Genomic DNA, 115,343 nt, shown 5'->3' with positions numbered 1-115,343 from the left:
GCGGGATCCCGCTGTGTCCAGACCCGGCCCCTGGAGTCGAGACCGGCCTAGCGCACCAGTGGCGCGAGCGCGCGTCCCGCGAGATCGACAGCACCGGGTTCGTGACCGGTGGTCACCATATTGACGATGAGGCCTTGGACACCACTGTCGAGCACCCGGGTCTGCAGCTGCTCGGCGACTTCGGCTGGGGTGCCGACGAATTGGCGGTCGGCGATGGTCTGCTCGCGTTCGTCCGCGGAGAGGGCGGACAGGTCGACGCCGATGCCGCGCAGCAGATCCTGCTGTTGTTTGCGCGCGCGGTCGCCGTCTTCATCGATCATCAGGAAGCAGAGGAAGCTGGTTTCCAAAGTCGCCGGGTCGCGGCCGATTTCGGCGCAACGCTGGTGCAGTGCCTCGATCTTGCGCGGGAGTTCGGAGGCGTTGGCGATGATATTGATGTGATCGGCGAAGCGGGCCGCCAGCGCGAAGGTCTTCTTCTCGCCGCCGCCACCGAGCAGGATCGGCAGATCGTTGCGCAGCCGGGGCTCGTTCATGGCGTTATCGGTGTGGTACCACTTGCCGTCGAAGGTCGAATGTTCGCCGCGCAGCATCGGGGTGATGATCTGCAGCGCCTCGTCGAGGCGCTGGAATCGTTCGGTAAAGGTGCCGAATTCGAAGCCGTAGGACTGATGCTCGAGTTCGAACCAGCCCGCGCCGATACCGAGTACGGCCCGGCCACCGCTCACCAGATCGAGGGTGGTGACGGTCTTGGCGAGCAGCGCGGGATTGCGGTAGGTGTTGCCGGTTACCAACGCCGACAACTGAATTCGTTCGGTGGACGCGGCGATGCCAGACAGTGCGGTGTACGCCTCCAGCATCGGATCGCTCGGCGCTCCGAGACCGGGCAACTGGTAGAAGTGGTCCATCACGAAGACGGTGTCGAAGCCAGCGGATTCGGCCTCCCTGGCCTGCGCCACCACGGTCGGAAAGAGTTCGCTGACGGGCTGGCCATAGCTGAAGTTGGGCATCTGATAACCGAGGCGAATGGTCACCGAACCGACCATACGCGCCCGCCGCCGCGACTTTCGGTTCTTGCTCGTATCAACCCGCTGACCTGGGCAGCAATGCGTCCGGACCGGCCGTCACACAAGCTGTAGCTTGCCCCAAACGCCCAGCGAGTACGCGGCAGAGGTCACCGGTGGCCGGTGACCGGATTGTGGCTCTTGACGACCCGGCCCCGCAGGACGACGTACTGGGGATCGGTGAGAGCGCCCGGGCTGATACGTGGATCTTCCCGGTAGACAACGAAATCCGCCGGTGCGCCAGCTTCGATGCCCGGTCGGCCCAGCCAGCTGCGGGCATTCCAGGAGGCGGCCCCGAGCGCATCGTGTTTCGACAGCCCGGCCCCGGACAGCGCCGCGATCTCGTCGGCGATGCGGCCGTGCCGGATGGAGCCGCCGGCATCGGTGCCCGCGAAAATCGGCACACCCGCATCGTGCGCATTGGCGACGGTGCGGCGGACCCGCGCGTGCAGATCGCGCATATGCGCGGCGTAGATGGGGAATTTGCCTGCGCCGGCAGCGATTTCGGGGAAGGTGTCGATATTGATGAGGGTCGGCACCAGTGCGGTGCTGTGCTCGACCATCATCTCGATGGTGTCGTCGGTGAGGCCGGTGCCGTGCTCGAGGCAGTCGATGCCGGCATTGATCAGCCCCGGCAATGCGTCCTCGCCGAAGACGTGCGCCGTCACCCGCGCGCCATTGGCATGCGCGGCGTCGATCGCCTCCTTCAGGATCGCATCGCTCCACAGCGGCCGCAGATCGCCCACCGACCGGTCGATCCAGTCCCCGACGATCTTCACCCAGCCATCGCCGAAACGAGCCTGCTCGGCGACGATATCCGGCAGATCGCGCTCATCGTCGAGTTCGATACCGAGCTCGCGGATATAGCGCCGCGGTCGCGCGATATGGCGGCCAGCGCGGATGATCCTCGGCAGTTCCTCGTGCTCGTCGACGAAGTGCGTGTCGATCGGTGAACCCGCGTCACGCAGCAGTAGCGCGCCCGCGTCCCGTTCGGTTTCGGCCTGCGCGATCGCCCCGGCCCGGTCCTCGTCTCCCCCGCCGTACCGGATTCCGACATGACAGTGCGCATCGACCAGCCCCGGCACGATCCACCCCGCGTCGCACAGGGTTTCGGCCCCCGCGACCGGCTCGAACGACACCACGCCGTCGTGCACCCACAGGTCACGCACCTCGGCATCAGGCAGAACCACACCTCGCAGATGCACAAGCAACCTCCTCGACGTCGTCGGCCGCGTCCAACCTAGTGCCGACACCCTTGACGGTCACCTCGTCCGCCCGCCCAACGTCTCAGTCGGCGCGGGCAACCGTCCAGCCCTTACTTCGCGCCGGGCACTTGGTCAGCGGCCACCCGGCCGAATCCATCGTCAAAGGCCGCGCGCAAGTCCGGCGCCGGGCAGCACGCGGCGCAACCCGTCCTGCGCCGCAACAGCATCGGCCGCGGACCGAGCCCTACTTCTTGGGGAAGTTCAGCTTCGAGATATCGAAACCCTCGAGCCCGGGCGGCAACTGGTCCAACCCGGCGGGCATACCGGACAGATCGGGCATACCGGCGGGCATGCCCGGCATCCCCGGGAAGCCACCGCGCACCTTCGGCGGTGTCGGCCCGCGGCCACCCTTTTTGCCCTTCTTGCCCTTCTTCGCATTCGCTCGCCGCGAGCCGGGCAGGCCCATCTGGCGGCCCATCATGGTCATCATCTTCTTGGCCTCGAAGAACCGGTCCACCAGCTGGTTGACCTCGGAGACCTGGACGCCGGAGCCATTGGCGATGCGCAGGCGCCGGGAGGCGTTGATGATCTTCGGGTTCGCCCGTTCGGCCGGGGTCATGCCGCGGATGATCGCCTGCACCCGGTCGAGTTGCTTATCGTCGACCTGGGCCAGCACATCCTTCATCTGGCCCGCACCGGGCAGCATGCCGAGCAGATTGCCGATGGGCCCCATCTTGCGAATGGCGAGCATCTGATCGAGGAAGTCCTCGAGCGTCATCTCGCCGCTGCCGATCTTGCGGGCGGCTTCCTCGGCCTGCTGCTGGTCGTAGACCTGTTCGGCCTGCTCGATCAGGCTGAGCACGTCACCCATGCCGAGGATGCGCGAGGCCATCCGGTCCGGGTGGAAGACGTCGAAGTCCTCGAGCTTCTCACCGGTGGAGGCGAACATGATCGGCGCACCGGTCACATTGCGGACCGACAGCGCCGCGCCACCGCGGGCGTCACCGTCGAGCTTGGTGAGCACCACACCGGTGAAGCCGACGCCGTCGCGGAAGGCCTCCGCGGTATTGACGGCGTCCTGACCGATCATCGCGTCGAGCACGAACAGCGTCTCGTCGGGCTCGACCGCGTCGCGGATCCCCGCGGCCTGCGCCATCAGCTCGGCGTCGATACCGAGGCGGCCGGCGGTGTCGACGATGACCACGTCGTATTGCTTGCTGCGGGCCTCGGCGACACCGGCCTCGGCCACCGCGACCGGATCGGCCGCCGAGATGCCGAGCGGATTCTCGCCGCCGCCGATGGAGGTGCCGGGATGCGGCGCGAAGACGGGCGCACCCGCGCGCTCACCGACCACTTGGAGCTGGGTCACCGCGCCGGGGCGCTGCAGGTCGCAGGCCACCAGGAGGGGCTGATGGCCCTGGCCCTTCAGCCATTTCGCGAGCTTGCCCGCCAGGGTCGTCTTACCGGAACCCTGCAGACCGGCGAGCATGATGACCGTCGGCGGGTTCTTGGCGAGGGTCAGCCTGCGGGTTTCGCCGCCGAGGATGCCGACGAGTTCCTCGTTGACGATCTTGACGACCTGTTGGGCCGGATTGAGGGCAGCCGAGACCTCGGCCCCCTTGGCCCGCTCCTTGATCCTCGCGATGAAACCGCGGACCACGGGCAGCGCGACATCGGCCTCGAGCAGGGCGAGCCGGATCTCGCGACAGGTGGCGTCGATGTCGGCCGGTGACAGACGCCCCTTACCGCGAAGATCCTTGAGGGCACCGGTAAGCCGGTCGGACAGGGATTCGAACACCGATCGCGCTCCTGATCTCGTGGGACATCACTTGGTATCCCAGGGTAATGGGACAGCCCACCAGTTCGCGCAAGCGGTGCACCTTCCAGGGACTATTCGAGTATGCGGCGGCGCGGTTTGGCCGTTTTGCGGTAGTCGTGGTTCTCCAGCGCAACCATGAATACCGCCTCGCGGGCGGTCAGGCCCAGTTCCAGGGCCAGGTCGTCGAGCATGGCCCAGTCGGTGCCGGTCGGCACATCGTGCGTGGCGACGGTGGTGGCGATCGTCATAGCGGTGACAGCCTGTTGTCCGGACAGGGTCCGGCCGGGCAGCCAGGAGACGACCCAGCGGTCACCGCCGACGCAGCGCGCCATATGCGTGGTCTCATCACTCGTCATCATCGACGCCGAAACGACTTCAATTGCCACCGACCTGCTCCCCTCATGCTCGCGATAGCCAGACGCTCTGATACTAGGGGGCAAGGAGGCTAGCGCCTACACTTTCAGCAAATAATGTGCAAACGCTAATTGGCCGGCGTCAGGAACCAGTGCTCGCGCCCGGCGGACCTACGCCCTCGGGCGGCTTCGGCGCCGGCCGGGGGACCACCGCCAAGATCGCCTTCTCGACGGTCTCGCGGCGCTCGGGGGTGTCTTCGACGAGGTCGAGACCGAAGGCGTCGACCACCGCCGAACCCATGGTCACCACCTTCGCCCACCGCACGTCGGCACCGCATTCGGCAAACGCCGCCGCCAACCTGCTGAGCAGCCCGATCCGGTCCTCGGCGCGCAATTCGAGGACCAACTGGCCGGTCGGGTTGGCCGACCAGATCACCCGCGGCCGCGCTTGCGCATACGGGCTCGGCCGGGCGCCGGTGGCCTCGCGCTCGCGCTTGGCCAGCAGCGCGGGCAGATCCAGATCGCCAGCCGTGGCCCGGATCAGCTCCTGCCGCAACAGCCCGACCTCCGGCGGGTCACCGAATTTGGGCGAGACCACGAAGGTGTTGATGGCCGAATGGCCTTCGCCGCCGACGGTGGCCGAGAGCACCCGCAGTGCGTGCAGGGCCAGCACCCCGGCAGCATCCGAGAGCAGACCCGGGGTATCCGGCGCGATCACCGTGACGGTGTAGATGTACTTGCCCTCGCCCGAGCGCAGATCGACGTGCACGCCACCCGCCGCCGCCTTGGCCAGCAACTCTGGCGCAATCGGCTCCGGCTCGGGCAACTGATCCCCCGCCATCACCAAGCGGCAGCGCCGCACCAGTTCACCGATCAGCGAAGCCTTCCAATCACCCCAGACGCCGGGGCCGGTGGCCAGCGAATCGGCCTCGGCCAGGGTGTGCAGCAGTTCCAGCAGCTGCACGTCACCGCCGAGGGTGTCCGCGACGAACTGCACGGTGTCGGGATCGGCGAGGTCACGTCGCGTCGCGGTGTCCGGCAACAACAGATGGTGCCGCACGATCGCGCTGAGGGTTTGCACATCCGATGGCCACAACCCGAGTCGCCGCCCGATGTGGGTGGCCAGTTCGGCCCCGACAACGCTGTGATCGCCTGCCCGGCCCTTGCCGATATCGTGCAGCAGCGCGCCCAACATCAGCAGGTCCGGACGGGCGACGCGAGTGCTGAGCGCGCTCGCATAGGCGACCGTCTCCATCAGGTGCCGGTCCACGGTCCAGGTGTGCAGCGCATCGCGCGGCGGCAGGTCCCGCACCGCGCCCCATTCCGGAAGCAGCCTGCCCCACAGGCCTGTTCGGTCCAGTGCCTCGACCGCGTCGATGGCGCCGCGGCCCGCGCCGAGCAGGATCAACAGATCGTTGAGCGCGTCCTTGGGCCAGGGCTCGCGCAGTTCCGGCGCGTCCTCGGAGAGCCGATTCAGTGTCGTCGCCGACATCGGCAGCCCCGTCTGTGCCGACGCCGCGGCCACCCGCAGGATCAGTCCGGGATCGCGCTGCGGCCGCGCGTCCCGCGCCAGCACGACCTCACCGGCGTGTTCGACCACCCCCTCATCGAGTGGTCGACGCACCGGCATGCGGCGCAATCGCGCGAGGCCACGACGCGGCAGTGCGTTGGCGGCGGTGCGCAGACCGACATCGACGGAGTAGCTCACCGTCCGTGCGGAATCACTGAGGGTGCGGGCGAGATCGAAGCGGTCACCGATGCGCAGCGCAGCGCCGATTTCGTCGGCATCCTGGGCACGCAGCTGATCGCGCGCCCGGCCTGCCACCCGATGCAGTTCTGTGCGAACATCCAGCAATCGCCGATGCGCATGTTTCAGACCGCCGCCCGGCACGTCCGGGCCGAGACCGGGCATGGCATCGGTCAGCTGGGCGATAGCGAGTGCGTCGAGCAGTTGGATATCGCGCAGTCCGCCGCGCCCGTTCTTCAGATCGGGCTCGGCGCGATGGGCGATCGCGCCACTGCGCTGCCATCTGGTCTCGGCCTGTGCGATCAATTCGTCGAAGCGCGAACGAATCCCGGTCCGCCATTCCCGGCGCACCCCACCGATGAGCAGATTGCTCAGCTCGATATCACCGACGATATGCCGGGTCTCGAGCATGCCGAGGGCCGCGATGAGATCACCGGAGGCGACGCGCAGCGCCTGTGGAACGGTGCGCACGCTGTGATCGAGTTTGATGTGGGCGTCCCACAACGGATACCAGAGCTGATCGGCCACCTCGGCCACCCGCGCCGGGTCGACATCGTCGTGCAACAGCACCAGATCCAGATCGGAATACGGCAGCATCTCCTTGCGGCCGAGACCACCGACGGCGACCACGGCCAGACCGCTGTCGCGGGTAATGCCGAGTTCGGTGCCCTTGGTGGTCAGCCACAGTTCGAACAGATCGACCAGCGCCGAACGCAGGGATTCGGCATCCAGACGCGGATTTCTGGGCAGTCCGCCCTCGAGCAATTGATTACGTGCCCGGACCAGATCGGCCGCGCCGTTGGAGACATTCGTGCCGCCGTCCTCGGTTACCTGTCCGCCGTCTTGCTCGTGACTACCCACAAACCCACCGCCCATCAAGATGCGTACGGCCCCGCCCCGACCGGGCAATCCGGTGGGAGCGGGGCCGCCGCTCGATTCGATATTTGCCTACAGAGCGTCGGTACCGCGTTCCCCGGTACGGACCCTGATGATCGACTCCACCGGGGTGACCCAGACCTTGCCGTCACCGATCTTGCCCGTGCGGGAGGCCTCGACGATCACCTCGACGACCTTGTCGACCGAGGCATCGTCGACGACGACCTCGACCCGAACCTTCGGAACGAAATCCACGGAGTATTCCGCACCGCGGTAGACCTCGGTGTGGCCCTTCTGGCGGCCGTAGCCCTGTACCTCGCTGACGGTCATGCCCAGCACACCCGCCTGCTCGAGCCCGGATTTGACGTCCTCGAGAGTGAACGGTTTGACGATAGCGGTGATCAGTTTCATGTCGTCATGCCTCCTTGACGGCGGAACGTGCCGTGCCACCCACAGCAGCGAAATCGTATGCCGTTTCAGCGTGCTCGGACTCGTCCATGCCCACCGACTCGGCTTCCTCGCTGGCGCGCAGCCCAATGGTGAACTTCACGATATAGGCAATGATCAGGGTCGCGATGAAGGAGAACGCAAGTACCGCACCGGCACCGACGGCCTGACGCCACAGCTGGTCGAAACCGCCGCCGTAGAACAGGCCGGTCTTGCCCGCACCCGCCTCCGGAGCGGCGACCAGGCCGACCATCAGGGTGCCGATGATGCCGCCGACGAGGTGCACGCCGACCACGTCGAGCGAGTCGTCGAAGCCGAACTTGAACTTCAGGCCGACCGCCAGCGCACACACCGCACCGGCCACGAAGCCGATCGCGAGCGCGCCGACCACGTTCACCGAGGAACAGGACGGGGTGATCGCGACCAGACCGGCCACCACACCCGAGGCCGCACCCAGCGAGGTGGGCTTGCCGTCGCGGAACTTCTCCACCAGCAACCAGGCCAGCATCGCCGCGCAGGTCGCGAGGGTGGTGGTGATGAAGGTCGAACCGGCCAGACCACCCGAGGTGACCGCGGAACCGGCGTTGAATCCGAACCAGCCGAACCACAGCAGACCGGCGCCGAGCATCACGAACGGCAGGTTGTGCGGACGGAACGGGGTGCTCGGCCAACCCTTGCGCTTACCGAGCACGAGCACCAGGGCCAAGCCTGCCGCACCGGCGTTGATGTGGACCGCGGTACCACCGGCGAAGTCGACCGCGAGCAGCTTGTTCGCGATCCAGCCGCCCTCGTGCACGACGTTGCCGTCGGCATCCTTGACATCGAAGTCGAAGACCCAGTGCGCGACGGGGAAGTAGACGACCGTCGCCCAGATACCCGCGAACAGCAGCCAGGAACCGAACTTCAGGCGGTCGGCGACCGCACCCGAGATGAGGGCAACCGTAATGATCGCGAACATCAGCTGGAACGCGACGAATACGGTCGCGGGAATGGTGCCCGCGAGCGGGATATTCACGGCGGCGGTGGTGACGGCGCCGCTGGCATCCTTCACCTCGGCAACCGAATTGCCGCCGATCAGACCCTTGAGGCCGAAGAACTGCGCCGGATCACCGACCACACCGAATTTGTTGTCGCCGAACGCGGCCGAGTATCCGTACAGCGACCACAGCACGCCGACGAGTCCCATGGCGCTGATGCTCATCATGATCATGTTGAGCACATTCTTCGAGCGGACCATGCCGCCGTAGAAGAACGCCAGGCCGGGCGTCATCAACAATACGAGTGCCGAACTCGCCAGCATCCAGGCGGTGTCACCGGTGTCCGGTGCACCGGTAAGGGGAAAAGCCACCTTAATGTCCTCCTCATCTCGGGCCCAGCCGACTCCGGCAAATGGACCTGCAGAGAAGGGTCCTCATTCGGTGTTTCATCCACAGAGCTGTGGTGTTTCGCCTGCGTGAACGGATGGAGCAGTTGTGTTGCTACCACGTTTCGAAATGTTCGCCCCGAGTTTCCCCGAGGGTGTGAGGTGGGTGTCGGCGGAGGTCGGGGTGCATTTACCGAGGAGTAGGCACGGCAAACTTCCGGCGTGCGGTACTCGACCCCCGCTCCCTGATCGGTAGCCGGGGTCGAGCGAGCGCGAACGGGACCGTGCCGCGCGACGGTGTGGCTATTCGGTTCAGCCGAGGAGTGCGTCGACGAAGGCGGCGGGTTCGAACGGGGCCAGATCGTCGGCGCCCTCGCCGAGGCCGACCAGTTTCACCGGCACACCGAGTTCGTGCTGAACCTGGAAGACGATTCCGCCCTTGGCCGTTCCATCGAGTTTGGTGAGCACCACGCCGGTGATATCGACCACTTCGGCGAAGACCCTGGCCTGCATGAGACCGTTCTGGCCGACGGTGGCATCGAGGACGAGCAGGACCTCGTCGACCTTGGCCTTCTTCTCCACCACCCGCTTGACCTTGCCGAGTTCGTCCATCAGACCGGTCTTGGTGTGCAGGCGGCCCGCGGTGTCGATCATGACGACATCGACGCCGCGGTCGATGCCAGCGCCGACCGCGTCGAAGGCGACGGCCGCGGGGTCCGCGCCCTCCTTGCCGCGGACGGTATCCGCGCCGACCCGCTCACCCCAGGTCTGCAGCTGATCGGCCGCCGCGGCGCGGAAGGTATCGGCCGCACCGAGCAGCACGCGGCGGCCATCGGCGACCAGGACGCGGGCCAGCTTGCCGGTGGTGGTGGTCTTCCCGGTGCCATTGACGCCGACGACCAGCAGGATCGACGGGTGATCGTCGTGCGGGAGCGCACGGACCGAGCGGTCGAGCTCGGGGCGCAAGGCCTCGACCAGCACATCGCGCAGGACGGCGCGGGCCTGTTCGGTATTGCGGACGCTGCGGGCCGCCATTTCCTCGCGTAGGCGCTCGACCACCGCCGCGGTGCTCGCGGTGCCGAGATCGGCGAGGACCAGGGTGTCCTCGACCTCTTCCCAGGAGTCCTCATCCAGGTCACCGCCGCCGAGCAGGCCGAGCAGGCTCTTGCCCACAGCGTTCTGCGAACGGGACAGGCGCCCGCGCAGGCGGACCAGGCGGCCCGCGGTCGGCTCGATTTCCTCGAGGGCGGGGGCGATCGCGGCGTCGTCGGCGGTGGGCTCGGGGACGGCTTCGACCGAGGTTTCTTCTGGTCCGGGCGCGGGCGTCGTCGGCGCGGTGGTGTCCGTGGGTGCGACCGTGTCGGCATCCGCCGCAGCGGCCTCGGGTTGGGCGGTTACCGCGTCCGACTCGACCGAGGTATCGGAATCAGCCGTGGCCGTTGCGGATTCGACCGCACCATCGGTCTCGGCCGGAGCGGACTCCGCGGTGTCGACATCGCTGTCGGGCAGCGACACATTGGTTATGCCGCGCTTCGGCGCGTCGCGCGGAATCGCCGCGTCATCGCCGATATGCGGCTGCCCCTCGGTGTCGGTTCGCTCGACCGGTGCGGGTTCCGGGCGTGTCGCGGTGGCCGTGCCGCCCTGACTGAAGTTGAAGCCACCCGAGGCCGTGTACCCGCCCGACCGGTCGGTCAGTTCTTTCTCCGCGGTGGGCGACGTCAGCGTGACGCGACGACGTTTGTACAGGACGAATCCGGCGATAAACGCCACCACCAGCACGGCGGCGACAGCGGCAATCAGGATCCAGGCTTCGGAACTCACGCCGACCATCCTTGCAGAACCAGATTCTTCGCATTACCACGCCGTCCCGGCCCCGACACACAACCCCCGAGATTTCTTGTCCTGCGGAACTTCTCGCGAAGGGACAATAGGATCGGCGAGGTGACCGATCGAAACGTGCTTGGGGGGCCGCTGGAAGAGTGCGGCGCCGATCCTCTCACCGGGTTCTACCGGGACGGCTGCTGCAGCACCGGGCCGGAGGATCTCGGTAGCCACACCGTGTGCACCGTCGTCACGGCTGAGTTTCTCGAACACCAGGCGTCCATCGGCAACGATTTGAGTACGCCGCGCCCGGAGAACAACTTCCCGGGCCTGCAACCGGGAGACCGGTGGTGTGTGGTGGCGGTGCGCTGGCTGCACGCGCACGAGGACGGCGTCGCCGCACCCGTGGTGCTGGCGGCCACCCACGAAAACGCCCTGGAAGTGATCTCGATGGATATTTTGCGCAAATACGCCGTCGACGTACCGGACGACGTGAGCGACCTGCTCTAGCGCTATCCCCAGGACCCGCTGTCAACCTCTCGCGACTGCCCCGGCCAGGGCGGCGCGGGCGGTTCGTTGGCGGTGTGCCTTTTGACGGCAGGCGGCGCCGCAGTAACGGGCCGGGCGGCCGGTTCCGGTGGGTTGTAGCGCGGTACCGCAGATCGGGCAGTGCGCACCGGTCGTTTCGTTACGCGAGACGGTTTCGTTACGAAGGTTGGCCTCGGCGTCGAGTTTCGTTACGGTCCGGATTCCCGGGTTCGCGCGCATTGCGTCGAGCATGATGGCGGCGGCCTGGATCATCGGGCCGTCGGGGCGCTGACGCCGCTGGATCGCAACGCATCCGGTGAAGATGTCCAGTACGTCGGCCATTTCGATATCGGGGCGGACCGCGCCCTGGCGCTGCGCGGCCGTCAACAGGGCGCCGAGCGCGTGATGGAATCGGTCGCCCGCGCTGCGTAGCAGCGCTTTCGGCCAGCCGTCGTCGGACTGGACGATATCGCAGAGCGCCTGGCTGCGCGGAGCCGAGACGACCACCTCGGTGCAGAGCGCGAAGAACGCGGCGCCCGGATCCGGCGCGTCGAGATGCGCGGCCGCGACGGCGGCGAGCCGGTCGATGCGGTGTTGCATGACCGCTTCCAACAGATCGGTTTTCGTGGGGAAATGCCGGTAGACCGTGCCCGCGCCCACCCCGGCACGGCGCGCGACCTCCGCCAGCGAGACCGAAGTGCCGCGTTCGGCGAAGGCGCGTTGTGCGGCGGCCAGCACCAGCGCCCGGTTGCGGCGGGCATCGGCTCGCGCGGCGGCGCCGAGCTGTGTGGGCGGAGACTGCGGAGCAGACATTTCGTTACGGCCTTCCGTGCCGGGACCTGGCCAAGCGGGTGATCGCACCCATATCGTCCGAATACGGGTTATCCGACCCGATTGTACGAGCAGAGTCCGATCGAATGAGAAGGCGAGCATGTCCCCTCAGCAGAACCCGATACTGATCACCGGCGCGACCGGCAAGCAGGGCGGCGCCACCGCGCGCCGACTGCTGGCCGACGGCGTCGCGGTGCGTGCGCTGGTCCGCGATCCGGATGCGCCCGCGGCGCAGGCACTCGCCGACGCGGGCGCCGAATTGGTGAGCGGCGACTTCGACGCACCGGCAACACTGGACGCCGCCGTCGCCGGTGCGCGCGCCGTATTCCTTGTTCCACCAGCCGCTTTCGGACCGAACGGTTGGGGCGCGGAGTTGGAGGCCACGCGGGGCATCGCGGTGCTCGACGCGGCGGCACGCGGCGGTGTCGAGCAGATCGTCTTCACCGGTGTCGCCTCGATGACCGATGACCGCTCCTGGGGCATGGCCGGAAAGGGTCGCATCGAGGATGCGATCGCGGCCAGCGGTCTGCGCTACACCCTGTTGCGCCCGGTGCGTTTCATGGAGAACTACGTCCTGCGTGGCAGTCCGGTGGACGGCATTATCGACGGCGTGCACAAGCACCTGTTCCAGGCGGACCGGCCGCTGCAGATGATCGCCATCGCCGATATCGCGGCCTTCGCCGCACTGGCCTTCCACGATCCGGACCGCTTCCACGGCCGGACCCTCGAATTGGCCGGTGACGCGATCACTCCCGTCGCGGCGGTGGCGGCGATCAACCGCGCCACCGGCCTCGCGGTGCGCTACGTCGAGGCGAGCGAGGCTGAGGCGGATGAACTCGGCGAACAGATCGGCAATACGTGGCGGCTCATCCGGCAGAACGGTGGCTGGCACGCCGACATCCCGGCGCTGCGCGAGATCTACCCCGCCCTCACCACACTCGAATCCTGGCTCACCACAACCGGAGCCGCGCTGATCAAGTCACAATTCGACAACGACCGCCGCGTCGCCGCGCACTGACCGAACAGCCGCACTCCTTCTCGGCCCTGTGCGGCGCCCCGGCAGGCCGAAAGCGGGTGCGGCTGTATGTCACCGCCTCCGGCGTACGCTCGATGCGGTGAACCTGCTCGAAAGGTGGACCAACCGCAAGCGCCGCGATCCGGTCGGTGCCGAGGTCGACGAGATATTCGGGCGCGCGCGCAAGCACATTCACGAGCGCAGGGAATGGGTGGCGGTGGCCAAGGTGGACGACCGCGAATCCGGCGATGATCCGCTGGTCGACCTCGACTCCGGCGTCGTCACACTGGGTCCCCGGGGCGGTCGATCGGCTCAGTAGTGCGGAGGGTGCGAATCGGGATCGCCGTCGGTGCGACCGAGCGCGCGGCGGATCCGGGTGCGCGCGCCGAATGTGCCTGTGCTGCTTGCGGCTACGTTGCGGCACGCGGCGCGCGTGCGGCGGGTGTCGGGGTGGTCGGGACCGAGGACCCGCAGTTGTACTTCGAGCAGCTGCTCGTATTCGACTGCGGCGGTGGCGGTGTCACCCGCGCCGTGGCGCGCGTGGGCCAGGTGGTAGCGGGTGGCGAGGGTGCGCGGGTGGTCGACTCCGAATATCCGTTGTTCATCGGCGAGTAGCCGCTCGAGCTCACCGACGGCGGAACGGGAATCGCCGGATTCACAACGCCAGCGGGCCAATTCATTGCGGTTCAGCAGTGTGTCCGGATGATCGTCGCCGAGCACCCGGATGCGATCGGTGAGCAGTGCGGCCAACTCCGCCACGGCGATGGCCGGATCGCCGTGCGCGCCACGCCAACACGCGAGATCGTGGCGGGTGCGAAAGGTGTTCGGATGCTCCGGGCCGTGCACCCGAACGCGATTGGCGAGTACGTACTCGAATTCCGGGAGGGCAGTGGCGATATCGCCGCTCTCGGCGCGGTAGTGCGCGAGATTGGCTCTGGTGCGCAGCGTGTCGGGATGGTCGGGGCCGAGTACTCGCTCGCGCGCGAGGAGCAGTTGCTCGAATTCGACAACGGCGGCCGCCGGGTCGCCGCTCTCGCCGCGCCAATATGCGAGATTGTGCAGTGAGGTCAGTGTGTCGTGGTGGTCGGCCCCCAGTATCCGCCGCCGGTCGTTCAGCAGTTCCTCGTACTCGGCTATGGCGGTGGCGTAATGGCCCGCTTCACCGCGCCATCTGGCCAGATTGTGCCGGGTGCGCAGAGTGTCGGGATGGTCGGGGCCGAGCACGCGCAGCCGGACCGGCAGCAGCTCCTCGAGTGCGGCGAGCGCGGCCGCGAGATCGCCGCTTTCCCCGCGCCAGAGTGCGAGGCGATGCCAGGTGTGCAGGGTTTCGGGGTGATCGGGCCCGAGGATCGCGCGTTCGTCGTCGAGCAGCCGCTCGTATTCGGTGACAGCGGTGCCGATCTGACCGCTCTGACCGCGGAAGAACGCGAGACTGTGCCGGGTGCTGAAGGTCTCGGGGTGGTGTGGACCGAGGACGGCGAGTTCATCGCGGAGCAGATGCTCGTACTCCGCGACCGCGGTGGCGGGGTCACCACTTTCCCCACGCCAGTACGCCACGGCATGGCGGGTGCGCAGGGTATCGGGATGGTCGATCGGCAGCACCCGCTGCCGATCGGCGAGCAGTTGTCGGTACTGCTCGACCGCGGTGACCGGATTGCCGCTCTCCCCGCGCCAGAGGGCCAGTTCGTGCCTGGTGCGCAGGGTATGGGGATGGTCGGGGCCCAGGATGCGGATCCGAACCGGAAGTATCTGCTCGAATTCGGCGACGGCCGTGAGGTAGTGACCGATTTCGCCGTACAGGTGGGCCAGGTTGTGGCGCGAGAGCAGGGTAATCGGATGGTCGAGGCCGAGGATGCGCCGCTCATCGTCTATCAGCGCCACGAACTCCTCGATGGCGCTGCGGTGATCGCCGCTTTCGCCACGCCAATAGGCGATGTTGTTGCGGGTGCGCAACGTGCGTGGATGCTCGGGTCCGAGAATGCGCGTCCGGTCGGTGAGCAATTGCTGGAATTCCGCGATGGCGGTGGCGTGGTCGCCGCTGACGCCGCGCCAGCGGGCGACGTCATTGCGGGTGATCAGGGTGTGCGGGTGATCGGATCCGAGCACGCGCTCCTGCTCGGCCAATAACTGCTGGAACTCGGTGATCGCTCGCACATGATCGCCGCTCTCGGCGTGCAGCTGGGTGACCCGATGACGGGTCTTGAAGAAGGCCGGATCGGCGGTGCCCGAGATGCGCTGCTGATCGACGAGCAGTTGGTGCAGCTCGATAATGGCGGTATCGATATCGCCGCTTTCGCTGCGCCAGTATGCGAGTTCGTAACGGGCGGTGAGCGTGTCGGGATGATCCGGTCCGAGTACGGCGCGCCGATCGGTGAACAGCCGCTGGAATTCGGCAATGGCCTCGGCCGTCTCGCCCTGCTCGCCACGGAAATGCGCGAGGTCGCCTCGAGTGCGCAGGGTCGCCGGGTCATCCGCGCCGAGCAGGCGGGTGCGGTCGGCGATCAACTGCTCGAATTCGGCTATGGCCGTGGGGAAGGCACCGCTTTCCCCGTGCCAGCGGGCCAGATTGGTGCGAATGGTCAGGGTGCCGAGGGCATCGGCGCCGAGCACCCGGGTGCTCTCGACGAGTAGGTTCTGATGGTCGATGGTGGCTGTCGCCAGATCGCCGCTCTCCCCGCGCCAGAACGCGAGATTGTTGCGGGCGGTGAGGGTATCGGGATGCTCCGGACCGACCGACGCCTCGAACGCCGGAATCCAAGCCGCCCACAGATCGCGATTATCCGCGGCGCGCGGGGTGTTCAACCGTTCCAGGAAAGCCAAGGCCGCGGCCGAATCGCCGTAGCCGAGATAGTGCCGCACGGCCGATCGACGGCCGTAATCGGTGATCTGGGGCGCGGGTTGGGTCGAGCGCGCATCCTGCTCGAGCGCCTTCGCCAGCGCCCGATGCGCGTCCCGGCGCGCCACCGTGCGCCCCGCGGCGATGAGCGAGCGTCGAAACGCATTGTGCGCCAATCCGAGCATCTCATCCGAGGTGCCCGGGTGACCGCGACTGACCAGCACCCCGAGCCGAACGACGAGATCGCGAATTCGGTTGGTGCTCAATCCGATATCCAGGAAATCCAGGGCACGTTCCAGCAGTTCGAGCGGCAGGACCGGACCTGCGCCGGCCGCGACCAAGATGCCGAGCAACGCGGAAACCGCCTGTGCCGTCGCGGGATCCGCATAGTCGACCACATCGCGTACCCGCCGCCGGACCAGGGCGTCCAGGCCGATCCCCCGGTCCAGATCCGAGGACGTGATATCGGAGTGGATCTCGATCAGCAGCCGGGCCAGCAGCCACCCACCGGTCGGAGTCTGCTGCAGCAGACCATCGATCCATTCGCGCCAATTGGTGTGCTCGGTGTGGCCGCGGGCCGCCGCGACGGTATCGGCGATATCCGCCGTCGTCGGAGCTGGCACATCGATGCGCCGCATATGGGTCAGCAGCGGCGAGTTCTCGATACCGGTTCCCGCACGGATGCCGACGATGAGATGCACATGTGCGAGCTCCGGACGGCGGGTCAACTCGGCGACCGCATAGGAGAGCAGCATGCGACTGCCGCGCCTCGGATGATCGAGTCCGTCGACCAGGATGTGCACCGGCTTCGACGGGTCGAGCCGGGCCAGCGGCCGCAGGATCTTGATATCGAACTGGTCGAGTCGGCTGCTGTCCTGTTCGGCGAGGTCGAATTCGACCATGCGCGTTGCCGTTTTGAAGCCGTCGAGCCGCCTGCCCAGCTGCTGAGCCAACTCGGCGGTGAACGATTCCAGTGAGCTGGTCACATCGAGAATCACTGCGGCCGTGATGTATTCGGCCTTGATCGGCAGCGTATCCACCCAGCCCGGCCGGATCAGGGTCGCGAGCAAGGTGGACTTGCCGCAGCCCGCGGGGCCGACCACACCGCGCAACCGTTCCTCGCCCGCGTCGACCACCTGGGTCAGCCGCTCGCGCAATGGCTCCGAGACGACCAGACCGTTGATCAGCTGGTCCACGAAACCCGCGGCCGCGCTGCCGCTCACCGCATCCTCACGTCGGGCGGCATTGGGCACCAGCCAGAGACCGGGATCGCTACTGGCCGTGCGGATTCCGGAGGTGAAGGAGAACGACTGCGGCTCCAGCGCCGGACACTGGCGCAGCGGCCGCACCAGATCCGATGGCAGGAGGCTTTCGCCGCCGTGCGGCACCCCCTTGCCGAACGTGGTGATGATCGTTCGAGTGAAGCACCCGAAATAGGCGGGGCCATTGCCGGTGGCGACCAACAGTTCGACACGCCCGTTCGGGCCGGACGCCTCCGGCCAGCGCCGGGCCGCACCCCGCACGCCCTCCCCCGTCTCGCAGGCGTCGACCAGCACGATCAACCCGTCCAGCGCGGCGGCGCTGTTCAGGTGTTCCTGGATTTCCTGGGTCAGATGAAAAGCATTGCGCAGCTTGGGCAGCTGTGGGGAATCGTGGGCGAGCAGATAGAAGTTCTCCGAGGCGGTGGTCATGCCGTGGCCGATAAAGCTGATTAGCAGCGTCGCTTGCTGATTCGCGGCGATCTCGAAGGCATCGTCTACGGCGCTGGCCAATTCGTCGATCGTCGGATCCAAGAGCGGCCCGCCGTTGCGGGTGGCCGGTTGCCAGCCCCCGAGTTCCCGCAGTTCGGTGTAGAGACCGGTGGCGAGCTCGCCGGTGAAACCCAATCTGGGCAGCGCCGCGCACTCCGAGCCGACTACCAGCGCCACCCTCCCGCTCATATTCCGCAACCTACTCCGCCCGTGCCCGCCCCCGGGCAACAACGGGAAATCGAAAAGGCCACGATCACAACGGCTTTGTGATCAATTCGGCCCGATCAATCGGACCGCCACCCCCGTAACGCCGTGCGTCCGCCCAGCGGATGTGTCCCGATTGCGGTGACCGTCTCAGCTCGCCGCGGCACCCACCGGAGCCAGGTTCTCCCCGCGCAGGCGTTGGCTGATCACCTGGGTGATGCCATCGCCGCGCATGCTGACGCCGTAGAGGGCGTCGGCGATCTCCATGGTCGGCTTCTGGTGGGTGATGACGATCAGCTGACTCTTCTCGCGCAGCTGCTCGAACAGGCCGATGAGGCGGCGCAGGTTGGTATCGTCGAGCGCGGCTTCGACCTCGTCCATCACATAGAACGGCGAGGGGCGGGCGCGGAAGATGGCCACCAGCAGCGCGACCGCGGTCAGCGACTTCTCCCCACCCGATAGCAGCGACAGCCGCTTGACCTTCTTGCCGGGCGGGCGCGCCTCCACCTCGATACCGGTGGTCAGCATGTCCGACGGATCGGTGAGCACCAGTCTGCCCTCGCCGCCGGGGAACAGCTTGGCGAAGACGCCGACGAATTCGCGTTCGACATCCTCATATGCCTCGGTGAAAACCTGCAGGATGCGCGCATCCACCTCGGCGACCACATCCAGCAGATCCTTGCGCGCACTCTTGACATCCTCGAGCTGGGTGGCGAGGAAGTTGTAGCGCTCCTCGAGTGCCGCGAACTCTTCCAGCGCAAGGGGATTCACCTTGCCGAGGGTGGTCAGATCCTTCTCGGCGCGTTTGGCGCGGCGTTCCTGGGTCTTGCGGTCATAGGGCATCGGGGTCGGCGCGCTGACCTGCTCACCGCGCTCCTTGGCCTGCTCGTATTCCTGCCACTCCAGATCCGATGGCGGCAGCGGCACATCCGGACCGTACTCGGCGATCAGATCCGACAGCGCGATCCCGAACTGTTCGGCAATGGTCGCCTCGATCTGCTCGATACGCAGTGCCGCTTGGGCCTTGGCGACCTCGTCGCGGTGCACTGCGTCGGTGAGCTGGGCCAGCTGCGTGGTCAGCGCCCGGACCCGCTCCTTGATCTGCTCGACCTGGGCGGCGCATTCGGTGCGGCGGCGCACCAGTTCGTCGCGTCGCGTACCGGCCTGGGCCACAACCGATTCCAGCTCGGCGGCGACCTTCGCACCGGATTCGGCAACGGCGGCGGCGACGGCGGCGGCCTGTTTGCGCGCGGCCTGGGCGCGTTCGGCACGGGCCCTGGTCTCGCGTTCGGCGCGGGCCGCCCGGCGCAGCGAATCCGCTTTGCCGCGAACCGATTCCGCGCGTTCCTCGGAGGTGCGCACTGCCAAGCGGGCCTCGACCTCCATGGATCGGGCCTCGGCCAGTGCGGCGGCGGCCTCCTCCCGGTCGCGGCCCGCCGCTTCGGTACCCGCCAAGCCCATACCGTCGTCGACATCGGATTCGAGTTCGGTGCGACGCAGCCGTTCTTCGAGATCGGCCAGCGCCGCCAGCGCCTCTTCCCGACCCGACTCGGTTTCCGCGCGCTGGCCGGTGATCCGGTCGACATCGGCCTGAGCGGTGCGCGCCACCTCGCCGACCCTGCCGAGCCGGTCGTAGATCACCACCAGGGCCTGATCGGATTCGTGCAGTGCGAGCAACGCCTGGTCTACCGCATCCTTGCGGTCGGCCTGTTCGTCCAGTGCGCCGGAGAGGGCGGCCTCCAGCTCCTCGGCGCGGCGTTGGGCGGCGATCAGATCGGCCTTGGCGGCGTCGATATCGGCCTGGATCTCCAGCTGACTCGGTGCACGATCGGATCCGCCGAGCACCCAACCGGTTCCGGTGAGATCGCCGTCGCGGGTGACCACACGTAGATCCGGCCGGGCGCGGACCACCTCCGCGGCGGCCGCGAGATCGTCGACCACGGCGACACCGGCGGTCAGTGCGGCAATGGCACCGCGCACGTTATCCGGGCCGTCCACCACATCGGCGAGCCAGCGGGCCGCACCGGGCAACGCACCGTCGGACCTCGGCAATCCACCTCGAGCATCGAACACCAGCGCGGCGCGACCGCCGTCGGCCTCCTTCAGCGCGCGCACCGCGGCATGGGCGGAGTCTGCGGTGTCGGCGGCAACGGCGTCGGCGAGTGGGCCGAGGGTCGCGGCGACCGCGGCCTCGAAACCACCGTGCACCCGGATCAGGCCGGAAAGCGGACCGAGCAGTCCCTGCGCGCGATTCTCGACCAGCCAGGCCGCGCCGTCCCTGCGGGCCAGCCCCATGCCCAACGCTTCGATGCGGGCGCTCAGCGAGGCGACCCGTTTGCTGGCGTCGCGGTCCTGCTCCCGCAGTTCGGTGACGCGCTGATCGGCCAGTGCGAGGGCCTGCACCGCATGTTCGTGCTGGGCGTCCAGACCGGCCTCACCGGCCTCGAGTTCGCCGAGTTCGCCTTGGACGGTATCGAATTCGGCCTGGGCCGCCTCGCCGCGCTGGCGGGCCTCACCGATCGCGACGGTCAGCCGGGTGATCTCCGCATCGACCGACTGCGACCTGGTGCGCAGGGTCTCGACCTGACCCGACAACCGGGCCAGCCCCTCGCGCCGGTCGGCGATGGCGCGCACCGCGGCCAGATGCGCCTGTTCGGCGGCCTTGGCGGCCTGCTCGCGTTCGGCGAGTGCGTCGCGCGCCGCCTCCAGGGTTTCGGCCGCGATCTCCACGGCCTCGCGCAGTTCGGCCTCCTCGGCCTCGACGCGTTCGGCCTCGGCCTCGAGCTGTTCGGGATCGCGGCCGCTGCCGACGGGCAGGTCGGTGTGCAGGTTGCGGGCCCGATCACCGGCAATGCGGATGGTGGCATTGACGCGCTCGGCCAGTGCGGACAGCTGGAACCAGATCTGCGCGGCGGCCTCGGCACTCGGGGTGAGCCGGGACAGCTGGAACTCCTGCTGCGCCAGTGCGGCATTCGCGGCGTCGAGTTCGGTCTGCACGGTGATCTGCTGCTCGCGGGCGTATGCCTCTTTGCTCTGCTGGCTCTCGAGCTCGTTGCGCCGGGTGACCAGATCGTCGGCGGCCAGGCGCAGGCGCGCGTCACGCAGGTCGGCCTGCACGGTCTGGGCGCGGCGGGCCACCTCGGCCTGTCTACCGAGCGGTTTGAGCTGGCGGCGCAGTTCGGTGGTGAGGTCGGTGAGGCGGGCCAGGTTGGCCTGCATCGCCTCCAGTTTGCGGACCGCCTTCTCCTTGCGCTTGCGGTGCTTGAGCACGCCGGCGGCTTCCTCGACAAAGGCGCGGCGGTCCTCGGGGCGCGATTCCAGGATGGCGGACAGTTGGCCCTGTCCGACGATGACGTGCATTTCCCGGCCGATGCCGGAGTCGCTGAGCAGTTCCTGCACATCCATCAGGCGGCAGGAGCTGCCGTTGATCTCGTATTCACCCGCGCCGTCGCGGAACATGCGCCGGGTGATGGAGACCTCGGCGTAGTCGATCGGCAGCGCACCGTCGGAATTGTCGATGGTCAGCGTGACCTCGGCGCGCCCGAGCGGTGCCCGGCCGGAGGTTCCGGCGAAGATGACGTCCTGCATCTTGCCGCCGCGCAGCGCCTTCGCACCCTGTTCGCCCATCACCCAGGTGAGCGCGTCGACGACATTGGATTTGCCCGAACCATTCGGGCCGACCACACAGGTGATGCCCGGTTCGAAGCGCAAGGTCGTCGCGGACGCGAAGGATTTGAATCCCTTCAACGTCAGACTCTTCAGGTGCAAATTCGACGACCCTTCCTGCGCGGTGGTCGGACATACGCCGTCCCATGGAGCGACCAGCCATGCTATCGGTGCCCCACCCTGGACACTCGTAGGGTATCGACTCGCCCCGCGATATCCAGTATTTCAGTGTGCTCTCGGTTTGCTCTAGCGGGGCCAGCGGTGGTGTGGCGGGCGATCCTGCGTCCTTCTCCCCACTCGCGCCGACCTACGATGGCTTGCGCAATCTCATGACGGCCGCCTTGGCTACTGTGGGCCCGAGCTCCCTGGTACCAGTGATCCGCCGACCCGCGTGGTCGATATCGCGGCGTGATGTCGAATACGTGACCGCACACGGTGTCACATTCGAAATTCCCTGCGGCAGTGAACAACTCGGTGATCCGTGAGCTGGTTCGAGACGCGACCGGGTGCCGCGATATCACCGCTGCCGACAGCCGGTTCCGCAACCTCGAGGGCGATCGTTCCCGGTTGGATCAATCGGATCTCGCTTGCGCTATCGCCGAACTCCCGGGACGCATACGATCCAGTCTGATTCGCCAGGGAAACGTTCGTCCGGGAGTGCCGCACATGCCATCGGCCAAGACCAGCACCGTGCTCGGTCTGGTCCGTCATGCGACGACGCTGCGATTGACCCGCATCGCCACGCTGGTCGCGGGCAGCCTGGTCTTTCTCTACGCATGTGAGGTCAGCCGGAAAAGCGATCTGTCCGATGTGTGGCCCCAGGTCGTCATCGCGGCCGGGCTCGCCATGACCGGCCTGATAACCGCCTGGTTCGAGGTGCGAGCCGCCGATCACGCGGCAATCCGCGCCCGCACCGACATCCGTGGCTTCCTCATCGAATCCGACGACATATCGGTGCGCGCCCGCATCACCCGCTCCGGCGACCTGGTCTTCCATGGCCACGACTCCAGCGGCCCCCACCCCGCCTACGAATGGGACTGGGCCTTCCGCGCCAGCACCTTCCCCGCCATCCGCGCCGCCCTCGGCGGCAAGGGTGACCTGCTGGAACTCCTGGAACGCACGGTTCCACACTGGGATCGTCAGGATCGCTACGATCCCGGCGCCTGGCTGCACAACCAGGGCATCCCCGCCGCCTTTCGCGAACGCGGCGACTCCTCCAGCCGCACCACCCGCGTCCTGCCGGTCATCAAGCCCGAAGCCGAACTCACCCATCATGATCCGGACGCCCCACCGTCTCGCGCATCCACCGGACAACAAGAGCTGACGAGCAGCCGTCGCACCACATCACCGCACCGACGAACCCGCTCCGCAGACCAGAATCGGCCCGAACATTCGGACCGCCGCCGCGACCCATCACCCGAACAAAACGCACCAGCGCACGCACGCCGCAGAGCCCCTGCCGACCAACTCCGACCCACCCCCTCGTCCGATCCCCGCGCCGAACAACCGGCCGCAATCCGTCCCACCCCAGGCCGACGCCGCGACGACTCACCACGCCTGCGCAATACCGAAACCTCAGGTGGCGACTGGTCCGAGACACCAGACCCCCACCACCGCAACACCGCACTGCGCTCCCGAAACGAAACCTCCGGCGCACACCGTCACGCCCTATCCGGCGCCAACCGCCCCGAATCCCCTTGGCCGCAGACGTCCGAATCGCAGAGCCAGCGATGGACCGAACCACCCGAACGCCGTCGCCGCGGATAAGTCCCACTGCCCACCGGCCCGACCGCGCGATATCCCTCATCGGCCCGGCTGGGAACGTGGCTTGCCCGGTGGCCAACAGACCTGGGCCGCGCAGCCGTCGATCGGGTTCTGACATGCGGCGCCTGAAACACGCTTGACATTCCACAATGGAGGGTGCATTCTGGTGTCACCTTCCAATGTGGAACATTGATCTAGTCGTTAGGACCTGACATGGAAATCTCGCCTGGTACTCGGGCCTCCGATGCGGAGCGCGAGAAGGTTGTGCGGCTGCTCGGGCGGCATATGGCCGATGGTCGGATCGACCTCGCCGAATACGATCAGCGCGTTGCCCGCGTCTATGAGACCGGGGTGCGCGACGATCTGCAGCTGGTGCTCTCGGATCTGCCGAAGCTGCCGAAAGAGTCCGCGGTACAGAAGCATTCGCCCGCTCGCTTCCCGATCTGGCAGCAGATCGAAGGCACTTCGTGGCTCGGCGTCAGCGTGCTGGTTCTCGCCATCTGGGGAGCGATCTCGATCAGCGTCGGTGAGTTCACCTACCCGTGGCCGATCTGGGTCATCGGCCCGTGGGGCGCGGTGCTCGCCTTCCGGATGCTGGCCGGTTTCGAATCCGGCCGATTCGGGCGCCACACCAGCTGAGGATTTTTGCCGCGGTGCGGCGTCGATCGAGGATCGGCGCGCACCATCGGCACAGCGCGGATGATGGTGTCGCACACCAGGTTTGCGCATCGATCTGCTGTGGTATTACGGAATCGTGAGGGCTTCAAGATATTTGGCCTCGCTCGTGAGCGTGCTGGTGGCCAGTTTCGCGATTTCTGTTCTGACCGTTGGCCCTGCCGTCGCGGCGCCGCATGTGGTCGATGAGGCTGCGCTGGATGGATCGGTATCGCGGGTGGATGTCTATTCGCCCGCGATGGATCGGGTGGTGAGCAACAGGGTGATTCGGGCCTCGGGCGGTCCGGCGCCGACGTTGTATCTGCTCACCGGTATCGGCGGTGGCACCGACGGCATCTCGTGGTGGGACGATACCGATGTCCGGCAGTTCTTCGCGGATAAGCATGTCAATGTGGTGATGCCGATCGGCGGGGCCTACAGCATGTACACCGACTGGCTCACCGACGATCCGGCGGTCGGCCGCAACCGGTGGCAGACCTACCTCTCCCGGGAACTCCCCGCGGTCCTCGACCCCCGGCTCGGCAGCACCGGGCGCAATGCGATCGCCGGCGTGTCGATGAGTGCGGGATCCGCCGTCGACCTCGCCATCCAGTCGCCCGATGTGTACAGCGCGGTGGCGGCTTACAGCGGCTGCCCGTGGACCTCGGACGCACTCGGGGTGGCGATGATCAGTGCCCAGGTGATCCGCGGTGGCGCCAATCCGGTCAATATGTGGGGTGAGCTGGGTCAGGGAATCTGGCGGGTGCACGACGCGTTCACCAATGCCGCCGCGCTGACGGGCAAGACGATCTACCTGTCGGCCGCCACCGGCGCACCAGGTCGGATCGATGAGGGCGGGCTCGGCTTCCCACCGATCGAGGCGATTGCCAGCTCGTGCACCGATGCATTCGCCGACCGGCTCCGCGAGCTCGGACTACCGGTCGTCCACGTCAACCGCCCCGAAGGGTCGCACACCTGGGGCCAGTTCGAGACCGACCTGCACGATTCCTGGCCGCATCTGGCCCGCGCACTCGGCGTTTGATCGAGATCCCAGCCCGGCGACGCTACGGTGGGGTGCCATGGACACCGTCGCCTTCCCGGAGTGCGTCGACGTCCCGTCCCCGCGAACCTCGCGAATGATCCGGACGGTTCGGCCGGTTGTCGTCGCGGCCGGATGTCTGATCCTGCTCCAGTTGGCACTTCGCTACTGGGTGGCCGATAGCGGGTACTTCTACTGGGACGATCTCATTCTGGTCGGCCGGGCGGGGACCTATCCGCTGTGGTCGACGGATCTGCTGCTGTACAACCACGACGGACATTTCATGCCGCTGGCCTTCGCCACGGCGTGGGTGGTGACCGCGATTGCGCCGCTGACGTGGGCGGGGCCGGTGCTATCGCTGCTGGTCCTGCAACTCGCAGCGTCGGCGGCGGTGCTGCGGATGCTGATCGTGCTGGTCGGCGCGCGCTGGACGATCCTGGTCCCGCTGGTGTTCTACCTGTTCTGCCCGCTGACGCTGCCGGCGTACGCGTGGTGGGCCGCCGCCCTCAATGCGCTCCCGCTGCAATTCGCGCTCGCCTGGGTGATCGGCGATGCGGTGCGCCTGATCGACAGCGGTCGGCGGCGGTACGCGCTGTCGGGGGTCGTGGTGCTCGCGGTGGCGCTGCTGTTCTTCGAGAAGGCGGCGATCGTCCCGTTCGCCGCCTTCGCCGTTGCCGCGCTCACCCGCCACGTCGACGGTCTCGGATCCGCGATCGGCGTGGTTGCGCGGCGCGGTGCGGCGCTCTGGGCCGGATCGGGTGTGGTGATCCTGTGTTGGCTGGCCGGATACCTCACGGTCGTGAATGTTTCGGCGCTGCACAGCAGTCCGGCCGAACTGCGCGAGTTACTACCCCGCGCGACATCATTGGGCATCGTGCCGACGGCGTTCGGCGGGCCGTGGAGCTGGGAGCGCTGGCTACCGTCGACGCCGTGGGCGGATCCGCCGGGCTGGGCGGTGGTGTCGGCGTGGGTCTGTTTGTTGGCACTGGTGATGCTGTCGATGCGTGCCCGACTCCGTATCGGGCCGGTGTGGATGACGGCGGCGGTGTACGTGCTGGTCGCCCAACTGCCGGTGGCGCTGGCCCGCAGTGGGCCGAATACCGCGGGCGAGCTATTGCAATCCCTGCGCTACTTCGCCGATATGGCGGTAGTCCTGACTGCGGCGGGTGCGCTGATGTTGCGAGCCCGCCCGCGTGACGACGAACTCGTGTTGCGAGCCCGCCCGCGTGACAACGTACCCATGTTGCGAGCCCGCCCGCGTGACGACGTACCCGTGTTGCGAGCCCGCCCGCGTGACGACGTACCCGTTTTGCCTGACCACGCGTCCGTGTCGGTTCCCGGCCCTGATGCCGACACGCACTACTCGCGTTTCGGGCCACGCGGCCGCACTCGTATGTTGTTGTCCAGCTTCCGTGGCCGAACCTTCGCGTTACGGCTCAGTCCACGCGCCACCGCCGCACTGACGGTGCTGTTTCTCGTGAGCAGCCTCTGGTCCACCGCCACCTTTGTGCGCTCATGGCGCACAAACCCGACCAAAACCTATGTCACCAACGTGAAGTCGGCGCTGGCCCACTCCGACGGCGCACCCCTGCTCGAACAGGAAGTGCCGTGGACCGTCCTGAACCCAACGGCATACCCCCAGAATCTGACCAGCCGTGTCCTCGCACCGCTCGCGTCCCCCACCACCTTCGCCGATTCGACATCACACCTGCGCATGATCACCGACAGCGGCACGATCGTCGAAGCAGCCGTCTGGTGGAACCGCAGCATCCTGCCCGGCCCGGACCCCAACTGCGGCTACCGAGTTCGAGGGCCCCAACCGACCGACATCCCGCTCGACGGCCCGATGCTCGAACACGAGTGGACCGTCCAACTCAACTACCTGGCCAACCGAGACGACCGCATAACCGTCTCCTTCGAACACGGCGCCCCCGTCCCCGCCCCCGTCCGAACCGGCCTGAACACCGCCTACATCCGCGTAACCGGCAGCGGCTCCACCCTGCGCATCAGCCCCCGCACCCCGGGCCTCGACCTCTGCGTCGGCGTAGGCCCCGTAGGCGTCGCCTCCTACGACAACTGACCACGTCAGATGTTGAAACCGCCGCCGCAGACCAGGGTCTGCGCGCTCACGTAATCCGATTCGGGTAGACACAGGAGGTAGACCGCCCCCGCCGCTTCGACCGGAGTACCCGCGCGACCGAGCGGGATCATATGTTCCATTGCCGCCATCAGGTTCGGATTCACGCCGACCTTGATCTGTTTGCTGTACCTCGATGGTCGCGCCACCGGCGGGGGCTTCGGTGAGCCGGGTTTTGATCATGCCGAAGGCGACACTATTGACGGTGACGTTGTAGCGGCCCCATTCCTTGGCGATGGCTTTGGTGAGACCGATGATTCCGGCCTTGGCCGAGGAGTAGTTGGCCTGTCCGGCATTGCCGCCAGTGCCAGCCATCGAGGAGAATTCACGACCTTGCGGCACGGCACCGGATCACCGTGAACCGATCTACCGCTGCGGCAGTGGCATTCCGGGCGAACCCAACTACAGAATGGCGAAGGCGACGACCAGACCGAGCGCGAAATGCGCCGCCGCTACCACGAGCACTTCGGTGGTGTAGGCATCGGCGGCCAACGCCGCGCCGATATCGATGCCGAGTGCCCGCTCGATGACCCGGACCGAGATCACCTGCGCGATAATGCCGACCAACCCGTAGATGCTGGCGGCAATGAGCCCCTCGGAGAGCTTGCCCGCGGAGGCATATGTCGCGAGCACCACGATGAGGGCCATGCTGACCATGCCCGCGGCGGTGACGATAATGGCATTGGGCTTACCCGCGGCGACCAGCGCGCGCAGCTTGCCGGGTGTGGTCAGATCGATGGCGTAGAAGCCGACGAGCATAAGGGCCAAGCCGACAATGGCGTAGAGGATGATGGCTCCAACGCCGGTGCCGAGCGAGTTCCAGTAACCCGATTCGAGGGCAACTGCGGTCATCGTGATCCTTCCGAGGTGAGGTCGCGTGCTGGCTTATTGCGTAATGCGGTGCGGGACAAAGGCGGAGCCGTCGTCGGTGATCAATCCCGCGGTCTCGCGGATGCCGAGTCCGGCCGCATTGTCACCGACGATCCAGGCGCCCAGAACGGGCCGCATATCGTCGAATTCCGGTAGCGGGTCCAGCAATTGGTAGACGAAACCCTCTTCGCCATAGACCCCGCCCGTCGCGGTCTCCAGGCCCGCGCCGACAATGGTCATATTCGCGCCCTCGCGCCCGAGCTTCGGCTTGCGGATGTATTCGGTGAGCTCATTGGGCTGATCGAGGTAGGCGGGCAGCAGATTCGGATGTCCGGGGTAGAGCTCCCACAGCACCGCCAGGATCGCCTTATTACTGAGCAATGTCTTCCACAGCGGCTCGACCCACATGGTCTGCGGCAGACTCGCGACCACCCGCTTGCCGAAATCGTCGTCGAGCACCCACTCCCACGGATAGAGCTTGAAGATCGCATCGATCGAGCCTTCGGCCAGATCGACGAAACGCTCCAGCTCACTATCGAATCCGACCTCCTCGATCGGCAGCGCGATGGTGTCGAATCCGGCCTCGGCGGCGGTCTCCTGCATATACGCGGTGGTGACATTGTCCTCGCCGGTGGCGTCCGCACCGGACCAGGTGAAGTGCAGTTGCGACGAGGGCAGGATGTCGCGCAGCTCGGTCCAGCGCTCGACCAGCTTCTCGTGCAATGAATTCCACTGATCGCCGTCGGGATAGAGCGCGGTCAGCCAGTGCCACTGCACAATTGCTGCCTCGAGCAGTGATGTCGGCGTATCGGCGTTGTATTCCAATAGTTTGGCCGGGCGGCGCGCGTCGTATCTCAGATCGAAACGCCCGTAGACGTGCGGATCACTGCGCCGCCACGATTCGGCGATCGGTCCCCAACTCCATTCGGGCAGACCGAAATCCTTGTACCGCTCGGTCAGCACGACATGCTCGACGGCGTTCAGGCACATCGAATGCAGCAATTCGACGTCGGCCTCCAGTGCGAGGATCTCCGACATCTCGAATTCGTAGTGCACCGATTCGTCCCAGTACGGCCGGGGCAGACCGCTCGCATCCCGGCCCGGCGCGCCGTAGACCAGCCCCTGCCCTTCGATGATCTGCTGCCACCCTGGTCGCGGGGTACCGTGTACGCGCCGCATTACGAACCACCGCCGCCGCTCTTGCTACTGGTGCCGAGGCCGCCGCGGGTAACGGTGCTGCCGCTCTTGGTCGTGATCTGAGCGCCCTTGGGCTGCACCGTGGTTCCGCCCGTCGGTGGTTTGCCGACGGTGTTATAGCCGCCGTAGTAGTAGCGGTATTGGCTGCCGTTGTAGATGAAGATCCCGTTGCTGAGCATGTGCGCACCGCCCGCCCCGGACCCGACGGCATTCGAGGCCGTCTCGCACTGGTCGTCGGGTTCGACGATCTCCTGACCGTTCTGATCGATCACGGTGCAGTACGCGGTCACCTCGTCGGGCTTGGTCAGCGCCTTATAGGCGAGGTAGCCGCCGCCGACCAACCCCGCGACACCGACAATGGCGACACCGCCGATGAGCACGCGCTTGCGGGTGCGCTTCTTGTGCTCGGCGGCGGCCGCGGCGGCCTGCTGCGCCTCCTCGGCCCGCTTGCGGGCCTTGTCCCGTGCCCGCGCCTCGGCCACCGTCGGCGGACGAGGCTGGGTTACGCCGGGCTCTTGGCGCTGGATGCTGCCCGCGCGCGGCGGTGTTGCGAACCGTCGGGGCTCGGTGCCCGGCGGAACCGGTGGGGGCGTTGCGGATTCGTCGCCTGCGGAGCCAGGAGCTGCGGCGGACTCGCCCGGACCCGGCGCTGATCCCGGTCCGGATGGCGATGCACCAGCGGCCGGTGCCGAAGGAACTACTCCCGGCGCGGATTCCGGCGCGGCCGACCGCGATCCGGCGGCATCAGCGCCCGACGCCGAATCGGGCGCACCGGAGGGCTCCGTATCGTCTCCCGTACCCGGACCCCCTGTACTCAACGATCACGTCCCTGGGTCGTCGCACCTACCACTAACGCTCCTCGAATCCGGACAAATCGCCCCGCGCGGGTTCCCAGCTTTCCACAACCAGGTCAACCCGACCAGGTGTATCACCCGAACGCAAGAGATCCAGCAACATTTCGCATGCGGGTCGTGGCCCCTCGGCCACCACGTGCACCCGGCCGTCGCGCGAATTGGTGGCGTGTCCGACCACACCGAGCGCCAGCGCCCGCGAACGAGTCCACCAGCGGAAGCCGACGCCCTGCACGTAGCCGTGCACCCACGCGCTCAGCCGGACCTGTTCCGGGTGCGGCTGCGCCATCACGCCTCGATATCGAAGGTCAATGTCACCTTGGCACCCGCCTTCAGCGTCCGGCCGACGGTGCAGACCTTGTCGATGGCGCGCTGGACAGTGACCAGCAACCGCTCGCGCGCCTGCTCGTCCAGCTCGCTGAGGTCGAGTTCGAACACCTCGTCGAGCTGCGGGTACACCTCGTTCTCGCGGTCGGCGTCGCCGGAAACGCGGATGATCGCGTCGAAGCTGTCACCCAGCTTGCGCGAGAGCGGGAAGTCCGCGCTCAGTCCGGAGCAGCCCGCCAGGGCGATCTTCAGCAGCTCACCCGGGGTGAACGCGCCCGCAACGCCCTGCGATGCGATCAATACCTCGGCACCGCGCGAGCTGCGGCCGGTGTAGGCCCTGGTCCCGGTGCGCTCGACCCACAGCTCGGTCGGCTCGGCCGCGGCGGGCGCGGTGGTCGGGGTCGCGGATGCGGTGGTCTGGTCAGCCATGGTTTCGATCCTGCCATCTCGGTACGGAACAGCTCACCCCCGGGAACGCCACGCACCCCGGAGACCATTCCACGGACGGCCCGCCCCGCACGGTGACGTCGGAGACAGCAGCCGTCGACCGGATATCCCGCACAAGGCACTGGACGGCGCGCGCAACTCGGTGTGCAAGCACGCTTCGGCCGGGCAATTATTTACTCCCCCACCAACCGGTGCGCACCCGTGCGTCCGTGCGCACCGCGCGAACCTTCGCCGCAACCGAACCAGTGCCCGGTTCACTCCTGGAAGCGGTACCCCATGCCCGCCTCGGTCAGCAGATGCTTCGGATTCGACGGATCGACCTCGAGCTTGCGCCGCAACTGCGCGAGATATACCCGCAGATAGTGGGTTTCGGTGGCATACGACGGCCCCCATACCTCACGCAGCAGCTCACGCCGCCCGACCAGCTTGCCCCGATTGCGGACCAGCATCTCGAGCATCCCCCACTCGGTCGGGGTCAGATGCACCGGCTGACCGTTCCTGGTGACTTTCTTCGCGGCGAGGTCGACGGTGAACGAGGAGGTCACCACCACCGGATCGGCGGCGTCGGTATCGGTGGCCCCGCGCCGGACCGCGGCCCGCAGCCGCGCCAGCAGTTCATCCATACCGAACGGTTTGGTGACGTAATCGTCCGCGCCCGCGTCCAACGCCTCCACCTTGTCGGTCGAATCGGTCCGCGCCGAGAGCACGATCACCGGCGCCGCGGACCAGCCGCGCAGTCCGGCCAAAACCTCGATGCCGTCCATATCCGGCAGGCCGAGGTCCAAGATGATCACATCAGGATGCTTATCGGCGGCCGCGCGCAGTGCGGCGGCGCCGGTTCCCGCAGTGATCACCTCATAGCCGCGCACCGACAGGTTGATGCGCAGGGCGCGCACGATCTGCGGTTCGTCATCGACCACCAGCACCTTGGTCGACGGTGCATCCTGCTTCTTGTCGGTCATCACGACTTCCTGTGTGGTCCGGGGGGACGGTGCTTCCACATCGGTTGTGATCATCATCGGCCGCTCACTTCGGTTTCGTCGGCAGGCAGGTCCACGATCATGGTCAATCCTCCGCCCGGTGTCGGTTCGGCGTGCACAGTCCCGCCCATCGCCTCGACGAATCCGCGCACCACCGACAGGCCGAGCCCGACACCGGTGGTGTTGTCGCGATCGCCGAGCCGCTGGAACGGCTCGAACAATTGCTCCTCGGCCCCCGGCGGCACACCGGGTCCGACATCGATCACGGCGATCGACACACGGTCGCCGTCGCGTTCCGCGGTCACCCGCACGGGTGTGTCGCGCGTCGAATGCCGCAGCGCGTTATCGATCAGATTGGCGAGCACGCGCTCGAGCAGACCGCTGTCTGCCCGCACCGAGACCTCGCCGACCTCGACCTTCACCCGGTCCATGGCCGCGCGCCGCAGCCCGCGCGCGCCCATCCCGACGCTCACCAGGGCCTGGTGCACCACCTCGTCCATATACACCCGGCGGAACTGCGGCTGTACGACACCGACCGCCAGCCGCGACGAATCGAGCAGGTTGCCGACGAGCGCGGTCAACTGGTCTACCGATTCCTCGATAGTTTCCAGCAATTCGACGGTGTCCTCGGGTGAAAACTCGATGTCGTCGCTGCGCAGGCTGGACACCGCGGCCTTGGCCCCGGCCAGCGGGGTGCGCAGGTCGTGGCTCACCGCGGACAACAGCGCCCGGCGCAACCGGTCGGCCTCGAGCAATGCCGCGGCGGCGCTGGCCTCCTCGGCGAGCCGGGACTGCCGGACCAGTCCGGCCGCCTGGTTGGCGACCGCGTTGAGCACCGGCCGGTCGGTCGCGGCCAGCGGACGTCCCGCCAGCAGCAGCCAACTCGTCGCATCGCCCGCCTGGATGGCGGTCTCGGCCTCGGACGCACGCTGCGGCGGACTGGTACCGACCGCGGCGATCACCTCATCGCCGCACTGCATGCTGACCGCGCGCAGGCCATAGGTCTCGCGGACCTGTTCCAGCAGATTGGGTAGATCCGCTCCGTGCAGCACGGCACCGGCGAACAGCGTCAGCAACTCGGCCTGGTGGGAGGCCCGGCGCGCCTGGCGGGTCTGTTTGGCTGCCACATCCACCAGCGCCGCGACCGCCACCGCGACGATCAGCAACACCACCACCGTGACGAAACTGTCCGGTTCGGCAATGGTGAGGCTGTAGCGCGGTTCGACGAAGAACCAGTTCAACAGCATGCCCGACAGCAACGCCGACAGTGCGGCGGGGACAACACCGCCCAGCAGCGCAACCGCGACAACGCCGATGAAGAACAGCGCGCTGAGACCGCCGAGCTGGAGATAACCGTCGACCACGGAACAGATGACCGAAACCAGCACCGGCACGAGAACCGCCGCCAGCCAGGCGCGGATCGGCTGCCGCGGCATCAGCGAGTAGCGGCGCATGCCACGGTGGGCTTCTTCGTGCGTGACCATGTGCACGTCGATCTTGCCGGAGGCCTGCACCACGGCGGAGCCGATGCCCTCGTCGAGCGTGCGTGCCCAGCGCGAGCGCCGGGACGTGCCGAGCACCAACTGCGTCGCGTTCACCTCGCGGGCGAACTCCAGCAGCGTATTCGGCACATCATCGCCGGTAACCGTATGCAGCGAAGCGTCCAGGCTGGCGGCCAGTTCCCGCAATCGGGCCAGCCGCTCCGCCGACACGCCCGCCAGTCCATCGCCGCGCACCACATGCAGCAGCATCAGCTCCGCACTGGATTTGGTCGCGATCCGGCTGGCCCGGCGCACCACGGTCTCCGACTCCGGACCGCCGGTCACCGCGACGACGACGCGTTCGCGTGCTTCCCACAGATCCGTGATCTTGTGATCGGCACGGTATTTCGCCAGCGCAGCGTCGACCTGGTCGGCCAGCCACAGCAGCGCCAACTCGCGCAGCGCGGTGAGGTTGCCGGGTCGGAAGTAGTTGCGCAGTGCCGCGTCGACCCTGTCCGCGGCGTACACATTGCCGTGGGACAGCCTGCGCCGCAACGCCTCCGGTGTGATGTCGACCAGTTCGACCTGGTCGGCGCTGCGCACCACGGCGTCGGGCACCGTCTCCTTCTGCTGAATGCCGGTGATCTGCTCGACGACGTCGTTGAGGCTCTCCAGATGCTGCACATTGACCGTCGAGATCACATCGATCCCCGCGGCCAGCAAATCCTCGACGTCCTGCCAGCGCTTCTCGTGTTTGCTGCCGGGCGCATTGGTATGGGCGAGCTCGTCGACCAGCACCACCGTGGGCTGGCGCCGCAGCACCGCCTCCACATCGAGTTCGGGCAGCGTGGTGCCGCGGTAGGCCACCATGCGCGGCGGAATCCGCTCGATACCTTCCACGAGCTCGGCGGTCTTGGCCCGACCGTGTGTCTCCACTACCCCAGCTACCACGTCGCGGCCACGTTCGAGTCGGCGATGGGCCTCGCCCAACATCGCGTAGGTCTTGCCGACTCCCGGGGCCGCACCGAGGTAGATGCGCAGTTGGCCGCGTTTCACTCTTTTATCATCGCGCGCCACGGCGTGTCGCCGGCGATCCGTACTGGATCTGTCGCGACGGATTGCCACGCCCGCGCGTCGCGCGCCTGCACCACCGTCGATAGCGCGCGGATGGCCAGCGCGCACAACACAAATCCGATGATCACCGCGACCGCGACAGCCGACATGACAACCCTTTCACCAACCGACATCGAACCCGGTCGCGCTGGATGACTCCGCATGGCCGGACCTTGACTTTCTACCCTCGTATAGGCCGCCCATCTCGATCTTTACGGTGTGTTGACGGCTTGTCGGCCGACCTTGACGGCATCCTTTCAACCGTGGCCGGACGGTTCGCGTAAATGAACCGTCAATGCTCTCCAATGGTCCGCTAAGGACCCGTAAACACACTCGGCATCAGCTCGAATGACCGCTTGACTCACCCTGTCGCGCTCCGCGCATGGAGCGCCAATGGAGGTTGTGTAAATGTTTGTCGTGGTGTTCACGGTGCTCACCGTGGCGATCTTCGCGCTGCTGGGTCTGGTCCAGCGGGGGGTGGAGAAGCTGTGATCGCGAACCTGATCGGTTTGATTCTGGCCGTCCTCGTCGCGATCTACATGGTGGCGGCTCTGCTTTTTCCCGAGAGGTTCTAGGTGAACACGACCACAGCGGGGATCGCCTTCCTGGCGGCCCTGATCATCGCGCTCGCCCTGGTTCATGTGCCGCTCGGCGACTACATGTTCCGGGTCTACAGCGCAAAGAAGCACTCGCGCGCCGAGCGGGTCATCTACAAGGCCATCGGCGTGCAGCCCGAGGTCGAACAGACCTGGGGTGTATACGCCCGCAGTGTGCTGGCGTTCTCCGCGGTCAGCGTGCTGTTCCTGTTCTTCTTCCAGCTGATCCAGGGCAAGCTCCCGCTGCATCTGCACGATCCCGGCACCGAGATGACGCCGGCGCTGGCCTGGAATACCGCGATCAGCTTCGTGACGAATACGAACTGGCAGAACTACTCCGGTGAGTCGACCCAGGGCCATCTGGTCCAGATGGCCGGACTCGCGGTGCAGAACTTCGTTTCCGCGGCCGTCGGTATGGCGGTGGCGGTGGCGCTGGTGCGTGGCTTCGCCCGCAGGCACACCGGCGACCTCGGCAACTTCTGGGTGGACTTGGTGCGGGGTACCATCCGCATCCTGCTGCCGATCGCCTTCATTTTCGCGATCGTGCTCATCGCTGGTGGCGCGATCCAGAACTTTCACCTGCACGACCAGATCGCGCAGACACTCAACGGCACCGAGCAAACGATTACCGGCGGCCCGGTGGCCAGCCAGGAGGTCATCAAGGAACTCGGCACCAACGGCGGCGGCTTCTACAACGCGAACTCCGCCCACCCGTTCGAGAACCCGACGACCTGGACCAACTGGGTAGAGATATTCCTGCTACTGGTGATCAGCTTCTCGCTACCGCGCACCTTCGGCCGAATGGTCGGCAGCAAGAAGCAGGGCTACGCGATCGTGGCGGTGATGGGCACCATCGCGCTGATCAGCGTGACCCTGCAGAACTTCTTCCAGCTGCAGCACCACGGCACCGTCCCGACAGCGATCGGCGCATCCCTGGAGGGCGTCGAAACCCGTTTCGGCGTGGCGGATTCCGCGACCTTCGCCACCGCGACGACCTTGACCTCGACCGGTGCCGTGGACTCCTTCCACGACTCCTACACCAGCCTCGGCGGCATGATGACGATGTTCAACATGCAGCTGGGTGAGGTCGCCCCCGGTGGTACCGGTTCGGGTCTGTACGGCATGCTCATCCTCGCGGTGATCACCGTTTTCGTCGCCGGTCTCATGGTCGGCCGCACCCCGGAATACCTCGGCAAGAAGATCACCCCGCGCGAAATCAAGCTCGCCGCTTCGTATTTCCTGATCAGCCCGCTCATCGTGCTGGTCGGTACCGCGGCCTCGATGGCCATGCCCGGACAGCGCGCCGGAATGCTCAATTCCGGACCGCACGGTCTCTCGGAAGTGCTCTACGCCTTCACCTCCGCGGCCAATAACAACGGCTCGGCCTTCGCGGGCCTGACCGGAAATACCGAGTGGTACAACACCGCACTCGGCCTGGCCATGGTCTTCGGCCGTTTCCTGCCGATCATTTTCGTACTGGCCCTGGCCGGTTCGCTCGCCCAGCAGGGTCAGACCCCTGAATCGATCGGCACGCTGCCGACGCACCGGCCCCAGTTCGTCGGCATGGTCGTCGGCGTCACCGTGATCCTGGTCGCGCTGACCTTCCTGCCCGCACTCGCACTCGGGCCGCTCGCCGAAGGAATCCACTGAAATGTCCACTACGACAACCGAACCGAACACCGCATCGGTCCCCAAGAGCAAACGTGGCGTCCAGCGGGGCGTGCTCGACCCGAAAATGCTGCTGACATCCATTCCCGACGCGGTGAAAAAGCTCGATCCGCGCGTCATGTGGCGCAATCCGGTGATGCTCATCGTCGAGATCGGCGCGGTCTGGTCGACCGTGCTCGCGCTGACCAAGCCGACGTTCTTCGCCTGGGCGATCGTCGTATGGCTCTGGCTCACCGTCATATTCGCCAATCTGGCCGAGGCGGTCGCCGAGGGACGGGGTAAGGCGCAGGCCGATACCCTGCGTAAAGCCAAGACCGACACCATGGCTCGGCGGCTGGTCAACTGGTCGCCCGGCGCGCGGATCGTCGAGGAGAGCGTCGGGGCTCCGGCGCTGCAACGCGGCGACTATGTCATCGTCGAGGCGGGCCAGGTCATTCCGGGTGACGGCGATGTCGTGGACGGCATTGCCTCGGTGGACGAATCGGCCATCACCGGCGAATCCGCACCGGTCATCCGGGAATCCGGCGGCGACCGCTCGGCGGTCACCGGCGGCACCACGGTGCTGTCCGACCGGATCATCGTCAAGATCACCCAGGAGCCGGGCGCGAGCTTCATCGACAAGATGATCGCCCTGGTCGAGGGTGCATCGCGGCAGAAGACACCCAACGAGATCGCGCTGAACATCCTGCTCGCCGCGCTGACCATCATCTTCGTCTTCGCGGTCGCCACACTGCAGCCATTGGCGATCTTCTCGAAGTCGAACAACCCAGGGGTGCCCGATACTTCGGCACTGGATGTGCACGGCGTCACCGGAGTCGTCATGGTTTCGCTGCTGGTGTGTCTGATCCCGACCACCATCGGCGCGCTACTGTCGGCCATCGGCATCGCCGGTATGGACCGACTGGTGCAGCGCAACGTGCTGGCCATGTCCGGCCGCGCGGTAGAGGCCGCCGGTGACGTGAACACCCTGCTGCTGGACAAGACCGGCACCATCACCCTCGGCAACCGCCAAGCCTCGGAATTCGTGCCGATGCCCGGCGTCCCCGATGACGAATTAGCCGATGCCGCACAGCTTTCCAGCCTGGCCGACGAGACCCCGGAGGGGCGTTCGATCGTCGTGTACGCGAAGCAGGCGTTCAACAAGCGCGAGCGCACACCGGGCGAGTTGACCGGTGCGACCTGGGTGGAATTCACCGCCCAGACCCGTATGTCGGGCGTGAACCTGCAGGACGGACACCAGCTGCGCAAGGGAGCGGCGAGCGCCGTGACGGAATGGGTTCGCGCACAAGGCGGGAACGTACCCAACCATATCGGCGTGATCGTCGACGGCATCTCGGCCTCCGGCGGCACCCCGCTGGTCGTCGGTGAGGTCAACGACGGCAAAGCCCGGCTGCTCGGCGTCATCCACCTGAAAGACGTTGTGAAGCAGGGCATGCGCGAACGCTTCGACGAGATGCGCAGAATGGGCATCCGCACCGTCATGATCACCGGCGACAACCCGTTGACCGCCAAGGCGATCGCCGACGAGGCCGGTGTCGACGACTTCCTCGCCGAAGCCACTCCGGAGGACAAGCTGGCGCTGATCAAGAAGGAGCAGGACGGTGGACGGCTGGTCGCCATGACCGGTGACGGCACCAATGACGCTCCGGCACTGGCCCAGGCCGATGTCGGCGTCGCGATGAACACCGGCACCTCGGCGGCCAAAGAGGCCGGAAATATGGTCGATCTGGATTCGGATCCGACCAAACTCATCGAGATCGTGGAGATCGGCAAGCAGCTGCTCATCACCCGCGGTGCGCTGACCACCTTCTCGATCGCCAATGACATCGCCAAGTACTTCGCGATCATTCCCGCATTGTTCGTGGCGCTGTTCCCCGGCCTCGACCTGCTCAATGTCATGCGTCTTTCGAGCCCGCAGTCGGCGATCCTATCGGCGGTCATCTTCAACGCCCTGGTCATCATCGCGTTGATCCCCTTGGCGCTGCGCGGGGTGAACTACACGCCGACCAACGCGTCGAAACTGTTGACCCGCAATCTGACGATCTACGGCCTCGGCGGCATCGTCGCGCCGTTCATCGGCATCAAGCTGATCGACCTCGTTGTCCAACTCCTCCCCGGGATGTCCTGATATGCGTATGTCAACTTGGATCCGGCAGCACCTGGCCGCATTGCGTGCGCTGCTGGTGCTCACCGCGATCACCGGAATCGTCTACCCGCTGGCGGTTTTCGCGGTCGCTCAGATTCCGGGCCTGCACCATAAGGCCGACGGATCGCTGATCGAGGTCGACGGCAAGATCGTCGGCTCCAGCCTGATCGGGCAGTCGTTCACCGATAAGGACGGCAACGCACTGGCGCAATACTTCCAGAGCCGCCCGTCCGCGGCCGGTGACGGCTACGACCCGCTGTCCACCGCTGCTTCCAACCTCGGCCCGGAGAGTGTCGTGGACACCCTGGACACAGATCCGGCGAAGGTGAAGTTGAGCCTGCTGTCCACCGTATGCGCGCGCAGCAAGGCGATCGGCGACCGTGAGGGGGTCGACGGTAGCCGTCCGTTCTGCACCGAAGACGGTGTGGGCGCGGTGCTCTCGGTGATCGGCGCGCGCGATACCGACGGCGAGGTATCGCATCCGGTGCAGGTCGTCAGCGTCAACGAGGCGTGCCCGGCGACGCCGTTCCTCGACACCTACAAAGGTGTCAAGGTCGACTGCGCCAAACCAGGCGAGGACTACTCCGTCGGCCGGATCATCCCGATCTACGGCAACGCATCGACCGACACCCCGGTGCCCACCGATGCGGTCACCGCGAGCGGCAGCGGTCTGGACCCGCATATCTCCCCGGAGTACGCGGCCATCCAGGTGGCGCGAGTCGCCAAGGCGCGCAATATCTCCGAGGATCAGGTGCGCGAAATCCTCGACGCCCATACCGACGGCCGCACCCTCGGCTTCCTCGGTGAACCGCGCGTCAACGTGGTCGAGCTGAACCTCGACCTGGACCGTCGCTACCCGTTGCGCGGGTAGGTCCGACCCCGGCACGAGCGACCATTCCCGAACGGAATCCATTGGATCACCGCGGGAATGGGCGCTTCCCGTATTCCGGTCAGTTCTCCTCGACGCAACCGAAACAAAACGCCGCGGCGGCGAGATACTGACGGCATTGCGGGCCGTGCCCCGCGTGGGTACTGCAGATGAACCGCGCCCGGTCGAGATCGAGATCCATGATGGGCTCCGCGCTGCAATCACGGTGCTGTGTGATCCACAGATCCCTGATATCCAGTGATGTCTGCATCGTGCACCTCCAGGCTGCGAGTATCAGTGGACAAGCATGCCAATTACATTGCAGGCATACCCGATCCCGCGCGATTGATCCTCACCGGGTGATCAACTGCCAGTCATCGGGCACGCGCGCGGCAGTGATCTGATCACCCTCCGCGACCAGATCGACGGTCACCGAATCCAACTTCAGATCGCTCAGCGCAATCCTGCCCCACGTCGATGGCAGCTGCGGATGTACGGTGAGCGTCCGCGCGGGTACGTCGGGATCCAGACCGAAGAAGGCGCGGACCAGGAGCAGCGGTGCCGCACTCGCCCAGGCCTGTGGCGAGCATGAGGTCGGATACGGGACCGGAACCGCGAACTGGTCGCGCGGAAATCCGCAGAAAAGCTCGGGTAGCCGACCGCCGAAAGACGCCGCCGCATCGAGTAATCCGCACGCGAGCCGGGTCGCGAGCTCGACCGCGCCCGGTATGTGCCGGTAGCGCAGTAGACCCGCAACGGCGATCGCGGTGTCATGCGGCCAGACCGAACCGCAGTGATAGCTCATCGGGTTGTAGGCACCCATCGATGACGCGAGCGTGCGCAGCCCGAATCCGGTGTCCATCTCCGGCCCCGCGAGCCGCTCGATGAGTTCGGCGGCATGCTCGTCAGTGGCGATGCCGGTCCAGAGACACTGCGCCGCATTGCTGGTCAGGGCATCGACGTGCTGTTTGCGACCGTCCAGTGCGACCGCATACCACCCCCGGCCCGGCAGCCAGAACTGTTCGGCGAATTTGCCGCGCAGTTCGGCGGCGCGCTCGCGCAACCGAGTCGCGGCACTCAGATCGTCGAACGCGGCGGCCAACTCAGCGCGGGCCTGCAGCGCGGCATACGCATACCCCTGCACCTCACACAGCGCGATCGGCGCCTCCGCGAGATGTCCCGCGGCATCGTTGATTCCGTCGAAGCTATCCTTCCAGCCCTGATTGAACAGGCCGCGGTCGGTGGCGCGACGGTATTCGATGAAGCCGTCGCCGTCGCGGTCACCGAATTCGGTGATCCACTGCACCGCGGCGTCGGCGGCGGGCAGCAGTGCCTTGATCACCTCCGGATCCGTGCCCCACCGATGACATTCCGCCAGCAGCATCACGAAAAGTGGGGTGGCGTCGGCGGTTCCGTAGTACGTACTGCCCCCGAGCACATGCCCGCTGGCCGGGCCGCGACGCATCTCGTGCATGATCCGCCCCGGCTCCTCCTCGGTGAGCGGATCGACGCACTGCCCTTGCAATTCGGCCAGCTGCTGCAGCGTGCCCAGCGCGAGATCGGCTTCCAACGGCAGCGCCATCCACGCGGTGAGCAGACTGTCCCGGCCGAACAGGGTCATGAACCACGGCGCACCCGCCGCGACGAACGGACGACTCTCGCCGGTTTCGTCATGAATCTGCAAGGCGCCCAGGTCACTTTCCGAACGCCGCAACACTCGAGTGAGCACCGGATCCGCCGCGGTGATCTTCGTCGCGGTATGCCGCCAGGCCGCCAGCTTCCGACTCGGCGCACTGAGCCCATGGTGCTCTCCCGGCGCCAGTGGCGCCTGCACCCGCTGATTGCCGACCGTCGGCTGGGCCACGATCTCGGTCTGCCAGGTTTCGCCGGGCAGCACAACAACCCGCCAGACCAGCGTGCCGGGCAGGAATACCGGCTCGACGGTCGCCGAGACCGACAGCCCGCGGGTCCGATCGGCGCGGTCGTGCAGCAGCAATTCCCCTTCGGCCACCGTGACCTCGGCCCGACCGTGCGCGGCGCGGCCTTCCTTGACCGCGAACAGGTCGACGAAATCGGCGTCGACATGCAGTTCCAAGGCGACCGCGGTGGCCTCCCTGCCCATATTCTGCAGACTCAGTACCTCGTGCATGCCGTCGGCGACGAGACGTTCGCGCACCACGAGCAGTGTGCTGTCGGCCATTCCCGCATGCGGTGGTCGGCGCAGGACGAATCTGGCGGCGAACGCCTCCGGGCTGATCACAGACAGCGATTCGGCGGGTATGCCGTCCACCAGCAACTCCCAACGGGAGATGACGCGGGTGTCCCGGAAGAACAGCCCGTGCGGTCGCCCCGGTTCGACATCGCCGAGCCGATTCGACAGACAGAAGGTGCCGCCCTCGACCAAGGTCACCGACCCCCCGCAGCCGCCGAATCCCGATGGCTCACCGGCATTCAGCGGCGCGGGATTCGGCGTACTGCCGACTTCTGCGGTCATACTCGTTCGCTCGCGGGAATCCGGACCGGCATCGTCTCGCCGAGCAATCGTGCCGCACGAGCCTGTCGCCGCGAACGCAAGAGCTGGTGATAGACCTGCTCATAGCCGCGGCCCAGCGGACCCGCGCCGAAGTTCGCCTCGACATGCGCGCGGCACACGGCCGGATCCACATCGCGCACTTCCTCTATCGCGGCGGGCAATTCGGCGGGATCATCGCAGATCCGGCCCGTGACACCGTCGATGACCACTTCCTCGACCGCGCCACCGCGCAACGCGACCACCGGCGTGCCGCAGACCATCGCCTCGATCATCACCATGCCGAACGGTTCCTCCCACCTGATGGGGAACAACAGGCAGCGCGCGTTCGCGAGCAGTTTGCGCTTGGCCGTCGCGTCGGCCATGCCGAACAAATGATCTCGTTCGGTCAGCAGCGGGCGCACCTCTTTCTCGAAATACGCCTGCTCGGGCGGTTCACTGCACTTGCCAGCGAGCACCAGCGGAATGCCGGCTTCGTGCGCGGCTTGCAACGCCAGATGCGGGCCCTTGGTCTCGGTGAAGCGCCCGAGGAACAGTGCGTAGTCGCCCTTCTCCACTTGGAACGGCCACTGATCGACATGCAGGGCGTTGTGTACGCGACCGACCCAGTTCAGATCCGGAGCCAGTTCGCGCTGTCGGTCGCTGATGGCCACCAGCGACACTTCCCTGCCCAATTCGCGGTAGTACCGGCGGGAATCGCCCTCGTCGACCGGACCGTGCACGGTCACCACCGTCGGCAGGCCGAGATCCATATACGCCGGGGCGTTCAGTGGTCCGGCAAAGGTGTGGTCGTGTACCAGATCCACCCCGGAGGTGCTCGCTATCTGCTCGATCGCCCTTCGCACCTTCAATGCGTGGACGACTTCGGGAAACGGCTCGCCGAGCCGTTCGGGCAATGCGCGATCCCAGACCGGGATGAACTTAGCCTTGGTGCCGGGCTCACCGGCTCCGAACAAAGTCACGTCGTGGCCGCGGGCAACCAGTGCATCGACCAAATCGGCGACAACCGCCTCGACGCCCCCGTAGGCCTTCGGCGGTACGTCGAAGTAGGGCGGAACAACCATGGCTATGCGGAATCGTTCACCGACGTGCTCAGTGGACAGCAGATCCGAAGAGGCAATGGGCGCCGCAAGCGGCGCGGATAAGCCTGCGCTCATGACCATCCTTCCAGGGACAACCTTGTGCACATCCACCCAGCGACTCGGTGCGCTGGGCGCCGAACAAGCTGGCCGCCGCGGCGGAGGTGGAGACAAAGCCTGCACCGCCGTCCTTCAGGGCTCGGTTGGCCTGGTCACGCCGATCGGCGTGAACAGGGGGGCCGCACCAAGACGTACCTCATCGCGACCCCTTCAAACCACGCAGTTGGTACGAAATCTTACATAGTGAGATTTCAGACCGCGCTGACCGCCCTCGAAATCAAGGGGCCTTGCACGGTCTCGACATATATCGAAATGGTAATGCGGCCGGAGGGCATCAGGTCAGTGTGCGACCGTATCCGCGATGCCGCGCCGGACCTCGCCGGGGCTGTGCTCGGCACGCGGCACGGCCCGAGCGGCCGAGGAACGAAGCTGCCAGGGCACACCCGTCACCATCACACCCGGCTCGAAGAGCAGGCGGGCCTTCAACCGCAGTGAGCTCTGGTTGTGCAGCAGGGTCTCCCACCAGCGCCGACCACGTACTCGGGGTGTAGATGCTGATCACGTCGCCCGGCTGGGATTTGCGCATCCGCTTGATGTAATCGATTACCGGACGGGTGATTTCGCGATAGGGCGATTCGATCACCTCGAGCGGTATGGCGACGTCGTGGCGTTCCCAATCCTGGTGCAGCTGACGAGTATCGGCGTCATCGACGTTGACGGTGATCGCCGTGATGGTGTCCGGCCCGGTGGCGCGCGCGAACTGGACTTCGCGCCGAGTTGGCGTGCGCGCATGGGTTCGATGGGCAGAAAGCGCACGGGCACTTCGAGATTCGCGTCCGCCAGTCAGACGGCTGCCGGCTGCATGCGCAGCGGCACGCCGATCCGGTTCCACAGGTTGATCATCGCCGTGACCGCGACCAGACCGGCCCGCGCGCCCTCATCGAAGTTCTTCTCGACCTCGGCCCAGATCTCATCACCGACCCCGTGCTCGCCCAGCTTCGTGACCGCCTCGGCATAGGCGAGCGCGGCCCGTTCGGCCTCGGTGAATTTCACCGACTCGCGCCAGGCATTGAGGTAATAGATCCGCTGTTCGGTCTCCCCCACCATCCGCGCGTCGGTGGTGTGCATATCGATACAGAACAGACAGCCGTTGATCTGAGAGACGCGAATTTTGACCAGTTCCCGCACGACCGGGTCCAGCGGTCCGCGGCGGATGGCTTGTTCGGCGGCGAACCAGGCCTGATAGATCTCCGGTGCCACCTCGGCGAGTTGCATGCGTGACATAGGTCGTCCTCTCTCGATATCGCTTACCAGAGCTAGACGAGATGGTCGCCGAATATGTGACAACGTCACGAGGTCGGCAGACAGCGACCGCGATCCGGCAGCTCACCGCACGGCTCATTGCCGTGCTCGCGTAGCACATCCTTACCTGTGAGATCGGTCAGGAAGTGCAGGAAGCTCGCGCCGAGCGAATCGCCGGGGAGTTCGCCATAGCTGTAGGCGTATTCGACGCCCCAGAACGGGTAGGTGCGATTGACCGCGGCGTCGCGGTCGGCGGTTACGCCGCCGATGGCCAGGGTCTTGGCACCGGATTTCACCGCCTCGGAGAACTCGCTGTAGCCGATGGCGCCCGGAATGTCGCTGACCGCCTTCTGCATATCCTTGGTGACCTGCACATCGCAATATTTGGCCGTCGGGGGCACCGAATCCTTGATCGCGACGCAGCTCACATGCGGGCGATCGGGCTGTGGGCCACCGAGTATCCTGCGCTCCAACGTATTTCGGGTGCCCGATCCCGGTATCCGATTGACCAGCACGACGGGCAGGTCAGGACCGCCGAGTTCGCGCCAGTTGGCGATCCGGCCCTCGTACAGATCCTGGATCTGCGCCACGGTCAGACCGGTGATGCCGACGTCCTTGTGCACGATCACGGTGAACAGCGACAGCGCGAGCGCACGGTCCAGCAGCGGTTGATAGCCATCACCCTTCGGCCCGTCGCTGATCGCCAGCAGATCGGGATCGTCCTTACCCTCCTCGGCGAGCCGGTCCAGGCCGCGTTCGGTGCCCTCGAATCCGAAGGCGAATTCCGCTCCGGTGCAGCGCTTCCCATACTGAGCCGCCGCATCCCGAATGACGGGTTCGAAGGCCGAGGAGCCGACCAGCGTGAGTTTGCCAGCGGCGCAATCCAATGGCGTCGGATCGGGCTCCACCGCGGATACGACCAACTGGACAACGATCACCGCGACCAGAAAGGCGACGAGTGCCACCATCACTCGCGAAATACCGGTGCGACTCTGGGTTTCGATGATCCGCCCACCCTTGATGCCACCGCGCAGCACCGGCGCCGGATACTCCCCCGCACCCTCCGAGCGCTGCAGAATCGCCAGGATCTTGTAGTGATCGGCACGATTCAGCGGCACTCTCGGCAGATCAATGGCACCGATATGCCCGACCGTATCCTCGCGGACCGCGATGCCCGAATCGCGGTCCAGCGAATCGGCCAGCCCCGGATGGCTGAGCTCGGTCACCGCCATACCGATGACCCGGCGCTGCGGAAAGTTCAGATGCAAGCCGACCCGGCCCGCCTCGGGCGCCTGGTAGTCGTGCGTGTCGACCGGTGTCGCACCACTGTTTTCGATGCGGACCAGCACCACCGACAGATCCTTCAGCGGCGGACTCACCCCATCGTGTTCCGGACGCAACTGGGGCAGTACCCCCGGGAAGACCGATTCGATCTCACCGGTGACCGGCGTATCCATCTGCACGCGATAGCCGAGTTCCTTGCGCCCGACGAAGACGAACTCCCAGAGGAAGGCGATGATCGGCACCACGATACCGATGAGCGCAAGCACGATTTCGATCGGAAATCCGCCCACCAGTGCAGCCACCCCCAAGAGATCTATGTGCCAACCATTTTCGGGCGTCATCCGGAGTTATCTCGAAAACCGAACGATTGTTCGGCAACAGTTAACCGGGCGGCCAACCCGGCCGCACGCTCGGGTGTGGGCTACTTCGATGCGCCAGCGCTGACGGCCACGGCCGCGATCAAACCACGTCCACGGTCGCCGCCCCCGTCCATGCCAGCAACTTCTCCACCGGCCAAGTGTTGATAACCCGTTCCGCCGCAACACCATTCGCGACGGCCCGCTCGCAACCGTATCCCTGCCAATCCAATTGGCCGGGAGCGTGCGCATCGGTGTCGATCGAGAAATAGCACCCCATCTCATCGGCCAGCCGCAGCAACCGCGACGGTGGGTCGAGACGTTCCGGACGGCTGTTGATCTCCACGGCGGTGCCATAACTCCGACACGCCTCGAAGACCACCTCGGCATCGAAGGTCGACTCCGGCCGCGTACCCCGCTCGCCGGTGATCAATCGACCGGTGCAATGCCCGAGCACATCCACATTCGGATTCGCGACCGCATACACCATCCGCTTGGTCATGGTCTCGCTATCGGCGCGCAGATGCGAATGTACGCTGGCGACAACGATATCCAGCTCGGCGAGCAGATCTCCCCGCTGATCCAGGGTCCCGTCATCGAGGATGTCCACCTCGATCCCGGTAAGGATTCGAAACGGCGCCATTCGCTCGTTCAGCTCCGCGACCACATCCAGCTGCCGCCGCAATCGGTCGGCGGAAAGTCCGTTCGCGACGGTGAGTCGCGGCGAATGATCGGTCAGCGCACAGTATTCATGACCGAGCGCGGCGGCGACGCCCATCATCTCCGCGATCGGGCTGCCGCCATCGGACCAATCGGAATGCGTATGCAGATCACCGCGCAACTGAGCCCGCAGCGGCTTACCCGGTGCGCCGATCGGCTGCGCGACCTTGCGCAATTCGGTCAAATACTCCGGTACCGCACCGGCATACGCCTGTTCGATGACGGCGGCGGTCTTCGGCCCGATGCCCGCGAGCTCGCGCCAGCTGCGCGCCGCGCGATGGGTCGCGCGCTCGTCCTCGGGCATGCCCGCCACGATATCGGCGGCGCGCCGGTAGGCCTTTACCCGATGGGATTGCGCCCGTCCACGTTCGAGCCAGAAGCCGATCTCGCGCAGCGCCTCCACCGGACCCGGACCATTGCCCGGATCCGGCACGACGACCGAATCGTCCTGCACCACAGCGGTTATCGAATCCTGCTGTACTTGACGAAGGCCACCCCGTCCTCGAATACCCGGCTGGTGATCACCCGGAACCTGGCCGCCTCCGGCAGTCGCGAGCAGGAACCGAACAGCGAACGGCCACGGCCGAGTACGACCGGATACAGCTTCAGGAAGATCTGATCGATCTCCGGCAGCAACACCTGCGCCAGTTCCCCGCCGCCGCACAGCCAGATCCCGAGTCCGTTTTCCCGCTTCAGCTGTTGCACCTTCGCCAGCGGATCGGCCGAGATCAGCTCGACCGAAGGATCCGGGCTCTCCGGCAGTGTCGTCGACACCACGAACTGCCGCAGATGCGCATACGGGCTCGAGGTCCCGGTGCGAACACCGAAATCATGGGTCTTGCGACCCATCAGCACGGTGTCGAAGTAACGGTTGCGCTTATCGATGCCGAGGGCCTCCCGGACCTTCGTCGGCAGAGTTTCGGGGTACTGCGCGGTGATCGCCGGGCCGTGATCGCCACCGACTGGAAAAAAGTCGACCGACCCTTCCTCGGTAGCGATGAACCCATCGATAGTCGAAGCGACGTAATAGGTGAGTTTGCGCATTTGTCCTTCCTCCACGGCCGGTCTGGTTTCCGAACCGCCTAGAAGAACGGTAGCTCGCTAATGCGACCGGCGGCGGGCCTTCGGCTGGCAGCGCGGGCAGGAGTACGAGGAACGATTCATGAACTTCTCGCGCAGGATGGGCGCACCACAGCGACGGCAGGGCTCGTCCTCGCGGCCGTACACCGCGAGCGCGCGTTCGAAGTAGCCCGATTGGCCGTTGACATTGACATACAGCGCGTCGAACGAGGTGCCACCGGCGGCGAGCGCCTCCCCCATCACGGCGCCGACCTCGGCGAGCAGGGTGCGCACGGCGGGCCTCGTCAAGCCGGATGCCAGCCGATTGCCGTGGATCTTCGCCCGCCACAGCGATTCGTCGGCGTAGATATTGCCGACACCGGAGATCACCGTCTGGTCCAGCAGGACGCGTTTGATCTCGGTCTGTTTGGCGCGCAGCGCGGCCACCACGACTTCGCCGTCATAGCGCGGATCGAGCGGATCCCGCGCGATATGCGCGACCGGCTCGGGCACCAAGGTGCCGTCCACCTCGACCAATGGCGCGAGCGCCCACCCGCCGAAGGTGCGCTGGTCGATGAAGCGCAGCTGGCTACCGTCGTCGAGGGTCGCCAGGATATGCGCGTGCTTCTCCATGGGAGCATCGGCAGGCTGCACCAGCATCTGCCCGCTCATCCCGAGATGGACCACCAGCGAGGTGTCGGGTTCGTCGAAGGTGAGCCACAGGTATTTGCCGCGACGTTCGGCAGCCGCGACCCGCAGACCCTTCATCCGAGCCGTGAGATCGTCTGCGCCTTCCAGATGACGGCGCACCGACCTGGGATGGGTCACCGTGACGGACTCGATGACCCGTCCGACAACATGTTCGGCGAGTCCGCGCCGTACGACCTCGACCTCGGGAAGTTCGGGCACGTCAGACTTCGTCGGTCAGCGACTGATAGGCGGCGCCCGCGGCCTTCTGCTCGGCTTCCTTCTTGGAGCGGCCGATGCCCTGACCGTACGGACGACCGCCGATCACGGTGGTCGCGGTGAATTCCTTGTCGTGGTCGGGACCTGTCGAGGTGATCTCGTAGCTGGGCACACCGAGACCGCGCTCGGCGGTGAGCTCCTGCAGACTGGTCTTCCAGTCGAGCCCCGCGCCCATTCTGGGGCCGCGCTCGAGCAGGTCGGCGAACAGCCGAAGCACCACCTCACGCGCGACATCGATACCGTGCTCGAGATGCACCGCGCCGAGCAGCGACTCCATGCCATCGGCGAGAATGCTCGGCTTGTCCCGGCCGCCGGTGAGCTCTTCGCCCTTACCGAGCAGCAGGTGCACGCCGAGCCCGCCTGCGCCGAGCCCACGCGCCACCTCGGCGAGCGCGTGCATATTCACCACGCTCGCCCGCAGCTTGGCCAGTTCGCCCTCGGACTTGTCCGGGTGCTCGTGGTAGAGCCGCTCGGTGATGCTCAGACCGAGGACCGAGTCGCCTAGGAATTCCAGACGCTCGTTGGTCGGCAGCCCGCCGTTCTCGTAGGCGTACGACCGGTGCGTCAGCGCCAGCCGCAGCAGATCGGCCCGCACGTCGACGCCGAGCGCCGCGAGTAGGCTCGCATGTTCACCGGACGGGCCGGGTTCGTCCTTGCTGGCGGTCACGTCGATACGACAGGTCGAACGATCAGACAGCAGCGGTGACCTGGCGGCCCTTGTAGGTGCCGCAGGAGGGGCACGCGATGTGCGGCAGGGTCTTCTCACCGCAGGCGCGGTTCGGGCACGTGATCAGGGTCGGCGCGGCGGCCTTCCACTGGCTGCGCCGCGACCTGGTGTTGGAACGGGACATCCGGCGCTTGGGAACGGCCACGACTACTTCTCCTCTTGTCCTATTGCTCGCCAGTTAGGCAGCACGGTCTTACTGGTCTGGTCTAAACGTCTGGGTCGGCACCCGCACCGGGGCTGCCGTTGCCGGGCGACTCGGTGGCGAACTTCGCCAATCCGGCCCAGCGAGGGTCAAGTATCTCATGCCGGTGGTCGGAACCCGCAATCGCCATCCGGACACCGCATTCCGGACACAGACCCGCACAGTCCGGAGTGCACAGCGGCTGCAGCGGCAGCTCCAAGCCGATCTGGTCCGTGATCACCTGTTCCAGGTCGATCTTGTCGTCCACCAAGCGGTAGATCTCGTCGTCCTCGGTGGTCTGCTCGGTGGTGCTGTCCGGATACGCGAACAGTTCGGTGAGGTGGATCTCCACCGTGCCGGTGAACGGTTCGAGGCAGCGCGAGCACTCCCCCTCCGTCGGCGCGGCGACCGTCCCGGTGACGAGCACACCTTCGGATACCGCCTGCAACCGCAGATCGAGATCCACCTCGGCGCCCGCCGGAATGGCGATCAGATCCAGCCCCATCCGGTCGTCGGCGGTGACCACACGATGCAGCTCTTTCATCGTGCCGGGGCGACGGCCCAGGCTGATGACATCCAGCACGAAACCCGCGTCCGGCATACGGTGCGAGGCCGTACGAGGACGCGACGCGGAACCGGAACCGGCGGACATCACGAACTCACTTCACATTCGAGGGGAGATGGGCAACCACTCCACAATACGCGAGAGCACAGTGTCCGCCCAAACCGTCTGAGTCATGCCGAATCAGCGCGGGATATCAGCGGCGGTAGTCGGCCGCGTAGTCCGGAGAGCCGGCACCGGAACGCAATTGATGACGCCCGCCGCGGACGGTCCGCAGGGTGGCGTTGAGGTTCTCTTCGAAGTCGGCGAGCCTGCTGTCGACATAGTGGTCACACTCGTCGCGCATCCGATCGACCTCTTCATGCGCCCTATCGATGAGCCGGGCCGATTCGGCGTGCGCGGCGCGCACCACCTCGGTCTGCGTGACCAGGCGATCGCGCTCGGCCTCACCCTCGGCGACCGAGCGGCCATAGGAGGCCTTGCCCGCCTCGATCATCCGCTCGGATTCGACGCGCGCCCGGTCGGTGACGGCCTCGAATTCGGCGTTGCCGTCGGCGACGATGCGGTCGGCCTCGGTCTGGGCGGTGGTGACGAGATGATCGGCGTGCGCGCTGGCCTCGGCCACCATCCGGTCGGCGTGCGCCTTGGCGTCGGCGAGAATCCGGTCGGCTTCCTCGCGGGCCGATCCGACGGTCTGCTCTGCCTGTTCGTTCGCGGTGGTCACCGTGGTCTCGGCGGCGGACCGGGCATCGGAGACGATCTTGTCGCGATGATCGAGCACGTCCTGGGCGTCATCGAGTTCACCTGGCAGCGCATCGCGCACATCGTCGAGCAGTTCGAGCACATCGCCGCGCGGCACGATGCAGCTGCGGGTCGGCGGGATGCCGCGCGCTTCCTCGACAATGGCGACCAGCTCGTCGAGTGCTTCGAATACGCGATACATGCTCTTACCCCACTCTCCTGCAGACCTACGGCGAAATTTCCGCCGAGGCCCAGTGTGCCCCTCGTCACGGCTCGTGCCGAGTCACCCATCGGTGTGTCGTGCGGGTGTCTCCTACGCCACAAAAACAAGTGGAGGATATGTCTCCACTTGGTGTTACATTTATCCAGAAGGTCCGAGCAAGATCTTCTTAAGTGGTTCGCAGGCCCTGACCGGGACTGTGGGGATAGAGGAGGCCAACGGGCGGATTCCTTCCCTTCGACGATTGACTCGTTCCGATTGTTCAGTACATACTGAACACGTTATACGTGAGGAACGACTCGAGAGTCGGTGGAAGGTTGCGATGACCATCGCGGTTATCCGTACCGAAGGCTCGTGTGGGATCGGAAAGACAATGACCGTACTGGAACTACCGCGGACGGCGGCACTGCCGACGAGCAGTTTGTACACGCCGTGGGCGGGGCCGTACCCGGTCCTGCGTATTACGACGGCGGTTCGGTTCGCGCAGCTCATGCAGTACCTGCGTGGCGATCGGGCACTCGCCCAGTTGATCCGCTTCGCCCTGGTCGGCGGTTCCAGCAATGTTGCCTATGTGCTGTTGTTCTTCGCGATGCACGGCGTCGGCCCACTGGTCGCCAATATTGCCGGCTCGATCGTGAGCACCGTGATCGCCAATGAACTGCACCGCCAGCTCACCTTCCACGCGGCGGGCCGGGTCGGCTGGTTCACCGCACAGTGGGAGGGCGGCGGGCTCGCGCTGGTCGGGCTCGGCATCACCACCGCCGCGCTGGCCGCACTCGAGGTGTGGACACCCGGCATGGGCGGTACGTTCCAGGCCACCGCCATCCTCGCCATTACCGCCGCGGTCGGCGGCATGCGCTTCCTCGCCCTGCGTGGCCTGGTCTTCTGACTCAGTAGCAGCCCTAATACGATTCGCCTGGTCCCGAGCTTGGGACCAGGCGAATCGTATTAGGAGCTCCGCCTACGCTTTTCGTTCGGCCAGGCGATCGAGCAGGCGTTTGTGAACGGCGGGCGGGAGCATATCGGTGACATCACCGCCGTAGGCCGCCACCTCCTTGACCAGTGAGCTGGACAGGTAGCTGAAGGCCGGGTTGGTGGCGATGAAGAAGGTGTCCACGCCGGAGAGCTTCTTGTTCATCTGGGCCATCTGCAGTTCGTAGCCGAAATCGGTGGCATCGCGCAGCCCCTTGACGATCGCGCTGATGCCCTCCTGCCTGGCGAAGTCGACGGTCAGGCCCTGCCAGGACTCCACCCGCACATTGGGCAGGTGCGCGGTGGCCTCGCGCAGCATCTCCATGCGCTCCTCGACGCTGAACATGCCCTGCTTCTTGGGATTGACGCTGACGGTCACCACGACCTCGTCGAACTGCGCCGCAGCCCGAGCGAAGACGTCGATATGTCCATTGGTCACCGGGTCGAACGAGCCCGGGCACAACGCTCCTGCCATGCACAGACGGTATCAGGAGCTCCGATGGCCACCTCGGCCGCCGCGACGACGGAGTTACTCCGGGGCGAATTCGGCTAGCTCGATGCGGGTTTCGCCATATTTGCGCGGCTTCGCCGGGACATAGCCTGCGGGCCAGACGATCTCGGGTGAGCGGCTGGAGCGCTCCACGGCGACGAATGCGCCGGGCGCGAGCCAGCCGTGCTCGACCAACGCGCACAGGTCGGCGGTGACCGCGGCGGTGTCCACGTCGTAGGGCGGATCGGAGAAGACCACGTCGTAGGCCCCCGCACCGCCACCGGCCAAGACGCTGGCGACGGCTCCGATGCGGAGTTCGGCGCCGGGCAGCCCGAGATCGGCGATATTGCCACGCACGATCGCGGCGGCCTTGCGATCGGATTCGATGAGCAGGGCACCGGTGGCGCCGCGCGAGAGCGCCTCCAGACCGAGCGCGCCGGATCCGGCGTACAGGTCCAGCACCCGGACGCCATCGAAATCAATGCGGGCGTCGAGCGCGCTGAACAGCGCCTCGCGCACCCGATCGGAGGTGGGCCGGGTACCGGCGGGCGGGACGCGCAGTCGCCGCCCGCCCGCGGTGCCCGCGACGATCCGGGTCATTCCGCCGCGGACTCGCGTACGGCCAGTTCGACCAGCAGGTCACCACCCTCGACCTGCTGCACCTTGCCGATCGCGACCCGGCCGACGATGCCGGCGCGCGGTGCGGTGATCGCGGCCTCCATCTTCATCGCCTCGATGGTGCCGATGGTGTCGCCCGCCGCGATCGAATCGCCTTCGGACACAGCCAAAGTGACCACACCGGCGAAGGGCGCGGCGATATGGCCCGCGTTGTTCTTATCCGCCTTCTCCGCGGCCGGGATATCGCTGGCGATGGAGCGGTCGCGCACCGCGACCGGGCGCAGCTGGCCGTTCATGATGCACATGACCGTGCGCATACCGCGCTCATCGGGTTCGGAGATGGCCTCCAAGCCGATCAGCAGGGTGACACCCTTCTCCAGTTGCACGCGGTGTTCCTCACCGCGGCGCAGACCGTAGAAGAACTGGTTGGCCGACAGGCCCATGGTGTCGCCGTACTTCTCCCGGTGGGCGTTGAATTCGGCCGTCGGGCCGGGGAAGAGCAGCCGGTTGAGGGTGGCGCGGCGCTGTTCGGAGGTTCCGTCCAGTCCGGCTTGGTCCTCGACGGTCAGCGGTGTCTCCGGTTTGGCCGGACCGCGCCCGGCCAGTGCGCGACTGCGGAACGGTTCGGGCCAGCCACCGGCCGGGGTGCCGAGTTCGCCACGCAGGAAACCGATTACCGAATCCGGGATGTCGTAGCGGCCCGGATCGGCGGCGAAACTCTCGATGTCGACACCGGTGCCGACCAGCGCGAGTGCGAGGTCGCCGACCACCTTCGAGGACGGGGTGACCTTGACCAGGCGGCCCAGAAGTCGGTCCGCCGCGGCGTATTTCGCCTCGACCTCTTCGAAACGGTCACCGAGGCCGAGCGCGATGGCCTGCTGACGCAGATTCGACAGCTGACCACCGGGGATTTCGTGGGTGTACACCCGTCCGGTCGGCGCGGGCAGCCCGGATTCGAAGGGCGCGTACACCTTTCGCAGCGCCTCCCAGTACGGCTCCAGATCGCACACGTTCTGCAGGTTCAGGCCGGTATCGAATTCACTGTGCGCCGCCGCTGCGACGATCGCGGAAAGTGCAGGCTGTGACGTGGTTCCGGCCATTGCGGCGCTCGCACCGTCGACCGCGTCGGCACCCGCGTGCCAGGCGGCCAGATAGGTCGCGAGCTGACCGCCGGGGGTGTCGTGGGTGTGCACATGGACCGGCAGATCGAAATTACTGCGCAGCGCGGTAACGAGTTTCGCCGCCGCGGGGGCCCGCAGCAGACCCGCCATATCCTTGATGGCGAGCACATGCGCGCCCGCGTCGACGATCTGCTCGGCCAGCTTCAGGTAGTAGTCGAGGGTGTAGAGCGTCTCGTCCGGGTTGCTCAGATCGCCGGTGTAGCTCATCGCGACTTCCGCGATGGCCGTACCGGTTTCGCGCACCGCATCGATGGCCGGACGCATCTGGTCGACATTGTTGAGCGCGTCGAAGATGCGGAAGATGTCGATGCCGGTCGCGGTCGCCTCCGAGACGAATGCGCGCGTCACCTGCTCGGGATAGGGCGTGTAGCCGACGGTATTGCGGCCGCGCAGCAGCATCTGCAGACAGATGTTCGGGATCGCCTCACGCAACGCCGCCAGCCGCTCCCACGGATCCTCGTACAGGAAGCGCAGCGCCACATCGTAAGTCGCGCCGCCCCACGCCTCGATGGACAGCAGTTCCGGTGTCAGCCGTGCGACATGCCCGGCCACCCCGAGCAGACCGTTGGTACGCACCCGCGTGGCCAACAGCGACTGGTGCGCGTCGCGGAAGGTGGTGTCGGTGACGCCGACCGCCTGCTGCGCACGCAGCGCCTGCGCGAACCCCTCGGGGCCCAGGCGCAGCAGCCGTTGCCGGGAACCGTCCGGCGGGGGCACGCTCAGATCGATGGCGGGCAACTTGTCGTGGGGGTACACCGTGGTCGGGCGCTCACCATGCGGCTTGTTCACGGTGATATCGGCCAGGTAGTTCAGGATCTTGGTGCCGCGGTCGGCCGAGCCGCGCAGGGTCAGCAGCTGCGGGCGCTCATCGATGAACGAGGTGGTGACCCGGCCCGCCTTGAAGTCCGGATCGTCGAGCACCGCGAGCAGGAACCCGATATTCGTGGTGACGCCGCGGATGCGGAACTCCGCGAGCGCGCGGCTGGCCCTGGCCACCGCCGCGGACAGATCGCGGCCGCGGCAGGTGAGCTTGACCAGCATCGAGTCGAAGTAGGCGCCGATTTCCGCGCCCAGATTCGCGCCGCCGTCGAGGCGGATGCCCGCACCGCCCGGGGTGCGGTAGGCGGTGATGCGGCCGGTGTCGGGGCGGAAGCCATTGGCCGGATCCTCGGTGGTGATCCGGCACTGCAGGGCAGCACCGCGAATGGTGACCTTCTCCTGGCTCAGGCCGAGCTGTTCCAGGCTCTCCCCCGCCGCGATGCGCAGCTGGGACTGCACCAGGTCGACGTCGGTGATCTCCTCGGTCACCGTGTGCTCGACCTGGATGCGCGGGTTCATTTCAATGAAGACGTGGTTGCCGCGTTCGTCGAGCAGGAATTCGACGGTGCCAGCGCAGCTGTAGCCGATCTGGCGGGCGAAGGCGACCGCGTCGTTGCAGATGCGTTCGCGCAGTGCCGGATCGAGGTTGGGCGCCGGGGCCAGCTCGATCACCTTCTGGTGGCGACGCTGCACCGAACAGTCGCGCTCGAACAGGTGCATGACATTGCCGTGCTGGTCGGCCAGGATCTGCACCTCGATATGGCGCGGGTTCACCACGGCCTGTTCGAGGAAGACCGTCGGATCGCCGAATGCCGATTCCGCCTCCCGCGAGGCGGCCTCGATCGAATCGCGCAGCTGCGCCGGATCCGCGACCCGCCGCATACCACGACCACCACCACCCGCGACCGCCTTGACGAAGATCGGGTACTCCAACTCCCGCGCGGCCGCGAGCAGCTCCTCGACATCGGCCGACGGCGCGCTCGAACGCAATACCGGCAGTCCGGCCGCCCTGGCCGCCTCGATCGCGCGGGCCTTGTTACCCGCGAGTTCGAGTACCGCGGCGGACGGGCCGATGAAGGTAATGCCCTCGCGCGCACAGGCCGCCGCGAGGTCCGGGTTCTCGGACAGGAAGCCGTAGCCGGGGTAGATGGCGTCGGCTCCGGCGGACTTGGCCGCCTCGATGATCGCCTCGATGGACAGGTACGCCCGAACCGGATGACCCTGTTCGCCGATCTGGTACGACTCGGCGGCCTTCAACCGGTGGACCGAATTGCGATCCTCGTACGGGAATACCGCGACGGTTCCGATACCGAGTTCGTAGGCCGCGCGGAAGGCACGGATCGCGATCTCGCCGCGGTTGGCAACCAAGACTTTCGAGAACATTGAACTAAGGTACCCGGCCCGGAATGCTGCCCTGACAGGGAAGTCCTATTAGCAGGAATCTTCACAACCAGACCTAGCAGCCTTGCGAAGTTCTGTTCATACAGCCGACACATGCTGTGTTGAATTTGCCGCGCCTTCGCGCGGCGTGTTCGCGGCCCAGAAAGTCAGCATCGCGTAGCGATTCGATGAGGTGCTCGGGCGACGGGTTGGCCGCGAACCTCGCTCGTAAGACTCGCTCCGCGATGGTCTGCTGGGCAGTGAACATCATGCTCACAGGTATGCGATCAAACCCGGTTGCGCGCCCGCCTATGCTTGGTGTTGCAGCTGGTTCGCCGTGCGCAGACGAGATGGAGCCCCGACGTCGCGTCAACGGAGTCGAGTTCGCCCGCCGGAACATCGGTGAGCGGACGAGAGGGAACCCGGTGAGAATCCGGGACTGTCCCGCAGCGGTATGCAGGAACGACCGCCGTCATCAGCACTGGGCAACCACCCGGGAAGCGACGGCCAGTAGGTGAGCCCCGTAAGGGGTCGGCCAGAAGGCCCGTGCCCGCAAGTCCGAAGACCTGCCAGCCGTGTCGGATACGCCGTATCCGGCGGCCACCGCCTCGTGGATTGGGCGCGGACCCCCAGTGCTACCTGTCGGGCTCCATGGTTGGTTTTCCAGTCATCGGATTTCCGGCACGTCACTTGGTCTCCGTGAGCTCGTAGGGCGATGGTCTTCGATCTCAGCACTGGAGAAATTCGTGACTGTTTCGCATAATCCGTTCACCGCAACGGTTCTCGGTCTCCCGCGGGTGGGGCCGCACCGTGAGCTCAAGCGCGCCACCGAGTCCTACTGGGCCGGGCGCATCGACGCCGAGCAACTGCACGCGATCGCACGCGACCTGCGGCGCAACCAGCTGACCGAATTGCATTCGGCCGGACTCGACGCCATTCCGGTCGGCACCTTCTCCTATTACGACCAGGTGCTCGACACCGCCGTCCTGCTCGGCGCGCTGCCGCCCCGGGTGGCCGGAATCGCCGATCCGCTGGATCGCTACTTCGCCGCCGCGCGCGGCACCGATACGGTCGAGCCGCTGGAAATGACCAAGTGGTTCGATACCAACTATCACTATCTGGTGCCGGAGATCGGCCCGGAGACCACCTTTTCGCTGCACCCGTCGAAGGTGCTGGATGAACTGCGGGAGGCGCTCGCCCTCGGGGTGCCCGCGCGGCCGGTGGTGGTCGGCCCGATCACCTTCCTGAAGCTGGCGAAGGCGACCGGCGGTACCGCACTGGATCGCCTCGACGAGTTGGTACCGCTCTACCGTGAGCTGTTGCGACTGCTGGCCGCGGCGGGCGCGGAGTGGGTGCAATTCGATGAGCCGGTGGTGGTCACCGATCTGACCGTCGACGAGATCGATCTGCTACAGCGCACCTATGCCGAGCTGTCGGCCGCGGCGGATCGTCCGGCGCTGCTGGTGGCCACCTACTTCGGCAGTCCCGGCCCGGCCCTGACAGCCCTGGCCGAGACCGAAATCGAAGGCATCGCAGTGGATTTCACCACTGCCGCCGACGTCTCCGAGGTGGCCGGAGCACCAGCGCTCGCGAACAAACTGCTGGTCGCCGGGGTGGTCGACGGCCGAAATGTCTGGCGGGCCGACTTGGATCGGGCCCTGGCGACACTCGGCACACTGCTGGGTTGCGCGAAATCCGTTGCGGTATCGAGTTCCTGCTCGCTGCTGCACGTGCCCTATGCGCTGGCGCCCGAAACCGGCCTCGACGAGCGGTTGCGCTCGTGGCTGGCATTCGGTGCGGAGAAGGTCGCCGAGGTGCGCTCGCTCGCGACCGCACTGAGCGCTGGGCTCGACGCGATCACCGCCGAACTGGCCGCCGCCCGTTCGGCCCTTGACACCAGGCGCACCGATCCGAGGTTGGACAATCCGCAGGTCCGGGCGCGGTTGGCGGCGCTCGGTCCGGATGCGACCCGGCGGGCCCCCGCAACGCAGCGACGGGCGGTGCAGGCCGAACGGCTGCGCCTGCCGTCATTGCCGACCACGACGATCGGTTCGTATCCCCAGACCTCGGCGATACGGCTGGCGCGGGCGGCACTGCGCAAGGGCGAGATCGATGCGGCCGAGTACGTGCGCCGGATGCGCTCGGAGATCGCCGATGTCATTGCACTGCAGGAGAAGTTGGGACTCGACGTGCTGGTGCACGGCGAGCCGGAACGCAATGACATGGTGCAGTACTTCGCCGAACAGCTCGACGGTTTCGCCGCCACCGAAGCGGGCTGGGTGCAGTCCTACGGCACCCGCTGCGTGCGGCCGCCGATCCTGTTCGGCGATGTGGCCCGACCCGTGTCGATGACCGTCGACTGGATCGGCTACGCGCAATCGCTCACCGATAAGCCGGTCAAGGGCATGCTCACCGGCCCGGTAACGATTCTGGCCTGGTCGTTCGTGCGCGACGATCAGCCATTGGCGGATTCGGCACGCCAGGTGGCATTGGCGATCCGGGACGAGACGATCGATCTGCAGGCCGCCGGCATTCGGATCATCCAGGTCGACGAGCCCGCACTGCGGGAGTTGTTGCCGTTGCGCGCGGTCGACCAAGGCGAGTACCTGCAGTGGTCGGTCGAGGCGTTCCGGCTCGCGACCTCAGGGGTATCGGATGCCACCCAGATCCACACCCATCTGTGCTATTCGGAGTTCGGTGAGGTCATCGACGCGATCGCCGGGCTCGATGCCGATGTGACCTCGATCGAGGCGGCACGTTCGCATATGGAAGTGCTCGACGACCTCAACGCACGCGGCTTCGATCTCGGCGTCGGACCCGGTGTGTACGACATTCACTCGCCCCGGGTGCCGAGCGTGGAGGAGATCACCGCTTCGCTGCGTGCGGCGTTGAAAGCCGTTCCCGCCGACCGACTCTGGGTCAATCCGGACTGCGGGCTGAAGACCCGCGGACCGGTCGAGGTCGAGGCGTCTCTGCGCAATCTGGTCGCCGCCGCGGCCGCGGTGCGCTGAATATCTCGGCATCACTGAATAGCGCCCGCCCTCCCCGTGCGCGATGAGGGCGGGCGTATCGGCCGAGGACGCGTGGTCGACCGCGACCACCCGCTATCAACGAAATACACTACTTATCAATGCGATTCGGCCCCAGGAAACGGTCGCAACCGGCGGCGGGGCGGGTACCTGTCACAAACCTCACCATTGCGCACAATCGGCCGCATCCGTGACCGAGCGCCCAATCCCCGTCGCCAACCCGTATGACATCCCGAGCAACGATCCATAGGTAACCCCTCCTCATACGTCGCCATCAGATATCACCCCCGATGCCCTATTCGACGCACGCCCGGCCGGTTCGGTTCCCGATTCGCCAAAAGATCTTCCCGAGCCGACACCCGGCGGGAACGCTACTCGGGTGCGGCGTCGGCGCCGAAGGCTCGGTTTATGGCGGCCATATCGAAGTAGTCGCGCCAGGCGGTGATGGCACCGTCGGCGACTTCGAAGACACCCATTACCGGCAGCGGGGTGTCTTTGCCGAGGCCGCGCAGGGTGTCGGTGCGTTCATTCATAACGATATTGCCGGTGGCGACCTGGTGATGGATATCGAAGTCGATGGATTCGAAGGTGCTGAGGAATCCGGCGATGAACTCGCGGATGGCGGCGCGGCCGTGGATCGGCTCCATCGGAATGTTGTGGTAGACGGCGTCTTCGGCGAAGAAGGCGCTGATCCGGTCCGGGTCGGGATCGGCCCAGCTGCGGCACATGGCGGTGACGATATCGTCGGGACTCGGCATTGGTTTCGCTCGCTTCCTTGCGCCGATGCGATGGGCACATCGGTCGATTCGATCTCACCGATTACACCAAACAATCGCTTGGTTGAGGAGGGCTTCGCCGCGATCACCCGTCGAGTCAGTGCGCCGCCGCCCCCGAGGCCAGCAGTTCGCGCTGCGGCACCCCGACATATTTCGACAGCGGACGGATGAGGGCATTTGCGGCGGACTGCTCGATAATGTGGGCGGTCCACCCGGTAATACGACTCATCACGAAGATGGGCGTGAACATGTCGATGTCGAAGCCCATCAGGTAATAGGCGGGACCCGCGGGAAAGTCGAGATTGGGCTGGATGCCGGTGGCCTCGGCCATGGCTTGCTCCAATGCGGTATACATGCGCAGCCAGCGGTGGCCGCCGGTCACCTCGGCTACTCGAGCGAGGGCATCGCGCATTGTCGGCACCCGCGAGTCGCCGTTCTTATACACGCGATGCCCGAACCCCATCACCATCTGTTTGCCGGATAGCTTGGCGCGCAACCACTCCGCAGCGCGTTCGGGGTCACCGATCTCCAGCATCATGTGCATGACGGCCTCATTGGCACCACCGTGTAGCGGACCCTTGAGCGCACCGATCGCCGCGGTAATCGCGCTGTACATATCCGAGCGAGTCGAAGTCACCACCCGCGCGGCGAACGTGGATGCGTTGAAACTGTGCTCCGCGTATAGGATCAGTGAAGTCTCGAAGGCGCGCACGATGCGCGGATCCGGCACCTTTCCGAAGCACATATTCAGAAAGTTCTCCGCGAAGCCCAGCTGTGCGTGCGGCGCAATGGGATCCAGCCCATGGCGGCGGCGCATATCGGCGGCGATCACCGTGGGCAGGGCCGCGGTCAGTCGCAGCGACTTCGCCAGCAGCGCCCGATCATCTTGCGCGGCATCGAGATCCGGATCCTGTGCGCCGAGGTAGCTGACCACCGTCCGGACCACATCCATCGGATGACAGTTGTCCGGCAGCTTCTCGATCAGCGACAAGATCGACCGATCTACCCGCCGCTGCGCCCGTTCACGCTGGCACAGCAGTTGGAGCTGGGCGGCATCGGGCAGTTCGCCGTACCACAGCAGATACGCGACTTCCTCGAAACCGCAGTGCCGCGCCAGATCCTGCACCGCATAGCCGCGATAGGTCAGCGAATTGGTCTCGGGCACCACCTTGGAGATGCTGGTGGTATCGACCACCACCCCGGCCAAGCCCTTCTTGATATCGGTCATGGTCACTCGCTCACGGTGAAATTGAAGATTCCGGAATCGAAGTCGTTGTACTGCTGGTAATCCAGTAATTCGTAGAGTCGCGCCCGGTGCTGCATCTGCCGCACGATCCCGGACTGCGTTCCGGTGTCGGCGATTTCACGCAGACCGCGCTCGACCGCGTACATCGCCAAGCGCAACGTGGTCACCGGATAGATAACGGCGTTATAGCCGAGATCGGCCAGCGTGGGTGCGGACAGCAACTCCGACTTGCCGAACTCGGTCATATTCGCGAGCAACGGAATATCGACCGCCGCACGGAACTTCGCGAATTCGTCCGCATCGGCCAGCGCCTCGGTGAAGATCAGATCCGCACCGGCGTCGGCATATGCCCTGGCCCGGTCGATCGCCGCGGCCAGCCCTTCGGTCCCCCGCGCATCGGTGCGCGCGCAGACGACGAAGTTCGGGTCACGCCGGGCCGCGACCGCGGCGCGCAGGCGGCGAACCATCTCGGCAACCGGAACCACCGCCTTGCCGTCGAGATGGCCACAGCGCTTGGGATTCACCTGATCCTCGATGTGGCAGCCCGCCAACCCGGCATCTTCCAACAGGGTCACCGTGCGCGCGGCATTCATCGGCTCGCCGAATCCGGTATCGGCATCGATCAGCACCGGCAGATCGGTCACCCTCGCGATCTGCTGTCCCCGCGCGGTCACCTCGGTGAGCGTGGTCAGCCCGATATCCGGGAGCGCGAGTTCGGCGGAAACCACCGCTCCGGAGACATAGACACCCTCGAAGCCGAGCTGCTGAATCAGCTTGGCCACCAGCGGATTGAATGCCCCGGGCCAGCGCTGGATCCGCCCGGAGACCAACCCGGCCCGCAGCGCCGCACGCTTATCGGACGCACTCGTCGCCGCGACCAGCAGTCCGGTCACCGCGACCGCCGCCTTAGGCTGGGTTCATGAGCGATTCGAGGAAAGGTGGTGGCCGGGTGTCGGGTGGGACCGAGGATCGTCCGCTGCGCTACCGGCTGATCACCGGCGTCGACGACGCCACCTTCTGCGAGCGGATCAGTGGCCTGCTCGATCAGGGTTACCGGCTGCACGGATCGCCCGCCGTCACGTTCAACGGCACCGAGGTGATCGCCGCGCAGGCGCTGGTCTGGGGCCAGGAGTAAGGCGAGCATCAGAAGATCCCCTCCGGCGCCATCGGCGCCCGCCCGAGAACCTCGGGCGATACGGTGAACGTCAGCTGATCCAACTCACCGGCGGCCAATGCTGGCGTGCGCTGCACCGCATCGAGGAAGCGCTGCTGCTCCGCGGGATCGATGACACCGTCGGCGAGGGTTCGGAACTTCGCGAGGTACTGCTCGCGGGTGAACGGCCGCGCGCCGAGCGGATGCGCATCGGCGACGGCGAGTTCGTCGATGATCGTTTCGCCGCTTTTCAGGGTCACGACCGCCCGTGCCCCGAAGGCCTTTTCATTCGGATCGATCGCGTGATAGCGGCGGGTCCACTCCGGATCCTCGACGGTCGAGATCTTGCGCCACAGCGCGACGGTATCCGCCCGACGTGCGCGCTCGGGCGCATACGACCGCTCGTGATGCCAGCCGCCGTCTTGCAGCGCGACGGCGAAGATATAAGGAACGGAATGGTCGAGCGTCTCCCGACTCGCCCGCGGATCGAACTTCTGCGGGTCACCGGATCCGGTGCCGATCACCACATGCGTGTGCTGACTGGTGTGCAGGACGATGGTGGCGATCTGATCGAGATCGCCTATGCGCGAACGCATTCGGCGCGCGAGATCAATGGGCGCCTGACTCTGGTACTCGGCCGAATGCTCTTTGGTGTAGCTGTCCAGGATCGCGCGCTTGGCTTCGCCCGGACTCGGCAGCGGTACCTGGTATTCCGCGTCCGGCCCGCCGAGCAGCCAGGCGATGACGCCGTCCGCGCCCTCCCAGATCGGCGCGGGCGCACCCTCACCGCGCATGGCGCGATCCACCGCCTCCACCGCCATCTTCCCGGCGAATGCGGGGGCATAGGCCTTCCAGCTGGAGATTTCGCCCTTGCGGGATTGCCGGGTCGCGGTCGTGGTGTGCAGCGCCTGCCCGATCGCCTGATAAATCGTCTCGGTGTCGAGCCCGAGTAGCGTCCCGATGCCCGCGGCGGCGGACGGACCGAGGTGGGCGACGTGATCGATCTTGTGCTCGTGCAGGCAGATTCCGCGCGCCAGGTCGATCTGGATCTCGTAACCGGTGACCAGGCCACGGATCAGCTCGGCGCCACTGCGTCCGGTGTGCTGGGCCACCGCCAGAATCGGCGCGATGTTATCGCCCGGATGCGAGTACTCGGCGGCGAGGAAGGTGTCGTGAAAGTCGAGTTCGCGCACCGCGACTCCGTTGGCCCACGCGGCCCACTCCGGCGACACCCGGTCGGCAGCGGACAGCCCGAAAACGGTGGCACCCGCCCGACCCGGCCGCGGCGTGTACGGCTGCGCGAGTGCCTGTGCCCGCGCGCTGGCCACCGGGCGGCGGACCAGCGCGGCCGCGGCGACGGCCGCATTGTCGATGATGCGGTTCACGATCATCTCGGTCACCTCGGCGCTCACCTCGACCGGATCGGCGGCGACCTCGGCAATCTTGGCGGCCAGATGTTCCGAGCGCGGAAAGTCCTCCGCGGCGCCCCGGGCGCGTACGATGTGTGTCTTCATCCATCCTCCGGTTCCGTACGGCGGGCCACTGCCCACTTCGCACGCTACGCAGGATTGATCGACGGCAAAATCCCTTGCAACAGCAGATTTCTGCGGGCAAGAATCACGCATTTTGCGATGTTTGCAAATTCCGAGGGCTACCATCTTGCGGTGCGCAAGATGTACGCGGGCGCCCGACTGAGACGGTTGCGCGAAGAGCGGCGGATGACCCAGGCGGCACTGGCGAAATCGCTCGATCTATCGCCCAGCTACCTCAACCAGCTCGAGCGCGACCAGCGACCGCTCACCATCCCGGTGTTGCTCAAGCTCAACTCCACCTTCGACCTCGACGTGCAGTTTTTCGCCGCCGACTCCGATGCCCGCTTGGTATCGGATCTGCACGAGGTGCTGGTGGACGCGGCGGGCGGCGATAGCGCGCCGCCGACCGAGGTCGAGGAGCTCGCGACGCGACTACCGGAGGTCGCCCGGATCGTCGTCGCGATGCATCGGCGACTGCGCGCCGCGACCGATCAACTCGATCTGCTCTCCGCCCGGGTGGCCGCGCCGACCGGCGCTCCCGGTGTGCCCATGCCGTACGAGGATGTGCGGGACTTCTTCTACGACCACCACAATCACATCGCGCAACTCGATCACGCGGCCGAACAGCTCTTCGAGGAGTGCGGCCTGAGCATCGGCTCGCTCGATCGGCAACTCGCCAGGGTGGCCGAGGAGCGCGCCGGAGTGACCGTGCTGGTGCGCGGTGATGGCGCGGATCCGTCCATCCCGAAACGGCATTACGATCCGGAAAGCCGCACCCTGACCCTGGCGCGGCGGCTGCGTCCCGGGCAGCGTGCCTTCCAGATTGCCACCACGCTCGGATTTCTGTTGTACGGCAAGGACCTGGACGCCGTACTGGCCGAGACACCATCGCTCATCGGCGAATCCCGGACGCTGGCGCGGATCGGGTTGGCCAACTATTTCGCGGGCGCGCTGGTGCTGCCCTACGGGCGCTTCCTGCGGTCGGCCGAGGAGCTGCGCTACGACATCGATCTGCTCGGTTTGCGTTTCGAGGTCGGCTTCGAGACCATCTGCCACCGGTTGAGCACCTTGCAGCGGCAGGGGCAGCGCGGCGTTCCATTCTTCCTCGTCCGCACCGACCGCGCGGGCAATATCTCGAAGCGCCAGTCCGCCACCGCATTCCACTTCTCCCGAGTCGGCGGCAGCTGCCCGCTCTGGGTGGTGCACGAGGCCTTCGCGAATCCCGGCCGCATCCTGACCCAGATCGCCGCGATGCCCGACGGCCGCCGCTACCTGTGGATCGCCCGCACCGCACTGGCGGCACCGCACGGATTCGGCACGGCCACAAAGGATTTCGCCATCGGCCTGGGCTGCGATATCGAATACGCGGACCGGCTGACTTATTCCACCGGCCTGCATCTGGACAATCCCGCCGCCGCGGTGCCGATCGGTGCGGGCTGCAAGGTCTGTGAGCGCCCCTCGTGCCCCCAGCGCGCGTTCCCGCAGATCGGCAGTCCGCTCGCGATCACCGAACATTTGAGTATCGATCTGCCCTATCCGCGGATCGGACGCTGACCGACCAGCTCGAAATCAGGATTTGGCCAGGTATTCGATGCGTTCGGAGTCGACGGCGGCGCGCATCATGCTCGCCAACCCGGAATGCTTGCGCAGACCGGGGTCGGCTTCGACGACCTCGCGCGCGAGTTCCTGTGCGGCGGTGATGACCTCGAGGTCATCGAGCAGGGAGAGCAGCCGCAGTGAGCGCGCGGTACCGGATTGGGCGGCGCCGAGCACATCGCCTTCGCGGCGTTGGCGCAGGTCGAGGACCGCGAGTTCGAAACCGTCGGTGGTGGCGGCGACCGCGTCGAGGCGGGCCATGGCGGTGCCGGTGGGACCGGTGTCGGTGATGAGCAGGCACAGGCCGGGATGTTCGCCACGGCCGATCCGCCCGCGCAGCTGATGGAGCTGGCTGACGCCGAAGCGGTCCGCGTCCACAATGACCATGACGGTCGCGTTCGGAACGTCGACGCCGACCTCGACGACGGTGGTGCAGATCAGCACATCGATATCACCATCGTTGAATGCCCGCATCACCTGGTCTTTTTCATCGGTCGGCAGCCTGCCGTGCAGTAGACCGACCCGGACGTTCGCCAATGGGCCGGTGCGCAGCATGTCGAAGACCTCGACGGCCGCGGCGGTGGTCGGACCCTCCTGCTCCGCCCCGTCTTTCGACCTGCCGGACTTCTTGCCGTTGCGGCTCTTGCCGTTCTCCTCGTCGTCGCCGATGCGCGAGCACACCACATAGGCCTGCCGCCCGGCCGCGACCTCCTCCAGGATGCGCTCCCAGGCGCGGTCCACCCAGTTCGGATGCTGTTTGCGTGGTACCACCTTCGATACGATCGGTGAGCGGCCCCGGGGTAGCTGGGTGAGGGTCGAGGTCTCCAGATCGCCGAGGGTGGTCATGGCGATGGTCCGGGGTATCGGGGTCGCGGTCATGACGAGCAGATGCGGGCTGGCACCGGCTTTCGCCTTGGCGCGCAACGCATCCCGCTGCTCGACGCCGAACCGGTGCTGTTCGTCGACGATTACCATGCCCAGATCGAAGAACTCCACCGCGTCCTGGATCAATGCGTGCGTACCGATGACGATGCCCGCCTCGCCGGTGACCGCGTCGAGCAGTGCGGCCTTCTTCGCCGATGCCGACATCGAGCCCGTCACCAGCACCACCTTGGTCGCCTGGTCGGCGGCGCCGAGTTCACCGGCGGTGCCGAGATCGCCGAGCATCGCGCGCAGTGACCGATAGTGCTGGGCGGCAAGGACTTCCGTCGGCGCGAGCAGTGCGCACTGCTGTCCGGCGTCGACCACCTGCAACATCGCGTGCAGCGCGACGATCGTCTTGCCCGAGCCCACCTCACCCTGCAGCAGTCGGTGCATCGGATGGCTGCGCGCGAGATCGTCGGAGATCTCCGCGATCACCTGCCGCTGGCCCTGCGTCAGTTCGAAGGGCAGGCGGGTGTCGAAAGCCGCCGCGATACCGTCGGATCGCGGCGGACACGGTCGGGCCGTGCGCCCCTGCGCATCGTGTCGCCGCTCGGCGAGCACCAGCTGCAGGGCCAGCGCCTCGTCGAAACGCAAACGCTCCCTTGCCTGTTCGATATCGGATTTGCGCTCGGGCAGGTGGATCAGCCGCAGCGCGTCGGAGACCTTCAGCAGGCCGCGATCCGCGCGCAGCTCGCTCGGCAGCGGATCGTCGATCGGATCGAGCTGATCGAGCACCTGCCGGACACAGGCCAGCAGATCCCAGCTCTGCACCTTGGCCGTCGCCGGATACACCGGAATGAATTCCCGTTCGAAGAACGAGACATCCACTCCCTCTTTACCTTTCGCACTCTGCGCCAGTCCGCGCAGCGCACCGCCGCCGCGCACCGAGGTGAGGTTCTCGATCGAGCCCTCTTCCTTGTCGGGCAGGATCAGATAATCGGGATGCGACAGGTTCCAGCGGTCCGGCCGCCACCAGTGCACGGTGCCCGACATCATCGCCCGGACACCTTCGCGGACAAGGTAACTCACCTTGTCGCCATTGAAGAAGGTGATATCGATCGGGGCCACCGAACCGGTATCGAGGGCCACCTTGAGCAGTCTGCCCCTGCGGTTCTTCATCGGCCGCAGTTCGGTTTTCGTCACCCGGCCGATGACGGTGATGTGCGCACCCTCTTCCGGCTGCTCCTGGGTGAGCGGCTGCCCCTGGGTGGCATAGCGTAATGGGTAGTGCCGCAACAGATCCTCGACGGTGTGCATGTCGAAGGCGTCGGCCAGCGGCTCGGCCGCCTTGACGCCGAGCAGGTGGTCCAGCCGATCACTGAATGTCGCCATATCTCTATTCCACCCCAATCTGCACCAGATCCGCGTGCTGCCCACCGCAGTACACGCTCACCTCGATGCCGGGAAAACCGTTCGCGATGTGCGCGGCGAGTTCGGCCGCGAGTTCGGCGGGGGCCGCCGCGCCCATGAGCAAGGTGACCAGCTCGCCGCCGAAGGCGAGCATCCGGTCGAGCAGGGTCCGGCCCGCGGTCGGCACATCCCGGTCGATCACCACCACATCGTGGCCGACCAGGCCGAGCCCGTCGCCCGCCTCGCAGGTGCCGACCATGGTCAGAGCCCGCTCGGTGGCCGCGCGCAGCGATCCCCAGCGGGTAGCGGCCGCAGCCTCCGACATCGCGAAGGCATCGTCCACCGCGATCCGCCCACAATCGTGTACGGCCAGCGCCGCCAATCCCTGCACCATGGACCCGCTCGGCAACAGCAGCACGTCGCGGTGCACGTCACGAGCCGCGACACCAACCGCCACCAACTCGTGCGCGGGCAGCGCGCCGTTCGGCAGCACCAGCACCTCCCGATTCGGCAGCTGCCGGATCGCGGCCAGCAGTGCGGCGCTGGTAACCGTGCCATCGCCGCCGAGCACTACGGCACCTCCGGCCTCGAAGAGCGCCGCCGCCCCATCGCCCGCCACCACGGCCAGCACTCCGCGGTCCGCGGGACCATCCTGCGCAGGCCATACAGGCGTGGCCGTTGCGGTGCGGGCGGTGATGGCGAAGCTTTCGATGCGGATGGCGCTCAGGGTGCCGGTGGCGATGCCCGCTTCGACGGCGGCTCCGGCGTCGGCGCAATGCACGTGTGCGGACCAGGAGCCCGCGCCGTCACCGACCACCACGACGGAGTCGCCGAGTTCGGCGAGGCGATCGCGGAGGCGGGCTATGCGTCGGTTGTCGGTGTCGGACAGCAGGTACATCACCTCGAAGTGCGGTTCGGCGCTGTTCTGGGGTTCGGCATTGTTCCGGGATTCGATGCCGCCCTGCCATTGAACGCTGCTCTGGTGCTCGGCACTGTCTCGCGACGCCGAGTCGTCGTGTGCCGCGACGATGCCCATATCGCCACGTTCGACATGGGTCTGCGGGACTGCGAACTCACCGCGCACATACTGCGGCCGATCGGGCGTCTCCCCGAGCGTGACCGCGACCAGACTGTCGAGCAGCACCACGAGCCCACGGGCACCCGCATCGACCACCCCGGCCTCGCGCAGCACCCCGAGCTGGGCGGGTGTGTCACCGAGCGCCTTGGCGGCACCGTCGGCCGCCGCCACCGCGACCTCGGCCAGCACGGGCTCCGGACAGGCCGCGGCACATTCGGACGCCCGATCCAGCACGGTCAGGATGGTCCCCTCGACCGGCACACTCAATGACTCGCGCACCAATGCCGAGGCCGTGGCCAGCGCCTCGCGCAGCGTATCGGCGGTCAGCAGGCCACCGCGCACCGCTTCGGCGATCCCTCGCAGCACCTGCGAAAGGATGATTCCGGAGTTGCCGCGCGCACCGAGGGTCGCACCGCGCGCCATCGCGGCGGCCACCTCGTGTGTGGACGGGACCGCGACGGTGGACGGGGCGGCGACCATCGCGGCCTCGGCGGCCTGCATCGCCGCCCGCATGGTTGCCAGCATGTTCGTGCCGGTATCGGCGTCGGCGATGGGAAAGACATTGAGCGCGTTGATCTCCTCGCGCCGCTGTTCGAGACCCTCGAGGCAGACCCGGCCCCAGCGCAGCAACGCCGGGCCGTTCAGCGCATTCGACCCGACGGCGGATGGAAGTTCTGCGTCACCGCGGCCATCGCTCGTCATGTCCCGCACTCCGGGCACCGCCACCTCTCTCCGCGATCGTCCACACCGCTAGCGACTGCTGGCAGGTCGCTCGAACGGGCCTGCCACCGTTCGCCAGGTTAGCTGGCGATACCGACACTCGATCGGCGACACCGATCCACTACGATCGGGGGTGTCCACGGGCCGATGCTCCATGACCCGGTTTGGCGGATCCGGACCCCGCCAGCTACCCTTGCAGGGTTGCCTAGCGCGGCCGAGGCCGGTCTGCGCTGGCCGACGTCAGTCGGCAGGGCATTAAGACATCGTTTCCGGACATGCTGCCGACGTGCAGCGGTCCCCACATGACATGAAGGAGTTCGCGACTATGGCTGCCGTCTGCGACGTCTGCGCCAAGGGCCCCGGCTTCGGGAAGTCGGTCTCGCACTCGCACCGGCGTACCAACCGTCGTTGGAACCCGAACATCCAGACCGTGCGTGCCCAGGTCGCCCCGGGCAACACCCGCCGCATGAACGTGTGCACCTCCTGCCTGAAGGCCGGAAAGGTCGTTCGCGGCTGATCTGCCCCGAGGCCGATCCAACCGAGACCGACATACGCCCCGACACCATCCGGTGCTCGGGGCGTAGTCTTGTCCGCCTCCCCGAATCTTTTGCCGGCCGTCAGGTGCGACTGGCGATGCGTGGCGGGCCGACGGTTAGTGCATGGTCAACTCTTGGACGTACCCGACGAGTTACCCATGTGCTTGCGAAATCAGTTGCTGGGCAGTCACGCTTTCCGGGATGACCGAGCCGACCCCACCATGGCGGATCACGGCACTCGCCGCCGAACACGTCCACAGCCTGGCCGAATGCCATATCACCTGCTGGCGTGAGGCCTACCGCGGCCTGGTCCCGGACCACGTGCTCGACGCCTTCGACGTGGACCGCAGGGCAGAGCAATGGGAACGCCTCCGGGTCCGTCACCCGAACAGCACCCACGTCGCCCTGGTCGACGATCACGTCATCGGCTTCGCCAGCGTCGGCCCCTCCCGCGACGAATCCCCGGTGACCCCAACCGAACTCAACGCCCTCTACGTCCGCGCCCCCTGGTACGGCACCGGCGTGGCCCACGCCCTCATCCGCGCCGCCCTACCCCCCGCCACCCCCTGCTCCCTCTGGGTCTTCGAGAAAAACCCACGCGCCCAAGCCTTCTACCGCAAACACGGCTTCGAACTGGACGGCACCACCCGAATAGAAGCCTTCACCCCGGCCACCGAAGTCCGCATGGTGCGCGGGGTCGAGGGCTAGCTAAGGTGCTGGACATGACCTCCACCGCGCAAACCGAGTACGTCACCATTGTCGACGGCGTTCTGCAGATCACGATCGCTACTGCCGCTAATGGCACTTCCATGGATTTCGGGGGGATTACCGCGGGGACTGAGGCGTTGCGGGCGGCGGGGCGTGAGGTGGGAGCCGTGGTGTTGACGGGGAGCGGGGCGAACTTCTGTGCGGGCGGGAATGTGCGGGGGTTCGCCGAGGCGGAGGATCGGGCGGGGCATATTCATGGGCTGGCGACGGTGCTGCACGACTTCGTGCGGGCGCTGGACGAGACGACGGTGCCGGTGGTGGTCGGTGTGCAGGGCTGGGCGGCGGGAGCCGGGATGAGCCTGGTATGTGCCGCCGATATCGCCATCGGCGGGCCGAGCACCAAGTTGCGTCCGGCCTATCCGGGCATCGGCCTGAGCCCGGACGGCGGGATGTCATGGACGTTGCCGCGTATCGTCGGTACCGGGCGGGCGCGCGAAATCCTGCTCACCGATGCGATTCTCACCGCCGAGGAGGCCGTGCGGCTCGGTATCCTCAGCCGCCTGGTCGACGACGAGCAGGTGCGCGACGAGGCCATGAACCTGGCCCGGACCTTCACCACCGGGCCGCGGTCCACCTACGCGAGCATCAAATCGCTACTGGCGCGGTCGAATTCGGCGACGCTGAGCGTACAGCTCGACTATGAACGCGATGCGATCGCCGCCGCGGCGAACAGCCCGGCCGGCATCGAGGGCGTCAACGCGTTCATCGCGAAGCGCAAGCCGAAGTACGTTTAGTCACAAACGGATTCGGTCTCCAACGCCCGAGTCTCCAGCACGAATTCGGCGACCGCGTCGGTGAAGGCATCATTGTCGTCACCGGCCGCGGTATGCGCAGCACCACCGATCTCGACCAACTGTGCATGCGGCACCATCTCCAGGAACGCCGCGGCTCCCTCGGGAGTCACCACATCGGACTGCATGCCGCGCACCAGCAGCACCGGCAGCGTCAGGGCACGCGCCGCGACCTCCATCTGCCGACTCATCTCGCTCGCATCCTCCACGCGGTCCTTCAGCATGTCCGGATCCCAGTGCCAGTACCAGCGGCCGTCGCGCTGCCGCAAATTCCGCAGCAAACCATCGGTGTTCTTGGGCCGCGGGCGGTGCGGCATATATTCGGCGACCGCGTCGGCGGCCTGCTCCAGCGTGTCGAATCCGTCGCGATGCTTGCCGAGGAAGTCGATCACCCGCGCGACACCGGTCGGTTCGGGGCGGGTCACGATATCGACGAGCACCAGCGCGCTGATCGCCTCGCCCCCCGGCACCGCCGTGGTGAGCAGGCCGGTGATCCCGCCCATACTCGCCCCGACCACGACCGCGGGCGCACCCAACTGATCGAGCACATCGACGAGATCCGCGACCATCGTGTCACGCCGGTAATCCGCATCCGGCGCCCATTGACTGTCGCCGTGGCCGCGGGCGTCCAGCGTGACGACCCGCATCCCGGCGGCGGCCAGCTTCGCCCCCGTCTGCTTCCACGAGTGTCGGGTTTGCCCGCCACCGTGGAGGAACAGCACGAGCGGGCCGTCCGCCGGGCCGAACTGGTCGGCCGCCAACTCGATCCCATCCGAACCACGCAGGTGCAGCCGAGTCGGATCGAGCAGGTTGTTCGCATTACTCACGATCCGAGGATCGCACAGCACCCGTGGGGCCTGTTGTTGACCCCCGGTCAATGGGACGTCAGCAGTCCCACTTACCTTGCGCGCTGATGGTGTTCTGCAGCAGGCAGGCGACCTTCGCATTCACCGAAGAGGAAATGGTGGAGGAGCCGTTCGAGGTGAATTCCTCACCGACCGGGGTGGCGGTACCGGTCGAGGTGGTATCCGCAGCGGGCTCCAGTGGCAGTCCGGCCGCACTCGCGGTGGCTGCGCCTCCGGCCATGGCCGCGCAGAACGCCAGCGCGACGGTGGCGCCGCGGACGGTCTTGATGTGCATTGAATTGTGCTCCTCTACTTTGTTTTACCTCAGCGCCCGGGATCAGGGCAGGCGCCAGTCAACAGGTTCGGCACCCAATTCGTCGAGTAGTTCATTCACTCGAGAGAAGGGTCGCGAACCGAAAAACCCGCGCGAGGCCGACAGCGGTGACGGATGCACGGATTCGATATAGGGCACTTCGGCCTCGGCCAGCTGCGGCTTCAGTGTCTGCGCGTCGCGGCCCCACAGGATCGCGACCAGCGGTTCGTCCCTGGCCACCAGGGCGCGAATCGCCTGGTCGGTCACCGCTTCCCAGCCCTTGCCGCGATGCGAGGCGGGCTGTCCCGGCGAGACCGTGAGGACTCGGTTCAGCAGCAGGACGCCCTGATCCGACCACGGACTCAGATCACCATTGGACGGCGTGGTGTAGCCGAGGTCCTTGCTGTATTCGGAAAAGATATTGGCGAGGCTGCGCGGAACCGGCGAAACATCCGGGGCGACAGAGAAACTCAGCCCCATCGGATGGCCGGGCGTCGGATACGGATCCTGGCCGACGATCAGCACACGCACCGCATCGAACGGACGCTGGAAGGCACGCAGCACATTCTCACCGGCCGGTAGATAACCGCGGCCCGCGGTGTTTTCCGCGCGCAGGAATTCGCCCATGGCCGAGATCTGCTCCGTAACGGGTTCGAGAGCCTTCGCCCAACCCGGATCCATGATTTCCGTCAGTGGTTTCGCGCCCATGACCGCACAACCTATCGTGGCTCGGGCTCGGATGCCGAGTCCACCCCGCTGAATGATTCCCAGCCCCCACTGCCCGGCCGCCGCACACCGTCGACGGTGACGCCGTGACCTGCCAGCACACGTCCGATCGGCGTCCAGCCCGGCGGCAATTCTCGCTGTGCCGACCAGGTTCCGACGAAGGCGTGATCCTCGCCGCCGGTCAGAATCCAGTGCGTCGCATCGGCATCCAGACGCCGCGCGATCGTCTCCAGTTCCGGATCGCGCAATGCGGTCGAATCGATATCGATCGCCACCGCGGACGCCTCGGCGATATGCCCCAGATCCGCGAGCAGTCCGTCCGAGATATCGGTCAGCGAGTTGGGTATCGCGCCCGCGGACGACCCGACAATGCCCGCAGCCGCGGACTGCCGCGACCCGAGCGCGCCCGCAGCCGCGGTATCCGAATCATCCCGTCCGGCAGCGGCATCGACGATCGCGGCCAGCACCGCCGCATAGGGTGGCCGCGGGACCCGGTGGGCCGCAAGCGCTTCGGCGACGAGCTCGTCGTCCGGATCGACCCCGGCGGCCAGCGCCGCCAACCCGGCCGCGGACCAGCCGAGCCGACCGGCCACCGCGACCGTATCCCCCACGCGCGCACCGGCTCTGGTGATCGGCGCGCGGCCGTCCAGATCGCCGAAGGCGGTGACCGAGATGACCAACTGCGGGCTGCGCACCACATCACCACCCGCGATCGAACCACCGGCCCGCCCCGCCTCGGCCCACATACCGTCGGTGAGACCGTCGATGACCTCGACCGGCGTATCGGCCGGACAACCCAGCGCCACCACGAATGCGGTCGGCACCGCGCCCATCGCAACGACATCGGCCGCGTTCTGCGCGATCGCCTTGCGCCCGATATCGCGGGGACCGGACCAATCGAGTCGGAAGTGCCGATCCTGAACCAGCATGTCGGTTGTCACCACGAACCGGCCGTCCGGCGCGGCCACCACGGCGGCATCGTCACCGGGACCGAGCAGTACGCCGGGCGCCTGGACCCGGCCCGCATTGATCCGCTCGATCAGTGCGAACTCCCCCAGCTCACGCACTGTCCGCGGTGGCGTGCTTTCGCTGATGACCGGCCCCTTCCCGACGTCGTGCTGGCTGGAGTCCGACCGAGGGTACCCTTTGCAGGGCAATCGAGTACTACCAGGCCGGTGCGCGGCATCCATCCCCGCCAACCGGTGCGAACAGGAAGGACCGGTGAGCATGGCGGCGGAGTCGTCGGAGCGCGATTCGTCGATGGCGGATTCGCCGAACGCAGCGGAGCCGAAGGACTCCGAACTGTCGCCGGACACGGTGGAGTCGGCTGCCGATAGCGCCGTCGCGCCGGGCGCCGCAGCGGAGAAGGCGCCCCTGCCCGACCCCTCCGAAGATGACGACGCCGAGCCCGAAACGGCCGACGGCGACCCGGAGGACGCTGATGGCGAGTCCGATAGCGCCGCATCAGCCCCCGAGGCCCGCGGCTACCCACCCGCGCTCATCGCGACCGCCGTCGCACTACCGGTGGTGCTGGTGGTCGCCGTCCTCGTCGCCGCCGTGTTGGCCCGCCGCGCACCGACCGAACGCGAACCCCTGGTCCTCGGTCCGGTCCCCGCGCCCGCCGCGGCTGGTCCCGCCTGCACCGCCCTGCTGCCCGCACTGCCGGTCGACCTCGGCGACTACACCAAATCCACCCTGGTGGAGCCCGCTCCGCCCGCGACCCGCGCCTGGCAGCGCAAGGACGGCGGCGATCCGATTGTGCTGCGCTGCGGCCTGGAGCGCCCGCTGGAGTTCAACCGCGCCTCCGCGCTGCAGATCGTCAATGGCGTGCAGTGGTTCGAGGTCCGCGATGCCGCCGCCAAGGCGAGCACCTGGTTCGCCGTCGACCGCGAAACCTATATCGCGCTGACCGTTCCCGATGGCTCCGGACCGACTCCGCTGCAAGGAGTTTCGGACACCATCACCGCGAATCTGCCCGCGAAGCCGATCGATCCCGGCCCGCTGCCGAACTGACTACTGAAAGGCCGCTCGGGTGGTCCGCCCGTCGACTACCGCAGGCCGGTACCCCGTGCCAGAGCCGTCTCGATCAGCGTGGAAACCAGTGTCCGGTAGTCGATTCCGGTAGCCTCCCACATGCGCGGATACATCGAGATCGACGTGAAGCCGGGCATCGTATTGATCTCGTTGATGACCGGACCCTCGGCGGTGACGAAGAAGTCGACCCGGGCGAGTCCCGAGCAGTCCAGCGCTTTGAACGCGCGCACCGCGAGTTCCCTTATGCTGTCGGACACTTCGTCGTCCAGCTTCGCCGGAACGTCGAATTCGCAGACGTCATCGAGGTATTTGGTTTCGAAGTCGTAGAACTCCGGCGCCGCGGCATCGGCATCCGGCATCCGGATCTCCGCGACCACGCTGGCCTCGACCCGGCCGTCCGGGAATTCCAGCACACCGCATTCGACTTCACGTCCGAGGATGCCCGCCTCCACGATCACCTTCGGATCGTGTTCGCGCGCCGCGGCGACCGCCGCGTCCAGCGCACTCCAGTCGGTGACCTTGGTAATGCCGATCGAGGAGCCGCCGCGCGCCGGTTTGACGAATACCGGAAGTCCGAGCCGCGCCCGATCCTGCTCGCCGAGCGTGTCGGTTCCGTGCCGCAGCACCACCTGCCGCCCGATCGGCAGGCCCTCGGCGGCGAGCAGCTTCTTGGTGAATTCCTTGTCCATACCCGCCGCGCTGGCCAGTACGCCCGGCCCGACATACGGCACCCCGGCCAATTCGAGCATGCCCTGTAGCGTGCCGTCCTCGCCGAACGGGCCGTGCAGGATCGGGAACACCACATCCACCGAACCCAGCGCCGCACTCGGATCGTCGAGCGCGACCAACGCTCCGGACCGGCTCGGGTCGGCCGCCAGGGTCAGCGCGGTGCCGGTGCTGTCCACCGCGGGCAGCGCATTGTCCTTGAATCCGAGCGCGGCCACATCGGAGCTGCCGAGCACCCAGGCGCCGTCGCGGGTGATGCCGATGGGCACGGCCTCGTACTGTTGCGGATCCAGGTTGCGCAGCACGCTGCCAGCGGATACACAGGACACGGCGTGCTCGTTACTGCGCCCGCCGAACACGACAGCCACCCTGATCCGGTTCGTCATGAACGGAACCGTACCCGTTATGCGGGGCGAACCAACCTCGCGCCCGTGCGGTGCCAGCCTTCGGCCCTATTCCGGTTTGATCCGCCGCCCCAGCAGCTTGTCGACCGCCTCACGCACCGAAACTCCCTCATGACACACCTGGTGCACCCCTGTGGTCAGCGGCATCTCCACATCGTGCGCGGCGGCCAGCGCCCGAATGGATGTGCACGACTTCACACCCTCGGCGACTTGGCCATGGGTTGCCTCCTGGGCCGCCTCCATGGACCCGCCCGCCCCGAGCACATGCCCGAACGACCGGTTGCGCGACAGCGGCGAGGTGCAGGTGGCGACCAGATCGCCGACCCCGGCCAACCCCGCGAGCGTGACCGGCTCCGCACCGAGCGCGACCCCGAGCCGGATGATCTCGGCAAGCCCGCGGGTGATCAGACTGGCGACCGAGTTGTCGCCCAACCCCATTCCCGAGGCGATGCCGCAGGCAAGCGCGATGACGTTCTTGCAGGCACCGCCGATCTCACAGCCGATCACATCGGTATTGGTGTAGGGCCGGAAGTATCCGTTGGCGCAGGCCTGCTGCAGCGCGACCGCCCGCGCGGCATCGGTGCACGCGATCACGGTGGCCGCAGGCTGCTCGGCCGCGATCTCCTTGGCCAGATTCGGCCCCGACAGCACCGCGATGCGACTCTCCTCGGCACCGGTGACCTCGCCGATGACCTGACTCATCCGCAGTAGCGTTCCGGTCTCGATGCCCTTGGCGAGACTGAGCAGCGCCGCGTCCGGCTCGATCGCGTCCTTCCACGTTTCGAGATTCGCGCGCAAGGATTGAGACGGAACCGCAAGTACGACAATGTCGGCCCCATCGAGCGCTTCGACGTGATCGTGGGTGGCCGCGACCGCCGGTAATCGCACGTCGGGCAGATAGAACGGATTGCGATGCTCGGTGGCGAGCGCCTTGGCCACCTCTGGCCGCCGGGCCCAGATCGTGACCTCGGTTCCCGCGTCCACCAACACCTTCGCGAACGCGGTCCCCCACGATCCCGCGCCCAGCACTGCCGCCCTCGTCATCTGCCCAATATGCCACGGAAGCACTCGTGGAAGGATTAGGACCATGCGTCCGCCTGCCGTGCACGCCGTGATCGCGGTCAAGAGCCTCGATCGGGCCAAGAGCCGCCTGGCCGACCGGCTGCGCCCGGAGCACCGGGCACAGCTCGTGCTCGCCATGCTCGCCGACACCGTATCCGCCACCGTCGCGGTGCCGCGGATCGCCTCGGTCACCGTGGTGACCCCGGATCCGGTGGTCGCCGAGCTGGCGGGCTCACTCGGCGCGGCGGTCCATCCCGAACCTCGCCGCGCAGTGCTCGACCCCGCCGACCCGGACGGTCTGAACACCGCACTCACCGATGCGGCGACCGCGCTGCGGCACCGGCACGGCCCGGTCGAACTGCTGGCCCTACAGGCGGATCTGCCCGCGCTGCGCCCGGACGAACTCTCGGACATGCTGAGCACCGCACCGGTCGGGGTGCGCTCGGTCGTCGTCGACCATGCGGGCACCGGCACCGCCGCGTTAATCGTCCGCGACACCGTCGCGGCGCTGGACCCACGTTTCGGGCCCGGCTCCGCGGTCCGGCATATCGCCGCGGGCGCGGTCGATCTGCGCGGTGACTGGCCGGGATTGCGGCTGGACGTGGACACCGCGGACGATCTCGATCGTGCCGTCGACCTCGGCACCGGGGAGTCGACGTGCGCTGCTCTGCACGACATCGGCTGGCCGATTCGCGTTCACGAGGGCGTCCGCCGGGTGTGCTAGCCGGTCGCCACACCCGGCGTGATACTCACGGCAATCATGATGTCGGGCTGCACAGGGCCCGGTAAGTAGGGGATGATCGTTAGCGTGAGTGAGCGAAGCGAGCGAATGCCGTACCAGCGCGCATCGCGTATGTCGGTGCCGCGTGCCAGCGAGGCATGGGCATGAGCGAGACCGAGACCGTCAAGCAGCAACTGTTGCCGAACCCACTGCCCGCCGCGACACCGTTGGCCGACGATTCGGTGGTGCAGCGGTTGCCACGCGATCGCTACCTGAACCGTGAGCTCAGCTGGCTCGACTTCAACTCGCGGGTACTCGCCCTCGCCGAGGACGCGTCGTTGCCGTTGCTGGAGCGCGCGAAATTCTTAGCGATCTTCGCCTCCAATCTGGACGAGTTCTATATGGTCCGCGTCGCCGGTCTCAAACGCCGTGCGGAGACCGGACTTTCGGTGCGCTCGGCGGACGGCCGTTCGCCCACCGAGCAATTGGAGCTGATCGCGGCGCGCACCCAGGAGATTGCCGACCGGCATGCCCGGGTTTTCCTCAACTCGGTACTGCCCGCGCTGACCGCCGAGGGCATTGCCATCATCGACTGGTCCGATCTGGACGACGATGAGCGCCAGCGCCTCTCGGGCTATTTCCAGGACCAGGTCTTCCCCGTCCTCACCCCGCTGGCGGTGGATCCGGCGCATCCGTTCCCCTACATCAGCGGCTTGAGTCTCAACCTCGCGGTGACGGTGAAGGATGCCTCCACCGGCGCCGAACACTTCGCCCGCGTCAAGGTGCCCGATAACGTCGATCGCTTCGTCCGGGTGCGACGCAACGAGTCGGGATCCCCCGTCGCGGCCTTCCTGCCGATGGAGGAGTTGATCGCGGCACACCTCGATCTGCTGTTCCCCGGGATGAAGGTGGTCGAGCACCACTCGTTCCGCATCACCCGCAATGCCGATTTCGAGGTCGACGAGGACCGCGACGAGGATCTGCTGCAGGCGCTGGAACGCGAACTGGCCCGCCGCCGCTTCGGTTCGCCGGTTCGACTAGAGGTCTCCGACGATATGACCGAGCACATGCTCGATCTACTGTTGCGCGAGCTCGAGGTCGATCCAGGGGATGTGATCGAGGTACCGGGTCTGCTCGACCTGTCCTGCCTCTGGCAGGTGTACGGCGTCGATCGGCCCAATCTCAAGGACGCGCCGTATGTGCCCGCGACGCCACCGGCGTTCGGCGAGCGCGAAACCCCGCGCAATGTCTTCCAGGCGCTGCGCGAGGGTGACGTCCTGGTGCACCACCCCTACGACTCGTTCTCCACCAGCGTGCAGCGCTTCATCGAACAGGCCGCCGCCGACCCGCAGGTGCTCGCCATCAAGCAGACCCTGTACCGGACCTCCGGCGACTCCCCGATCGTGAACGCGCTCATCGATGCGGCCGAGGCGGGCAAGCAGGTCGTCGCACTGGTCGAGATCAAGGCGCGCTTCGACGAACAGGCCAACATCAAATGGGCCCGCGCGCTGGAACAGGCGGGCGTGCACGTGGTCTACGGACTCATCGGCCTCAAGACGCACTGCAAGACCTGTCTGGTGGTGCGCCGCGAGGGCGCGACCATCCGCCGCTACTGCCACATCGGCACCGGCAACTACAACCCGAAGACCGCGCGGCTCTACGAGGACGTCGGGTTGCTCACGGCCGCACCGGAAATCGGCGCCGACCTGACCGATCTGTTCAATTCGCTCACCGGCTACTCGCGAAAGGCCAACTACCGCAACCTGCTCGTCGCCCCGCTGGGTGTGCGCGCCGGAATCATCGACCGCATCCAGCGGGAGACCGAACTGGCCGAGCAGGGCATCCCGGCGCGAATCCGGATGAAGGCCAACGCAATTGTCGACGAGCAAGTCATCGACGCGCTCTACCGAGCTTCTCAGGCCGGTGTACCGGTACAGATCGTGGTGCGCGGCATCTGCGGTCTGCGCCCCGGTGTCGAGGGGATGAGCGAGAACATCGAGGTGCGCTCGATTCTCGGTCGCTTCCTGGAACATTCGCGGATCATGCACTTCCAGGCCCAGGACGAATACTGGATCGGCAGCGCCGACATGATGCACCGGAATCTGGACCGGCGCGTGGAAGTCATGGCGCAGGTGAAGGATCCGAAGCTGAGCGAGCAGCTGGGGTCGGTATTCGACTCCGCCCTGTATCCGACGACCCGCTGCTGGATACTCCAACCCGACGGCAGCTGGCAGGCCTCGCCCGACGGCGCCGACCGCGACGGTGTGCACGTCCGTGACCACCAAGAATTCCTGATGCGACTGCGGAGACCGGATCAGCAGTGAGCGCTCCGACGGGATACGACATGGACGGGGGACCGTTCTGGGATCCCCGGGTAACAGCCAATATTCACGCTGCTGGTGCGGTGCTGTGGCGCAGGACGGCCGACGGTTCCGGCGCCATCGAGATCGCGGTGGTCCATCGCCCCAAATATCAGGATTGGTCGTTGCCCAAGGGCAAACTCGATCCGGGCGAGACGCCGGTGCTCGCCGCGGTGCGTGAGGTCGGCGAGGAAACCGGCCTGGACTGCCGTCTGGGCCGCTATCTCGGGCACGTCACGTATCCGATTCCGGGACACCGGAAATTGAAGCGAGTGGACTACTGGGCGGCCGAGGTCGCGGGTGGGGCGTTCGCCGCCAATTCCGAGGTCGATGTGCTGTCCTGGTACACCTTGGACCGGGTGATGGACCAGCTGTCGTATCCGATGGACCGACAGGTGCTGCGCGCCTTCACCCGCCTGCCGGCGGCGACCAGCACGCTGCTGGTGGTTCGACACGCCAAGGCGGGCAACCGGGGCCAATTCGATGGTCCGGATGAGCAGCGCCCACTGGAGCGGGAAGGGCGGGCCCGGGCACAGGCGTTGGTCCCGAATCTGCTGGCGTACGGTGCATCCGAGATCTATTCGGCCGATCCGGTGCGCTGTGTGCAGACGGTGACACCGCTGGCCGAGAAACTCGGCGCGACAATCACCATCGAGCCGCTGTTCTCCGAAACCGGTTATGCCGCAGCGCCGGACAAGGCCCGACAACGCGCCGCCTCCCTGGTAGCGGATCGCGCGGTGCGCGTTCTGTGCAGTCAGGGCAAGGTAATTCCCGATCTGCTGCAGTGGTGGGCCGATCGGGACGGCATCTCGCTGCCGTCCGCGCGCAACCGCAAGGGCAGCGTGTGGGTGCTGTCTTTTGCCTCGGGTCGGCTGGTTGCCGCCGACCACCTCGACCGGTCGTTGTCGGCCGCCATCGTCAAGTCCTGACTCCGATGGGGACCGCAACCGTCATGCGGTCGCTATTGGGCCTCGAATTCGGACGTAGGCAGCTAAAACGGCCCTGGGGCGAACCCCAGGGCCGTTTTTAGCCGGTACAGGGAGTGATTCCGCTCAGCGGAGCGAATCACCCGATGGCGCTGGACCTTCAGCCGCATGTGCGGCCTCGAACTCTGCGTCAGCGAGCGCGGCGGGCCGGAGCCTTCTTGGCCGCGGTCTTCTTCGCGGGCGCCTTCTTCGCGACGGTCTTCTTCACGGCGGTGGCCTTCTTGGCCGCCGTGGCCTTCTTGGCCGGAGCCTTCTTGGCGACGGCCTTCTTGACGGCCGCCTTCTTCGCGACCGTCTTGGCGGCAGTTGCCTTGCGGGCAGTCGTCTTTGCCGGGGCCTTCTTCGCCGCGGTCTTCTTGGCGGGCGCCTTGGTGGCGGTCGCCTTCTTGGCGGCAACCTTCTTCGCCGCCGTCTTCTTGGCGGCCGCCTTCTTTGCCGCCACCGGTGCATTCGCGCCGCGCTTTACGGCGGGGCCGCTCGCGGTCAGCTTCTGCTTACCGGCGATGACGGCCTTGAACTGAGCACCCGGGCGGAACGCAGGCACCGAAGTGGGCTTCACCTTGACGGTTTCGCCGGTGCGCGGGTTCCTGGCAACTCGAGCCGCACGCTTACGCTGTTCGAACACACCGAATCCGGTGATTGTGACGCTCTGACCCTTGTGCACCGCACGCACGATGGTGTCGACCACATGCTCGACTGCCGCGGTGGCCGTGCGCCTGTCCGTACCCAACTTTTCGGTCAGAACGTCGATCAGTTCCGCCTTGTTCATTGAATCCTCCGCAGACTAATGGCCCGTCGTCGGACCGACTAGGTACCACGGTAAACCCACTTTGGGCAAGAGTCTATGTGCCACGCCAAAATTCATGTGGTTTAGCACACGTCCAGCTACCGCCTCTAGGGTTGTACAGCTATCTCTACCGGGTGATTACGCCTGCGAAATATGTGCCGGAAGGGTTGTGGGTTTCCAACTTGGCCTTGCCTTTTCGAACTCATCGATGACGTCACTGCGCCGGAGGGTGAGCCCGATGTCGTCCAATCCTTCGAGCAGACGCCACCTGGTGTAGTCATCAATATCGAACGGCAACACGACGGTTCCGGCCGTCACCGTGCGCGCCTCGAGGTCAACAACCAATTCGAGACCGGGCCGTTCCTCGAGCAACTTCCAGAGCATTTCGACATCGTTCTGTGACATCTGCGCAGCCAACAGACCACCCTTGCCCGCATTGCCGCGGAAGATGTCGGCGAAGCGTGATGAGATGACGACGCGAAAGCCGTAGTCCGACAGCGCCCATACGGCGTGTTCGCGCGAGGATCCGGTACCGAAGTCCGGACCGGCGACCAGCACACTGCCCCGGTTATAGGGCTCGGTGTTCAGAATGAAGTCCGGGTCGGATCGCCATGCTGCGAACAGTCCGTCCTCGAATCCTGTGCGCGTCACCCGCTTCAGGTACACGGCCGGAATGATCTGATCGGTGTCGACATTGGATCGGCGCAGCGGCACTCCGATCCCCTTGTGGACGGTGAAGGCTTCCATTTCTGCTGATTCTCCTGGGTCGTTAGGCGATTTGGCCGACCGTTTCGAGTGACCTGCGGGCGGTCGCTTTGGCCGGAAGTGCGAATCGATGCGGGCGCAACGCGTCCGCATGCCGATCAGTCCAGATCCGCCGGTGCGGACAGGGTGCCGCGAACCGCCGTCGCGGCCGCTACGAGCGGGGAAACCAGGTGTGTACGGCCACCTTTGCCCTGCCGACCCTCGAAGTTGCGGTTCGATGTCGAAGCGCAACGCTGACCGGGCGCGAGCTGATCGGGATTCATTCCCAAGCACATCGAGCAGCCCGCCTGACGCCATTCGGCGCCCGCCGCGGTGAAAATCTCGCCCAGTCCTTCTTTTTCCGCCTGTGCGCGCACCCGCATAGATCCCGGTACAACCAACATTCGCACGCCGTCGGCGATGCGGCGTCCCTTCAAAATCCCGGCCACAGCGCGCAAATCCTCGATGCGCCCGTTCGTGCACGAACCGACGAATACCGTATCGACCGACACATCTCGAAGCGGAGTTCCCGGCTCCAAGTCCATGTATCGCAGCGCTTTCTCCGCGGACTCGCGCGCCGTCTCGTCGGCAATCTGCGTGGGATCGGGCACCGTCGCACCCAGTGGCGCACCCTGTCCCGGGTTCGTGCCCCAGGTGACGAATGGGGTCAGCGCATTGGCGTCGATGTGCACCTCGGCGTCGAAAGCCGCGCCATCATCGGTCTTCAGCGCCTCCCAGGCGGCCACTGCGGCATCCCAGTCGGCTCCCTGCGGCGCGTGCGGGCGTCCTTTGAGGAATTCATAGGTGGTTTCGTCAGGGGCGATCATTCCGGCCCGCGCACCCGCTTCGATCGACATGTTGCAGATGGTCATTCGCGCCTCCATGGACATGGCGCGAATGGCCTCGCCGCGATACTCGAGCACATAGCCCTGACCGCCGCCGGTACCGATCTTGGCGATGACCGCCAGAATCAGGTCCTTACTCGTGACACCGTGCGGCAATTGGCCGTCAACGGTGATCGCCATGGTCTTGAACGGACGCAGTGAGAGCGTCTGCGTGGCAAGGACATGTTCGACCTCACTGGTGCCGATACCCATCGCCAGCGCGCCGAACGCGCCGTGGGTCGAGGTGTGGCTGTCGCCGCACACCACCGTCATGCCCGGCTGCGTCAAACCGAGCTGCGGCCCGACGACGTGCACGATGCCCTGATCCAGATCCCCCATCGGATGCAGCCGCACACCGAATTCCGCGCAATTGTGGCGCAGGGTCTCGACCTGGGTGCGCGAAATCGGGTCGGCGATCGGCTTATCGATATCGATGGTCGGGACGTTGTGGTCCTCGGTCGCGATGGTGAGATCGGGACGGCGCACGGGGCGATCGGCGGCGCGGAGCCCGTCGAAGGCCTGCGGACTGGTCACCTCGTGCACGAGGTGCAGATCGATGTAGATCAAATCCGGCTCCCGGGAGGCGCCTTCGCCCGCACCGCGGGCGACGACGTGCTGCTCCCACACCTTTTCGGCCAGTGTGCGGCGCTCGGCCATTCTCGATCACCTTTCCGACGAGCAACCGGTTCGCGCGATCTGGACTGAGGCGCGGCTCCCGGCTGCACAATTTGGCTATCCGGCGCGTCGGGAGCGAGTAGAGCACTTAAGTGGCTTTCTCAACATCCGAGACGCTAATATCGTTCTATGAGACAGCATAGCGGTATCGGCGTCCTCGACAAAGCGGTGTCAGTGTTGTATGCCGTCGCGGAGCACCCCTGCGGTCTCAATGAGCTGTGCACCCGCACCGGACTGCCCCGCGCCACCGCCCATCGCCTGGCCGTGGGGCTCGAGGTACACCGGCTGCTGGCCCGCGACAACAATGGCCTGTGGCGGCCGGGCCCGGCCCTCGCCGAACTCGCCGCCGGCGCCACCGATCCGCTGCACGAGGCCGCCTCGGCCATTCTCCCGCGCCTGCGCGAGATCACCGGCGAGAGCGTCCAGATCTACTGCCGCGACGGCAATGCGCGGGTCTGCATCGCCGCCCTGGAACCCCCGGTCGGACTGCGCGACACCGTCCCGATCGGCGCGCGACTGCCACTCACCGCCGGATCGGCGGCCAAGGTGCTGCTGGCCTGGGCGGATCCGGAATTGCAGCGCACCATCCTGGCCGACGCGGTATTCGGCGAGCGCGCGCTGGCCGAGGTGCGCAAGCGCGGCTGGGCCCAGAGCGCCGCCGAACGGGCCAGCGGTGTGGCCAGCGTCTCCGCACCCGTGCGCGATGCCGCGGGTCATGTGATCGCGGCCGTCTCGGTATCGGGCCCGATCGATCGGATGGGCCGCAGACCCGGCGCACGCTGGGCGGCGGACCTGGTCGCCGCCGCGGACGCATTACACAAGAGGCTGTAACACGTTCTAGTTCGAGCATCTAAGGTTGGTGCGCATGGGAGTAAACCAACGGGCACAGATCGTCATGTCCGACGCCGAGATCACCGAGTTCCTGCAGCGCAACCGCATCGCGACGCTGGCAACCATCGGCCCGAACGGCGCGCCACATCTCATTGCGATGTGGTATGCCCTGCTCGACGGCGAGGCCGCACCCGATGGCTCGGTCCGCAAGCTGCCCGAGCTGTGGTTCGAAACGAAGGCGAAATCGCAGAAGGCCGTCAACCTGCGCCGCGACCCGCGCATCACCTGCATGGTCGAGGCGGGACACACCTACGACCAGTTGCGCGGGGTCTCCATCGAAGGCCACGCCGAGATCATCGACGATCCGGACAAGCTGTACGCCGTCGGCGTGAGCGTCTGGGAGCGCTACACCGGCCCCTACAGCGAGGAAGTCCGCCCGCTGGTCGAACAGATGCTGCACAAGCGCGTCGCCATCCGGGTGGTCCCCGATCGCCTGCGCAGCTGGGACCATCGCAAACTCGGCCTGCCACAGCTCCCACTCGGCGGCACCACCGCGCAATCGCTGGACTGATCGCGGCACCGCGGGCGATATCCGACTGACACACCGCACCCCGCACAGTAGCGTCAACCCTGTTCGACCCGAATCGGCAGCGTGACGACGCCTCTTGGCGCGGTGCGCGGTCGCGACGACGAGGAGCAGACGATGGCGGAAGCGGATAGTTCCAACGGCAGCGCGGGATCCAGCGCCGAAGAGGTCAAGCGCAAGTTCAAGGAAGCCCTGGAGCGCAAGAACCAGCACCACGCCAAGTCGACCGATCATATGGACGGACGATCCAAGGCAACCTCCGCCCACGGCAACGCCAGCCACAAACGCGAGTTCCGCCGCAAGAGCGGATAACCCCCCAAAGGCCCTCCAGAGCCCCCACCTGGAGGGCCTTTTACACTCCCCCACTTCCCTCCCCGCCCCCGCAACACTCACGCCAAGCACAGACCGCCCCCACGTCACACGAGCGACCAGCTTGAAGTCCACACCTCCAAGCCCTCCGCCACCGAACCCCACCCGTCCTCCTCCCCACCCCTAGATGGATCGGCCGAGAATGCGCTGATGCAGGTGTGCTCTCGACGTCTACCTGCATGAGCGCATGGTGATCACTTGTCCAGGGGTTGCATACCCCTCGTCGTCGGCGGTGAGCCGCGCGCGAGAGGTCGCGGTGCCGAACACGTGGGCCGCACAGCCGGGAACTCGCGCCCAGGAATGATGTATCCGCGAGCCACCAGTCCGGGACCGATGCGGCCCAGAACCAACGGTCCGGGGACACATGCGACCAAGAACCAACGGTCTGGGCACAGTTCGGCCAAGAATCACCAGTTCGGAACCCGTGCGGCCAACAACCACCAGCTCGGAACCCGTGCGGCCAACAACCACCAGCTCGGAACCCGTGCGGCCAACAACCACCAGCTCGGAACCCGTGCGACCAAGAACCACCAGTCCGGCGCCCACACAGCCGAAACCCACGAGTCCGGTCCCCTGGGAAGAAACCCCACGAGACCGGCATCACACGACCCGACGCTCCATTGCGGGAGCTACGTACCCGCCCCAGGAGCCCGCGCCCCTGGTCCGGGGGCGAAGCCCTCCGGCCCTACTCGGGGGTCCGGGGGCGAAGCCCTCCGGGGAGGGGCGTGGGGGTTCCACCCCCACAAAACAATGCGAAAACGAGCAAGGCCCATGCTCTCCATGAGCATGGGCCTTGCACTCGTTGTAGCCCCGACGGGATTCGAACCCGCGCTACCGCCTTGAGAGGGCGGCGTCCTAGGCCGCTAGACGACGGGGCCAGGACTCGACCTCCCACATTTCTGTGGGCGATCTTTCCGTTCGATCTTTCGATCAGTGGAAGCTCGGTTAGCTTAGCGGACCGGCGCTCGGCGACCAAATCGCCGGATGCTGAACAACTTTCGGTCGCGAACCGAGAGACGAACAACATTCTCCGCTGGGGTACCAGGACTCGAACCTAGAATGGCTGAACCAGAATCAGCTGTGTTGCCAATTACACCATACCCCAATGACCAGGACGTCAGACCTCGTGTCCGGCTGACCCGAGGCCCTGTTCCGAGCCGAGAAGAAGAGTACCAAACCGCATACGGTTAACTACAAATCGGCTGGTCAACGCCCTGTTTTTCGGTCAAGTCCGGGTTTTTACGCGGACGCGCTCCACGCCAGCGCCGAGCGCAGCCGAGCCAGGATGGTTTCGCGGCCGAGCAATTCCAGCGACTCGTACAGCGGCGGGCTGATGTGCGAACCCGTGACCGCCACTCGCACTGGCGCGAACGCCTTGCGCGGCTTGAGCCCCAGATCATCGATGAGCGCGGTTTTGAGCGCATCCTCGATGGCGGAGGTGGTCCAGGCCGTCAACGGCTCCAGCGCGGCAATGGCGGCGTCCAATATCGGCGTGGCATCGGGTCCGAGGTTCTTCGCCCCCGCCGTCGGGTCAATCGCGAACTCTGCCGCGGGCGCGAACAAGAAACGCAGCAGATCCCACGCGTCGGACAACACCACGATCCGGGTCTGCACGAGTTCGGCGGCCGCGGCGAACATCTTGTCGTCGATGTCGGCGCCGATGTGGCCGTGTTCGGTCAGGAACTCGCGTAAGCGATGCGTGAAATCACCCGGCTCCAGCAATCGGATGTGTTCGGCGTTGAGCGAGTCCGCCTTCTTCTGATCGAAACGGGCCGGATTCGAATTTACTTTCGAGATATCGAAGGCCGCCACCATCTCCGCCATCGAGAAAACATCGCGATCATCCGCGATGCCCCAGCCGAGTAACGCCAGGTAATTCAGCAAACCCTCCGGGATGAATCCCCGATCCCGATGGACGAACAGATTCGACTCCGGATCGCGCTTGGACAACTTCTTGTTGCCCTGCCCCATCACGAACGGTAGATGAGCGAACTCCGGAGTGAACTCCGTGACACCGATCCGCCGCATCGCCGCATAGAGCGCGATTTGCCGCGGAGTTGAGGAAAGAAGGTCTTCCCCGCGCAACACATGGGTGATCTTCATCAATGCATCGTCGACCGGGTTTACCAGCGTATAGAGCGGATCGCCATTACCGCGAGTGAGTGCGAAGTCGGGCACCGTACCCGCTTTGAAGGTGGTTTCGCCGCGCACCAGATCGTGCCACGTGATGTCCTCATCGGGCATCCGCAATCGGATTACCGCCGGACGTCCGGCAGCGCGATATGCCTCGATGGCCTCGGGGGTGAGATCGCGGTCATAGTTGTCGTAACCGAGCTTCGGATCCCGGCCCGCGGCGCGGTGGCGCTCCTCGACTTCTTCGGGCGTGGAGAAGGATTCGTAGGCCTCACCGGCCGCCAGCAACTTCTGCACGACCTCCATGTGCAGCTCGCGCCGCAGGGACTGCCGGTACGGCTCGTAGGGTCCGCCGACTTCCGGACCCTCATCCCAGGTGAGGCCGAGCCAGCGCAGCGCGTCCAGGATCGCCCGGTAGGAGTCTTCGGAATCGCGTGCGGCATCGGTATCTTCGATGCGGAAGACGAACTTGCCGCCGGTGTGGCGGGCGAACGCCCAGTTGAACAGCGCCGTCCGGATCAGGCCGACGTGTGGCGTCCCGGTCGGTGACGGGCAGAAGCGGACCCGTACTTCAGTCATGGCTCTCTTTCGACTAGCGCTTGGCGGCAACAGGATTGGTGAGGGTTCCGATACCCTCGACGGTCACGGACACGTTCTGCCCGGACTGCAGCGGGCCGACGCCCTCCGGGGTGCCGGTAAGGATCACATCACCGGGCAGCAGCGTCATCACCGTGGTCACCCACTCGATGAGCTTCGGAATATCGTGCAGCAGAAGCGAAGTGCGGCTGCGCTGGCGGACCTCGCCGTCGACTTCGGTGACGATCTCCAGATCCGAAGGGTCCAGCGAGGTTTCGATCCACGGGCCGAGCGGGCAGAAGGTGTCGTAGCCCTTGGCCCGGGTCCACTGGCCGTCGTGCTTCTGCTGGTCACGCGCGGTCACATCGTTGGCGACGGTGTAGCCGAGCACCACATCGAGCGCGCGGGCGGCGGGCACATCCTTGCACGGACGGCCGATGACGATCGCCAGCTCACCCTCGTAGTCGACCTGGGAAGAGCTGGGCGGCAATATGATCGGCGCGTTCGGGCCGACGATCGAGGTGCTCGGCTTCATGAAGATCACCGGATCGGCGGGCGCGACACCACCCATTTCGGCCGCGTGCGCGGCGTAGTTCTTGCCGATGCAGACCACCTTGCTGGCCAGAATCGGCGCGAGCAGGCGCACGTCGGCCAGCGGCCAACTCCGCCCGGTGAATGTCGGAGTACCGAACGGATGTTCTGCGATCTCTTTGGCGACGCTCTCGCTCCCCTCCCCTTCGATACTGACGAAAGCGACTCCATCGGGACTGGCGATTCGACCTAGACGCATGCCCGGCAGTCTATCGACCCCCGTCGACCTGCTCGAACGCCGTATTGGATTTGCCGCGCCTGCGGCGCTCTGTCTAATTGCAGCGCCTGCGGCGCTGCGTGTTCGCGGCCCCCGGGTGTCTCGCGTCCGAGCCGTCGAGACTCGCGACTTCGTCGCATGCGCTTCGACGGCTCGGACGCGAGACGGGCCGCGAACGGGTCGCTCGTAAGACTCGCTCCGTGGTGGTCGCCGATGTGCGGATCGTCATTACACGGCGGTCACCGGCCTGGCTGCTGAGACTCGAGACCTCGTCGCGTGTGCTTCGACGGCTCGACCTGGGTCGATCGCCGCGCCTACGCGCGAACGTGAGATGGGTCGCGAACGGGTCGATCGTGAGACTCGCTTCGCTTGGGCTGCATAGGCGCACAGCGGGCGTCGAAATGTGAGGAGGGCGACAACCCGACCCTCGAAATCAGGTTGCCCGTCGGGTGTACGGTGAGACCCAGTGTTCACAGAATGAGAACAGAATCCCATATTATGAGATTTCGAGGTGAGGTCGATGACTACTGCCGTGACGCAGCTGCACGAGGTCCGACGGTGGTCCATGCTCGGACTCGGCGTCTTCGCGCAGGCCTCCAGCGCCGTTTTCATCCACGGGGTCCCATTCCTGCTGCCAGCGCTGACCGCGGACGGCATGCCGCTGGCGACCGCCGGATTGCTGGTGGCCATGCCGACGGTCGGGCTGGTGTGCACGCTCATCGCGTGGGGCTATGTCGTCGACCGGATCGGCGAGCAGAAGGTGCTGGTCGGTGGGCCATTGCTGATGTTCGTCGCGGGCGCGGCGGCAGCAATGGCGTCGAACCACCTCGCGCTCGGCGCGCTGCTGTTCTTCGGCGGCGTCGGCGCGGCGAGCACCAATGGCGCCAGCGGACGGGTGATCGTCGGCTGGTTCCCGCCGCATCGACGCGGGCTGGCCATGGGAATCCGGCAGACCGCACAGCCATTGGGTGTCGGCGTCGGCGCATTGACCATTCCGGCGGTCGCGGCCGCACACGGTGTCTCGGCGGCCATTCTCGTGCCCGCCATCATGGCCGGCGCGGCCGCGTTGGGCTGTCTGGTCGGGATCGTCGATCCGCCTCGCCCCGCGGGCGCGGCCGCGGACCGGACCAACCCATATCGCGGCGATTCCACGCTGTGGCGCATACATGCGGTGTCGGTGCTGCTGTGTGTTCCACAAGGCACCGTATGGACTTTCGCATTGTTGTGGTTGCATCGTGACGTCGGCTGGTCGCTGCCAGTGGCGGGCGCCCTGGTTACCTTCACCCAAATCCTCGGCGCCCTAGGGCGAATCGGCGCGGGCGCGTGGTCGGATCGAGTCGGCAGCCGCCTGGGGCCGCTGCGGACCGTCGCGATCGCCGCCGTAATCGCCATGGCCGCCTTGGCTTTGGCCGCATGGGCACATGCCTGGTGGGCCGCGATCCCGCTACTGATCGCCGCATCGGTCATTACCGTGTCCGACAACGGCTTGGCCTTCACTGCGGTCGCGGAAATCGCCGGACCCTACTGGAGCGGACGCGGACTCGGCATTCAGAACACCGGCCAGAACCTTGCAATAGCCACCATCCCACCGGCTTTCGGTGCACTGATCACCGCCAGCGGCTTCCCGGCGGCGTACCTGTTGGCTGCCGTATTGGCGATGGCAGCCGTGCCGCTGGTTCCAGCGGATCAACGATCTGAATAACGGCCCCTTACGAATTCGCGCCCGTCCCGGCCTGCCGGGGCGGGCGCGATCCATGCGTGCCGACACTTGCGACCGTCGACCATCCAGATCCGCCGAGACGCGACAAGAGCCTCGCTGATTCCGAATGATGCAGCATCGACTCGATAGTGACCCGAGAGAGGTCGTCGACATCGATCTCCGCTTGCACGCGCCCGCACCACCGCGGGTTCCGCAGCGCATGAACCACCTCGGGTTGATCGGATTCGACCAACGATTGCGCGTCGATGTAAATCCAGCCTTGACAAGCCAGTGACGTCAAGTCAGGCTTTACATATGCCCGAAGAACAGCAGCGTGTAGACCCGCAGGACGAGCGGGCAATGCTCGGAAAGTTGTTGTCCGCCAATGCGGAACTGGTCGTGGGTGTGCTGCGCCCAGAGCAGGGGCGGCCCAGCGTGCCGGTGCTGGCCGCGCTCACCGCGACCCGAAACCTCAGCCGCCTCGTCGACGACATCCTGCACACCCTGGCCCGGCAGGCCCGCGATGAAGGGCACACCTGGGCCGAAATCGGCGATCTGCTCGGCACCTCACGCCAGGCGGCCTTCCAACGCTTCAGCGGCCCGATGCCCCCGACGGGCCCGTTCCCGCCACCGCCGACACCACCCGGATTCCCGACGCCGCCCCCCATTCCCATGCCTCCAATCCCGCCGACACCACCCGAATTCCCAACCCCACCGGGGCTCTTCACACCACACACCATGCCGATACCACCCAATATGCCGCAGCCGCCCAACCCGCCAGCCCCGCCCACCCGCTGAGTCGCCCACCCGCTGAGTCGCCGATCCGCTGAGTCGCCGATCCGCGAATCTCTCACCACCGCAACGATTCACCACCAACACCCTGTTCCACCACTGGAACGACCGGCTGCAACATCGAGACGACCGGTCGAAACATCGACGCAGAGACGGCCGGGTCGGCCAGCCAGAGCCGACCGCGGCCACTGCGCCCACTCTCGAGAAGTCGCAACGGCGAGGGCCTTGATCCCACGGGGGTTCTTTGCCGCACAGCATGTTCCGGGCGGGCCACCGCCATCGCCGATTGCTCCCGCGCCGCCCGGTTGGCGGATACCACCATCGAGGCCAATGCCTCTGTCGCAGTTGCATGCTCCGACCTGAGCGAATCCCGTTGCCACGCCGAAGGTTCCTGGTGTTCCGCAGCCGTACAAGACATCTGCGGCGCCGAAGACACCATCACGAGGCCGTCATGACCGAGCAATTCCCCACCCACCGCCGAACAACTGGCCGAACTGGCCGAGCGCGGACCGGCCATCGCCGAATCGGTCAGTACGGCAGCCACTCTCGTCGAATGGCGGCATCTGGCCGTCGCCGGTGAGGTGTTCGATGCCATCGGGCCGATCGCCGAGCCGGTGGCGCGGGTGCACGATGCCATCGCCGGTGCCGTACGAGTCGATCCGCGGTCGGCGGCGCGCTGGCCGGGCGCGATCAGTTCAGATCTCGATCAGGGCAGCCGGGTCGAAACTCACGCGGAACGGTGGATCCGCCTGGATCTGCGCGGTGCACACCGTTCCCGCCGCCACAACCGGGCTCGCGCGAAAGGCGCCGTCCGCGAGCAGCATTCGGTGGATCCGGACCTCCGGATGATGCTCGACGATCCAGTATTGCGGGATATCGATGGCCGCGTATTCGCGGACCTTCTTGACCCGGTCGGTGCGCTCGCTGCCGTTGCCGGGTGCGACAACCTCCACGGCGAGCAGCACTTCCCTACCGAGAATCAGCCTCGGTGTTTCGGCGACAATCGCCGCTCGCGCAATATCTCTCGGGATCACCACGATATCGGGCTTGCGCACACCACTCGGGGTGCCGACTTCCCAACCGCCGCCCATACATACGTGTACAGCCGCTCCGACCGCCGCGGCATCGATGAGCCGGCCGAGCCGCTGCACCACGAAGTTGTGTCGCGCGCCGTCCGCGACCGCGATCAACCATCCGTCCTCGAGTTCGAACCCTTTACCGCCGTCCGGTAGGCCGCGCAGATCCACTTCGGTATATGGTCCGAACCCCCACCCGCGCAGCACCCGACGCTCACTCATCGGACCGCCCGGGTGGCCGGAGTGGAGTCGGGCACGTCGATACGCAGACCATTCATCGATGGTTCGCGCTTGCGGAGCCGAACTCAAGTGTGCCAAACCCCCTCGCGGTCCACTGATGCGAAAAGCCCGCGCCCGAAACAGTCGGGTGCGGGCCTTTCGGAAAGTGTCAGACCGCCGCGGCGATCCGATCCCCGACCTCGACGGTCGAGGCCGCACCGCTGCGCGACGCGAGATCCTTGGCGACCGCGGCCTCGATCCGAGCCGCCGCCTCCGTATTGCCGAGATGGTTGAGCAGCAAGGAAACCGACAGGATCGCCGCGGTCGGATCGGCCTTGGACTGACCAGCGATATCGGGAGCACTGCCGTGCACCGGCTCGAACATGCTCGGGTTGGCGCCGGACGCGTCGATATTGCCGCTGGCCGCCAGGCCGATACCACCGCTGACCGCCGCCGCGAGGTCGGTGATGATATCGCCGAAGAGGTTATCGGTGACGATCACGTCGAAACGGCCCGGATCGTTGACCATATGGATGGTGGCGGCGTCGATGTGCTGGTAGGCGGTCTGCACCTCCGGGAATTCGACCGCGACCTCGTTCACCGTGCGCTGCCACAGCGAACCGGCGAAGGTCAGCACATTGTTCTTGTGCACCAGCGTCAGGTGCTTGCGGCGCGCCTGCGCCTTGGCGAAGGCGTAGCGCACCACGCGCTCGATGCCGAACCGGGTGTTGGTGCTGACCTCGGTGGCGACCTCGTGCGGCGTCTGCACCCGGATGGCGCCGCCGGTACCGGTGTAGGGCCCCTCGGTGCCCTCGCGCACGACAACGAAGTCGATATCCGGATTGCCGGCCAGCGGGCTGGTCACGCCCGGGTACAGCTTCGACGGACGCAGGTTCACGTGATGGTCCAGCGCGAAGCGGGTGCGCAGCAGCAGTCCGCGCTCGAGCACACCGCTCGGCACCGACGGATCGCCGATCGCGCCGAGCAGGATCGCGTCATGCTGCTTCAGCTCGGGCAGCACCGAATCCGGCAGGATCTCTCCGGTCGCGTGGTAGCGACGGGCACCCAGGTCGTATTCGGTCTTCTCGACACCCGGCTGCACCACATCGAGCACCTTGAGTGCCTCCGCGATGACCTCGGGACCGATCCCATCTCCGGCGATAACAGCAAGCTTCATAACAAAATGCTCCGTTCAGTATTGCCGACCGCCACCGTACTTCGCCGCGCACCGCCCGCCGTTGCCGGGCATCGCAGCGCACGTTATGTACGTCGCCCGGCAATCGCGTGCGCAGCGTGACATGTCGTGCCCGGCACAGGTGACGGCGCCGCGCACGGGTCGATGTGCGCGGCGCCGATGGTGATCAGAACAGGTCGACCAGGACGATCTTCGCGGCGCCGACGGATTCCGCGATCGCGGCCTGGACGTCGGCGGGGACTTCGCGGGCCACCCGCAGAATCACGGTCGCGCCTTCCTTATCGACATCCTGGCTCAGCTGTGCGGCGAGGATGTCGATCTCGGCCTCACCGAGCTTGGTGCCGATCTTGCCCAGCGCGCCCGGCCGGTCGTCGTAGTTCAGCACGGCCAGGTTCAGGCCCTCGGCGCGCATATCGTAGTTGCGGCCGTTGATGTTGACGATCTTCTGCACCAGCTGCGGCTCGGTCAGCGTGCCGGCCACATTCAGGGTGTGGCCGTCGCCGAAGACCGCGCGCAGGTCGACGACGCTGCGGTGGCTCGGACTCTCCGAAATCTTGGTGACCTCGGCGGTAATGCCACGGTCCTTGGCCAGCGCCGGGGCGTTGACGAAGGTGACCTGGTCCTCGACCAGCGCGGAGAAGATGCCGCGCAGCGCCGACAGCTCCAGCACCGCGACATCCTGCGCGGCCAGCTCGCCGCGCACCTGCACCTCGACGCTGACCGGGAGTTCGTTGGACACCGCGCCGAGCAGGTGGCCCTGCTTGCGCACGATCTCCAGCCACGGCGCGACGTCGTCGCTGACGGTGCCACCGGTCACGTTCACCGCGCCCGGCACGAATTCACCGGCCAGGGCCAGCAATACGGACTTGGCGACATCGGTGCCCGCGCGGTCCTGCGCCTCGGCGGTGGAGGCACCCAGGTGCGGGGTCACGACGACCTGCGGCAGATCGAACAGCGGGCTGTCGGTGCACGGCTCGGTGTCGAACACATCCAGGCCGGCGGCGCGCACATGACCCGACTTGATGGCGTCGGCGAGCGCCTGCTCGTCGACCAGCCCACCGCGCGCGGCATTGACGATGATGACGCCCGGCTTGGTCTTTGCGATGGCTTCCTTGCCGATGATGCCCTTGGTCTCGGGGGTCTTCGGCAGGTGCACCGAGATCAGGTCGGCGCGCTCGAGCAGTTCGTCCAGGCTCAGCAGTTCGATGCCGAGCTGGGCGGCGCGGGCCGGGGAGACGTAGGGGTCGTAGGCGATCACCTTGGTCTCGAACGCGGCCAGGCGCGCGGCGAACAACTGGCCGATGCGGCCGAGGCCGACCACACCGACGGTCTTGTCGAAGATCTCGACACCGTTGAACTTGCTGCGCGCCCAGGTGCGCTCGCGCAGCGTGGCGTCGGCGGCGGGGATCTGGCGCGCGGCGGCCAGCAGCAGCGTGACGGCGTGCTCGGCGGCGGTGTGGATGTTCGAGGTGGGCGCGTTGACGACCATGACACCGCGCTCGGTGGCCGCGGGCACGTCGACATTGTCGAGGCCGACACCGGCGCGGGCGACGATCTTCAGGTTCTTCCCGGCCTCGAGCACCTCGGCGTCGACGGTGGTCGCGGAGCGGACCAGTAGCGCGTCCGCCTCGGGCACCGCGGCGAGGAGTGCCGGGCGGTCGGGGCCATCGACCCAGCGAACCTCGACACCGTCACCAAGCGCGTCGACGGTCGACTGGGCGAGCTTGTCGGCGATCAGAACAACAGGACGGCCTGCTTGGCTCACTGTGGGTTACTCCTGGGAGGAAGAGGGTCGGCATTTACCGCCGACCAGCTTAGTGGGCGCGAAATCGCAGCGCCCTACCCCCTGGTAGGCAGCCGCCGTCAGTGCCGTCGCCGCATCCGGCAAAGGCGAAGGCCCCGCACCATCGGGTGCGGGGCCTCGACTCATCTCGCGCCGAATCGAACGGCGCGGATACGGCCGAAATCAATCGGCCGCAACAGCGCTATCAGCCGCCGAACGAACCCGTCCACAGGGTGTTGAGAATACCGTGCAGAGCAGCGCTACCGGTGGAAAGCAGGCCGTTCAGGGCAGCAGAACCGGTGTCGATGATAACGGGGATCATGAAATTTCCTCTTCGTCGAAAACAAACCCAGTCGAACTGGCTGACACATGGCACATCGGGGCTCGCGCAAATGCGGTTACGGATTTCGGCCGGATAGTGACGCAGACTACATATCCCTTTTCAATGTGACTTGGACAACTGTCCAGCATGGCCTTGAGCTGGCCGAATCCCGCCAATTGCAGGTCAGGAACACTTTTTCGAGCCATAATTAGCCCCGCAAAAGATGTTCTCTAAGAACTCTCTGAGAGAATGTTTCATACCGGCTGAGACCGTTCCGAGATAGGACTGACCAACCGGCGTCAGCCCGGCAAATTCAGGACATATCCATCGGCTTCGCGGCCGAGTTGCCTGGCAGCGCTATTAGTCGTCGCGATACATCAGATACGGCCGCCCCAAGATCAGCGCGACAGCAAGCGCGGCGCTACCGAAATACACCGGCAGCAGATGGATGAACGCGGTGTAGTGGATGAAGAAGTGGATCACCAGTGCGCTGACCGACCCGGCGACGGTCGCACCGAGCAACGTCCACCACACCCATGCCTCGCCCTGCCGCCAGCCCCACAGGCCGAGAAGCACGATCGCCACCGCCGTCGCCATCAGCGCACCGCCGAATCCGGCGCGGTCGTGGGCGATGAACGGCAGCAGGTGTGCATTGGCGGCCTTCAGCGTGTCGGCATCGGTATGCATGAACCGCAGATCGGTCGGCACGAAGACGAAGGTGAGTCCAACGGTCGAGATGACGACACCGCCGATGAATACGCCCACCCCCGTGGCGATCATCACCAGCTGACCGACCAGCGCACGTCGACGGACCGGTTCCGGGCACTGCGGCGGCACCGTCCAATGCCGCGTTGTCGGCTTGTGCCACACCGCGAGCAGGAACATCGGGAACAGCACTGCCGCCGCCAGCACGTGCAGCGGCTCGACGAAGCCGATGACCAGGAAGTAGAACAGGGTCGGGAATCCGATCAGCCCGGACACCAGATACGCGTTGCGCGCCCATACCCGGCCCAGCCGGAGGCCGCCCCAGGCAAGACCCGTGTAGAGCACGCCGATGGCGATCATATTGCCCGCCATGGTGATCCGGTCGTGCTGCAGAAAATGCACCAGGTGGTGGTTGATCCGGTGCAGTCCTTCGACATCGGTGCCGAGGTAGTCGCGGTCGTACCAGAGCAGGACCGGGCCCAATGTGATGACCGCCGCGCCGATTCCGGCGACGATCATGCCGATGCCGACCAGCAGCCCCCACAGCCAGGCGGGCCAGCGCCGCGGGTCGAGCGGAACGTCGCGCAGCGTCGGTGGCGGTGGCGCGGTCGGTTGCGCGGCCTCGATGACGCGGTTGAACCAGTTCGGCCCCGCGTCGATCAGCACCGCCGGTGTGGCGAGCACGGTGCGGTCGGGATCGGCCAATGCGGTCACCGCGACGGCGATATCGGATCGGGTCAGGTAGCGCCGATCGGCGGGCGCACCGACGATCACTTGGTCCACATGGGGTTCCAGCTCGGCACCCACCTGGGGATCCACGGCCAGCGCGACCACGCGACACCGGCGATCGAGGGCCGCCGTAGCCACCGTCGCGATATCCGCCCGCCGCACCGGTCCGACCTCGACGACTCCGGCGCCCTGCACCGGCAGCACTCGGATGGCCTCTCGCGCGACCTCGACCGGAACCGTCGCGCCGAACCGCTCGGCCCACTCGGCGGGTAGCGCCGGATGGTCGAACACCCGCGAAATCACCTGCCCACCACGGGGCAGCGCGACCAGAGCGGCCAGCAACCGCAAGGCCATTCGCTGCGCGCGACGCTCTCCTACCAGGGCATTCGCCATCGGACGCAGGGGGTGATAGGTCAAGTCCGGCACAGCACACATCGTCACACACCCGATGCGCCTACCAAGTGCCCTCAGTTATCCCGGCACTGTGAAAACTGATGGCCCACCGTATCCCGGCCGAACTACCATCACCGACCATGTCCCTGCGCGCGATTCCCGCATCCATGGACCCGATGGTGGTCGGGTCCATCGATGCCGAGCTCGATCGAGTCGAGCACGCGCATCGGGTGTCGGTGCGGCTTGCGATCGAAAGCGGCAGTCGGGCTTGGGGATTCCCTTCACCCGATTCGGATTACGACTGCCGGTTCGTCTATGTCGCGCATATCGATACCTACCTGTCGCCTTGGCGGACAAGGGATGTCATCGAGACCCCGCTGATCGGCCTGCTCGATGTGAACGGCTGGGATCTGGCCAAGGCGCTGCGGCTGCTGGTCTGGTGACGGCCATCACCGAGCTGACCGAGCTCGAGTCGCATACCCGCGAAATGGGCAGCGGCACAGTCGCTGTACCGATCGCGAAGTTCATCGCCGACGAATTCGACCGCGCGACAGCTGCTTTCCCGAAGACAGCGGATCGGGATCTGGAGCGTGCCCACGAGATCACCGCCGACTTCTTCCGCAAGGAAGTCCTCGCAACAGGAGATGGGCTGTAGCGCATCAGGACTCGGCCGCGCCGTCGACAGGCGGCGCGGCTGGATCCGACGCACGAGCCTCAGGCCCGCATCACCCCTCGGCGACCGCGTCGGCGTAGGCGCGCGCCAACCGCTCGGTCGCGGTCGGGGCATCCGGATCGGGGCGGGCAATCCCGAGGTGCGATTCGCGCAGCTCGTCCATGAACTCGGCCCACAGCCGCGGCCCGCCCTCCTCCAGCAGTTCCGCGCGGACGCGCAGACGCTTGGTTGTCGGCCGATGCCGCAACCCCCAGGCGCCCAGCTGCGCCATGATCGGCACCAGCTCAATCGCGGGCTCGGTCAGCCGATACTCGGCCTTCTGCCCGGGACGGGTGTCCTCGCGGCTGAGCAGTCCGGCCGCGACCAGGCGCTTGAGCCGGTCGGACAGGATATTGGACGCGATGCCCTCCTCCGATCCGGCGAGCAGTTCGCGGAAGTGGCGGCGGTTGCCGAACATCACATCGCGCAGTACCAGCAGCGTCCACCGGTCGCCGATCACCTCGATGGTGGCATTGATCGGGCAGCCCGAACGTCCCTCGTCGCGCATCTGATGCTCCTCGGTCGAAACTACTGCTTGCAGTCTACAACCAGTTGCACCTGCGCTGCCGACAAGTGCGATTTCCCTCGACGGCTACATCGCGGGACCGAATCAGACCCCGAAACGACGAGAGGCCCGCACCCCCTGCCGGGTGCGAGCCTCCTAAGTCACGCTTGATCAGATAGCGCGGACGTCCTGGGCCTGCGGACCCTTCTGGCCCTGGCCGATCTCGAACTCCACGCGCTGGCCCTCTTCGAGGGACCGGAAACCCGAGCCGGAAACGGCCGAGTAATGCACGAAGACGTCAGGGCCGCCTCCGTCTTGAGCGATAAAGCCGAAGCCCTTCTCGCTGTTGAACCACTTCACACTGCCTTGAGCCATGTTCTTTACTTCTTACTTCCTGTTGGTGAGCCGAGCAGATCACTTCGATGAGCCCGGTCTCGAGATCAACAATGCCATCATCCGACGAATTCAGCCACATCCAGCGGTGGTGACTGTGAGCAAGCCGACGTTGGCGATGGGCTGTGGTCGCGGCCGCAATGCCGGATCCACGATGCTGGCTACCCCGCCCACGCTACCACGTCAGGGCATAGATCAGCCGGTCAGCGCACACTTTTAGCTACCGAAACGGCCGCGTAGACGCTCGCAGCAACCACTCTCGGCGCACACTTCGGACCGATCCTAAGAAGTTGTAAAGAAAATACGCGACGGGGCGCTTTCGCGTGCACTAACTGGTCGGTTTTCAGTTTTGCGGACGCGCCCGATCGACCGCGGCGGCGACGCCATCGAGAACGAGTTCGAGACCGAAGGTGAAATCCGCGTCGGGATCCTCGGGCGGTGTCTCCCAGATATCGGCGGCGAATAGCCTTGCGGCATCGGAAATCGCGCCGGATCGACCAGCTCGGCGAGATCGCGGCCATAGTTCTGTTCGACCTGCGTTCGTTCGAGACCGGCCGCGTGGCTGCCCGCTTCGAGTTCACCGGCAAATACGAACGCCTTCCGGACGTAGCCGCTGACCACCGTGATGACGCCTACCTTGGCCGCCCGGTCCAGATCCGTATCGCGCAGATAGCGCAGCCCCGCGTCCATCCATCCGATGACGTTCGGGCCGCGCGGCGGACCGGCGACCGGCAGCCGGGTCAGCCAGGGGCGTCGCTGGAGGATCGCTCGCTGCGCCAGCGCCCAGCGGCGCAAATCTGTGCGCCAATCCCCGCGCGACTCCATCGGTTCGGTTGCCGGACCTGAGCCGAGGTCGGCCATGAGCACGATCAACTCGTCCTTGGAGCCGATCTCACCGCCGCGCTGCTGATGCTGGTCGAGCTGCCGCTGTACTTCGTCTACGACGGCGCGCCGACGGACTCGAATGTGTTGACCCGCAGCCCGTTCGGGCTCGCCGGACTGCCCCTGCTCGTCGTATTCATCTCCGGGCTCGGCCATCTGTTGAACCAGACCGCGTATGACCGGGCGGGCACGGTGGCCGCCGCCGGGCTGTTGTGGTCGGCGATCGCACTTGTCGCCGCCTGGTGTGGCCCATTCCCGCTCAGCCGTTCAGATGGCGCACCTGCCTCGACTTCGACTCGTCGTATGCCGCGCGACCGGACAGGTGTTCCGGCACGCCGACCTCCCACCAGGCGCCCGCCTCGGTCCAGGCCGACGGCTGGGTGCGCACGACAACGACGGCAGGACGGGACTCGCCGAGGGCGGCTGCGCGGGCCCGTGCGTACGCGCCGCGGAACTCGACCAGGTCGGCCGCGGTGAAGACGGCACAGCCCAATGATCGAGCGTGGCCGACGAAATCCACCCGGGGCGGCCTGGGATGGTTGGTCCGACAGTCGGCATAGAAGTTGTTGAACGGCTCGCCGCCCTGCCCCTCCTGCAGGCGGGCGATCACCGCGTACCCGTCGTTATCGCAGACCACCGCGACGAACCGGTGGCCGGCGAAGGCGGCAGAGAACAGTTCGGAGTTCAGCATCAGATAGGAGCCGTCGCCGAGCATGGTGGTGACCAGGCCGTGCACGTGCGCCATGGCCGCACCCCAGGCACCGGCGAGTTCGTAACCCATGCAGGAGAATCCGTATTCGACATCCATCGTCGGGATAGTGCCGGTGGCGCGCCAGCCGCCGATCAGTTCACCGGGCATACCGCCCGATGCGGTCATGACATAGTCGTCCGGTGCGCTCAATTCGTTGACGACGCCCACGATTTGGGCATAGCTCGGAGTTCCTGGCGTGGGGGCGCGCAGCTTATCGATATGGGTGTCCCAGATGGATCGGAGTTCTTCGGCACGCGCCGACCATTCGGCGTCGACTCGCCAATTCGCCAAGTGCGCAGCCAGTTCCCGCACGGTCGCATCGGCGTCGCCGACGACCGCGAGTGCGCCGTGCTTCACCGCGTCGAATCGGGCCGTATTGATGGTGACCAACCGGACGTCGGGGGCGAACACGGTCCAGGACGCGGTGGTGAAGTCCTGTAGTCGGGTGCCGATGGCCAGCACCAGATCTGCTTGTGCGGCAGCGGTATTGGCCGATGTCGAGCCGGTCACACCGAGCGGGCCGGTGAACAGCGGGTGGTCGTGTGGGACGAGGGTCCGGCCCGCTGTCGTCTCAGCTATCGGAATGCCGTGCCGCTCGGCGAATTCGAGGACCAGTCGGCCCGCACCCGAATAGCGGACGCCGCCGCCGAGGATCAGCAGCGGACGTCGCGCCGAGCGCAGCGCGTCGGCGGCTTCGGCCACTATCCGAGAGTCGGGGCGGGCACGCGTGATTCGGTGCACGACCGGCTCGAACAGTGCCTGGGGGAAGTCATAGGTCTCGGCTTGTACGTCCTGGGGCAGTGCCAGCGTCACCGGTCCCACATCGGCCGGATCGGTCAGCACCCGGGCCGCTTGGGGCAGGGTGGCGATCAATTGCTCGGGGCGCGTGATGCGGTCGAAGTATCGGCTGACCGCGCGGAAGGCGTCGTTGACGGTGACGGTGGGATCGCCGAAGTGCTCGACCTGTTGGAGCACCGGATCCGGCGCTCGACTGGTGAAGGTGTCGCCGGGAAGCAGCAGCAGCGGTAGACGATTCGCATGGGCGACACCGGCCGCCGTCACCATATTCAGCGCGCCGGGCCCGATCGAGGAGGTCGCGATCCCGACCTGACGACGGTGGGTGGCCTTTGCCAGGCCGACCGCCGCCAAGGCCATCCCCTGCTCGGTATGCCCACGCCAGACCGGTATTTCGGCACTGCGCTCCTGCAGCGCGGTGCCGAGCCCGAGCACATTGCCGTGCCCGAATATCGCGAAAACCGCTGGGAACAGGGGTACTTCACGACCATCGAGGGTCTCCGAGCGCTGGGCGACCAACCACCCGACCAACGCCTGCGCCATCGTCACCTTCATCCGAACCGTCCTAGAAGTCGTGAGTTGGACGATGCGGCTCGGTGCGTGCGCATCGTGCTTCGTGATCGATGACCGGGCCGATCGGACGCCGGTCCGCCGATCGCGCGGACCTCGAATCCGGTCACGGCGTTACCACTCGCTGCAATTCGTGCTGTAGTGCGTCCAATTCCGCGCCACCGGCCATTTGTCTTGTCAGCTCCGGCAAGTCGATTTCCGACTTCTCATAGGAGCCGAGCATCGCGCCGCGTTTGAGCAAGAGGAAGCGGTCACCAACCGGGAAGGCGTGATGCGGGTTGTGGGTGATCAGGATGACCCCGAGCCCTCGGTCTCGCGCCTGCACAACGTATTTCAGCACGACACCGGCCTGCTTCACGCCGAGGGCGGCGGTCGGCTCGTCCAGAATCAGCACCTTGGCCCCGTAGTGCACCGCCCTGGCGATCGCGATGCACTGACGCTGGCCACCGGAGAGCGTGCCGACCGGCTGCTCCATATCGCGGATCTCGATCCCCATATCCGCCAGCGCCTGCCGGGCGATGTCGCGACCCCTGCGGCGGTCGAGCAATCGCAGCTGACCGTATCCGAGGGTCGGCTCGGAGCCGAGCACGAAGTTGCGCCACACGCTCATCAGCGGCACCACCGCGAGATCCTGGTAGACGGTCGCGATGCCGAGATCCAAAGCCTCTCGGGGCGATGACAACCGGATCGTCTGCCCGTTGATCTTCAGCTCACCGCGATCGTGCTGGTGCACACCGGCGAGGATCTTGATCAGCGTCGACTTGCCCGCACCGTTATCGCCGAGGATGCAGGTGACCTGTCCCGCGTTCACGACCGTTGAGACGTCACGCAAGGCGACTACGCCACCGTAGCTCTTGCCGATATCGATCGCTTCGATCAGTGGTGTCGGCCCAGCCGTCACCACGCCGCCACCACTGGTCGAATCGCTCTGCGATGCCGCGTGCCCACCCGTCTCCCGGCCACCACCCCTCGTCGAATCGCTCCGCGATGCTGTACTCATCGGCGTACCCTTTCGGCTCGCTTCTTAAAGATGTTGTTGACCAGCACCGCCGCCAGCAGCAGCACGCCGAGGAACAGCATGAACCAGTCACTGTCCCAACCGGCGAAGACAATGCCCTGACGCGCCATGCCGAAGATCAGCGCACCGATCGCGGCGCCGATCGCCGAACCGAAGCCGCCGGTCAGCAGGCATCCGCCGACCACGGCCGCGATGATGTAGTGCAGTTCCAGTCCGACCCCCTGGTTCGCCTGCACGCTGGAGAAGCGCAGGATGCTGCAGGAGCCGACGACCCACCCCGCGAAGGCGGTGGTCATGAAGAGCAGGATCTTCGTCCGGTCGGCCGGGACGCCGACGGCCCGCGCACTGGGCAGCGCACCGCCCACCGCGAAGATCCAGTTGCCGAATTTGGTGCGTACCAGCACAAGTGCGGCGATCGCGGTCAGCACCACCCACCAGATGACCGATGCCTGCAGATGGGTGTCGCCGATATCCAGTGTCGATGCGAAGACCCATCCGGCCGAGTTGTACCCGTCGGCGCCGCGAATGCCGGAGACCTGAACGGTGCCGGTGACCAACCGGGTGACACCCAGATTGAGACCCTGTAGCGCGAGGAAAGTTCCGAGGGTGACGATGAAGCTCGGTAGACCGGTACGCATCACCAGCCACCCGTTGAACGCACCGACCGTCAGCGCGAAGAGCAGCGAAACCAGCAGCGCCAGCCAGACATTCCAGCCCGCGTGCACCGCGAGCAGTGCCGTGACCAGCGCGGTGGAGGCGGTCATGACACCAGCGGACAGATCGAATTCACCGCCGATCATCAATAGCGCCACCGCGACCGCCATGATGCCGAGCGTGGACGAATCGTCCAGCCAGGTCGCGACGCCGAGCGGACTGAGGAACCGGTCGGTTATGACCGAGAAGAATACGAAAACCAGTGCGGCGCCGAGCAATGCCCCGATCTCCGGTCGGACGACCAAGCGCTGCAACAGCGCGGGACCCTCCGGCGGGCTGCTGGGTGTGACCTCGGAAGTTTTGGTGGCAACAGTCATTTCATCCACTCCTTCAGCGCATGCCCAGTGCCACGCGGGCGGCCACGGCTTCGACATTGTTCTTGTCGACGAAGGCGGGCCCCGTCTGCAGCGGTGCACCACCACCGACCGAGTTCAGGTTCGTCCGATACAACTGCAGCAGCACCACCGGCAGATAGCCCTGTTCGTATTGCTGCTGGTCCACCGCGAACAGCAGCTTGCCCGCCCGAATCGCCTCGACCACATCGGTATTCAGATCGAAGGTGGCGACCGTGGCAGCCGACTGCGATTCCTTCACCCCGTCGACCGCACGGGCGGCGACCTGTGAATTCAGCGTCAGCACCGCGTCGATGGATCTATCCGCCTCCAGCGCACCTTTGATGCGGGACTGCGCGTCGGTGGGGTTGTTGATATCCACCTGGAGTGTGGTGCCATTGCCGAAGGCCTTAGTCGCGCCGTCGCAGCGCTGATTGGCGCCGATATTGCCGGCCTCGTGGATGACGCACAGCAACTTCTTGCGGCCCGCGTCGGCGAGGCGTTTACCCGCGGACTGCCCGGCCAGCGTCTCACTTTGTCCCACATGGCCGATGGCGCCGAATTTCGCGCTCTCGCTCTCGCCCGAGTTGATGGTCACCACCGGAATGCCCGCGGCGACGGCCTTTTCGATCGAAGGCCGCAGCGCCTCCGGATTCGCCATCGATACGACCAGACCGTCCACGCCCTGAGCGACCGCGTTATCGATGAGTTTGGCCTGCTGTCCGGGATCGCCGGAGGAGTTGTACTCGACACGGACGCCGAGATCCTTGCCCGCCGCCTCCGCACCGTTCTTGACGACGTTCCAGAAGGCGTCACCGGGGCTGCCGTGGGTCACCACCGCGACCGAGCCCAGTTTGCCCTGGGCGACCGGGGATCGGGTCGGCGCGGAAACATCCGCGCCCGGACCGCTACACGCGGCGAGAATGGTGGCCGCGGCCAGCCACGGCACCAGGCGGCGCGATCGCCGCCACCACGGCGTGCGTATTTCCAGTGACATCGTTGTCATCACTTCCCATCTAGATTCGGGCGGAGTCGAGAGCGGAACCGATGCCCGCAAGGTGGATCAGACTGCGGGCGGCATCTCGGCTCGGCAGCTCCGCCGAATCCTCGGGGCGCAATGCCGTGTCCTGTTCGATGACATACCAGCCGCGGTATCCGGCGGCGTGCACACTGCGCACCAGGGCATTGATATCGACATCGCCCTCGCCGAGCGGGACATAGATGCCCTGGCGGACCGCGTCGCTGTATTCCAGTGCGCCGCTGCGCACTCGATCGGCGATCGCACTGCGTACATCCTTGAGGTGGACATGTCCGATGCGATCCGGATAGCGCTGCGCGAGGCGAACCGGATCGGTGCCGCCGATGAGCAGATGGCCGGTATCCAGGCACAGGTCGAGGTCGGAATCGGCAAGGAAGCGTTCGACTTCGGATTCGTTCTCGATGTAGGTGCCGACGTGTGGATGCACAGTGGTGCGGAGTCCATATTCCGCGGCGACATCCCTTATGGTGGCGGCTGTTTCGATGAGGGTCCGCCACTGTTGGTCGGAAAGCGCTGGGCGCGTGTCGTATCCGTCGAGGCCGGTCGCGGCCGCGAGGACGATCACCTCCGCGCCCGTCGCGGCGAACAGTGCGGCGTTCTCGCGGGCGGCCGTGATCGCCTGCTCCGGGTCGCGGTGCAGTGCGAGAGCGAGGAAGCCACCGACCGAGCTGATCCCGAATCCGTCCAGCAGCGAACGCAATTCGAGGGGATCGCGCGGCAGATAGCCGGGTGGGCCGAGTTCGGTGGCCGAGATGCCGAGCGCGACCATCTCGGTCAGCACGGTCCGCGCGTCGAGCACGTGACCCCAACCGGGGACTTCACAGACTCCCCAGGAGATCGGCGCGGCCGCGATGCGTAGTGGGTGGCGCGGTTCGGGCGCAACCGCCGCCCGGCCACCGCCCGTCATCGAATCGCTATGCGATGCAGTACTCATCGGGACTCTCCGACCTTCAGCGTCGATCGACACATGCGCTCCGAACTATTGGAGCGCTCCAACTATGTAACGTGGGTCATAGTGTGTCAAGTACTGCATCGGCTGCTGCGATATCGCTGCTACCAGCGAAAATTGAGTCTTCCAGCGGAAATGCGGCGAGTTGGCGATGGGAAAAATGTCGGATTAGAGCGCTCTATTGCCTAGGGTGCGCCAACCTTGTAACGTCCGACACGGCACGAGCACGGCGAAGACGGAACGGAGGCGAAATGGCGCGACCGACCATGGAGGACGTCGCCGCCCGCGCCGGTGTATCCCGTGCGCTGGTGTCCCTCGTCATGCGCAACTCGCCCAAGGTCAGCGAACACCGCCGTCGCGCGGTACTCGAGGCCGCGAAGGATCTGGGCTACCAACCGCACATCATGGCGCGGTCGCTGGCCAGCCGGACCTCCAATATCGTCGGCGTCATGGTCTCCGACCTGCGCAATGCGTTCTTCGCCGATGTAGTGGAGGGAATGGACGCGGCCGCACAGGATGCGGGCCTGGAACTGATCCTCAATACCGGGCGCCGCAGCGCGGCCCGTGAGCGCACCGCACTGGAGAGCCTGCTGTCCTTCCGGCCCGGTGGCGTCATCCTGCTCTCCCCCGTACTGCCCATCGCGGCCGTCCGCGAAGCCGCCGAAAAGTGCCCGGTGGTGCTCGTCTCGCGCAGTTCCGCCATCGCCGATGTCGATACCGTCAATGACGACGGCGAGACCGGTGCCGCGCTGGCCGTGGATCATCTGGTCTCGCTCGGCCACCGCCGGATCGTGCACCTCGACGGTGGCGGTGCCTTCACCTCGGCCGCCCGCCGTCGCGGCTACCGCGACGCCATGGCGCGAAACGGGTTGGAGCCCATGATCATCGCGAGCGAGCACACCGATTCTGCGGGTATCGCCGCGATCCAGAAACTGCTGAATCTGTTCTCTCGCGACAATTTTCCCACCGCGCTGGTGTGCGGCAATGACTTCAACGCCGTCGGCGCGATGTCGGCGCTGGAGGAGGCCGGACTCTCGGTACCGCACGATGTTTCGATCGTCGGTTATGACAACACGTCACTGGCCGCACTGCGCCATGTTTCCCTGACCACCATCGATCAGCCCCGAATCCAGATGGGCCGCTTGGCAATCGAGGCGCTCATCGAGCGCCTGCGCGACGGCCGCGCCGAACCGGTGCGCCGCCGCTTGCAACCTTCACTGGTCGTCCGCGCGACGACTGCCGCTCCACGCGACTGAACCGGGTCCGACTGTCGTCCCTGTATCACCCCACCGCCAGTTCGTATTTCATCAGGAGGAGAGCCGATGACATCCGCGCATACCGTCACCGTTGGCCTGGCAGGCACCGGAAGAATCGGCACCTCCCATGCCGAGACGCTCAAACACCTGCCCGGTGTCGACACCGTCGTCGTCGCCGACGCCGACGCAGAACGCGCCCGTGCCGCTGCCGGAAAGCTCGGCGTCGAAGTCGTAGCCGATATCGACGCCCTGCTCGCCTCGCCCCTGGACGGCCTGGTCATCGCGACCGCCACCGACTCCCATCCCGAACTCATCACCAGAGCCGTGGATGCGGGCATCCCCGTCTTCTGCGAAAAGCCCGTGGCCGCCGATATCCAGGGCACCCTCGACGTCATCACCCACATCGAGAACTCCACCGTCCCGGTCCAAATCGGCTTCCAACGCCGCTTCGACGCGGGCTACCGCGCCGCCCGGGCCGCCATCGCCTCCGGCTCACTCGGCTGGCTGCACACCCTGCGCGCCACCACCCTCGACCCCGCACCCCCACCCGCCGAATACATCCCCCGCTCCGGCGGTCTGTTCCGCGACTGCGGCGTCCACGATTTCGACATCATCCGGTGGGTAACCGGACGCGAGGTAGTCGAGGTCTACGCCACCGGCGCCAATCGGGGCGAAACCTTCTTCGCCGACGCAGGCGACGTAGACACCGCCGCGGTCCTGCTGCGTCTGGACGACGCGACCCTCGCCACCGTCTCCCTCAGCCGCTACAACGGCGCAGGCTACGACGTCCGCCTCGAGGCCCTCGGCTCCCGAGGCAACGCCATCGTCGGACTCGACGACCGCGCCCCCTTGACCTCCGTCGAACCCGATTACACCCCCTCCGCTCTCCCCGCCTACCCCGGCTTCATGGAACGCTTCCGCCGCGCCTACACCGACGAACTCGCCGCATTCTTATCCATGATCAAGGGCGACCTCGAAAACCCCTGCACCCCCACCGATGCGTTGGAAGCGTTCTACATCGCCGAGGCCTGCGAACTCTCCCGCCGAGAAGGCCGCACCGTCGCAGTTTCCGAAGTCCGGCACTGATCCGGACCCTCGTCACCGGCCGATTGCGTCACCGCTCGTGCCGCACTCGGTCACGACAGCCTCGAATCTCGGCAATGACGCGCCACCGGGATGATCCACCGCCTGAGCGGCAAGGTCGTCGCGGCCGTCGCGGAGGCGATGGAGGCGGATCAGCTGGCCGAGCAGTTGTGGGGCGGCAGCGAAGATCATGGCCGGGCTACCGGGGGCGGAGGCGGACTACCGCGATGCCGTGGGACAGGGCGGTGCGCAGGGCGGGGAGGTTGGTCGTGCCGTCGGGGTCGAGGTGGATTTTGGCGAAGCGGCCGTGGGTTGGATTTTGGGTGAGGATTTCGCGATAGAGCGTGGCGGCGCGGGATTCGTCGGTGATGACCTCGTGGTCTGCTTGGATGTCGGTGCCGCGGAGGCGGATTCGGACCGGAGTGCCTGGGATGAGGTTGCGGCGCCAGCTGGCGGCGGTACCGATCAGGAGGTGGCCGTCGTGTTCGGCGTAGCCGACGGGGTTGGCGTATTCGCGGCCGGTCTTGCGGCCGGAGACGGTGATGATGAGGAGTTTCTTGCTCAGTAGGGGGTGCAGGCGGGATCGGAGGATGGCGCGGACGATGGTGTCGCCGATGCGCTGGGTGCGGGATTGGGTGGTCTGGGCTTTGGTCGAGGTTGGCATGATGCCTCCGCTGGTCAGCTAATTACTGAGTTGATACTCAGAAAATACGACTGTGTGGGGCATACTGCAAGGGTTGATTCGGTGTGGAGAGGAGGTTGCGGTGACGGCGTCCGCGGATGGCGCGCGGCCGACTCGTGCGCAGCGGGGACGGCCCTCGACGGGGGTACGGGAGTCGGTTGTGGTGGCAGCGCAGGAGATCCTGGTGGAGGCGGGGGTGGCCCGGTTGACCACCAAGGAGGTCGCGAAGCGGGCGGGGGTGGCCGAGTCGAGCATCTTCTACCACTTCGGGGATCGAATGGGTTTACTCCAGGCGGTGATCCAGCGGCATCTGCGGCCGGTGAAGGATGTGCTCGGGGAAGTCGAGGGACGGCCCGGACTGCGGGCGGGGCTGGTCGCGCTCATCGAGGCGTTGGAGGGGTTCTTTCTGGATGCGATTCCGGTGATGGCCGCGGTGCAATCGGACGCGGAGTTGCGCGCGAAGTATGTCGAGCGCAGTCGGGAGTTGGATATCGGGCCGCACCGCGCGGTCGACGCTGTCGTTGCGCACCTGTCGATGCCACATGCCGACCACCGCGTACCCGCCTCGGTCGATCTGCGAGCCGCCGCTCTGCTCCTGGTCGGCGCGGCGCATCAACGAGCGCTGCAACGACGCCTGAGCCCACCCGATGTGGTCGCGGCATTACCCACAGCCGAAGCCATTGTGGACACGGTTATGTCGATGCTCAGCTGAGCCGGCCGAGTGCCTGCGAGCGGTGAATCGACTCGCGGAAGTCGACCTGTCCGTCGCGCCCGCATACGCCCGGCCAGCGACGCCCGAACTGAACCCGTCGTCGCCACGACCGTGCCGGTCTTCCGCTGACGGACACCGGGGGTCTACTCGTCAAGCAGGCAACAGCCGACCGATGACCTCGGCGAGCTGTTTCACATTGCGGCATTCGTGCATCGTGATGCGCTCGGCATACACCTGTGCAGCCGAATCACCGGTGGACCAGGAGCGGGCGGGTTCGGGGTTGAGCCAGTAGGCGTGTTCGGCGCGGTCCGACATTGTTTGCAGGGCAGCGAGGTTCGGATCGGTACGGTTGGTGCGAGCATCGCCGAGTATGAGCAGGGAGGTGCGGGGGCCGAGGGCGTCGAGGTAGTTGTCGACGAAGCCTTGCAGGGCCTCGCCGTAGTTGCTGCTGCCGAAGCGGGCGACCTTGGAATCGCGCACGATTCGGGCGGCGGCACCCGGAGCGGGTGGCTCGCCCGGGGTGAAGAAGCCCGTGATCTCGTCGCAGGTGTCGATGAAGCCGAAGCTGCGGACCCTGCTGAATTGATCCTGCAGTGCTTGCACGAGTTGTAGGGTGAATTCCGCGAAACCCGTTACGGAGCCGGATAAGTCGGCCAGCACGACCAGATCGGGACGGCCGCGTTTGCGGGCGCGCAGCACCGGGTCGATCGGCACTCCCCCGGTCGCCATGGAGCGACGCAGGGTCCGACGCATATCGATCTGGCCGCGAACCGCCTTGCGGCGACGGGCGGCTAGGCGGGTGGCGAGTTTGCGGGCCAACGGGTTGACCAGCCGGCGCATTTCGGCGAGGTCCTGTTCGCGGGCGCCGAGGAAGTCGACCCGATCGGTGCTGGATTCGACGCCGCGGCGGGCTATGTATTCGGTGCCGCGCAGTTGCGCGGAGCGCAGGCGAGCCTCGGTTTGGACGGCAGTGCGGAATTCGCGCAGGCGGCGGTCGGCTTCGATGGTGCGCACGGTGATGTCGAGGTTATCGCCCATGCCCGCGACGATGCGTTCGATGAGTTCTTCTGGCCGTAGGGATTTCATGGTCAGATAGGAGGACCAGCCCGCACCCGATGCGGTGGTGACCGGGCTCGAGGTCACGCCGCTGCCGACGCCGCCATAGCCGCCCAACTCGGTGAGCGCCTGCCGAGCGAGTTCGGTTACGGCATCGCGGTCATCTCGGGCGAGGGCATCCGCCAAACGCTCGCGCAGTGTGTCGATGGACGCCGACGTCGACGGGGTTGCCGACCGCGGCTGCTCGGCGGTCAGGAAGTAGAGATCGAAGAGCTGGTCGAAAACGGCGCGCTGACCGTTGCGGCGCAGCAGACAGGCGGCCATGCCGGAACGCAGGCGATTGCGGTCGGATAGACCGAGCGCGAGCATGGCCTCTGCGGCGTCGATGGTTTCGCTCGGACCCGCGGAAATTCCGTGGTCACGCAACAGTCCGACGAATTCGACGAGGCGATCGGTCATCGTATCGATGGGTGCGGTCACGATGACCTGCGTTCGCGCGGCTCGACAGCGGGCAATTCCAGGCGATCTATGGCGATGCGGTGGTCGGCTCGGTATTTCAGCAGTACGCCGAGGGTGGAGCGCACGACATTGCCGGTGAGGTTGCGGGTACCGAGAGCGACCAGAGTTCGCGCCCAATCCACGGTTTCGGCGATCGACGGCGGCTTGCGCAGCGACAGTTCGCGCAGGGCGCCGACGGTTCTGACCACCGGCTCCCCCAGCGCATCGTCCAGCTCGGGCACCTTCAGGCGAAGGATGGCACGTTCCAATTCGGCTGTCGGGTAGTCGATGTGCAGGTAGAGGCAGCGACGTTTGAGCGCCTCGGACAGATCGCGGTTGGCATTGGAGGTGACGATGACGAACGGCCTGCGGACAGCGGTGACGGTACCGAGTTCGGGGATGCTGACCTGATAGTCGCCGAGCACCTCCAGGAGCAGTCCTTCGAGTTCGATATCGGCCTTGTCGAGTTCGTCGATGAGCAGCACGGTCGGATGCGGGTTTCGAATCGCGGCCAGCAACGGGCGTTGCAGCAGGAATTCTTCGGTGAAGACGTGGTCGCGGGTGCTGTCCCAGCCTTCGTTAGCGGTGGCGGTGATGCGCAGCAGTTGCTTGGCGTGATTCCACTCGTAGAGCGCGCGGGCCTCATCGATGCCCTCGTAGCACTGCAGGCGCACCAGGTCGGAGCTGGTTGCGGTGGCGATCGCCTTGGCCAGCTCGGTTTTGCCGACCCCCGCCGGGCCCTCGATCAGCACAGGCTTGCCCAGGTGACCGGCGAGGAACACCGCGGTGGCGATGTCGGTGGAGGGTAGATATCCGGCGTCGGTGAGCCGCCGCGTCACCTCGTCGACCGAGCCAAAGAACTTACTCATCAGTAACTAGTCTACGGCGTGCGAGCGCGATCGACCGGTCGGGGGGCGGCGGCGTCAGTGGGGCTGGACAGACCCTGAGCCCAAATGATCGCCGGCTAGGGGAATCGTCATACCAAAGGCTGATTCTCCCCTCGAATCCCAGTCCACCTCTGGCCTTTCGGACAAAAGCGGCACAGGGTGGACGTGCGGTCGATGCGCACATGCGAGCAGACCCTCGGCGGGGGATGGCGAACGCACCGTTCGCCGCAGATAGAAAGGATTCACGGTGTTTTCCAGAACGACGTCCGTTCCAGGCCGGGCCGTGGTGGCCAGAGTGGCCATCGCCGGTGCACTCGCCGCAGTTCCGTTGACCGCCCTGGCGATTCCCGCCTCGGCGGATCCGACCGCCGCCGAACCCGGCGTGACCGAGGTGCGGCACCCGCACAACGATTGGGATTGCGACCGCCCCGGCTCCTTCGACGACTGGGACCACCACCCCGGCCGATGGGATGATTGCGACTTCCCCGGTCGCTGGAACGATCCCTGGCGATTCCCCCGCCACCTCTTCCCGCGCGGCGCGTTCGGCAGCAGCTGATCGCGAGCAATAGCGGCCCGGTACCGAACAGGTGCCGGGCCGTTCTGCGTTCGGCCCCGGGCG

The 115,343-nt window shown here is 66.4% G+C and carries 99 protein-coding genes, 2 tRNA genes, 2 pseudogenes and 1 riboswitch; of the genes and pseudogenes, 34 read left to right on the top strand and 69 right to left on the bottom strand.

All coding sequences use genetic code 11. The features are described from left to right. Positions 1-47 precede the first annotated feature (47 nt). From ACQP0C_RS11765 to ftsY, 8 genes are all read right to left on the bottom strand, one after another. Positions 48-1,031 (bottom strand): LLM class F420-dependent oxidoreductase, encoded by a 984-nt coding sequence (locus ACQP0C_RS11765; protein ID WP_433732964.1) that lies wholly within the window; start codon positions 1,029-1,031, stop codon positions 48-50. A gap of 140 nt (positions 1,032-1,171) precedes the next feature. Further along, on the bottom strand, positions 1,172-2,266 hold the full coding sequence (locus ACQP0C_RS11760) for an amidohydrolase family protein (protein ID WP_433732963.1): 1,095 nt from the start codon (positions 2,264-2,266) through the stop codon (positions 1,172-1,174). 244 nt (positions 2,267-2,510) lie between these two features. Continuing rightward, positions 2,511-4,064, bottom strand: a complete 1,554-nt coding sequence (ffh, locus tag ACQP0C_RS11755; protein ID WP_433732962.1) for a signal recognition particle protein — start codon at positions 4,062-4,064, stop codon at positions 2,511-2,513. Positions 4,065-4,156: 92 nt separating this feature from the next. Then, positions 4,157-4,471 carry a hypothetical protein gene (locus ACQP0C_RS11750; protein ID WP_433683677.1) on the bottom strand — a complete coding sequence of 105 codons (315 nt, stop codon included), beginning with the start codon at positions 4,469-4,471 and terminating at the stop codon, positions 4,157-4,159. A 109-nt stretch (positions 4,472-4,580) separates the two neighbouring features. Beyond that, the gene (locus ACQP0C_RS11745) at positions 4,581-7,046 is read right to left on the bottom strand and encodes a [protein-PII] uridylyltransferase (protein WP_433732961.1); all 2,466 of its coding nucleotides are present in this window, start codon (positions 7,044-7,046) and stop codon (positions 4,581-4,583) included. Positions 7,047-7,133: 87 nt separating this feature from the next. Continuing rightward, positions 7,134-7,472, bottom strand: a complete 339-nt coding sequence (locus ACQP0C_RS11740) for a P-II family nitrogen regulator (protein WP_040868325.1) — start codon at positions 7,470-7,472, stop codon at positions 7,134-7,136. Between the two features lie 4 nt (positions 7,473-7,476). Beyond that, positions 7,477-8,856, bottom strand: coding sequence for an ammonium transporter (locus tag ACQP0C_RS11735; protein ID WP_433683675.1), 1,380 nt, complete (start codon positions 8,854-8,856; stop codon positions 7,477-7,479). A 327-nt stretch (positions 8,857-9,183) separates the two neighbouring features. Next, complete coding sequence (gene ftsY, locus ACQP0C_RS11730) at positions 9,184-10,701, bottom strand: signal recognition particle-docking protein FtsY (RefSeq protein WP_433732960.1); 1,518 nt, start codon at positions 10,699-10,701, stop codon at positions 9,184-9,186. Positions 10,702-10,812: 111 nt separating this feature from the next. Here ftsY and ACQP0C_RS11725 point away from each other — a divergent pair, with 111 nt between their 5' ends. Next, a complete protein-coding gene (locus tag ACQP0C_RS11725; protein ID WP_014987060.1) occupies positions 10,813-11,202 on the top strand; it encodes a DUF2237 family protein in 390 nt (129 codons plus the stop codon). A gap of 21 nt (positions 11,203-11,223) precedes the next feature. Here the strand turns inward: ACQP0C_RS11725 and ACQP0C_RS11720 are convergent, their stop codons facing one another. Continuing rightward, positions 11,224-12,033: a TetR/AcrR family transcriptional regulator gene (locus ACQP0C_RS11720; RefSeq protein ID WP_433732959.1), complete on the bottom strand. Its 810-nt coding sequence runs from the start codon at positions 12,031-12,033 to the stop codon at positions 11,224-11,226. Between the two features lie 118 nt (positions 12,034-12,151). On the opposite strand from ACQP0C_RS11720, the gene ACQP0C_RS11715 reads away from it, so the two are divergent. Together ACQP0C_RS11715 and ACQP0C_RS11710 are read left to right on the top strand one after the other, a co-directional pair. Next, the gene (locus ACQP0C_RS11715; protein ID WP_433732958.1) at positions 12,152-13,069 is read left to right on the top strand and encodes an NmrA family NAD(P)-binding protein; all 918 of its coding nucleotides are present in this window, start codon (positions 12,152-12,154) and stop codon (positions 13,067-13,069) included. A gap of 97 nt (positions 13,070-13,166) precedes the next feature. Further along, positions 13,167-13,385, top strand: coding sequence for a hypothetical protein (locus ACQP0C_RS11710; RefSeq protein ID WP_433732957.1), 219 nt, complete (start codon positions 13,167-13,169; stop codon positions 13,383-13,385). On the opposite strand, the gene ACQP0C_RS11705 is transcribed toward ACQP0C_RS11710, so the two are convergent. Next, positions 13,379-17,842 carry a tetratricopeptide repeat protein gene (locus tag ACQP0C_RS11705; protein WP_433732956.1) on the bottom strand — a complete coding sequence of 1,488 codons (4,464 nt, stop codon included), beginning with the start codon at positions 17,840-17,842 and terminating at the stop codon, positions 13,379-13,381. The two genes, ACQP0C_RS11710 and ACQP0C_RS11705, sit on opposite strands and share 7 nt — an antisense overlap. A 165-nt stretch (positions 17,843-18,007) precedes the next feature. Beyond that, a complete protein-coding gene (smc, locus tag ACQP0C_RS11700) occupies positions 18,008-21,625 on the bottom strand; it encodes a chromosome segregation protein SMC (protein WP_433732955.1) in 3,618 nt (1,205 codons plus the stop codon). 564 nt (positions 21,626-22,189) lie between these two features. On the opposite strand from smc, the gene ACQP0C_RS11695 reads away from it, so the two are divergent. The 4 genes from ACQP0C_RS11695 (at position 22,190) to ACQP0C_RS11680 (ending at position 27,060) form a co-directional block, all read left to right on the top strand. Further along, complete coding sequence (locus ACQP0C_RS11695; protein ID WP_433732954.1) at positions 22,190-23,290, top strand: hypothetical protein; 1,101 nt, start codon at positions 22,190-22,192, stop codon at positions 23,288-23,290. 210 nt (positions 23,291-23,500) lie between these two features. Further along, on the top strand, positions 23,501-23,926 hold the full coding sequence (locus ACQP0C_RS11690; RefSeq protein WP_433732953.1) for a DUF1707 SHOCT-like domain-containing protein: 426 nt from the start codon (positions 23,501-23,503) through the stop codon (positions 23,924-23,926). Positions 23,927-24,041: 115 nt separating this feature from the next. Then, positions 24,042-24,983 (top strand): alpha/beta hydrolase, encoded by a 942-nt coding sequence (locus ACQP0C_RS11685; RefSeq protein ID WP_433732952.1) that lies wholly within the window; start codon positions 24,042-24,044, stop codon positions 24,981-24,983. A gap of 37 nt (positions 24,984-25,020) precedes the next feature. Then, entirely contained in the window at positions 25,021-27,060 is a 2,040-nt protein-coding gene (locus ACQP0C_RS11680; protein ID WP_433732951.1) for a hypothetical protein, read from the top strand. 5 nt (positions 27,061-27,065) lie between these two features. Here ACQP0C_RS11680 and ACQP0C_RS11675 read toward each other — a convergent pair. From ACQP0C_RS11675 to ACQP0C_RS11635, 9 genes and pseudogenes are all read right to left on the bottom strand, one after another. Next, positions 27,066-27,473, bottom strand: a pseudogene (locus tag ACQP0C_RS11675) (SDR family oxidoreductase); the annotation flags it as partial. A gap of 46 nt (positions 27,474-27,519) precedes the next feature. Next, a complete protein-coding gene (locus ACQP0C_RS11670) occupies positions 27,520-27,969 on the bottom strand; it encodes a DUF350 domain-containing protein (RefSeq protein WP_433732950.1) in 450 nt (149 codons plus the stop codon). Positions 27,970-28,002: 33 nt separating this feature from the next. After that, entirely contained in the window at positions 28,003-29,166 is a 1,164-nt protein-coding gene (locus tag ACQP0C_RS11665) for a glutathionylspermidine synthase family protein (protein WP_433732949.1), read from the bottom strand. Then, positions 29,166-30,002, bottom strand: a complete 837-nt coding sequence (locus ACQP0C_RS11660; RefSeq protein ID WP_433732948.1) for a hypothetical protein — start codon at positions 30,000-30,002, stop codon at positions 29,166-29,168. The genes ACQP0C_RS11665 and ACQP0C_RS11660 overlap by 1 nt, the downstream gene beginning before the upstream one ends. A gap of 31 nt (positions 30,003-30,033) precedes the next feature. Further along, entirely contained in the window at positions 30,034-30,324 is a 291-nt protein-coding gene (locus ACQP0C_RS11655; protein WP_433683661.1) for an acylphosphatase, read from the bottom strand. Beyond that, a complete protein-coding gene (locus tag ACQP0C_RS11650; protein ID WP_433732947.1) occupies positions 30,324-30,791 on the bottom strand; it encodes an OsmC family protein in 468 nt (155 codons plus the stop codon). The genes ACQP0C_RS11655 and ACQP0C_RS11650 overlap by 1 nt, the downstream gene beginning before the upstream one ends. A gap of 272 nt (positions 30,792-31,063) precedes the next feature. Then, positions 31,064-31,771: a response regulator gene (locus ACQP0C_RS11645; protein ID WP_433732946.1), complete on the bottom strand. Its 708-nt coding sequence runs from the start codon at positions 31,769-31,771 to the stop codon at positions 31,064-31,066. Between the two features lie 53 nt (positions 31,772-31,824). Next, positions 31,825-34,326, bottom strand: a complete 2,502-nt coding sequence (locus ACQP0C_RS11640) for an ATP-binding protein (RefSeq protein ID WP_433732945.1) — start codon at positions 34,324-34,326, stop codon at positions 31,825-31,827. Continuing rightward, complete coding sequence (locus ACQP0C_RS11635; RefSeq protein WP_433732944.1) at positions 34,323-34,493, bottom strand: hypothetical protein; 171 nt, start codon at positions 34,491-34,493, stop codon at positions 34,323-34,325. Before ACQP0C_RS11635 ends, ACQP0C_RS11640 begins: the two co-directional genes overlap by 4 nt. A 378-nt stretch (positions 34,494-34,871) precedes the next feature. Between ACQP0C_RS11635 and ACQP0C_RS11630 the strand changes: the two genes are divergently transcribed. From ACQP0C_RS11630 to ACQP0C_RS11615, 4 genes are read left to right on the top strand one after another with little or no spacing between them, the layout of a single operon-like run. Beyond that, positions 34,872-34,958: a potassium-transporting ATPase subunit F gene (locus tag ACQP0C_RS11630; RefSeq protein WP_355177861.1), complete on the top strand. Its 87-nt coding sequence runs from the start codon at positions 34,872-34,874 to the stop codon at positions 34,956-34,958. Then, complete coding sequence (kdpA, locus tag ACQP0C_RS11625) at positions 34,959-36,629, top strand: potassium-transporting ATPase subunit KdpA (protein WP_433732943.1); 1,671 nt, start codon at positions 34,959-34,961, stop codon at positions 36,627-36,629. 1 nt (position 36,630) lies between these two features. After that, complete coding sequence (kdpB, locus tag ACQP0C_RS11620) at positions 36,631-38,775, top strand: potassium-transporting ATPase subunit KdpB (protein WP_433732942.1); 2,145 nt, start codon at positions 36,631-36,633, stop codon at positions 38,773-38,775. A gap of 1 nt (position 38,776) precedes the next feature. Continuing rightward, on the top strand, positions 38,777-39,664 hold the full coding sequence (locus ACQP0C_RS11615) for a potassium-transporting ATPase subunit C (protein ID WP_433732941.1): 888 nt from the start codon (positions 38,777-38,779) through the stop codon (positions 39,662-39,664). Positions 39,665-40,013: 349 nt separating this feature from the next. Here the strand turns inward: ACQP0C_RS11615 and ACQP0C_RS11610 are convergent, their stop codons facing one another. From ACQP0C_RS11610 to ACQP0C_RS11555, 12 genes and pseudogenes are all read right to left on the bottom strand, one after another. Further along, entirely contained in the window at positions 40,014-42,155 is a 2,142-nt protein-coding gene (locus ACQP0C_RS11610; protein ID WP_433732940.1) for an amylo-alpha-1,6-glucosidase, read from the bottom strand. Next, positions 42,152-43,255, bottom strand: a complete 1,104-nt coding sequence (locus ACQP0C_RS11605; protein ID WP_433734512.1) for a glycosyltransferase family 4 protein — start codon at positions 43,253-43,255, stop codon at positions 42,152-42,154. The genes ACQP0C_RS11610 and ACQP0C_RS11605 overlap by 4 nt, the downstream gene beginning before the upstream one ends. A 414-nt stretch (positions 43,256-43,669) precedes the next feature. Further along, positions 43,670-44,111: pseudogene (locus ACQP0C_RS11600) on the bottom strand (DNA-binding protein); the annotation flags it as partial. A 62-nt stretch (positions 44,112-44,173) separates the two neighbouring features. Continuing rightward, positions 44,174-44,614, bottom strand: coding sequence for a carboxymuconolactone decarboxylase family protein (locus ACQP0C_RS11595; protein WP_433732939.1), 441 nt, complete (start codon positions 44,612-44,614; stop codon positions 44,174-44,176). 65 nt (positions 44,615-44,679) lie between these two features. After that, on the bottom strand, positions 44,680-46,218 hold the full coding sequence (locus ACQP0C_RS11590) for a PstS family phosphate ABC transporter substrate-binding protein (RefSeq protein WP_433732938.1): 1,539 nt from the start codon (positions 46,216-46,218) through the stop codon (positions 44,680-44,682). 157 nt (positions 46,219-46,375) lie between these two features. Further along, on the bottom strand, positions 46,376-47,449 hold the full coding sequence (locus tag ACQP0C_RS11585) for a PHP domain-containing protein (protein ID WP_433732937.1): 1,074 nt from the start codon (positions 47,447-47,449) through the stop codon (positions 46,376-46,378). A 5-nt stretch (positions 47,450-47,454) separates the two neighbouring features. Continuing rightward, positions 47,455-48,036 (bottom strand): dihydrofolate reductase family protein, encoded by a 582-nt coding sequence (locus ACQP0C_RS11580; protein ID WP_433732936.1) that lies wholly within the window; start codon positions 48,034-48,036, stop codon positions 47,455-47,457. A gap of 57 nt (positions 48,037-48,093) precedes the next feature. Next, entirely contained in the window at positions 48,094-48,960 is an 867-nt protein-coding gene (gene mutM, locus ACQP0C_RS11575) for a bifunctional DNA-formamidopyrimidine glycosylase/DNA-(apurinic or apyrimidinic site) lyase (protein ID WP_433732935.1), read from the bottom strand. Position 48,961: 1 nt separating this feature from the next. After that, a complete protein-coding gene (gene rnc, locus ACQP0C_RS11570) occupies positions 48,962-49,684 on the bottom strand; it encodes a ribonuclease III (RefSeq protein ID WP_433732934.1) in 723 nt (240 codons plus the stop codon). A gap of 22 nt (positions 49,685-49,706) precedes the next feature. Continuing rightward, the gene (gene rpmF / locus ACQP0C_RS11565; RefSeq protein ID WP_039799574.1) at positions 49,707-49,889 is read right to left on the bottom strand and encodes a 50S ribosomal protein L32; all 183 of its coding nucleotides are present in this window, start codon (positions 49,887-49,889) and stop codon (positions 49,707-49,709) included. 61 nt (positions 49,890-49,950) lie between these two features. Then, positions 49,951-50,526, bottom strand: coding sequence for a YceD family protein (locus ACQP0C_RS11560; RefSeq protein WP_433732933.1), 576 nt, complete (start codon positions 50,524-50,526; stop codon positions 49,951-49,953). Between the two features lie 157 nt (positions 50,527-50,683). After that, positions 50,684-51,430 carry a DivIVA domain-containing protein gene (locus ACQP0C_RS11555; RefSeq protein WP_433732932.1) on the bottom strand — a complete coding sequence of 249 codons (747 nt, stop codon included), beginning with the start codon at positions 51,428-51,430 and terminating at the stop codon, positions 50,684-50,686. Positions 51,431-51,821: 391 nt separating this feature from the next. On the opposite strand from ACQP0C_RS11555, the gene ACQP0C_RS11550 reads away from it, so the two are divergent. Next, positions 51,822-52,337, top strand: a complete 516-nt coding sequence (locus ACQP0C_RS11550; protein WP_433732931.1) for a GtrA family protein — start codon at positions 51,822-51,824, stop codon at positions 52,335-52,337. Between the two features lie 72 nt (positions 52,338-52,409). On the opposite strand, the gene coaD is transcribed toward ACQP0C_RS11550, so the two are convergent. From coaD to ACQP0C_RS11535, 3 genes are read right to left on the bottom strand one after another with little or no spacing between them, the layout of a single operon-like run. Then, on the bottom strand, positions 52,410-52,895 hold the full coding sequence (gene coaD, locus ACQP0C_RS11545; protein ID WP_433732930.1) for a pantetheine-phosphate adenylyltransferase: 486 nt from the start codon (positions 52,893-52,895) through the stop codon (positions 52,410-52,412). Positions 52,896-52,949: 54 nt separating this feature from the next. Then, positions 52,950-53,510 carry a 16S rRNA (guanine(966)-N(2))-methyltransferase RsmD gene (rsmD, locus tag ACQP0C_RS11540; protein ID WP_433732929.1) on the bottom strand — a complete coding sequence of 187 codons (561 nt, stop codon included), beginning with the start codon at positions 53,508-53,510 and terminating at the stop codon, positions 52,950-52,952. Continuing rightward, entirely contained in the window at positions 53,507-56,911 is a 3,405-nt protein-coding gene (locus ACQP0C_RS11535; protein WP_433732928.1) for a pyruvate carboxylase, read from the bottom strand. Before ACQP0C_RS11535 ends, rsmD begins: the two co-directional genes overlap by 4 nt. 359 nt (positions 56,912-57,270) lie before the next feature. Beyond that, a riboswitch (cobalamin riboswitch) is annotated at positions 57,271-57,496 on the top strand. A gap of 158 nt (positions 57,497-57,654) precedes the next feature. Between ACQP0C_RS11535 and metE the strand changes: the two genes are divergently transcribed. Continuing rightward, positions 57,655-59,919 (top strand): 5-methyltetrahydropteroyltriglutamate--homocysteine S-methyltransferase, encoded by a 2,265-nt coding sequence (metE, locus tag ACQP0C_RS11530; protein ID WP_433732927.1) that lies wholly within the window; start codon positions 57,655-57,657, stop codon positions 59,917-59,919. 389 nt (positions 59,920-60,308) lie between these two features. Here metE and ACQP0C_RS11525 read toward each other — a convergent pair whose 3' ends face one another. From ACQP0C_RS11525 to prpB, 3 genes are all read right to left on the bottom strand, one after another. Further along, the gene (locus tag ACQP0C_RS11525) at positions 60,309-60,695 is read right to left on the bottom strand and encodes a nuclear transport factor 2 family protein (RefSeq protein WP_433732926.1); all 387 of its coding nucleotides are present in this window, start codon (positions 60,693-60,695) and stop codon (positions 60,309-60,311) included. A 115-nt stretch (positions 60,696-60,810) separates the two neighbouring features. Further along, positions 60,811-61,941, bottom strand: coding sequence for a bifunctional 2-methylcitrate synthase/citrate synthase (locus ACQP0C_RS11520; protein WP_433734511.1), 1,131 nt, complete (start codon positions 61,939-61,941; stop codon positions 60,811-60,813). A gap of 2 nt (positions 61,942-61,943) precedes the next feature. Beyond that, positions 61,944-62,852, bottom strand: a complete 909-nt coding sequence (prpB, locus tag ACQP0C_RS11515; protein ID WP_433732925.1) for a methylisocitrate lyase — start codon at positions 62,850-62,852, stop codon at positions 61,944-61,946. 26 nt (positions 62,853-62,878) lie between these two features. Here prpB and ACQP0C_RS11510 point away from each other — a divergent pair, with 26 nt between their 5' ends. Then, a complete protein-coding gene (locus tag ACQP0C_RS11510; RefSeq protein ID WP_433732924.1) occupies positions 62,879-63,094 on the top strand; it encodes a DUF1737 domain-containing protein in 216 nt (71 codons plus the stop codon). An 8-nt stretch (positions 63,095-63,102) separates the two neighbouring features. Here the strand turns inward: ACQP0C_RS11510 and prpD are convergent, their stop codons facing one another. After that, positions 63,103-64,626, bottom strand: a complete 1,524-nt coding sequence (prpD, locus tag ACQP0C_RS11505) for a 2-methylcitrate dehydratase PrpD (protein ID WP_433732923.1) — start codon at positions 64,624-64,626, stop codon at positions 63,103-63,105. A 150-nt stretch (positions 64,627-64,776) separates the two neighbouring features. On the opposite strand from prpD, the gene ACQP0C_RS11500 reads away from it, so the two are divergent. Beyond that, the gene (locus ACQP0C_RS11500; protein WP_433732922.1) at positions 64,777-66,198 is read left to right on the top strand and encodes a short-chain fatty acyl-CoA regulator family protein; all 1,422 of its coding nucleotides are present in this window, start codon (positions 64,777-64,779) and stop codon (positions 66,196-66,198) included. A gap of 15 nt (positions 66,199-66,213) precedes the next feature. Here the strand turns inward: ACQP0C_RS11500 and recG are convergent, their stop codons facing one another. Both recG and ACQP0C_RS11490 read right to left on the bottom strand, forming a co-directional pair. Beyond that, positions 66,214-68,496 (bottom strand): ATP-dependent DNA helicase RecG, encoded by a 2,283-nt coding sequence (gene recG / locus ACQP0C_RS11495; RefSeq protein ID WP_433732921.1) that lies wholly within the window; start codon positions 68,494-68,496, stop codon positions 66,214-66,216. Between the two features lie 4 nt (positions 68,497-68,500). Next, the gene (locus ACQP0C_RS11490) at positions 68,501-70,294 is read right to left on the bottom strand and encodes a DAK2 domain-containing protein (RefSeq protein ID WP_433732920.1); all 1,794 of its coding nucleotides are present in this window, start codon (positions 70,292-70,294) and stop codon (positions 68,501-68,503) included. 343 nt (positions 70,295-70,637) lie between these two features. On the opposite strand from ACQP0C_RS11490, the gene rpmB reads away from it, so the two are divergent. The 3 genes from rpmB (at position 70,638) to ACQP0C_RS11475 (ending at position 72,350) form a co-directional block, all read left to right on the top strand. After that, complete coding sequence (gene rpmB / locus ACQP0C_RS11485) at positions 70,638-70,829, top strand: 50S ribosomal protein L28 (RefSeq protein WP_011210730.1); 192 nt, start codon at positions 70,638-70,640, stop codon at positions 70,827-70,829. A gap of 220 nt (positions 70,830-71,049) precedes the next feature. Next, on the top strand, positions 71,050-71,556 hold the full coding sequence (locus ACQP0C_RS11480) for an N-acetyltransferase family protein (protein ID WP_433732919.1): 507 nt from the start codon (positions 71,050-71,052) through the stop codon (positions 71,554-71,556). A gap of 14 nt (positions 71,557-71,570) precedes the next feature. Beyond that, positions 71,571-72,350, top strand: coding sequence for an enoyl-CoA hydratase/isomerase family protein (locus ACQP0C_RS11475; protein WP_433732918.1), 780 nt, complete (start codon positions 71,571-71,573; stop codon positions 72,348-72,350). Here the strand turns inward: ACQP0C_RS11475 and ACQP0C_RS11470 are convergent. From ACQP0C_RS11470 to thiL, 4 genes are read right to left on the bottom strand one after another with little or no spacing between them, the layout of a single operon-like run. After that, complete coding sequence (locus ACQP0C_RS11470; protein WP_433732917.1) at positions 72,347-73,234, bottom strand: alpha/beta fold hydrolase; 888 nt, start codon at positions 73,232-73,234, stop codon at positions 72,347-72,349. The two genes, ACQP0C_RS11475 and ACQP0C_RS11470, sit on opposite strands and share 4 nt — an antisense overlap. A 58-nt stretch (positions 73,235-73,292) precedes the next feature. Beyond that, entirely contained in the window at positions 73,293-73,547 is a 255-nt protein-coding gene (locus tag ACQP0C_RS11465; protein WP_433732916.1) for a hypothetical protein, read from the bottom strand. Positions 73,548-73,589: 42 nt separating this feature from the next. Beyond that, a complete protein-coding gene (locus ACQP0C_RS11460) occupies positions 73,590-74,273 on the bottom strand; it encodes a uracil-DNA glycosylase (protein ID WP_433732915.1) in 684 nt (227 codons plus the stop codon). 11 nt (positions 74,274-74,284) lie between these two features. Beyond that, a complete protein-coding gene (gene thiL, locus ACQP0C_RS11455) occupies positions 74,285-75,358 on the bottom strand; it encodes a thiamine-phosphate kinase (RefSeq protein ID WP_433732914.1) in 1,074 nt (357 codons plus the stop codon). 193 nt (positions 75,359-75,551) lie between these two features. Between thiL and ACQP0C_RS11450 the strand changes: the two genes are divergently transcribed. Further along, positions 75,552-76,304, top strand: coding sequence for a DUF3515 domain-containing protein (locus ACQP0C_RS11450; protein ID WP_433734510.1), 753 nt, complete (start codon positions 75,552-75,554; stop codon positions 76,302-76,304). Positions 76,305-76,339: 35 nt separating this feature from the next. Here ACQP0C_RS11450 and ACQP0C_RS11445 read toward each other — a convergent pair whose 3' ends face one another. Further along, on the bottom strand, positions 76,340-77,437 hold the full coding sequence (locus tag ACQP0C_RS11445; protein ID WP_433732913.1) for a D-alanine--D-alanine ligase family protein: 1,098 nt from the start codon (positions 77,435-77,437) through the stop codon (positions 76,340-76,342). A 66-nt stretch (positions 77,438-77,503) separates the two neighbouring features. Next, positions 77,504-78,499, bottom strand: a complete 996-nt coding sequence (locus ACQP0C_RS11440) for an NAD(P)H-dependent glycerol-3-phosphate dehydrogenase (protein ID WP_433732911.1) — start codon at positions 78,497-78,499, stop codon at positions 77,504-77,506. A gap of 43 nt (positions 78,500-78,542) precedes the next feature. On the opposite strand from ACQP0C_RS11440, the gene cofC reads away from it, so the two are divergent. From cofC to ACQP0C_RS11425, 3 genes are all read left to right on the top strand, one after another. Further along, positions 78,543-79,241 carry a 2-phospho-L-lactate guanylyltransferase gene (gene cofC, locus ACQP0C_RS11435; protein WP_433732909.1) on the top strand — a complete coding sequence of 233 codons (699 nt, stop codon included), beginning with the start codon at positions 78,543-78,545 and terminating at the stop codon, positions 79,239-79,241. 161 nt (positions 79,242-79,402) lie between these two features. Then, complete coding sequence (locus tag ACQP0C_RS11430) at positions 79,403-81,562, top strand: RNA degradosome polyphosphate kinase (protein WP_433732908.1); 2,160 nt, start codon at positions 79,403-79,405, stop codon at positions 81,560-81,562. 20 nt (positions 81,563-81,582) lie between these two features. Next, positions 81,583-82,527, top strand: a complete 945-nt coding sequence (locus tag ACQP0C_RS11425; RefSeq protein ID WP_433734509.1) for an NUDIX hydrolase — start codon at positions 81,583-81,585, stop codon at positions 82,525-82,527. Positions 82,528-82,714: 187 nt separating this feature from the next. Here the strand turns inward: ACQP0C_RS11425 and ACQP0C_RS11420 are convergent, their stop codons facing one another. The 3 genes from ACQP0C_RS11420 to leuC form a co-directional block, all read right to left on the bottom strand. Beyond that, positions 82,715-83,353 (bottom strand): HU family DNA-binding protein, encoded by a 639-nt coding sequence (locus tag ACQP0C_RS11420; protein WP_433683621.1) that lies wholly within the window; start codon positions 83,351-83,353, stop codon positions 82,715-82,717. Positions 83,354-83,509: 156 nt separating this feature from the next. Then, complete coding sequence (leuD, locus tag ACQP0C_RS11415; protein WP_433732907.1) at positions 83,510-84,118, bottom strand: 3-isopropylmalate dehydratase small subunit; 609 nt, start codon at positions 84,116-84,118, stop codon at positions 83,510-83,512. A gap of 116 nt (positions 84,119-84,234) precedes the next feature. After that, positions 84,235-85,656 carry a 3-isopropylmalate dehydratase large subunit gene (gene leuC, locus ACQP0C_RS11410; protein ID WP_433732906.1) on the bottom strand — a complete coding sequence of 474 codons (1,422 nt, stop codon included), beginning with the start codon at positions 85,654-85,656 and terminating at the stop codon, positions 84,235-84,237. A 147-nt stretch (positions 85,657-85,803) separates the two neighbouring features. Here leuC and ACQP0C_RS11405 point away from each other — a divergent pair, with 147 nt between their 5' ends. From ACQP0C_RS11405 to ACQP0C_RS11395, 3 genes are all read left to right on the top strand, one after another. After that, complete coding sequence (locus ACQP0C_RS11405; protein WP_354957543.1) at positions 85,804-86,505, top strand: IclR family transcriptional regulator; 702 nt, start codon at positions 85,804-85,806, stop codon at positions 86,503-86,505. Between the two features lie 34 nt (positions 86,506-86,539). After that, the gene (locus tag ACQP0C_RS11400; RefSeq protein ID WP_433732905.1) at positions 86,540-87,076 is read left to right on the top strand and encodes a pyridoxamine 5'-phosphate oxidase family protein; all 537 of its coding nucleotides are present in this window, start codon (positions 86,540-86,542) and stop codon (positions 87,074-87,076) included. A gap of 81 nt (positions 87,077-87,157) precedes the next feature. Next, positions 87,158-87,403 (top strand): DUF5302 domain-containing protein, encoded by a 246-nt coding sequence (locus ACQP0C_RS11395; RefSeq protein WP_433732904.1) that lies wholly within the window; start codon positions 87,158-87,160, stop codon positions 87,401-87,403. An 862-nt stretch (positions 87,404-88,265) separates the two neighbouring features. Here ACQP0C_RS11395 and ACQP0C_RS11390 read toward each other — a convergent pair. From ACQP0C_RS11390 to ACQP0C_RS11375, 4 genes are all read right to left on the bottom strand, one after another. Beyond that, positions 88,266-88,338: transfer RNA gene (locus ACQP0C_RS11390), tRNA-Glu, on the bottom strand. A gap of 155 nt (positions 88,339-88,493) precedes the next feature. After that, positions 88,494-88,565, bottom strand: a tRNA-Gln gene (locus ACQP0C_RS11385). A 134-nt stretch (positions 88,566-88,699) separates the two neighbouring features. Next, positions 88,700-90,172: a glutamate--tRNA ligase gene (gene gltX, locus ACQP0C_RS11380; protein WP_433732903.1), complete on the bottom strand. Its 1,473-nt coding sequence runs from the start codon at positions 90,170-90,172 to the stop codon at positions 88,700-88,702. 13 nt (positions 90,173-90,185) lie between these two features. Then, the gene (locus ACQP0C_RS11375; protein ID WP_433732902.1) at positions 90,186-90,959 is read right to left on the bottom strand and encodes a fumarylacetoacetate hydrolase family protein; all 774 of its coding nucleotides are present in this window, start codon (positions 90,957-90,959) and stop codon (positions 90,186-90,188) included. Between the two features lie 538 nt (positions 90,960-91,497). Between ACQP0C_RS11375 and ACQP0C_RS11370 the strand changes: the two genes are divergently transcribed. Together ACQP0C_RS11370 and ACQP0C_RS11365 are read left to right on the top strand one after the other, a co-directional pair. Further along, complete coding sequence (locus ACQP0C_RS11370; RefSeq protein WP_433732901.1) at positions 91,498-92,679, top strand: MFS transporter; 1,182 nt, start codon at positions 91,498-91,500, stop codon at positions 92,677-92,679. A gap of 312 nt (positions 92,680-92,991) precedes the next feature. Further along, positions 92,992-93,474 (top strand): hypothetical protein, encoded by a 483-nt coding sequence (locus ACQP0C_RS11365; protein WP_433732900.1) that lies wholly within the window; start codon positions 92,992-92,994, stop codon positions 93,472-93,474. Between the two features lie 689 nt (positions 93,475-94,163). Here ACQP0C_RS11365 and ACQP0C_RS11360 read toward each other — a convergent pair. The 4 genes from ACQP0C_RS11360 to ACQP0C_RS11345 all read right to left on the bottom strand — a co-directional run bounded on the left by ACQP0C_RS11360 (position 94,164) and on the right by ACQP0C_RS11345 (position 99,923). Beyond that, positions 94,164-94,766 (bottom strand): Uma2 family endonuclease, encoded by a 603-nt coding sequence (locus ACQP0C_RS11360; protein ID WP_433732899.1) that lies wholly within the window; start codon positions 94,764-94,766, stop codon positions 94,164-94,166. 166 nt (positions 94,767-94,932) lie between these two features. Continuing rightward, positions 94,933-95,940 (bottom strand): 3-isopropylmalate dehydrogenase, encoded by a 1,008-nt coding sequence (locus ACQP0C_RS11355; RefSeq protein WP_433732898.1) that lies wholly within the window; start codon positions 95,938-95,940, stop codon positions 94,933-94,935. A 184-nt stretch (positions 95,941-96,124) separates the two neighbouring features. Then, positions 96,125-97,723 (bottom strand): phosphoglycerate dehydrogenase, encoded by a 1,599-nt coding sequence (serA, locus tag ACQP0C_RS11350; RefSeq protein ID WP_433732897.1) that lies wholly within the window; start codon positions 97,721-97,723, stop codon positions 96,125-96,127. 700 nt (positions 97,724-98,423) lie between these two features. Continuing rightward, positions 98,424-99,923, bottom strand: coding sequence for a hypothetical protein (locus tag ACQP0C_RS11345; RefSeq protein WP_433732896.1), 1,500 nt, complete (start codon positions 99,921-99,923; stop codon positions 98,424-98,426). Between the two features lie 107 nt (positions 99,924-100,030). Between ACQP0C_RS11345 and ACQP0C_RS11340 the strand changes: the two genes are divergently transcribed. Then, the gene (locus tag ACQP0C_RS11340) at positions 100,031-100,333 is read left to right on the top strand and encodes a nucleotidyltransferase domain-containing protein (protein WP_433732895.1); all 303 of its coding nucleotides are present in this window, start codon (positions 100,031-100,033) and stop codon (positions 100,331-100,333) included. Next, positions 100,330-100,545 carry a hypothetical protein gene (locus ACQP0C_RS11335; RefSeq protein ID WP_433732894.1) on the top strand — a complete coding sequence of 72 codons (216 nt, stop codon included), beginning with the start codon at positions 100,330-100,332 and terminating at the stop codon, positions 100,543-100,545. Before ACQP0C_RS11340 ends, ACQP0C_RS11335 begins: the two co-directional genes overlap by 4 nt. Positions 100,546-100,615: 70 nt before the next feature. On the opposite strand, the gene ACQP0C_RS11330 is transcribed toward ACQP0C_RS11335, so the two are convergent. After that, positions 100,616-101,110, bottom strand: a complete 495-nt coding sequence (locus ACQP0C_RS11330) for a winged helix-turn-helix transcriptional regulator (protein WP_433732893.1) — start codon at positions 101,108-101,110, stop codon at positions 100,616-100,618. Positions 101,111-101,278: 168 nt separating this feature from the next. Next, positions 101,279-101,482 carry a cold-shock protein gene (locus tag ACQP0C_RS11325; RefSeq protein ID WP_040693519.1) on the bottom strand — a complete coding sequence of 68 codons (204 nt, stop codon included), beginning with the start codon at positions 101,480-101,482 and terminating at the stop codon, positions 101,279-101,281. Between ACQP0C_RS11325 and ACQP0C_RS11320 the strand changes: the two genes are divergently transcribed. Continuing rightward, positions 101,481-101,720 (top strand): hypothetical protein, encoded by a 240-nt coding sequence (locus tag ACQP0C_RS11320; RefSeq protein ID WP_433732892.1) that lies wholly within the window; start codon positions 101,481-101,483, stop codon positions 101,718-101,720. The two genes, ACQP0C_RS11325 and ACQP0C_RS11320, sit on opposite strands and share 2 nt — an antisense overlap. A 62-nt stretch (positions 101,721-101,782) precedes the next feature. Here the strand turns inward: ACQP0C_RS11320 and ACQP0C_RS11315 are convergent, their stop codons facing one another. The 6 genes from ACQP0C_RS11315 to ACQP0C_RS11290 form a co-directional block, all read right to left on the bottom strand. Then, positions 101,783-102,361, bottom strand: a complete 579-nt coding sequence (locus ACQP0C_RS11315) for a TetR/AcrR family transcriptional regulator C-terminal domain-containing protein (RefSeq protein WP_433734508.1) — start codon at positions 102,359-102,361, stop codon at positions 101,783-101,785. A 280-nt stretch (positions 102,362-102,641) separates the two neighbouring features. Beyond that, entirely contained in the window at positions 102,642-104,483 is a 1,842-nt protein-coding gene (iolD, locus tag ACQP0C_RS11310) for a 3D-(3,5/4)-trihydroxycyclohexane-1,2-dione acylhydrolase (decyclizing) (protein ID WP_433732891.1), read from the bottom strand. A gap of 121 nt (positions 104,484-104,604) precedes the next feature. Continuing rightward, positions 104,605-105,498, bottom strand: a complete 894-nt coding sequence (locus ACQP0C_RS11305; protein ID WP_433732890.1) for an ATP-binding cassette domain-containing protein — start codon at positions 105,496-105,498, stop codon at positions 104,605-104,607. Beyond that, positions 105,495-106,547 carry an ABC transporter permease gene (locus ACQP0C_RS11300; protein ID WP_433732889.1) on the bottom strand — a complete coding sequence of 351 codons (1,053 nt, stop codon included), beginning with the start codon at positions 106,545-106,547 and terminating at the stop codon, positions 105,495-105,497. Before ACQP0C_RS11300 ends, ACQP0C_RS11305 begins: the two co-directional genes overlap by 4 nt. A gap of 13 nt (positions 106,548-106,560) precedes the next feature. After that, positions 106,561-107,568, bottom strand: a complete 1,008-nt coding sequence (locus ACQP0C_RS11295) for a sugar ABC transporter substrate-binding protein (protein WP_433732887.1) — start codon at positions 107,566-107,568, stop codon at positions 106,561-106,563. A 10-nt stretch (positions 107,569-107,578) separates the two neighbouring features. Next, on the bottom strand, positions 107,579-108,508 hold the full coding sequence (locus tag ACQP0C_RS11290; RefSeq protein WP_433734507.1) for a TIM barrel protein: 930 nt from the start codon (positions 108,506-108,508) through the stop codon (positions 107,579-107,581). Positions 108,509-108,801: 293 nt separating this feature from the next. Here ACQP0C_RS11290 and ACQP0C_RS11285 point away from each other — a divergent pair, with 293 nt between their 5' ends. Together ACQP0C_RS11285 and ACQP0C_RS11280 are read left to right on the top strand one after the other, a co-directional pair. Continuing rightward, a complete protein-coding gene (locus ACQP0C_RS11285; protein WP_433732886.1) occupies positions 108,802-109,806 on the top strand; it encodes a LacI family DNA-binding transcriptional regulator in 1,005 nt (334 codons plus the stop codon). Positions 109,807-109,872: 66 nt separating this feature from the next. Beyond that, positions 109,873-110,892: a Gfo/Idh/MocA family protein gene (locus ACQP0C_RS11280; protein WP_433732885.1), complete on the top strand. Its 1,020-nt coding sequence runs from the start codon at positions 109,873-109,875 to the stop codon at positions 110,890-110,892. A 196-nt stretch (positions 110,893-111,088) separates the two neighbouring features. Here the strand turns inward: ACQP0C_RS11280 and ACQP0C_RS11275 are convergent, their stop codons facing one another. Then, positions 111,089-111,553, bottom strand: coding sequence for a nitroreductase/quinone reductase family protein (locus ACQP0C_RS11275; protein WP_433732884.1), 465 nt, complete (start codon positions 111,551-111,553; stop codon positions 111,089-111,091). A gap of 100 nt (positions 111,554-111,653) precedes the next feature. Between ACQP0C_RS11275 and ACQP0C_RS11270 the strand changes: the two genes are divergently transcribed. Then, entirely contained in the window at positions 111,654-112,283 is a 630-nt protein-coding gene (locus ACQP0C_RS11270; RefSeq protein WP_433732883.1) for a TetR/AcrR family transcriptional regulator, read from the top strand. 150 nt (positions 112,284-112,433) lie between these two features. Here the strand turns inward: ACQP0C_RS11270 and ACQP0C_RS11265 are convergent, their stop codons facing one another. Both ACQP0C_RS11265 and ACQP0C_RS11260 read right to left on the bottom strand, forming a co-directional pair. Continuing rightward, a complete protein-coding gene (locus tag ACQP0C_RS11265; protein ID WP_433732881.1) occupies positions 112,434-113,819 on the bottom strand; it encodes a vWA domain-containing protein in 1,386 nt (461 codons plus the stop codon). Then, entirely contained in the window at positions 113,816-114,706 is an 891-nt protein-coding gene (locus ACQP0C_RS11260) for an AAA family ATPase (protein ID WP_433732880.1), read from the bottom strand. Before ACQP0C_RS11260 ends, ACQP0C_RS11265 begins: the two co-directional genes overlap by 4 nt. A gap of 265 nt (positions 114,707-114,971) precedes the next feature. Here ACQP0C_RS11260 and ACQP0C_RS11255 point away from each other — a divergent pair, with 265 nt between their 5' ends. Next, on the top strand, positions 114,972-115,280 hold the full coding sequence (locus tag ACQP0C_RS11255; RefSeq protein WP_433732879.1) for a hypothetical protein: 309 nt from the start codon (positions 114,972-114,974) through the stop codon (positions 115,278-115,280). Positions 115,281-115,343 lie beyond the last annotated feature (63 nt).

This window comes from Nocardia sp. CA-129566 (assembly GCF_050956075.1).
Classification (GTDB): Bacteria; Actinomycetota; Actinomycetes; order Mycobacteriales; family Mycobacteriaceae; genus Nocardia.
Note: the sequence above shows the minus strand (reverse complement) of the source record. Positions and strands in the feature narration are given on the sequence as shown.

Excerpts from the sequence above, each read along its gene's own strand:
- ACQP0C_RS11295 (WP_433732887.1), bottom strand. The coding sequence starts at position 107,568 with ATGACAACGATGTCACTGGAAATACGCACGCCGTGGTGGCGGCGATCG.
- ACQP0C_RS11615 (WP_433732941.1), top strand. The coding sequence starts at position 38,777 with ATGCGTATGTCAACTTGGATCCGGCAGCACCTGGCCGCATTGCGTGCG.
- ACQP0C_RS11480 (WP_433732919.1), top strand. The coding sequence starts at position 71,050 with ATGACCGAGCCGACCCCACCATGGCGGATCACGGCACTCGCCGCCGAA.
- ACQP0C_RS11550 (WP_433732931.1), top strand. The coding sequence starts at position 51,822 with ATGACCGTACTGGAACTACCGCGGACGGCGGCACTGCCGACGAGCAGT.
- ACQP0C_RS11430 (WP_433732908.1), top strand. The coding sequence starts at position 79,403 with ATGAGCGAGACCGAGACCGTCAAGCAGCAACTGTTGCCGAACCCACTG.
- ACQP0C_RS11280 (WP_433732885.1), top strand. The coding sequence starts at position 109,873 with ATGACATCCGCGCATACCGTCACCGTTGGCCTGGCAGGCACCGGAAGA.
- ACQP0C_RS11650 (WP_433732947.1), bottom strand. The coding sequence starts at position 30,791 with ATGGCTGACCAGACCACCGCATCCGCGACCCCGACCACCGCGCCCGCC.
- ACQP0C_RS11680 (WP_433732951.1), top strand. The coding sequence starts at position 25,021 with ATGGACACCGTCGCCTTCCCGGAGTGCGTCGACGTCCCGTCCCCGCGA.
- ACQP0C_RS11325 (WP_040693519.1), bottom strand. The coding sequence starts at position 101,482 with ATGGCTCAAGGCAGTGTGAAGTGGTTCAACAGCGAGAAGGGCTTCGGC.
- ACQP0C_RS11315 (WP_433734508.1), bottom strand. The coding sequence starts at position 102,361 with ATGGCCGACCTCGGCTCAGGTCCGGCAACCGAACCGATGGAGTCGCGC.
- ACQP0C_RS11720 (WP_433732959.1), bottom strand. The coding sequence starts at position 12,033 with ATGTCTGCTCCGCAGTCTCCGCCCACACAGCTCGGCGCCGCCGCGCGA.
- kdpB (WP_433732942.1), top strand. The coding sequence starts at position 36,631 with ATGTCCACTACGACAACCGAACCGAACACCGCATCGGTCCCCAAGAGC.
- ACQP0C_RS11300 (WP_433732889.1), bottom strand. The coding sequence starts at position 106,547 with ATGACTGTTGCCACCAAAACTTCCGAGGTCACACCCAGCAGCCCGCCG.
- ACQP0C_RS11535 (WP_433732928.1), bottom strand. The coding sequence starts at position 56,911 with ATGTTCTCGAAAGTCTTGGTTGCCAACCGCGGCGAGATCGCGATCCGT.
- prpD (WP_433732923.1), bottom strand. The coding sequence starts at position 64,626 with ATGAAGACACACATCGTACGCGCCCGGGGCGCCGCGGAGGACTTTCCG.
- ACQP0C_RS11425 (WP_433734509.1), top strand. The coding sequence starts at position 81,583 with ATGGACGGGGGACCGTTCTGGGATCCCCGGGTAACAGCCAATATTCAC.
- leuD (WP_433732907.1), bottom strand. The coding sequence starts at position 84,118 with ATGGAAGCCTTCACCGTCCACAAGGGGATCGGAGTGCCGCTGCGCCGA.
- ACQP0C_RS11690 (WP_433732953.1), top strand. The coding sequence starts at position 23,501 with ATGGAAATCTCGCCTGGTACTCGGGCCTCCGATGCGGAGCGCGAGAAG.
- recG (WP_433732921.1), bottom strand. The coding sequence starts at position 68,496 with ATGGCGACATTCAGTGATCGGCTGGACCACCTGCTCGGCGTCAAGGCG.
- ACQP0C_RS11400 (WP_433732905.1), top strand. The coding sequence starts at position 86,540 with ATGGGAGTAAACCAACGGGCACAGATCGTCATGTCCGACGCCGAGATC.
- ACQP0C_RS11605 (WP_433734512.1), bottom strand. The coding sequence starts at position 43,255 with ATGGTTGTTCCGCCCTACTTCGACGTACCGCCGAAGGCCTACGGGGGC.
- ftsY (WP_433732960.1), bottom strand. The coding sequence starts at position 10,701 with ATGGTCGGCGTGAGTTCCGAAGCCTGGATCCTGATTGCCGCTGTCGCC.
- ACQP0C_RS11635 (WP_433732944.1), bottom strand. The coding sequence starts at position 34,493 with ATGTCGGCTGTCGCGGTCGCGGTGATCATCGGATTTGTGTTGTGCGCG.
- ACQP0C_RS11260 (WP_433732880.1), bottom strand. The coding sequence starts at position 114,706 with ATGAGTAAGTTCTTTGGCTCGGTCGACGAGGTGACGCGGCGGCTCACC.
- ACQP0C_RS11290 (WP_433734507.1), bottom strand. The coding sequence starts at position 108,508 with ATGACGGGCGGTGGCCGGGCGGCGGTTGCGCCCGAACCGCGCCACCCA.
- cofC (WP_433732909.1), top strand. The coding sequence starts at position 78,543 with ATGCGTCCGCCTGCCGTGCACGCCGTGATCGCGGTCAAGAGCCTCGAT.
- ACQP0C_RS11525 (WP_433732926.1), bottom strand. The coding sequence starts at position 60,695 with ATGCCGAGTCCCGACGATATCGTCACCGCCATGTGCCGCAGCTGGGCC.
- rpmB (WP_011210730.1), top strand. The coding sequence starts at position 70,638 with ATGGCTGCCGTCTGCGACGTCTGCGCCAAGGGCCCCGGCTTCGGGAAG.
- ACQP0C_RS11715 (WP_433732958.1), top strand. The coding sequence starts at position 12,152 with ATGTCCCCTCAGCAGAACCCGATACTGATCACCGGCGCGACCGGCAAG.
- ACQP0C_RS11275 (WP_433732884.1), bottom strand. The coding sequence starts at position 111,553 with ATGCCAACCTCGACCAAAGCCCAGACCACCCAATCCCGCACCCAGCGC.
- ACQP0C_RS11365 (WP_433732900.1), top strand. The coding sequence starts at position 92,992 with ATGCCCGAAGAACAGCAGCGTGTAGACCCGCAGGACGAGCGGGCAATG.
- ACQP0C_RS11560 (WP_433732933.1), bottom strand. The coding sequence starts at position 50,526 with ATGCCGGACGCGGGTTTCGTGCTGGATGTCATCAGCCTGGGCCGTCGC.
- ACQP0C_RS11555 (WP_433732932.1), bottom strand. The coding sequence starts at position 51,430 with ATGTATCGCGTATTCGAAGCACTCGACGAGCTGGTCGCCATTGTCGAG.
- ACQP0C_RS11360 (WP_433732899.1), bottom strand. The coding sequence starts at position 94,766 with ATGAGTGAGCGTCGGGTGCTGCGCGGGTGGGGGTTCGGACCATATACC.
- ACQP0C_RS11475 (WP_433732918.1), top strand. The coding sequence starts at position 71,571 with ATGACCTCCACCGCGCAAACCGAGTACGTCACCATTGTCGACGGCGTT.
- ACQP0C_RS11355 (WP_433732898.1), bottom strand. The coding sequence starts at position 95,940 with ATGAAGCTTGCTGTTATCGCCGGAGATGGGATCGGTCCCGAGGTCATC.
- ACQP0C_RS11440 (WP_433732911.1), bottom strand. The coding sequence starts at position 78,499 with ATGACGAGGGCGGCAGTGCTGGGCGCGGGATCGTGGGGGACCGCGTTC.
- ACQP0C_RS11465 (WP_433732916.1), bottom strand. The coding sequence starts at position 73,547 with ATGCACATCAAGACCGTCCGCGGCGCCACCGTCGCGCTGGCGTTCTGC.
- ACQP0C_RS11375 (WP_433732902.1), bottom strand. The coding sequence starts at position 90,959 with ATGCGTCTAGGTCGAATCGCCAGTCCCGATGGAGTCGCTTTCGTCAGT.
- ACQP0C_RS11670 (WP_433732950.1), bottom strand. The coding sequence starts at position 27,969 with ATGACCGCAGTTGCCCTCGAATCGGGTTACTGGAACTCGCTCGGCACC.
- ACQP0C_RS11740 (WP_040868325.1), bottom strand. The coding sequence starts at position 7,472 with ATGAAACTGATCACCGCTATCGTCAAACCGTTCACTCTCGAGGACGTC.
- ACQP0C_RS11580 (WP_433732936.1), bottom strand. The coding sequence starts at position 48,036 with ATGCGCAAACTCACCTATTACGTCGCTTCGACTATCGATGGGTTCATC.
- ACQP0C_RS11450 (WP_433734510.1), top strand. The coding sequence starts at position 75,552 with ATGGCGGATTCGCCGAACGCAGCGGAGCCGAAGGACTCCGAACTGTCG.
- coaD (WP_433732930.1), bottom strand. The coding sequence starts at position 52,895 with ATGGCAGGAGCGTTGTGCCCGGGCTCGTTCGACCCGGTGACCAATGGA.
- ACQP0C_RS11655 (WP_433683661.1), bottom strand. The coding sequence starts at position 30,324 with ATGGCGCAGCCGCACCCGGAACAGGTCCGGCTGAGCGCGTGGGTGCAC.
- ACQP0C_RS11460 (WP_433732915.1), bottom strand. The coding sequence starts at position 74,273 with ATGGGCGCGAAACCACTGACGGAAATCATGGATCCGGGTTGGGCGAAG.
- ACQP0C_RS11705 (WP_433732956.1), bottom strand. The coding sequence starts at position 17,842 with ATGAGCGGGAGGGTGGCGCTGGTAGTCGGCTCGGAGTGCGCGGCGCTG.
- iolD (WP_433732891.1), bottom strand. The coding sequence starts at position 104,483 with ATGAAGGTGACGATGGCGCAGGCGTTGGTCGGGTGGTTGGTCGCCCAG.
- ACQP0C_RS11645 (WP_433732946.1), bottom strand. The coding sequence starts at position 31,771 with ATGACCGACAAGAAGCAGGATGCACCGTCGACCAAGGTGCTGGTGGTC.
- ACQP0C_RS11320 (WP_433732892.1), top strand. The coding sequence starts at position 101,481 with ATGTTCTTTACTTCTTACTTCCTGTTGGTGAGCCGAGCAGATCACTTC.
- ACQP0C_RS11445 (WP_433732913.1), bottom strand. The coding sequence starts at position 77,437 with ATGACGAACCGGATCAGGGTGGCTGTCGTGTTCGGCGGGCGCAGTAAC.
- ACQP0C_RS11370 (WP_433732901.1), top strand. The coding sequence starts at position 91,498 with ATGACTACTGCCGTGACGCAGCTGCACGAGGTCCGACGGTGGTCCATG.
- ACQP0C_RS11340 (WP_433732895.1), top strand. The coding sequence starts at position 100,031 with ATGTCCCTGCGCGCGATTCCCGCATCCATGGACCCGATGGTGGTCGGG.
- ACQP0C_RS11420 (WP_433683621.1), bottom strand. The coding sequence starts at position 83,353 with ATGAACAAGGCGGAACTGATCGACGTTCTGACCGAAAAGTTGGGTACG.
- ACQP0C_RS11665 (WP_433732949.1), bottom strand. The coding sequence starts at position 29,166 with ATGCGGCGCGTACACGGTACCCCGCGACCAGGGTGGCAGCAGATCATC.
- rsmD (WP_433732929.1), bottom strand. The coding sequence starts at position 53,510 with ATGACCCGGATCGTCGCGGGCACCGCGGGCGGGCGGCGACTGCGCGTC.
- ACQP0C_RS11305 (WP_433732890.1), bottom strand. The coding sequence starts at position 105,498 with ATGAGTACAGCATCGCGGAGCGATTCGACGAGGGGTGGTGGCCGGGAG.
- ACQP0C_RS11330 (WP_433732893.1), bottom strand. The coding sequence starts at position 101,110 with ATGCGCGACGAGGGACGTTCGGGCTGCCCGATCAATGCCACCATCGAG.
- ACQP0C_RS11520 (WP_433734511.1), bottom strand. The coding sequence starts at position 61,941 with ATGACCGATATCAAGAAGGGCTTGGCCGGGGTGGTGGTCGATACCACC.
- ACQP0C_RS11695 (WP_433732954.1), top strand. The coding sequence starts at position 22,190 with ATGCCATCGGCCAAGACCAGCACCGTGCTCGGTCTGGTCCGTCATGCG.
- ACQP0C_RS11285 (WP_433732886.1), top strand. The coding sequence starts at position 108,802 with ATGGCGCGACCGACCATGGAGGACGTCGCCGCCCGCGCCGGTGTATCC.
- ACQP0C_RS11610 (WP_433732940.1), bottom strand. The coding sequence starts at position 42,155 with ATGACCGCAGAAGTCGGCAGTACGCCGAATCCCGCGCCGCTGAATGCC.
- ACQP0C_RS11405 (WP_354957543.1), top strand. The coding sequence starts at position 85,804 with ATGAGACAGCATAGCGGTATCGGCGTCCTCGACAAAGCGGTGTCAGTG.
- ACQP0C_RS11510 (WP_433732924.1), top strand. The coding sequence starts at position 62,879 with ATGAGCGATTCGAGGAAAGGTGGTGGCCGGGTGTCGGGTGGGACCGAG.
- gltX (WP_433732903.1), bottom strand. The coding sequence starts at position 90,172 with ATGACTGAAGTACGGGTCCGCTTCTGCCCGTCACCGACCGGGACGCCA.
- ACQP0C_RS11595 (WP_433732939.1), bottom strand. The coding sequence starts at position 44,614 with ATGTCACGCATGCAACTCGCCGAGGTGGCACCGGAGATCTATCAGGCC.
- ACQP0C_RS11490 (WP_433732920.1), bottom strand. The coding sequence starts at position 70,294 with ATGACGAGCGATGGCCGCGGTGACGCAGAACTTCCATCCGCCGTCGGG.
- leuC (WP_433732906.1), bottom strand. The coding sequence starts at position 85,656 with ATGGCCGAGCGCCGCACACTGGCCGAAAAGGTGTGGGAGCAGCACGTC.